Raw genomic sequence first — 115343 nt, 5'->3', positions numbered from 1 at the left:
CGCCGGACCCGAGGCTCAGAGAATGGCCGATGGTCCCGCTGGAGGCGCACAGGGCCACGGGAAAGGCATCGGCCGCGATGCGCAACCCCACGGACGCCCCGGACCCGGGGTCGGCCAGCAGCGCCACCACCCGTTCGCGCGTGGAGCACAGGTAGGTGTCCCCGCCGTTCTCGACCAGGAGGTTCGGGCTGCGCGGGGCAAAGGCCTCGCCCACGGCCTGGGCGACGGCCCCGGCCACGGCGGCCATGGGCCCCACTCCGCACGCCTCGGCGGCCGCCGCCATGGCCTGGACGATGCCCGGCGCACTGTCCGGCACGGCCACGGGCGTCAGGCTCTCGGCGAACTCGGGATGGAACATGATCCAGTTCTTGATCTCGCCGCGCACCTTGGAGACGAAGGCCGCGATCTCGTCGCGCAGGTCCAACTCGGCGACTACGAGCAGGTCGGTCTGCTCCACGGCCACCTGAAAGCGGACCTCGCCCTCCCGCGCCCGGACCATACGCCGGTATCCACGATCCGTGGAAAGATGCCTGCCGCCCATCACCAAGACCTCCAAGCCGATGTTCCCAATACAGAACAGGTTACGAACACACTTGCGCACACCTTATCCACAGCAGGCTCCATTACGCACACGAAACGAACACCGTTTTCCACACCCTCCCGCGACACGCCGCCCCCTGTTCGGGCGAAAGATCGGCACGTCGCCCACCGCCAGGGCGCCGGAGCCCTAAATCCCCACGTCCGCGTTGATGAGGACGATCTTGATGCGGCCCTTGGGGAAGGACTTCTCGGTGATTGTCCAGACGTTGCAGATGCGCTCCGGGGAGGAGCAGTCCATGCAATAGCCGGTCTTAACGCACGGGGTCTTCGAATCCAGGCGCATGGTGTTGACCGGGGCCACGTATTCCTTGATCCGCTCCATGGCCCGTTCCAGGTCGGGCACCAGCTTGTTGCGGCCAATGAGCAGCACCACATGGCGCGGGCCGAAGGTGATGGCCCCCACGCGGTTGCCGATCATGTCGAGATTGACCAGATGCCCCTCGCGGGTGACGGCGTTGGTTCCGGTAAAGAAACAGTCCACCAGCAGGGCCTGGCGGCGCAATTCGTATTTCTCACCGGGGGACAGGGCCTTGTCCCAGGTATCCAGGGCCTCGTACTCCGGGTTGTCGCGCAGGTAGTCACAGAGGCCCGAAGCGGCCAAGGTGCCGGACCCGCCCCAGGATACGGTACCGGGCTTGATGGCGGGCAGGATTTCGTTGATCACGACATCGCGGGCCCCGTCCAGGGAATCGGCCATGAAGACGTCGAAACCGTTGTGTTCGAGCTGTTCCTTGAGATCGGCGAGATTCAGCTTCCAGTAGTTGTCCATGGGCTTGTCCATATTACCTCACAGTATATAATTCCTTAAAAGGGTCTCTTGTGCCAATTGGAGAAACAGGCGATTTTTCACTCGCCAAGCGGTGAAAAAGCTTGTAGCAGAAAAGCCGCTCGGCCGGAAGCGGCGTCCCGGAATGACGTCGAAAATAGCGCTTGACGGTCACGGGGACAGCGGTTATATGCTTCCGTTCAACGCAACTTCTAGCAAAATTTCACTCTTTAGGAGATTACCGATATGAAACGCACGTATCAGCCCAGCAAATGCCGTCGCAAAAGGACCCATGGTTTTCTGGTGCGCTCCCGCACCAAAAACGGTCGCAAGGTGCTTGCCCGCCGCCGCGCCAAAGGTCGTAAGAGATTAGCCGTCTAGCTTGGAACAAGGAGCGCCGGCTGCTCAGAAGCCCTGAATTCACAGCTTGTTATGAGCAGGGCAAGAAGCATTTCACCCGAAGTTTCATCCTGTTCATCCTCAAGCGCAGCAGCCCCGAGGACGGTATCCGTCTGGGGCTGACTGTCAGTAAAAAGATGGGGCATGCAGTGGCGCGCAACCGTATAAAGAGGGTGGTGCGCGAGTATTTCCGGCTGCGTCAATTCGATTTTGATTTGCCTCTGGATGTCGTCGTTGTTCCGAAGCGGAACCTTGAGGCCAAGCAGCTGACCCTCGCCCTCGCCACAGAAGAGTTTACCCCGCTTTTAAGCCGTTTGCGGACCAAAGCGGCGGCCTCTTAGAGAGGAAATGATGCGCTCCATATTCCTGGCGCTCATTTGGTTTTACCAAAAACTCATCTCCCCCTTGCTGCCTTCGGCATGCAGGTTCTATCCGACGTGCTCCGAGTACGCCAGGGAAGCCCTGATCCGCCACGGAGCCGTCAAGGGGAGCCTTCTTACGCTTTGGCGTCTCCTTCGTTGCCAGCCTCTATGCCGCGGGGGATTTGACCCCGTCCCGGCCGTTTGGCCCGATTCCAAAACCAAAGCGAGATTCACCCCATGGAGAAGAAGGAGCAAATCCGTCTTGTAATTGCCCTGGTCCTGAGCTTTATTGTCCTCTTCGGATGGCAATATCTCACGGGTCCCTCGGCGGAACAAAAAGCGGAAATGGCCCGCAAGGCCGCCGAGGCCGAGCAGAAGACGGCCGCCCTCACCCAGAAACCCCAAACCGCAGCCGAGGCCGCCGAACAAGCTGCTCCCGTTCCCAATTTCGTTCCCACCGACGGCGTGTCCGTCACGGTGAACACCCCGCTGTACACTGCCGTGTTCAATTCACAGGGCGGCGTACTCGAAAAATTCATCCTCAAGAAATACCGCGAGACCATTCAGAACGACTCTCCGTTCGTGGACCTGGTGGGCACCAACGCTTTCGCCAAGGGACCGCTGGGCCTGATCCTGACCCTGAACGGCAAGGAATACCACACCTGGAAACGCGGCGAGTGGGCCTTTTCCGGCTCGGACCTGAATCTTGCCGAAGGCGACGGCACCAAGACCCTGACCTTCTCCGGCCAGGTTGACGGGTATCGTATCGAGCGGGTTCTGACCTTCCACCCGGACACCTACCTCATCGACGAGTCCGCCACGGTAGTCAACCTGACAGCCCTCGGCGCCGAGGGCGCGGTGTCCTTCACCGCCGCGGCCAAGTCCATGTCCGAAGAGGGCGACCGCTACAACCCGACCAAGATCGCCTACCTGACCAAGGACACCCGCAAGGAAATCACCGACCGCGACGACCTCAAGAAGGACGGCATCTCGGCTCCGGGCGACCTCAAGTGGGGAGCCATCGAGTCCAACTATTTCCTGTTCGCGGTCATGCCCAGGAGCGAAAACGCTTCCCTGTCCGGCGGCGTGCAGGATGACATCTTCCGCATGGCCGTGACCGACGAAGCCACGTTCATGCCCAACGTGGCCAAAACCCTCAAGACCAGCTACTTCGTCGGCCCCACGGACCGCAAGATGCTGAACGCCATGCCCAACGACCTGGCCGACGCCGTGAACTTCGGCTGGTTCGACTTCCTGGCCAAGCCCCTGCTGGTGGGCCTGAACTTCTTCTACGGTTTCGTCGGCAACTACGGCGTGGCCATCATCATCCTGACCTTGATCATCAAGCTCATCTTCTGGCCCCTGTCGCAGAAGAGCTACGGCTCCATGGAACAGATGAAGAAGCTCCAGCCCATGGTCGCCAAGCTGCGCGAGAAGTACGGCGACGACAAGCAACGCCTCAACCAGGAGACCATGGCCCTGTACAAGACGTACAAGGTCAACCCCATGGGCGGCTGCCTGCCCATGATCGTGCAGATTCCGGTCTTCTTCGGCCTGTACAAGGCCCTCCTCGGCGCCGTCGAACTGCGCCACGCCCCGTTCATCGCGCACCTGCCCTTCACCGATCTGCCTTGGCTGGCCGACCTGTCCGCCAAGGACCCGTACTACATCTCGCCGATCATCATGGGCGCGTCCATGTTCCTGCAGCAGAAGATGACCCCGAGCGCTGGCGATCCCACGCAGCAGAAGATCATGCTCCTCATGCCGCTGGTCTTCACCTTCATGTTCCTGCAGTTCCCCTCGGGCCTGGTCATCTACTGGCTGTTCAACAACCTCCTGTCCATCGGGCAGCAGTTGATGATCGCCAGGAAATCCAAGGCCAAGGCCGCCGCGAGCAACGACTAACGCCTCCGGGGGGCTATCACCCCGGCTTGATAAGGATACGAGAATGAGCGACTTCAAGGAATTCCAGGGCAAGGACCTGGACGAAGCGATCGAAAGCGCGTGTAATTACTTCAATCTGCAACGCGACCGCCTGGAAATAGAGATCCTCTCCGGAGGCTCCTCCGGCATCTTCGGCCTCATGGGCGTGAAGAAGGCCAAGGTCCAGGCCCAGCCCCGCGCCCAGGTGAACGCCTCCGACATCCTCAGCGGCGAGGCCAAGCCGTCCCGGCCCAAGCGCCCGGCCAAGCCCAAGGCCGAAAAGACCCCGGCCCCGGCCCCGGCGGACGAACCCGACGAGTTCGACGATATCGACGAATTCGAGGAGATCGAGGAGATCGAGGAAATCCGGGAGATCGACGTGGTCGAAGAAACCATCGACGAGCCCAACGGCAACCTCATCCCGGAAGAAGTCTTCAACGACATCAACGGCAACGTGGTCACCCCCGAGCCGGACGACGCCCCCAAGCGCAAACCGCGCGAAAAGAAGCCCCGTCCGCCCAAAGGCGAGAAAAAGGGCCGCGAGCGCAAGCCACGTGAGAGAAAGGCGCGCGAACCCCGAGAGCAGCGTGAGGAACGCGAGGAGCGCCCCCGCACGGATATGTCCGAATTTGACCCTGCTGCGCTGGAAACCGCCGTACGCGAGGTCATGGGCGAACTCCTGACCCCCATCGTGGGCGAAACCACCGTGGAGGTCACCCTGGAATCCGACCGGGTCAAGGTCTTCATCGACGACGAGGAAAACTCCGGCCTGATCATCGGCCGCGAGGGACAGACCCTGTCCTCCATCCAGTACCTGGTCAACCGGTTGGTCTCCCGCAAGATGGAAGGCTCGGTGCGCATCCAGGTGGACACCGGGGACTACCGCGAACGCCAGGACGACAAACTCCGGCAGATTGCCTGGCACTTGGCCGAAAAGGCCGACAGCCTGGGCCGGACCCAGTCCACCAAACCCCTCTCCTCCTATCACCGCCGGGTCATCCACCTGGCCCTCCAGGAAAACGAAACGGTCTTCACCCGCTCCAAGGGCGACGGTCCCATGAAGCGCGTGCTCATCGTCCCCAAAAGCCGCAAAAACAACGGCCGCGCCCGGTACTAGGACGGCCCCTCTCGGCTGCGGCGCATCCGTGCCAGGCCGAAAGCCACGGAATATTCAAGGGCCGCTCCATGAGCGGCCCTTTTCCTTTTTGCCATTCCACCCAAGCTCCTGTAAGGAATCTCCATGCTCGACCCCAGGCACTCCCAGGACACCATTGCGGCCATAGCCACTCCGCCCGGCGACGGCGGCGTGGGCATCATCCGCATCAGCGGCCCGCGCGCCCGCGCCATCGCCCGTACCCTGTTCCGGTCCGCAAACTCGGGCTTCACCGATTTCGCGCCCTACCGGCTGCACCACGGCCAGGTGGTCAATGCGCACGGCGCTCTCCTGGACGACGTGCTCTGCGCCAGCATGCCCGGCCCGAATTCCTACACCGGCGAGGACGTGGTCGAAATCAACTGCCATGGCGGACGCACCGTGCTCGCGGCGGTGTTGCAGGAAACCCTGGATCGGGGCGCACGGCTGGCCGAACGCGGCGAATTCACCTACCGCGCCTTCATGAACGGCCGCATGGACCTGTCCCAGGCCGAGGCCGTGGCCGAGATGATCCACGCCCCCACCAAGGCGGCCCTGCACTTGGCTCAAGTCAAACTGTCCGGGTTGCTCGGGCAGAAAATCGCGGCCCTGCGGGCCCAGCTCGAAACGCTGCGCGCCCAACTGGCCGTAGCCGTGGACTTTCCCGACGAGGAGCTGGAATGCCTCTCCCCGGAAGCGTTGATCTCCACCGTGGAGGCCGTGCGCGCCGAAATAGCCGGTCTGCTCCGCGCGGTGGACCGCACCCGCGCTTGGCGCGAGGGAGCCCTCGTAGTCCTGGCCGGACGGGTCAATGCGGGCAAATCCAGCCTCATGAACGCGCTGCTCGGCCGCAACCGGGCCATTGTCACGGACCAGCCCGGCACCACCCGCGACTACCTGGAAGAAACCCTGAACCTGGACGGGCTGTCCATCCGCCTGGCCGACACCGCAGGCATGCGCGCCACCGACGACGCCGTGGAGGCCGCCGGGCTCGAAGTGGGCCGCGAACTCATGGACCGCGCCGACCTGGTTCTGCTCCTGACCGACGGCGCCGCGCCCGTGGACGCCGATACCATGGACGCCGCCCGACGCCTGGGTCCGGCCAAGGGCCTGGCCGTGCTGAACAAGGCGGACCTCGACGAATTTCATGAAGCGAACGGCGCGGCGCTCACCGACCTCGGCCTGGAGACCCTGGCCGTGTCGGCCAGGACCGGCGCGGGGCTCGACCGCCTGGCCACGCACATCCGGGAGCGCATCCTTCGGGGCGCGGGCCAGCCCGACCCTGACGAACTCGCGCCCAACGCCCGCCAGGCCGCTGTGCTGGCCGAGGCTGACGCCGAACTGGCCGGTCTCGCCGACGACGCCGGGGCCGGGGTCCCCTACGACCTCCTGAGCGTACGGCTGGAAACCGCCTGCGACACGCTCTCCGGCATTACCGGCGAAATCGCGGCGAACGACGTTCTCAACGCCATTTTCGACACCTTCTGCATAGGGAAATAACATGACCAAGGAACCCGAGATCATCGATGTGCAGCACGTCACCTGCGGCTTGGTGCCGCTCATGCAGACCTACCTGGAGGGATCCGACCCCGATGTGGAGTCCGTGTCCTTCAAGGTCCGCCAAGGCATCCAGACCGAACTCTGGAACTCCTTCGGCACGGGCAGCCGATGGCGGCTGACCTCCATCACTCAGGATCTGTTCTTCGACGTAGCCACCTTCGTGCGCGTGCAGGTTTCCGAACTCGACCCCCTGGGGCTGGCCGATTTCTAACCCGGAAGCATGACGAAGCCCCCGCCGGTCCCTGGACCAGCGGGGGCTTCGTCGTTGCGGCGAACGCGGCCTAGGCGTCCGTGATGTGTTCCTCCCCTTCCGCCGGACCGGCGGGAGCCACGTAGCGCAGGCCCAGATAGCCGAGCAGCCCCGAAACCAGGGAGGCGAACAGGATGGCGACCTTGGACAGCGCCACCAGTGAGGAGCCCTCGTCAAAGGCCAGATTGCCGATAAAGATGGACATGGTGAAGCCCACGCCCGCCAGGCAGGCCGCGCCCCACAGGTGCAGCAGCGTGGTCCGGTCCGGGAACTCGGCCAGACCGAGCCGGTTGACCAGCCAGCACGCCCCGGTGACGCCGATCTGCTTGCCCGCCACCAAGCCGAAAAACACCCCCAGGGCCACCGGGGAAAACAGATGCCGGAAGACGTCCGCATCCAGGGCGACGCCCGCATTGGCCAAGGCGAAGACCGGCATGATGAAGAAGGAAACCCAGGGATGCAGGGCGTGCTCGATGTTCTGCAACGGCGTGGAGGCCGCATCGTAGGCATGTTCCACGGCGTGCAGGGCCATTTGCTGTTCCCGGTTGGTCAGCACGGTCTTCCCCGGGGTAATGGCCATCTCGAAGACTTCGGCGGCCTCGCGCAGCTCCGCGACAAAGGCGGCGCAGTTCATGCGCGTTCCGGCCGGGATGGTCATGGCCGCCAGCACGCCCGCAATGGTCGCGTGGATGCCGGACAGGAGGAAGGCGAACCAGACCACCACCCCGAGAATCAGGTACGGGATGGAACGGCGGATACGCCAGCGGAGGTTGAACACGGCCATGAGGGACAAGGCAGCCAAGCCCACGCACAGGGCCGTCAGGTTCAGCGTGGCGGTATAAAAGACGGCGATGACCAGGATGGCCCCGATGTCGTCCACGATGGCCACGGCCGTCAGGAATATTTTAAGGCCCACCGGCACCCGGTTGCCCAGCAGAGACATGATCCCCAGGGCGAAGGCGATGTCCGTGGCCATGGGGATGCCCCAGCCCACGATGGATTCATGCCCCGTGTTCAGCCCGAAAAAGATGAGCGCGGGCACGATCATGCCGCCCACGGCCGCGGCCACGGGCATGATCGTCCGGCTCGGAGTGGACAGGCCGCCCACCAGCAGTTCACGCTTGATCTCCAGCCCCACCAGGAAGAAGAAGATGGCCATGAGCCCGTCGTTGATCCACAGCAGCGCGGGCTTGGACAACACCCAGTCGCCTGCGCCCACGGTCAGCCGGGTCCGCCACACCTCGTCATAGGCGGCGGCCCACGGCGAATTTGCCCAGACCAGGGCAACCACGGTGCAAACCATGAGCGCGATACCGCCCGCAGCTTCCATGCGGAAAAATCTGTCGAAGGAACGGAGAACGTAGTGGATGGGCAGCGGCCTGTCCTTGGGTCGGATCATGGAGTGCTCCTGTTGCGGTTGACGATACGAGTATACCAGCATCCGCGTGAAGGGCAACTCCCGGCCGGACCGGGAAAGCCCCCCCCCTCGGATGATCACGGAAATGGAACCCGCCGAGGTTGCCTTCGGGGCCGGGGGTGATTACTAGTCAGATTGCATTTTTTACAAAGACCGGAGGAAACCATGCGCAAAGGCGTGACCGACGACAAGGCCGTGACGGCCGACATCCTGGACCGGGCGGAAGTGATCTGGCTGGCCCTCAACGACAGCAATGGCCCGCACTGCGTGCCCGTGAACTTCGCGCGCGAGGGCGAAATACTCTACATCCACTCCGGCGAGCGGGGACGCAAAGCCGCCTGCCTGGACGCGGGCGCCCCCCTGGCCTTCTCCGCTGCGGTGGAGATGGAGCTCAAGACCAGCGATCAGAACGCCTGCGAACTGGGCTACCGGTTCCGGTCGGTCATGGGCCGGGGCACTCCGCGCGCACTTGACGGCGACGACAAGCTGCACGCGCTGGATTGCATCACCCTCAAGTACGCGGGCCGGGAAATGCCCTACAACGACAAGGTTCTGGCCGTCACCGGCGTGTACGCCATCGACATCGAATCCGCCACCGCGCGAATCAAACAATAGGAAGGAGCCATGATCACCTTTTTCATCGGTGATTCCCTGACGCTCGGCTGCGGCGACGAAAGCGGCCTCGGCTGGCCCGGGCGCCTCGCCTCCGCCGTCATGAAAAGCGGCCAGGACCTGACCTGGTACAACCTCGGAGTTCGGGCGAACACCACGACCAAAATCCGCGAGCGGTTGCGGGAAGAAGTCACACGCCGATTCCTGCCGGGCCAGGACACCCGGCTCTTCCTCTCCTTCGGCGTGGCCGACATCGCCAACGACGTGCCCGCCGCGACCTCCTACGAGAACGCCGAGGCCATCCTGTCGGAAGCCCTGACCATGGGCCCGACCCTGTTCATCGGCCCCATGCCCGTGGGCGATCCGGAGAGGACCGAACACATCGTCCAGCTTTCCCTGGGGTTTGAATCCGTGTGCGAACGGCTCGGCGTACCCCATGTCCCGGTGCTCGGCTTCCTGCGGGAATCCGCCGCCTACAATGCCGCTCTGACGGCCTACGACAATGTCCACCCCGCGGCCAAGGGATACGCAACCCTGGCCGACTATCTTCTGCAAACCCATGCGGTCCGGGACTTTCTCGGACTGGAGTAAACCATGACCGATCTGAAATCCTTTGCCAGCGACAACAACTCCGGGGCCCATCCGGCCGTCATGGAGGCCGTCATCCGGGCCAATGCGGGGCATTGCAAGTCCTATGGCGACGATGAACTGTCCATCCACACCGACGACGTCTTCAAGGAGTTTTTCGGCTCCCAGGCGCGCATCCACTACGTGACCACCGGCACGGCGGCCAACGTCCTCGGCCTGCGCTCCGTGACCCACACCTACAATTCGGTGCTCTGCACCGAACAGGCCCACATCAACACCGACGAATGCGGCGCGCCCGAAGCCTTCGGCGGCATCAAGCTGGTGCCCATTCCCTCCCCGAACGGCAAGCTCACGCCCGGCATGGTCGCCCCCTACCTGGGCCACATCGGCTTCGTCCACGCCTCCCAGCCCAAGGTCATCTCCATCACCCAGCCCACAGAGGTGGGGACCCTCTACTCCATCAAGGAAATCGAGGACCTGGTGACCTTCGCCCACGACCGCGACCTGCTGGTGCACATGGACGGCGCGCGCCTGGCCAACGCCTGCGCCGCGCTCGACTGCACCTTCTTCGACCTGACCACCGCCTTGGACGTGGATTTCATCTCCTTCGGCGGAACCAAAAACGGCTGCCTCATGGGCGAGGCCGTGATTTTTCTCAACCCGGACATCGGCCAAGGCTTCTCCTATCTGCGCAAACAAGCCATGCAGCTGGTTTCCAAGATGCGCTTCGTCTCGGCCCAGTTGGAGGCCTACCTGGCCAACGACCTGTGGCTGAAGAATGCGCAAAAGGCCAACGCCATGGCCAAACGGCTGGCCGAAAAAGCCGGGGCCATTAACGGCGTGACCATCAAGGGAACCGTGGACTGCAATTCCTTGTTCGCGCACATCCCGCCCGCGGCCACGGAGATCCTGCTTAAAAAATACTACTTCTACGTCTGGAACGAGCACGACCAGACCGTGCGCTGGATGACCTCCTGGGCCACCACCGAAGAAATGGTCGATGAATTCGTGGACGACCTGCGCAAGGCCGTGGAAGCGGCGTCATGAACCGTGAGCTGAAACGCATCTGCGTCTACCTGGGATCCAATCCCGGCAACAACCCGGCCTACGTGGCCGCCGCCGAGGCGCTGGGCCGCGAACTAGCCGAGCGCTCCATCGGCCTGGTCTACGGCGGTTCTTCCACCGGGCTCATGGGACGGTTGGCCGACACCTGTCTGGCCGAGGGCGGCGAGGTCGTGGGCGTCATCCCCGAGCGGCTGGTGGAAAAGGAAATCGCCCACCCGGGGCTGACCGAATCCCGCGTGGTCCGCACCATGCACGAACGCAAGCAGCTCATGGCCGACCTGTCGGACGCCTTCATCGCCCTGCCCGGCGGCCTGGGCACCCTGGACGAGTTCTTCGAGGTCCTGACCTGGAATCAGATCGGCTACCACGCCAAGCCGTGCGGTCTGCTGGACGTGAACGGCTACTACGGCTTCCTGGCCGAACACCTGGACCGCATGGTCGCCGAGGGCTTCCTCATGCCCGTCCACCGGAGCATGGTCCTGACCAGCCCGACCCCCGGCGAACTCATCAACCGCTTCGTGGAGTACGATCCACCCGTGGTGGACAAATGGATTGAAATGAAAAAAGGCCTCTGATCGAGGCCTTTTTTTCATCTTTTCCCCTAATGAAATATGAATACATGTCGATACGACTTTCATAGAAACTTTTACCACAGGTGGAAACCATGATTATATCCGGCATCAACTTGACGCAAACGACATCGACAGGCTTCACCCAGGCGGGTGCAGCCAAACGGACTCCCGAAAAGACCGACACCGTTGAAACTGGAAAGGCGCAGGGAGTCACCCTCAGCAATTCCAACATGATGACCGGCCACTTTGTGCACGGGGCCAAAGAGGACTCCAAATACACCTCGGGATTGATGAAGGGACTGGAAGCCGAGAAGTCCTCCTCCAGCCAGATCAACGCCCTGATGACCGACCCCACGAACAGCGGGAAACAGGCCGCCGCCCCGACGCAGACCTTACCGGTCAACGTCGGTGAGCCCTCCAGAGCTCCCCTGGATATCATCGTTTAAATCGACGAATACGAAAAGGGCCTCGCATAGAGGCCCTTTTCATATCCGGTCCGACGGCAGCCCGGTCTTATCGGGCCGTCCTATTGCAGGTGCCCGGCGTTGTGCAGCTTCCGTTGATCGGCCGGAGGCGGGCTCCATTGGTAGGTCCAGGTCTCGGACAGGGCCCGGTCGCCGGACTTGAGGATCAGCCGCAAGTTGATCGGATTCTCGCTCTCGTCGGGCGGAACCAGGTCGAAGCGGACCCGATACCCCTTGACGGATGCAAGTGGCAGGACCGAGGTCAGCTCGATGGTCCCGGCCGAGGTCTCGATGGCCGCGCGCACCGGGGCGTCCCGATCCAACGCCGCCAGCGGGCCGCCGGAAAAATCCACCACGAACCGCTTGCTATAGCGCGTGCGCCGCTTGCCCACCGCGCCGCCGAGCCCGGTGAAGGAATCCACCACCCGGGCCAGGTGTTCGGGCCCGGGCGAGGCCGTGCCCCAGAGCAGATCGTAGCTGAAAAGCAATTCCTGGCCGGGTTTCACGGGCTCTTCCGGGCACCAAAAGGCCACGATGTTGTCGAAAGTCTCGTCCAGAGCGGGAATCTCCACCAACTGCACGGCCCCCCGGCCCCAGTCCCCCCGCGGCACAACCCACAGGCCGGGACGCTTGTCATAGTACACACCGTCGTCCTGGTAGTGGTCGAAATTCTGGTCGCGCTGGAGCAGGCCGAATCCCTTGGGGTTGTCGTCCATGTAGGCGTTGAAGCGCAGGTGGCGGGGATTGTTCAGGGGCCGCCAGACCCATTCGCCCGCGCCGGTGTGCAGGGCCAGCCCGTCCGAATCATGAATTTCAGGCCGCCAGTCGTAGCCCGTGCGCCGGTCGTTCTCGCCGACCATGAACATGCTGGTCAACGGGGCGACGCCCAGGCGCTCGACGACCTTGCGCGGGTAGAGCGCCGCATCCACGCGCATGGCCAACGTGTCGCCGGGGGTGATGTCGAAGCGGTAGGCCCCGGTGATGCTCGGCGAATCGAGCAATGCGTAGACCGTGGCCGTGCCGCCGCCCGGCTTCGGGCGCTCCAACCAGAAGGCGGTGAAGGCCGGAAATTCCTCGGGCCGAGACAGCGCCGTATCCACGGCCAGGCCGCGCGCGGACAGGCCGTATTGCATCTCCTTGCCCACGGCGCGGAAGTAGCTCGCGCCGAGAAACGCGGCCACATCGCGCCCCCAATCCGGGCTGAACTGAAGCCGAAAGCCCGCAAACCCCATGTCCGCCGGGAGCTTCCCGGGGTCGATGCCGGATTTGCCGTAATCGAACAGCCCGGCGTCGTAATCGATTCGCCTGGCCTTGCCGTCCGCGAGTTCATACATGGCCACGGGCTTGGTAAAATACAGCCCGAGGTGAAAAAGCATGGCCTGGAACTTGGAGTCACCGCCGCGCCACAAGGCGTGGTCCCGGTTGAAGTGGATGGCCTGGTACTGGTCCCAGGTCATCTTCGCGACCGATTCAGGGACCTCCCCCGCATGGTCGGCATAAGGCTGCGCGGCCAGGGCGCGGGCCTTGCCCTTGAGCGCGGCGTAGTCGAAAGGCTCGGGGGACGACGTCCCGGCGAACGCGCCATCGGCCAGGGCGGGCAGCAACGTCATGCCCGCCACGACGAGCAGCAGCGCGGCTGCGGCCCGAGTGCGACGCGAAACGGTCGGCAAAAGATATCGAATGACCATGGGGCTATCTCCTTGTCTTATGGAGGGGTGCGGCAACGGCCCGGAATCCGACGGTCCGTCTGAAAACGGCGGCGGGCGACGATGCGAGGATAGTCGAAGGTTGCGGCATGATTCGAAGCATTCCGCATTTCCTCACGATACACGCACGGTGTACCCTTCTATGGAAATGTCGGAAAACCTGCAAGCTTGTGCGGAAAGGAAGGAAAGACGCCCCGGAAGCGCCCGCCATCCGGGCATGGGCCGAAACCGGCTACTTGCACATCGCGGCCTCTTTCAGGACCTTGAGCCAGACGGCGGGGGCGAAGCCCAGGACCACTTTGTCGCCCGCGATCAGGATGGGGGTGCCGGGGAGATGGGCCTCGTGGGCGAGGACCACGCTTTCAAGCACATGGGACTCATGCGCCTTTTGCAAGCGGACATACAGTTCCTCGATGGGCGCGCCACCGAACAATTCGGGAAAGGCCCGGGTGAACTGGACCAGGACGAGCATGCGCGCCTCCATGATGTCCTCGACCTTAGGCTGCTTCAGCTCGCCGTAGGCGAAATCCACCAGCTTGGGCAGGCGATCGGTCCCCGCCGCATCCTCCAGAATCCAGGCGGCCATATCCGAACCGATGAAGCCCCGGCGCGGGAAAAAGGAAAGGCGCAACCTGCCGTACAGCTCGGGGTATTCGCCCAGCAGCTTGTTGGCCAGGCGGCAGTGCCAGCACAGGGGGTCGGTAACCACGGTCACGTCCAGGTCGCCCCGGCCGCGCAGCTCCACCACGGCATGATCGAAAAAGGCCCGGAACTCGGGCGAACACCCTTCGGGAATCCTGGGCTCGTCCGCTTCGGCGGCCCATGCCGAGGCCGGGGCCAGAGTCGCGGTTTTGGCCGGTCCACCAGCGGCGGGCTTGCGGCCTTCGGACTCGGGGGTATCCACCCGCTGGCATCCGAAGAACAGAACCAGGGTGGCGAGCAGCAACGGCAGGAGGATCAAGTCTTTTTGCATGCCGGCAACATATGCTCTTCCCGCCGGAAAGCCAAGCCCCCCGCGGCCGGGCGGGCAGTCCGGCCGCGATCAGGCGGCCGCGTCGCCCATGCGCACAGGATGGACGGACGCCGCGCGATTGTTCGCCAGGAAGCGGTTCACCCCGTCGCGCCCCATGAACCGGGACAAGACCTTGGGGTCGGACTTGAGCAGGTCCACCAGGATGAGCCCGTCCATGCAGTTGCCGAAATCCGGGTCCATGTTGAAGCCGAGAATCTTGCCGCCCAGCTTGAGGTATTGCTTGAGCAGCACCGGGATGGACCGGCCGTCTTCCACGTCGCGCACGAAGTCGGCCACATCCTCGGGGTCGTCGAAGACCGTCTCGGGCAAGGAGAAATCCACTCGCTTCAGGCGCTTGACCTTGGGCGGCCTCTTGGGCAGGGCCATGCGGGCCAGCTCAGGCTGGGAGCAATGGCGCTGCATGAAGCCGACGATGAGTTCGCGGGCAATCACGGAATAATCGCCGGAGATGGACACGCAGCCAAAGAGCCGATGGTAGCGCGGATTACGGACCACATACTCGGCCAGCCCCTTCCACAGCAGAAGCAGCGGCTGGTAGCTGCGTTGATACCCGGGGGTGACGAAGGACCGGCCCAGCTCCAGGGCGGGCCCCAGCTCCTCCAGAAACCCCGGTCGGTAATCGAACAAGGTCGAAGTATACAAACCGGAAAGGCCCTGCGCCGCCAGGATCTCGTCGGTCCGGGCGAAACGGTACGCGCCGGCCACCTCGCGCTCCCGGCGATTCCAGAGCACCAGATGCTCGTAGGTGTCGTCAAACACGTCGATGTCCATGGCCCGCCCCGTGCCCTCGCCCACCTGGCGAAAGGTTTCCTCGCGGCGGATGCCGATCTCGCGCAGCAGCCGGGGAATCATGTGGGCCTGCGCATGAAACACGGTGAATTCCCCGCTTTCGAGCAGGATGTTCCCGTCCGGCAGGCTGGCCACCTCCGAAGCGAGAATGTGCTTGCCGCGCGAATTGGCGATGGGGTCCATGCGCCGCTGGCCGTCCCGGGCCTTGAAGTGGAAGCGCGGCTTGCGCTCCCGGCGCAGGAGATAGGTGCGGAAGCGCAGATAATCCATCACGGCCTGGTCGCCGTCGAGTTCGGCCAGCTTGTCGGGGGCGATGACCGTGCCCAGCCGGACCCCGATGACGTCGCGGGCGGCGTGCTTCAGGTTTTCGTGCGGCAGGAGCACGGTACGCAGCCGAGGATGGATGAGCCCGAGCGTCTGGAAGAGGCCGGAGTTGCGCCCGTTGAAAAAGACCGGCAGGGCCGCCGCCCCGGTCTTGCGGATGATCCGCCCGATCATGGGGCTCCAGCTCGGGTCGCCCACGCGGCGCTTCTTGACCTTGAGGCTCGACACTTCGCCGGCCGGAAAGACCACCAGCATGCCGCCCTGCTTCAGCCAGCGCATGCTCGCTTTGAGCCCGGCGATGTTCTTGCGCGAGGCCCCGGCCCCGCCGAAAGGATCCACACGGATGATCAGGTCTTCCATCTCCGGGATCATGCCGAGCATGAAGTTGGCCATGATTTTGATGTCCGAACGGACCTCGCGCAGGATGCGCACCAGCAAAAGCCCTTCAAGCACGCCGAAGGGGTGGTTGCACACGGCCACCAGCGGCCCGGTACGCGGCACCCGGCTCACGGGCTGGCCGTCCACGGAAAAACGCACCCCGAGCAGATCCAGGGCCTTGTCCACGAAACACCCTTCGCCCTTTCCGGTTTGCAGGGTCGAGTAGAGAGAATTCAGCGTGTCGAGCCTGAGAACTTTGGCCAGCGGACGCCTGACCATGGAAAAGAGGGTGTGTCGAACGGGGTCGGTGAAGGGCGAATCCAGATTGAACAGCGGACCGGCAAGGCGATCTTCCATTATCCTTCCTCCTGATATGGTTGCCGCACCATACCCGCGCCCCGCAATCCCTTCGCGCCGCCTCCATGACGATTTCGTATTTTTTGGTGACACCCGCCCGGCAACTGTGTGACGCACGGTCCCGCAACCGCCTCCCGGCCGTCCATCCCCGGGAAAAGGGCGGACAGGGCGTGACATATTTCTGGATTCCCGGTATACGGTGTCCGAAAACCAACCCGCGTTACAGGAGAAACGCATGGCAGCCAAACCGACCCCGTCGGGGTTTTCGCCCGAACTCGCTCTGGGCGTCCCCGAACTCGACGAACAGCACAAAACCCTTTTCAGCATGCTCGGCCGCATCAGCGCGGTGTCCCCGGACATATACCGCCAGCTCGACGATGACGAAACCGACGAGATGCTCGACATCATGAACGATCTCAAGGACTTCGCCATGCAGCACTTCAGCTTTGAGGAGAATCTCATGGACGAGGCGGACTACCCCGGGCTGGACGACCAGCAGGACGCCCATGAGCGGTTCCTCGACGACCTTGTCCGCATGGAGGCCGAACTCATGAACGGCACGTCCGTCCCGCCGGTCAAACTCCACGGATTCCTGGCCGACTGGTTTGCCGACCACATCCGGGGACTGGATCGTCCGTTTGCTGAATTCCGCAATAAATCCGAGAAGTAAGGCAACCCACCCTCCGCACCTTTCGCTTGCCTTCCCGCCTCGACGAGGGCCCATTTTTTTTTGTGCGTCCGGGTTGACACCCGGCATGCCGTGTTTATCTAACATCAAGCCGGACGGCATACGTCGCCCGGCGCAACCATTCAAAAAATTCATCTTGGAGGTATAAGAGGATGAAATTGAAACCGCTGAACGACCGCGTCCTGGTCAAGCGTCTGGAAACGGAAGAAAAAACCGCGGGTGGCATCTACATCCCGGATTCCGCGAAGGAAAAGCCCATGAAGGGCGAAGTCGTGGCCGTCGGCCCCGGCAAGCTGGACGAAGACGGCAAGCGTGTAACGCCCACCGTCAAGACGGGCGATCTGGTCCTGTTCGCCAAATACGCGGGAACCGAGATCAGCATCGACGGCGAAGAGCACTTGGTCATGCGCGAGGACGATATCCTCGCCATCGTCGAATAGCTCCATTCCCGACACGAACCCAACGCAAACAGCAAATTTACTTAGGTAAGGAGAATACACCATGGCGAAAGATATCCTTTTCGATGCCAAGGCCCGCGAAAAACTGAAAGCGGGTGTGGACAAGCTGGCCAACGCGGTCAAAGTTACCCTGGGACCCAAGGGTCGCAACGTCGTAATGGAGAAGTCCTTCGGCTCTCCGGTCATCACCAAGGACGGCGTGTCCGTGGCCAAAGAGATCGAGCTGGAAGACAAGTTCGAGAACATGGGCGCCCAGATGGTCAAGGAAGTCGCCTCCAAGACCTCCGACGTCGCCGGTGACGGTACCACCACCGCCACGGTCCTGGCCCAGGCCATCTTCACCGAAGGCGTGAAGCTGGTGGCCGCCGGTCGTTCCCCCATGTCCATCAAGCGCGGCATCGACAAGGCCGTTGAAGCCATCGTCGAAGACCTCGAAAAGGTCGCCAAGCCCACCCGCGACCAGAAAGAGATCGCCCAGGTCGGCACCATTTCCGCCAACAACGACGCCACCATCGGCAACATCATCGCCGAGGCGATGAACAAGGTCGGCAAGGAAGGCGTCATCACCGTTGAGGAAGCCAAGGGCCTCGAGACCACCCTGGATGTCGTTGAAGGCATGCAGTTCGACCGCGGCTACCTCTCCCCCTACTTCGTCACCAACACCGAGCGCATGACCTGTGAAATGGAAGAGCCCCTGATTCTCATCAACGAGAAGAAGGTCTCCAACATGAAGGAACTGCTGCCCGTGCTTGAGCAGTGCGCCAAGATGTCCAAGCCCCTGGTCATCATCGCCGAGGACATCGAGGGCGAGGCCCTGGCCACCCTCGTGGTCAACAAGCTGCGCGGCACCCTGAACGTGGTCGCCGTCAAGGCTCCCGGCTTCGGCGAACGCCGCAAGGCCATGCTCAAGGACATCGCCACCCTGACCGGCGGCCAGGTCGTGTCCGAGGACCTCGGCATCAAGATCGAGAACCTGACCGTCAACGACCTGGGCTCCTGCAAGCGCGTGGTCGTGGACAAGGAAAACACCGTCATCGTTGACGGCGCCGGCAAGCCCGCCGAGATCAAGGGCCGCATCCAGCAGATCCGCGCCGAGATCGCCGAGTCCACCTCCGACTACGACCGCGAGAAGCTCCAGGAACGTCTGGCCAAGATCGTGGGCGGTGTGGCCGTCATCAACGTCGGTGCCGCCACCGAGACCGAGATGAAGGAGAAGAAGGCCCGCGTGGAAGACGCTCTGAACGCCACCCGTGCGGCCGTCGAGGAAGGCATCGTGCCCGGCGGCGGCGTGGTCCTGGCCCGGGCCGGCAAAGCCGCCCTCAAGGTCAAGGCCGCCGACGACGACGAGCAGGCCGGTATCAACATCATCGCCCGCGCCGTGGAAGAGCCCCTGCGCCAGATCGCCGCGAACGCCGGTCTGGAAGGCTCCATCGTGGTCGAGAAGATCAAGGAAGGAAAGGGCGGTTTCGGCTACAACGCCGCTACCGACACCTACGAGGACCTGATCAAGGCTGGTGTCATCGACCCGAAGAAGGTCACCCGCACCGCCCTGCAGAACGCCGCTTCCGTGGCCGGTCTGCTGCTGACCACCGAGTGCGCCATCGCCGACAAGCCCGAGAAGAACGACGCCCCGGCCGGCATGCCCGGCGGCATGGGCGGCATGGGCGGAATGGGCGGCATGGGCGGCATGTACTAAGCCACCCAGCGCTTTCAGCCTAGCTTATAATAAACCGGCCTCGGTCCAAATGGACCGGGGCCGTTTTTTTTGGGCCCGATTCATAGGGCCGCTTTCTCAGGGGCTGGAAATGGTCTCCGAATGCAGCTCATTTTGCATGAATAATTATTGACAAACAGTAATAAATTGCCGCAAAAGAGATACATCAAAACAAAGGAGTATCTCATGGATCGACGGATTCAACGATTTGCCAAAGTATTCAGGGCGATCTTCTTCGCGGTGTTTGTTTTGAGTCCGGCGGTGGTGGCCGGACTCTGGCTTTCGGGCGGGGAGGTGCTGCTCGGGGATGGCGAGGCGACGGCGGTCATCGGACAAGCCTGGAGCAACGTGAGCCTGGATGCCGCGCACGCACCCGCGCTTCCGCTGCCCTGGGGTCAGCGCTGGCTGGGATTGGGCGTCAGCCTGATCCCGCTGGGGGCGACCATGCTCTGCCTGTGGTGGCTGGTACGGTTGTTCAGCCTGTTTTCAGCAGGCGAGATATTCACGGGCAATACGGTCAGGTACATCCGCCGCACGGGCTGGACCATGCTGGCGGGCGTGGCCCTCATGCCCGTTCACGAAGCCTTGCTGACCCTGGTCCTGACCATGCACAACCCGCCGGGCGAACGATTGATCACCATCTCGCTGGAATCGAGCGAGATCCGCGACTTGCTCATCGCCGGGATCATCATCCTGGTCAGCTGGATCATGGACGAGGGCCGCAAGCTGCGCGAAGCGGACGAGTTGACGGTCTAGGGGACGCCATGGGCATTATCATCGATCTCGACGTCATGCTGGCCAGACGCAAGACCAGCTCCAAGGAACTGGCCGCCGCCGTGGGCATCACCCCGCAAAACCTGTCCATCCTGAAGACCGGCAAGGCCAAGGCCATCCGCTTCACCACCCTCGACGCCATCTGCAAGGCCCTCGACTGCCAGCCCGGCGACATCCTCCGCTACACGGCCGACGAGGAATCCCCCGAATAGCCTGGATCCGGCGGCATGGGAGGGGCATAGTCCCCGCCTCCGCCCGCTCTCTCGCGCTTCAAAAAAACGGCCCAGGTCCATCAGGACAGGGGCCGTTTCTCGAAGAAAGATTCGTGACGTGGTATGCGGCGCTACTCCGTTAGCGAATCACCTTGTTCGCCAGCAGCTTCTGGATGCCGATCACATCGCTGCCGCCCTTGAGCGTGCGCTCGATGGGCTCGTGGCGGCCGGAGACCCAGAGCTTGAGTTCGGCGTCGAGGTCGAAATGGCCCGCGGTCTCCACCGAAAACGAGTTCATGGCGCGGTAGGGAATGGACAGGTAGTCCACCTTTTTGCCGGTCACGCCCTGCTTGTCGATGAGCAGCAGGCGGCCGGAGGTGAAGACGTACATGTCGCGCACGACCTTGAAGGCCCGCTCCACCCGTTCGTTGTCGCCCAGGATCGGGGCCAGCTCCTCCTGCACGTCGGCAAGCGAAATCTCGGTCGCATTGCCCATCAAGCCGTCAAGAAATCCCATAATACTGCCTTTTGCTGTAATTGAATGAATAAAAAGAACTCAACCTGCCCCCCACTATCACAGCCCCCGCCGCCCGCACAACGTTCCGCCCCACCGCATCCGCACCCCGCGAAGGGCCACCAAAAAGTTCAGGAAAACGTGGGGATGGTGGAGACCGGGGGCACCCTTCTCACCGCACCTCGCGAAATTCGCGGGCCACGTCGAGGAACTTCTGGAGGATGGTGGATTGGTTCTTCTTTTTCCAGAGGGCGGTGATCTCCCACTGGGGGAGGTCGCCCGTCAAGGGACGGAAGGTCACGCCGGAGCGGTAGCTGGAGGCGCTGGAGGCCGGGACCAGGGCGCAGCCCAGGCCGGTGGCGACCAGAGCCACGGTGGACTGCTCGGTGTTCACCTCTTGGACGATATTGGGCATGAAACCGACCTTGTGGAAGGAGCCGATCAGCGAACGATACAGGGCGGGTTGGGCGAGGCGTTGGTTGAAGATGAGCGGTTCGCCTTCAAGGTCGGTCAGGTCGAGAACGTCGCGATCCGAGAAACGATGCCCTTCGGGCAGGGCCAGGACATAGGGTTCACGCAGGAAAAGCAGGGAGTTGAGCCCCGAAGTGTCATGGCCGAACAGGCGGACAAAGGCGATGTCCAGCCGGTCACCGCGCAGAAGCGGCAGTTGCTCGGATGTGGATTGGGCCGAAAAATCCAGGCGGATACGCGGATTACGCTCACGAAAGGCGCGGATGGCCTGGGGCAGCCGGGACAATGACGCCGGGCCGATGAAGCCGACCCGAAGTTGCCCCTCAAGCCCCTGGGCCATGTCCTGCACGCAGATGACGGCCTCGTTCAGGCGGTCGCGCACATCCTTGCTCCGCTTGAGAAATTCCTTGCCCTCCGGGGTCAGGGAAACCTTCCGGCTGGTCCGCTCCAGAAGTGTCACCCCGAGTTCCTCCTCAAGGCGCTTTATCTGCTGCGACAACGGCGGCTGGGCGATATGGCACCGCTCGGCGGCCCGCCCGAAGTGCAGTTCCTCGGCCACGGCAATGAAATAAATAAGCTGTCTCAGTTCCATGATTCAGAGTTAATCCATATTGATCTTCGTGTAAATATGTATTGGACATATTAATGCACCATTTCTACCGTGTCCTCAAACAGAAAGGAGGCACGTCATGCAGGGTTGTTTGCGTATCAAATTATTCTTGTTAAGTATTTTCACAGTTGCCGCCATCCTGTCCGGGACAGGCCCAAGGGCCTGGGCGGGCGACGGGTCACGGGCGATCGGTTCGGGCCTGCCCGGGACGACCGGGCTGGTCATGGATGGCCGGGGTTACGCCTACACCGTAGACCGCCGGGCGGGGATAATCCTGTGCGTCCCGCCGGACGACGATCCCCTGGTCTACGCCCGGGTGGACGGACCCACGACCCTGGCCGTGGACCGGTTGGGCACCCTCTTCGTGGGCACCGTGAGCGGCGATATTTTCGCGGTTACGCCCGACGGTGCGGTGAGCCGGGTGTTCCGCTGCGGCAGCCAAGTGTCTGGGTTGAATCTGGACCGCGACGGCAACCTGCTCGTTGTTACGGATAAAGGCGCGTTCCTGCGTCTGCCCCGCGCCGATCTTCGCTTTTCCGATTAGTCCTCCATAACCAGGACGGGGCCGGAGCGCCCGCCAGGCGTCTTCTTGGCCCCGCCCGCCTGTTTTCCCCTTGTTCCCGGCAGACCTCTTACCCCTTGCCCGACTTCACCGAAAAAAGAATTATCCGGCAAGGAGGGGAACAGGATTCCCCCGTGGCGCGGGGCTGCGGCACACAGGCCGTTTTCCCCACTTCGCATTCGACGCGAACGACCGCAGGGCAGGCATCCCAAAACGAATGTGGCGACATGGTGACCATCCCCGAGGTGGCGAAACTACGTCACGAAACGGACGCGGAAGAACCCGATAGGCCGGAGGAAGCATCCACTGCGGCGGCATCGCCCCGAGGATTGCATGGCAAGAGGGTGCCCCTGCTCACTCCCGAGGAACTGGCGGACAAGACCGAAGCGGTCCGCAACGACATCGCCGCGCTGCTCCTGGCAAAGGACATCCCCACCACGCCACCGGCCAAACGGTACGTGGCCCAGGCGGACGCGGTCCGGGTCAAGGGCGGTCATCCCCACAAGGCCGAAATCGAACAGGCCCCGGCCAAGGACGAGGCGTCGCCCAAGGACTTCCGGCCGGTCGGCATCCAGACGTCCATACAGACAGCATGCGCCACGCACATGGCCTTTGCCCCGGCCTACACCCGGAATCCCGACGCGGCGGTGGCCCGGTTCACCTGCCTGTTTGACGATCTGCCGGACGCACCGTTCACCATGACCGTCGGCGAAAAAGAGCCTAGGCCTGACTAGAAATTGAGGTCGTGATTTTTTTTGGCCGCACTCTTGGCCCCGGAGAAGATCTTGGGCTCGGCCTGCTTCATGAGCTTGGCCGCCTCGGTGTTCAAGGGGTTGCGGTCCAGGGCGGCCTTGGCGCTGTTGAAGACCTCGCCCCACTCGCGCTTTTGCAGGTGCAGCCGGGCCAGGCGCAGGTACAGGTTCTCGCTGGGGCCGAGCCAGCGCATGGCGTCCTTGACGGCGGCCATGGCCTTGTCGGTCTCGTGCAGCCCCTCATAACAGAGGATGAGCGCATTGTGGGCACGCACGTCGTTGTTCTGGGTTTCGAGGGCCTTGATCAGGTAGGGCACGGCCTCGGCGAACAGACCGAAGGTGGCCATGCGGTTGCCGATATCCGAATGGATCCCCTCGATATCCTGGAAATATTCCGCAATCTTGCTATACAGTTTACGGGCTTCCAGCGGCTGCCCGGCCTGGATCAGCTTGGCCGCCTTGATGAGGTTGTCGTCGAGTACGCCGAGACGTTTGCGCAGCCGGGCCACACGGGCCTTCTCCATGGCCTCGCCGAGCTTCTTGTGCAGCCGCATGAGGGTCTGGAAGAACGCCTTTTCCTTGCCCTTCCGGTACTGGAGCCCGTCCGGGAAGAGCTTTTTGATCATCTTCATCTTGTTCAGGTCGCGAAGGGCCTCGTCGAGGTGGGCCTGAATCTCGAATTTCTCCGCCCCGAAGACCTTGTTGGAAACTATCCCGCGGATAGCGTTGGCCAAACATCTGAGGGTCCGCAGATAATCGTTTTTCTTGGCATAGGCGCGAGCGCGCGCGATGTCCTCGCGGATTTCCTTGGCGGTCATGGGGCTTGTTGACATGCTGTCCTTCGTCTCGAAAAAACGGTAAACGACAGGCGCAAATTAATACAGCCGTGGGGAATTGGCAAGTATGGACGCGATTATCCCATATTTCCGAACCACTAGCCCATGCGGCATCCCTTTGGTTGACGCGCGCGGGCGCAACCGTATAGCGTACCCGGTCACTGCGCATTGCGCGTTCACAGCCACCGGGAGTTGTTCTTGAACCCTTATCTCACGATCATCATCGGGTCCCTGCTGGCGGCATGGTTCCTGGGCTTGCTATCCGACCGCCTGTCCGCCCGGGCCATGCGCCCCGCCCCGCCAGAGGAGCTGGCCGACGTCTTCGACGCCGAAACCTATGCCAGATCCCGGGCCTACACCCTGGCCTCCATGCGATTCTCGTCGGTCAGCGAGACCTTCAACACGGCGGTCCTGATCACGGCCATCACGGCCGGATGGTTCAATGTCCTCGATCAACTCGTCCGCGCCGCCGGGTTCGGCCCGCTGGTCACCGGCCTGGCCTACATCGGCGGGCTGGCCCTGATCAGCGCGATCCTCGGCCTGCCCTTCGACATCTACCACACCTTCTTCCTGGAAAAACGGTTCGGTTTCAACACCACCACACCGGGCACCTTCGTCCTGGACCGCATCAAGGGACTGGTCCTCGGCGCGCTCATCGGCGGGGCGCTGGTAGCGGGCATTCTGCTCTTTTTGGCCGGGACAGGCCCCTACGCATGGCTCCTGTGTTGGGGATTCGCGGTTCTGCTCTCCCTGGGGTTGACCTACGTAGCCCCCACCTGGATATTGCCGCTGTTCAACAAGTTCACTCCGTTGGAAGCAGGCGAGCTGCGCGACAAGCTGGAGGCGTTTGCAGACAAGGCCGGATTCGAACTGACCGGCATCTTCGTCATGGACGGCTCCAAGCGGTCCACCAAGAGCAACGCCTTCTTCACCGGGTTCGGCAAGCGGCGGCGCATCGCCCTGTTCGACACGCTCATCAAGGAAATGAACCCGGACGAAATCGTGGCTGTGCTGGCCCACGAAGTCGGCCACGCCAAGCTCGGGCACATCCGGAAGCGGCTGGTCACGGGCATCCTCAAGACCGGAGCGATTTTCTACCTCATGTCCCTGTTTCTGGATTCCAAGGGCCTTTTCAGCGCCTTCGGCATGACGCACATGTCGCTCTATGCGGGACTGGTCTTCTTTATCCTACTCTATACCCCGCTATCACTGGTCCTCTCCGTGGCCGCCAATGCCCTGTCCCGCCGGCACGAATTCGAAGCCGACGCTTTCGCCGCCCGGACCACGGGCCGCCCCGAGGCCCTGATCTCGGCCCTGAAAAAGCTCTCGGCCTCCAACCTGTCCAACCCGACCCCGCACCCGCTCACGGTCTGGCTCGACTACGGCCACCCTCCGGTCCCGGCGCGCATCCGCGCGCTGGCCGCGACTCCCCGTTAGCCCTCCTGCCCCGGAAAGGGGGAGCGCGGCGGTCGCCAGCGGGCCCGCCGTTGAACGAATACAGGGCGTCCGCACGGCTCTGTGCTTGAGCGCCCACCCCGCACCGGCAGCGACATGACCATGGCGTACAAGCGGCCAAATCGCCGGAACGCAGCAACCAAGCAAAAACGCATCGTGCCATGCACGATGCGTTTTTGCGTTAAAGACATGCCCCGGCAAGGGGTGAAAATGTCCGGGTTACCCTGCTGCGCGGGCGGCGACGATGGCGGCCTCCTCGCCCTTGCCCTGAGCTTCGAGGGCTTCGACCAGGGTATCCCAGTAGTCGTCCACGCCGGGCGCCAGGGCCGAGGACTGGCGGGCCAGGACCTCGGCGATCTGCGGATCCTCGCCCTGGTCGAGATAGAGCTTGGCGAGCATGTGCATGGCCCGGTGGTCGTTGTGATCGGCGTTCAGCGCCAGGTGCAGGTACTCGCGAGTGGCCTCGATGTCGCCCCGCCGGTAGGCAACGCGGGCCAGAGGGCGGAAGACCAGCCGTTCACCGCCAGGCTGTCCGGCGGCCTTTTGATAGAGATTGGCAGCCTTCTTGAGGTGGTTGGCCTTTTCCTCGATGGAGCCCAGGCGCATGAGCGAATAAACGTGGCCGGGTTCGGCCTTGAGGCACTGGCGGTAGGCTTTTTCGGCGGACTGCAAATCACCCAGGCGGTGGTTGGCCCAACCCAGGTTGTAGAGAGCCAGGACATCTTTCCTGTCCAGCTCCACCACCCGCTCGAACTCATGGCGGGCCTCCTCGAACCGGCCAAGCTGGGCATAGCAAATGCCAAGCGAATTGCGGGCCAGCAGATTGTTGTCATCGTCAAGCAAGGCCAGCTTGAATTCCTCGATGGCCCCGTAGACGTCGCCGTCCATGAAGCGGCGGTCGGCGGAAAGGTTGAGGGAAATGGAATCGAACACGGCCGCGCACGGCTCGGGCAGAAGCAGGGCGTGCTCCAAGGCCTTGCGGCAGTTTTCGAGCATGTCGGCCCGATCGAAATTGAGGAAGGGATAGCGAGCGGAGCCCACGGCGAGCCTGAGGCCGAAGGACCGGGCGGCCGCGCTGATCAGTTCCAAGGATCGGTCCATGAGGGGTTGCCGGTCCACACCCTCGGCAAAAAAGATCATGCCGTTGAGGCCGAACCTGCCGCCGGTGGCCGCGTCGCCGAAGATACCCCGGGCGAGCCGGGCCACGTCGCGGGCCATGTGGTCCATGCCGTCCTGATAGCGGTCGCTCTCTTCAGGCTGATCCAGGATGCGGATGAGGGACAGGCCAAAGGTCTCGGGCTTAAGCCGGGCCTTGGCGAACCAGGAGACGAATTCGCCGTATCGCAGGAGTTGGGTGGCGCCGTCGTGGCTGGGCATGGAGTCGTCCTTGATTTCCTGATCGGGCGAAAACAGACTTTCGTCGCCCTCTATGAGATTGAGCCGGTCGCCGGGCTCCACGGCCCAGGCCGCGTCGCCCAGGTGCAGCGCCTCGGCGAAAGCGATGTCATCCTGGACTTCGACCAGGACCACCTCGCCCTTGTACAGGGCCGGATAGCGGCCGGACAGGCGTTCGTCTTCGGTCAGCGAGGCCGAGGCGATGCCGCCGGACTTGGGCGAACGGACCAGAAACCGCTGCCCCACCTTGGCCCCGGAGGCCTCGCCCAGCGACACGACCATGCGGTTCATGGGCAATGTTTCGAGAACCCGGCCGCCCTTGGACAGGATATCTGCGTAGCCGAAGACCCGGTTGCGCCCCTGGTCCTTGGCCACGGCCACGCCCTTGCGCGCCTTGCGCACGATCATGCGCGCCTGCTCGGACGGCGTGCGTCGGAACTGCGCGCCCTCCAGCCCCTGCGGGTAGCAGACGTAGCCCAGGCTGCCGGTGATGGTGATGGTATCATTGGTGATGTCGTCGGTGAAGGACAGCTTGCTCAGCCCCGAGCGAATGACCTCGGACAATTGGAAGCAGGCGTGGGGCTTGGCGTCGGGCACCAGGATGGCGAACTTGTCGTTGGCGAAGCGCGCCACGGTGGTATACTTGGGGCAAACCATGTGGAGCAGCCGCCCCACTTCGCTCAACATGTCGTCGCCCTTCAAGTAGCCGTACCGTTCGTTGATGGGCTGGAACGTGTCCAAATCAAGAAAAATGACCCCGAACGTCCCGGAAAAGGTGATCTCGGGTTCGCGCGCCTCCATGCCCGCCCGGCAGGATCCCGTGGCCAGGCAATCCTGGACCTGCTCGATGGCCTGCTCCAGTTCCTCGAAAAAGAAATTGCGCGAATACAGGCCGGTCAACGGATCGGTGACCGCCTTCTTGTACAGGGCCAGCTTCTCCAGCACGGACGCGGCCAGGGCCATAAGGTAGCCGGGGGCCGTGGCCGGGGCCTTGAGGCGCACGCCCTTGGCGATGAAATAGCACATCATCTCGCCTTTGAAGACCATGGGCAGGATCAACTCGTTGTCCGCGGCCCTGAACTCAGGTTCGGGGATGACGTCCGATTTCTGCCGAGGAAAGAACAGGCTGTAGGAGGTGAAGGGCACGAACTCCGCCATGCAATCCTTGATGGTGTGTTCGAAATCGATCAGCTCCTGGGGAGTGAGCGACACGGTCCGATCCGAGAAGATGTCCTTGTTTGTCCTCATAATGGGCCAGGGTACAACGGGGACTGTTTTTTCTCAAACAAAACTTTGGGTAACGACATGGTGCAAAACCACTTTTTTCCACCGAATCCGGCCCCTTCCGAAAATTGACAAGCCCGCTATATCAATACATCCAGATATAAACATTTTGTTTGACTCCTCCGAGTAAATCTGTCAGGTGTTCACCAAGCTTCGAGGCGAACAATGAATATCATCACCGATCCGACAGAGTTGCAGCGCCAGTGCCTGACCTGGCGCAAGCAGGGCCATTCCATCGGCCTCGTGCCGACCATGGGCTACCTGCACCACGGCCACACCTCCCTCATCGGCCGGGCACGGCCCGAGTGCGACAGGCTGGTGGTCTCGGTCTTCGTCAATCCAACCCAGTTCGGCGAGAACGAGGACCTGTCCTCCTACCCGCGCGACTTCGAAAGCGACCGCGCCAAGGCCGAGGCCCAGGGCGTGGACCTGCTCTTCGCGCCCGAGCCCGGAGCCATGTACGAGGCCAACCACGCCACTTGGGTGGAGGTCCCCCGGCTCGCCATCCATCTGTGCGGCGCCACCCGCCCTGTCCATTTCCGGGGCGTATGCACGGTGGTCACCAAGCTGTTCATGCTCACCCAGGCCGAGGTGGCCGTGTTCGGCGAAAAGGACTGGCAGCAATTGGCCGTCCTGCGCCGCATGGTCCGCGACCTGAACATCCCGATCAGGCTCATCGGCCATCCCATCGTCCGCGAGGAAGACGGCCTGGCCCTGAGTTCACGCAACGCCTACCTGACGAAGGAAGAACGCGCGGCCGCCCCGAACATCCGCAAGGGACTGCTCAAGCTCGCCGAGAAAGCCAAAGCCGGAGAGCGGGACTGCGCGGCCCTGAAGCGGTTCCTGGCCGAGGAATTCGCCGCCACCCTGCCCATGGGCGAGGTGGACTACATCGAAATCGTGGACCCGGACGAAATTTCACCGATAACGACCATTGCCCGTTCCGGACTGGCCGCCGTGGCCGTACGCATGGGCAAGGCCCGGCTCATCGATAATATATTGATAGAAGGTTAATACTCGTGGCTCAGAGATGTTTTTTGAGCGCCAAGATCCATGGCGCGACCATTACCTGCGCGAACCTGGAATACCGGGGCAGCATATCCATCGACACCAAACTGATGAAAACGGTGGGCCTGCTGCCCTACGAACAGGTGGATGTGTACAACCTGGACAACGGGGAACGGCTGACCACCTATGCCATCCCCGGCGCGCCGGGCGAGATATGCTTGAACGGCGCCGCCGCCCACAAGGGCGGAGTCGGGCAGCGCGTGATTATCGCCGCATACATGTGGCTGGACGAGAACGAGGCCAAAACCCGTCGGCCTCGGGTCGTCATCGCAGGCAAAAACAATACCGTGGACGAAATCCTGGAATGTGATCTGATCAATCCGGATTTCTAGACGCCAGCAAGTAGCACCCCCAAGGAGGACCCGATGCAGATTGAAGGCAAATACCTGTTCACTTCCGAATCCGTGACCGAAGGCCACCCGGACAAGGTCGCCGACCAAATTTCCGACGCCATCCTGGACGCCATTATCGGCCAGGACCCGAATGCCCGCGTGGCCTGCGAAACTCTGGTCACCACCGGCATGGCCTTCATCGCCGGCGAGATTTCCACCACCGCCTTCGCCGACTTCCCCGAGATCGTCCGCGGGACCATCAAGAGCATCGGCTACAACAGCTCCGACACCATGGGCTTCGACTGGCAGACCTGCGCGGTCATCTCGTCCATCGACAAGCAATCCCCGGACATTGCCCAAGGCGTGGACCGGACAAAGCCCGAGGAGCAGGGGGCGGGCGACCAGGGCATGATGTTCGGCTTCGCCACCAACGAGACCCCCACGCTCATGCCCACCCCCATCTACTACGCCCACAAGCTGTCCCGCCGCCTGACCTACGTGCGCAAGGAAGGCATCCTCGATTTCCTGCGCCCGGACGGCAAGACCCAGGTCTGCGTGGAGTTCGACAACGGCAAGCCCGTGCGCATCGATAACGTGGTCGTTTCTTCCCAGCACGACGAGCATATCGCCTATGCGGACCTCAAACACGCCATCCTCGATGAAGTGATCATGAAGTCCCTGCCCGAGGAACTCATCGACGACAAGCTGAAGACCTACATCAACCCCACCGGCCGGTTCGTCATCGGCGGCCCGGTCGGCGACTGCGGCCTGACCGGCCGCAAGATCATCAACGATACCTACGGCGGTGCGGGCGCCCACGGCGGCGGCGCCTTCTCCGGCAAGGACCCCTCCAAGGTGGACCGCTCCGGCGCATACATGGCCCGCTACGTAGCCAAAAACGTGGTCGCCGCAGGCCTGGCCGACATCTGCGAAGTCCAGATAGCCTACGCCATCGGCGTGGCCCAGCCCGTGTCCGTGGTTGTCAGCGCGCGCGGCACCGGCCAGGTGTCCGACCAGCAGTTGACCAAGGCCGTGACCGAGGTCTTCGACCTGCGCCCCTACTTCATCCAGGAGCGCCTCAACCTGCGCCGCCCCATCTTCCAGAAAACCACCAACTACGGCCACTTCGGCCGCGAGCTGCCCGAGTTCACCTGGGAAGCCACCGACGCCGTGGACGATCTGCGCACCGCCTGCAAGATCTAGCTTCCGCGCGCAACACGCACGACACAGGGGGGTGGAAGCAACGGCTTCCGCCCCCCTTCTCTTTTCTCCGCCGGGCCCGCCCGGGAGCGCCGACGGGCGCCCCCCGGCACGGCGCACGACCATTCCACCGATAAGACGTTTTCCGTCCGCGAAGCATTCAAATACTATTTTGTAGCACAATAGTTTTCAAAAATGGCATTTGATAATGACTTCCACGCAACCTTCTGCTACACAATTCCACCTTTGTTGTACTTCGTTCGTTTTCAAACCATTTTCATGCTTCCCCTTGGAGATCAAATGAGTATCTATCCCAAAAGCAACGACGTCATAGGCAGCACCAACCGGGGCAACGCCATCGAATCCGGTCTCTGCACCCTGTGCCGGGCGGATTGTCAGGGCAAATGTGAAACCTGGCTCTCCTCCCTGCGCGGCCGCGAAATCCTCTACCCCCGCGATTTCGGCATGGTCACGGCAGGCAGCGGCAACACCTGTCATGTAGGCGTGTCCTACAACTCCCTCAGGATCCAGGGGCAGAACTACGGAGCGACCGGAGCCGCCGACCCGGATGCGGACCTCCTCTTCACCGACGTCAGCCTGGAAAGCTCCTTCGGAGCCCGGGAAATCACCAAGTGTAAGGTACCCTTCATGACCGGCGCGCTCGGCTCCACCTTCATTGCGGCCAAGTACTGGGACGCCTTCGCCGTGGGCTGCGCCTTGGTGGGCGCCCCCATCGTGGTCGGCGAGAACGTCGTCGGTGTGGACCGGGACGCCGAATTCCGCAACGGCCGCGTCCAAAGCGCCCCGGAGCTGGAACGGCGCATCGACACGTACATGCGCTATTATGACGGCTACGGCGCGATCATCGTCCAGCTCAACGTGGAGGATACCCGCAACGGCGTGGCCGAATACGTGGCCGAGAAATACGGCGACAAGGTCATCATCGAACTCAAGTGGGGCCAGGGGGCAAAAGACATCGGCGGGGAAATCGAAGTCTCCAGCATCGAATACGCCCAGTTCCTGAAGAAGCGCGGCTATCTCGTGGACCCCGATCCCGACAAGGAAGAAGTTAAGGAGGGCTACGCGCGCGGGGCGATCAAGCATTTCGCCCGCCACAGCCGGCTCGGCTACACCGATCTCGGGTCCTACGAGCAGGTCCGCGAGAATTTCATGGACTCGGTCAAGTACCTGCGCAAGCTCGGCTTCAAACGTATCTCCCTGAAGACCGGCTCCTACGGCATGGAGGCCCTGGCCATGGCCATCAAGTTCGCCTCGGAGGCGGAACTCGACCTGCTGACCATGGACGGCTCCGGCGGCGGTACCGGCATGAGCCCCTGGAACATGATGGAAAGCTGGGGCGTACCCTCCATCCTGCTCCACGCCAAGGCCCACGAGTACGCCTCCCGACTGGCCGCACGCGGCCACCGCGTGGTGGACATGTCCTTCGCGGGCGGTTTCGCCAAGGGCAGCAACATCTTCAAGGCCCTCTCCCTGGGCGCTCCCTACGTCAAGATGATCTGCATGGGGCGCGCCATGATGATCCCCGGCTTCCTGGGCGCGAACATCGAGGGCGCGCTCTTCCCCGAACGCCGGGGAACCGTCCATGGCAACTGGGACAAGCTCCCCGCCACGGTGACCAAATACGGCACCTCCGCCGAGGAAATCTTCTCCTGTTACCAGGATGTGGAAAAGCGCGTCGGCGCGAACGAGATGAAGGACATCCCCCTCGGCGCGGTGGGCATCTGGAGCCTGGTGGACAAGCTGTCCGCAGGCCTGCAACAGCTCATGTGCGGCGCGCGCAAGTTCCGGATTCAGGACATCGGACGCGAGGACATCGCTTCGGGCAACCGCGAAACCGAGCGGGAGACCGGAATCAGGTTCATCACCGACATCATGGATGAAACCGCCAAGCGGATTCTGGACATGTAGCGCGGGAACAACCGCACCCGGCCTCCGGGCGCACTCCCTCCCCTTCGACGATAAACCGCCCGATCCGACATGCTGCCGGATCGGGCGGTTCCCTTTGGAGCGACGCGGCCATTCGACCCTATCGGGGGCCTCCCTCTCCGGCCCGTGACATGTCAACGCACAGAATGCGATGACGGCCGCTGCTCTTGTGGTAAAAAACGTGGGAGATGGTGATGCACAGATTGCCCGAGGCGAGCGAAATGTACGGCCGGGTGGTGAATTTCTCCAGCCCGGCCTGGATAGGCAGAAAATATTCCTTGAGCGAATGGTCCGCACCCACGCTGGCGGGCTCGTACAGGAAACGCTTGCAGGTCTTGAGCCGGGACGGGTCGCAAACCGTGTCGGAAATCTGGTTGCCGCGCATGTCCAGGACGTAGAGACATTCCACGCCGTCGTAGTTTTCGACGAAATTGGACAATACCTGGCCCATGTCCTTGATCAAGGTCTCGGACAGCGTCTGGCACATGGTCAGCACGATCAGGTCGTAGCTCGAATACAGCCGCTTGTCGTCGGCGATCTGCTGGGTGCGGTTCTCCCGGTGCCGCTCGGCCAGGGCGTCCACTTTGGAGGCCATGCCGGGCACGGCGTCGAGCCCCGGCGCGGGCCGGGCGAAATAGAATCCCTGAAATACATCCACCCCGTTGCCGAGCAGACACATGGCTTCCTCGGCGGTCTCCACGCCCTCGGCCAGGACCAGGCAGCCGAGGCGGTTGGACATCTGGACGAAACTGCGGACCACCTCCAGCTTGTGGAAATGCCGGTCCACACCGCTTATGAGCGTGCGGTCCAGCTTGATGACATCCGGTTTGAGCAGGGGGATGCGGTCGAGATTGGAGAACCCGGCCCCCACGGCGTCCAACGCGATGAGGAAACCGTTGTCGCGGTAGAACCCGACGAAATCCATGAGGGCGGCCATGTCTTCGCACTGGGACTCGATGATCTCAATGATCACGTTGCTCGGACTGATGCCGCACCGGGCGACCAGGTTGAGGATGTGGCAGGAGCCGCGCGTTTCTTCGTTGATGCAGGCGGCGTCGATGTTCATGGAAAGCATCAGGCTCTTGTCCCGTCTGTGCAGAGCGGCGAAGGATTCCGCCGCATTTGTTCGGCAGGCCCGGTCCAGGGCGAGCCGGGATGCCTTGTCCCGGGCCTGCGCGAACAGCAGGGTTGGAGGTATGATTTCTCCGCTTTGGGGGTCGAATCCCCTGCTCAACGCCTCCAGTCCGACGACCGCCTTTCTCTTCAGGGAGACCTGGGGCTGGAAGTGCGTGATCAGGGAACGGTTTTCAATGATCTTTCGTATGTCGGGCACTGCGGTCAACACTGAAATACCTTGCCTGTCGGCCGTTACGTTTATCAACCCACGTGCCCGGATTTGCGTAAGGCCGGGGCGACGCTCCGTGCGCCGCCCCGGCGCCTATATGCAGTCGCAATCCATACTAGAGGATGCCGTCCTCACCGGTCCTGATGCGCAGGGCCTTGGTCAGTTCGGTGACGAAGATCACGCCGTCGCCTTCGGTACCGGTCTGGCCGGAGGACAGGATGGCATCGATGGCCTTCTGCTCGAAGTCGTCGTTGACGCCAATTTCCAAACGGACCTTCTTGAGCAGATTCACTTCCATCTGCACGCCGCGGTAGGTCTCGGTGAATCCCTTCTGGCGGCCCGAGCCCAGGATGTTGGTCACGGACAGGGAGTAGATCTCCTTGGCGTAAAGGGCCTGCTTCACGTCGTTGAGCTTTTCGGGCCTGATGTATGCTATGATGAGCTTCATTGTATATTCTCCTTAAAATGATCTCTGGTTACGCTTCGACAGCTTCGCCTACTCGTTGCTGAAGAGCTGGAAGCCATTGTAGGACTCGGAACCGTGCTCGGCGATGTCCAGCCCCTTGAGTTCCTCGTCCTTGGTCACGCGGAGGCCGAAGACAGCCTTGACGATGTTCATGAGGATGAAGCCGCAACCGAAGGCCCAGACGAAGAAGGTGCCCACGCCGATCAACTGCACGCCGAGCTGACTCATGCCGCCGCCGAAGAACAACCCGCCGTCGGTATTGAACAGGCCGCAGGCGATGGTCCCCCAGGCTCCGCAAACGCCGTGGACCGAGGCAGCGCCGACCGGATCGTCGATCTTCAGGACCTTGTCGATGAATTCAATGGACAAGACGACCAGCACGCCGGCAACCAGACCGATGATGATGGAAGGACCGGGCGTGACGGTGGCGCAGGGCGCGGTGATGCCGACCAGGCCGGCCAGGGCGCCGTTCATGGACATGGAGATGTCAGGCTTGCCGAACCGGAACCAGGCGAAAGCCATTGCACCCAGGGTACCGGCGCAGGCGGCCAGGGAAGTGTTCATGGCGATCAGGCCGATGGTGTCGTCGGCGGTGGTGGTGGAGCCGGGGTTGAATCCGAACCAGCCGAACCAGAGGATGAAGACACCCAGACCGGCCAGCGGGATATTGTGACCCGGAATGGCGCGCGCCTTGCCGTCCTCGGAGTACTTGCCGATGCGCGGGCCGAGCACCAAGGCTCCGGCCAAGGCGATCCAGCCGCCCACGGAGTGGACCACGGAGGAGCCGGCGAAGTCGCAGAAGCCCAGGGCTTCCAGCCAGCCAGAGCCGTCATCGCCCAGCCACAGGGAACCCCAGGCCCAGTGACCGGAGATGGGGTAGATCAGGCCGGAGATAACGATGGAAACGGCGATGTAGCTGCCGAACTTGGTGCGCTCGGCCATGCCGCCGGAGACGATGGTGGCGGCGGTGGCGGCGAACACGGACTGGAAGAACCAGAAGGTGTAGGTCCACATCATGTCGCCTTCGGCCACGCCGGACAGGGCGAAGCCGGAGGTGCCGAAAAACCCGCCCGCGTCCAGACCGAACATGACGCCGAATCCGAACAGGAAGAAGACGATGGAACCGGCGGCGAAGTCCAGGAAGTTCTTCATCATGATGTTGCCGGCGGACTTGGCGCGAGTGAAGCCGCACTCGACGCAGGCGAAACCGGCCTGCATGATCATGACCAGACAGGCGGCGATCAACGTCCACAGAATGTTGGCGTTGGACTGGGTGAGGACCTCCACTTCCTGGGCGTGGGCGAGGGTGGGGGCCAGAACTGCCGCCAAAGCGGCCGCGCCGATGGCGAGCCTCTTGGAAACATGGGTCGGGGACTTTCTCGAAAACATTGCAGTACTCCTCTTTGAATGGAATGCGTTTCTAACCTGCCCTCCTCCTATCAAGACCCGTGCCAAATTCGTTTTCTATTGCTATTCACGTAAAAACGCCAATTCTCGCCTCGGTATACCACCTCTATTTTTTCATTTTTGTTATAAAGTACATTTTTGCAGGGTAAAAATTGCACCAAAATTGTCAACATGTAAAAAAATGTAAAAACCACGAAAAATGACCGCCGGTCGCTTGCTAAACGGGCAATATCCGCTATCTTCTTGGAATTGTAACAAAATTTTTTATTGACAGACAGACCGCAACCGTGTAGCTCTAATTGCCATGAACACCACCACCATCCCCACCGCATACTTTTCCAACTTTTATTTTTGGTATTGGTTTAGCCATGCTCGCGGGCTTGGAAGAGGTGCTGTGTAACCTGTTGGTGGATCACACAAGCAAACAAGAACTTCTTCAAGGGCCGCGGGCGAAAGCCGGCGGCCCCTTGTTTTTTTTCATCGGCCGCCACCCCGCCACCGGCTCCTTGGGACAAACAATCGCAAAGGAGAGACATCATGCACATCGGTAAAGCCATCCGGTTGGAGCGCATCTTCAACCGCAACACCGGCCGGACCATCATCGTCCCCATGGATCACGGCGTGACCGTAGGCCCCATTGACGGGCTGGTGGACATGCGCGAGGCCGTAGGTAAGGTCGTGGAGGGCGGCGCCAACGCCGTCATCGAACACAAGGGGCTGGTCCGCTGCGGACACCGCGCCCAGGGCAAGGACATCGGGCTCATCGTCCATCTGTCCGCCTCCACTTCCCTGTCCCCCTTCCCCAACGCGAAATCCCTGGTAGCCTCGGTGGAGGACGCCATCCGGCTGGGCGCGGACGCCGTGTCCATCCACTGCAACCTCGGCGACGAGACCGAATCCGCCATGTTGAGCGATTTCGGCAAAATGTCCTCCGATGCCGCCAATTGGGGCATTCCGCTCCTGGCCATGGTCTACGCGCGCGGCCCCAAGGTGAAAAACGAATACGCTCCCGAGATCGTGGCCCACTGCGCCCGGGTCGGCACCGAACTCGGCGCGGACGTGGTCAAGGTCAACTACACCGGCGACAAAAAAACCTTCGCTCATGTATGCGACGCATGCTGCATCCCCGTAGTCATCGCGGGCGGGCCCAAACTTGACAGCACCGAGGCATTCCTTCAGATGGTTCATGATTCCCTGGAAGCGGGCGGCGCGGGCCTGTCCGTGGGCCGCAACGTCTTCCAGCACGAGAATCCCACCCGCCTGGTGGAGGCCCTGAACATGATCGTCCACGGCGACGAGTCCGTCGAGGCCGCCCTCAACCACCTCAACGCATAGCGAAGCCGCCATGAAAAAAGTCATCTTCAAATCCGTGCCTTTCGACAAGACCCTGATCACCTTGGCCCTGGAATCCGGCGTGGACGCCGTCATGGTCGAGAAAGACCGCGTCGAGGCCGTCAAGGCGCTCGGCCGGGTCGCGGTCGTCACCCCCGAGGACATGCCCGTGGTCGAACTGACCGAAAAGGCCGACGAGGACGTCGCGGTCAAGGGGATCAAGGCGGGCAAGAACGTGGTCCTCAAAAAGGGATGGGAAATCATCCCGGTGGAGAACATCCTGGCCCAGGTGGACAGCCTGGCCCTGGAATGCGAATCCCTGGACCGCGCCCTGCTGGCAGCGGGTATCCTGGAGCGCGGCTGCGACACCATCGTGGTCCTGCCCGAGGGAGCCGCCGACCTCAAGCGGATCGTCGCCGAACTCAAACTCTCCCAGGGAACCATGGAACTTTCCACCGCCACCGTCACCGCCATCGAACCCACCGGCCTGGGCCACCGCGTCTGCGTGGACACCATCTCCATGTTGAAAAAGGGCCAGGGCATGCTCATCGGCAACTCCAGCGCCTTCTCCTTCCTGGTTCACGCCGAGACCGAATCCAACCCCTATGTGGCCGCACGCCCCTTCCGCATCAACGCGGGCGCGGTCCATGCCTATGCCCAGATGCCCGGCGACAAGACCACGTATCTCGAAGAACTGGCCGCAGGCACCGATGTGCTCATCGTCGGCGCAGACGGCTCCACTTCGCTGGCCACCGTGGGACGCGTCAAGGTCGAAGTCCGGCCCATGCTGCTCATCTCCGCCGAAGTCGAGACCGAGAGCGGCATCAAGACAGGCCAGGTTTTCCTGCAAAACGCCGAAACCATCCGCGTGGTCTCCGACAAGGGCGAGCCAGTGTCCGTGGTCACTCTCAAGGTCGGCGACCGGATCCTCGTGCGCACCGACCAGGCCGGACGCCACTTCGGCATGCGCCTCCAGGAGGAGATCAAGGAGGGATGACGCCCGGGGCTCCCTTTCTCTCCGCCCCGCGCATTCGGGTTCCGCTTGGAGCGGGGGTTGAGAAAAAACGCATGATGAAGCATGACATTGTAAACATGAGTGAAAATCACCGCGTTCGCACGGCCCCGACCAAGGCGCGACAACACATTTAGGGGACCGGGGCTCGCAAAGACGCGCCCGGCCGCCGGAGGCGAACCTGGAGACAATATGGCTGACGACAATAAGAACCAGAATGTAATCCCCGATCTCGGGGAACTGCGCAATTCCATCGACGTCCTGGACAAGAAGATCGTGGACCTGCTCAACCAGCGGGCCGAGTTGTCCCTGAGCGTGGGCCGGTACAAGGCGGCCAAGGGCGAAGCCATCTACAAGCCCTTCCGTGAGCAGGAGGTCATGGACAAGATCGCCGACTCCTCGCCCGGCCCGCTGCCGGACAAGCACCTGCGAACCATCTACCGCGAGATCATGAGTTCGTCGCGCCATTTGCAGCGGCCCGAGCGGGTGGTCTATCTCGGCCCCGAAGGCACCTTTTCCTATTTCGCGGCCATCGAACACATGGGGTCGTCCGCCTCGCTGACACCCAAAGGGAATTTCGAGGAAATCTTCCGGGCCGTGGCCGAGGAAGGGGCCGAATTGGGTGTCATCCCGCTGGAAAACTCCATCGAGGGCACCGTGGGCCAGGTGGTGGACCTGTTCATGAGATACAAGGTATACATCCAGGCCGAGGTCTTCAGCCGCATCAGCCATTGCCTCATCTCCCGCGCCGACAAGGTGGAGGACGTGGAGGTCATCTATTCGCACCCGCAACCGCTGGGCCAGTGCCGCGAGTGGCTGCACGCCCATCTGCGGGACGTGCCGACCATCCCCATGGAATCCACGGCCGAGGCCGCCGAAGTGGTGGCGGGCAAGAAGGCCGCCGCCGTCATCGGGCACCGCAAGCTGGCGGACATGCACGGCATGAACGTGCTGGCCGAATCCATCGAGGACTTGCCGGACAACTGGACCCGCTTCGTGATCATCGGAGCGGCCCCCTCCCAGGAGGACCGGCGCGACAAGACCTCCATCTTGTTCACCACGCCCAACCGGCCGGGGGCCCTGGCCCGGGTGCTGACCACCCTGGCCCACCAGGGCATCAACGTGACCAAGCTCGAATCCCGTCCCTTCCGGGGCGAGAAATGGAAATACGTCTTTTTCGCCGACCTGGCCTGCGACCTGGGCGGCGGCCGGTACGAGGACGTGCTGGAAGACATCCGCCAACAATGCCTTACGCTGCGAGTGCTCGGCACCTACCCCACCCAGGAGGAACTGCAATGACCAAAGACCCGATCATCATCCACGCACCGGCCAGCAAGTCCCTGTCCCACCGCACCCTGATCGCGGCCGCCCTGGCCAAGGGGGTGTCCGAGATATCCTCGGTCCTCGACTCCGACGACATCACTCGCACCCGGGACTGCCTGACCGCCTGCGGCGCGTCCTTTGAGGAGCGAAACGGCAGGCTCACGGTCACGGGCATGGAAGACGGGCCCAGGGGCGGCAACGCGGACGGCAAGCACAAGGACGAGGCCCCGCATGAGCTGTTCATGCACGAATCCGGGACCACATGCAGGCTGATGACTGCCGTGGCCGCTGCGGGCAAGGGCTCTTTCCGGGTCCACGGCGCGGCGCGCATGCACGAACGCCCCATGGCCGAACTGACCACCGCCCTGGCCGCGCTTGGCGCGAAGTTCGATTTCGAGAACAAGGCGGGCTTCCTGCCCTTCGTCATGACCGCCAACGGCTACAAAAAGAAAAGCGTGGAGATCTCCCTGGAGGAGAGCAGCCAATATCTGTCCGGCCTGCTTCTGGGTGCCCCCATGGCCGACCACGAGACAACCGTCTCGGTGACCGGCAAAAAGGCCGTGTCCTGGCCCTATGTGGCCCTGACCCTGCGCATCATGGAGGACTTCAAAGCGGGATTCGTCGTGGAGATCCGCGAGGGAAACACCTGGAAGGAAGTCCCGTGGCGCTCGATCAAAAATGTGACCCCGGGCAAAGTCCGGTTCATTGTCAAGCCCACCGGCTACGAGAACACCGGGTACCAGGTCGAGGGCGACTGGTCCAACGCCAGCTATTTCCTGGCCGCCGGGGCCGTGGGCACGCGGCCGGTGCTCCTCAAGGGATTGGCCGCCGATTCCCTCCAGGGCGACCGGGCGATCCTGGACATTCTCAGCCAGATGGGGGCGTCCATCAAGGTCAACTTCGACGGTATCCTGGTGGAGCCGGGCCCGCTGCGCGGCATCAGCGTGGACATGGGCCGCTGCCCGGACCTGGTGCCCACCGTGGCCGCCGTGGCCGCCTTCGCTTCCACGCCCACGACCATCGGCAACGTGGCCCATCTGCGCCTCAAGGAAACGGACAGGCTGGCCGCCTGCGCCACCGAAGTGGCCCGCACCGGGTGCGGCACCGAAGCCACCGACGATTCGCTGATCGTCCGGCCCGCCCCGCTGCCGCGTGGCCGCGAGGTGGACTTCAAGGCCTACAACGACCACCGCATGGCCATGTCCCTGTCCCTGTTCGAATTGGCCGGAATCACGGTCAACCTTGACAATCCGGCATGCGTCAACAAATCATTCCCGGGCTTCTTCGAGGAATGGAAAAAGATCGTCGGCTGACCCCCAGCGACGCGGAAAGAACCATGGCAACGGCAATTCACCATATCACCATCGTGGGTGCGGGCGGGCAGATGGGCGGCCGCTTCTCGGCGGACTTCACCGGGCTCGGGCTGTCCGTCTCCGGCTTGGACCGGCATTCCTCGGACGAAGAGGTGCGCGCAGCCCTCGACGGCTGCGACCTGCTCCTGCTCTGCGTGCCGGTCACGGCCATGAACGCCGTGCTCGAACGCATGGCGCCCCATCTGACGGAACCGACCATATTGTGCGACGTGGGCTCGGTGAAGGTCATGCCGGTCAAGGCCATGGTCAACCGCTACCAAGGCCCGGTGGTGGGCACCCACCCCCTCTTCGGCCCGATCGTCCCCGAGGGCTTCGAGCCACGCGTGGCGGTCATGCCCGCCCGCGACCGGGATGCGGACGCGGCGGCCCGGGTCGGCGACCTGTTCACCCGCTGCGGCTATGGCTGCTTCGCCTCCACGCCCGAGGAACACGACCGGGCCATGGCCTACGTCCAGGGGCTGAACTACACCTCCACCGTGGCCTTTCTGGCCGCCGCCCGCGATGTGGAGGGCATCCAAAACTTCGTCACCCCGTCCTTCCGGCGCAGGCTCGACGCGGCCTCCAAAATGCTCACGCAGGATATGGAACTGTTCGAGATCATCTCCGAGGCCAATCCGTTCCTGCAGGAAGTCAACCGCAAGTTCATGTCCTATCTCAGCTTGGCCGCCGGCGGCGATCTCGACCTGTTGGCCGACCGGGCCCAGTGGTGGTGGCGCAACGAAAAGTCTTGTTGATGGGGTGCGGCGTTTCGCCCGGCACACGATTACACCCGTAACCGAAGCCGCACCCCTACCCGGGATGCGGCTTCGTTTTTTTCAAGGAGAACACAGATGAACGGTACGTGAAAGCGGTCCGAGAACCGCAAGAAGATCAAGGGATGGCAGGTCATACCCCGGCCATATAATTAAAGTTCAATTGTAACGACATGCGCCGTTGCGCGCGAGGCCGACGCTTCGCGGGTCCCGGCCGCAAAGGATGAATCATGCAAAAAATCACGCTCACGCAGCACGGCAAATGGTTGCCTGCCGACGTGCAAACCACCATCTCCCTGTACATGGGCCTGGTGGGCGACCAACCCGGCATTCTTCTCGAATCCGCCGAAGTGGACGGTCGGCTTGGACGCTACTCACTCATCGCCTTCGATTACCGGCTCATGCTCCACCCCGTGGACGGCAAGCTGGTGGTGGTGGTCAACGACGACCGCCTGCAGGCACTCAAGGCCTTGGAGGGCATGGACTACCTCGCGGGCCTCAAGAAAATTCTCAAGGCGCTCTCCATTGAGCAGAAAACCCAGGGCGGCAATCCGCGCGACAGCCTCCCAGGCCTGACGCGCGGCCTGTACGGCTATTTCGGCTACGGCGTGGCGGGCATGCTCGAACGCAAGCTGGCCGACGTCTGCAAGCCGGAGGACGCCGAAGCCTGTCTGGTCCTGCCCGGCCAAATGGTCCTCTTTGACCATCTGCGCCACTCCTGCTGTTACCTCTCCCTCGACGAAGGAGCCGCCCCCAAGCCCGCTCCCGTTCAATGGAGCACGGACCTGAACGCCCCCGAAGCGGGCGTTCCCACGGTGTACCCCGATAAGCGAATGCACCGGGCCATGGTGGAACGCTGCAAGGAACTGATCGCCGAAGGCGAATGCATCCAGGTGGTTCCGTCCATCCGGTTCTCGGTGCCCCTGGCCGACGAACCCTTCAAGATCTACCGCAGGCTGCGCCAGGCCAACCCCTCCCCCTTCCTGTTCTACATGAAATTCCCGGACCTCCCGTCCATGGGCAAGTCCCGCAACACCATCCTGCTCGGCTCCTCTCCGGAGATGATGGCCCGCAGCTCGGCCGGGCACCTGGAAGTCCGCCCCATAGCGGGCACCCGGTGGCGCGGCGAGACCGAGGAGGAAGACAACCGGCTGGAAGCGGACCTGCTGGCCGATCCCAAGGAGCGGGCCGAACACGTCATGCTCGTGGACCTGGGCCGCAACGACTTGGGCCGCATCTCCAAGCCCGGCTCCGTGACCGTGGAGAAATTCATGAATGTGGAACGGTTCTCCCACGTCATGCACCTGACCTCCTACGTCCAGGGCGAACTCAAGGAGGGCCTGGATGCCATCGACGTGCTCCAGGCGACCTTCCCGGCGGGCACCCTGTCCGGCGCGCCCAAGATCCGGGCCATGGAGATCATCGCCGACCTGGAACCCCAGGAGCGCGGCCCTTACGGCGGCTGCATAGGCTGGCTCGGCGTGGACGACGGCGTGGTTTCGCTCGACACCGGCATCACTATCCGCTCCCTGTGGATCCGCGACGGCAAGTGCTACTGGCAGGCCGGTGGCGGCATCGTGTACGACTCCGACCCGGAAGCCGAATGGAACGAATGCAACAACAAGGCCCGGGTGATCCTCGAAGTCATCACAGGCAAGGGAGGCACCGATGTTTTTGCTGATCGATAATTTCGACTCCTTCACCTTCAATCTGGTGCAGGCCTTCCAGCAGCTTGGAGCCGATCCCGTGGTCATCCGCAACGACCGCGAGCAAGTCCTGGAGCTGGCCGCAAGCGGCGAACTCGAACGGGTCTGCCTGTCTCCCGGTCCGAGCAACCCGCAAAACGCGGGGTTCTGCCTGGAATTCCTGGCCCGGCTGCCCAAACAGACCCCGGTGCTCGGCGTCTGCTTGGGCCACCAGACCCTGGGGCACTTCGCGGGCGCGCCCGTGGAACGCGCGGGGCGGATCATGCACGGCAAGACTTCCGAGGTCTTTCATGAGGGACAGGGCGTGTTCGCCGGACTGCCCTCGCCGTTCACGGTCTGCCGCTACCATTCCCTCATCGTCCCGGCCGAAAAGGCCGCCGACAAGATCGAGGTCACGGCCCGCACCGATCAGGGCGAGGTCATGGGGCTGCAATACCGGGACCGTCCCTGGCACGGCGTGCAGTTCCATCCGGAATCCATCCTCACCCCCGAAGGCCCCAAACTCCTTGCCAACTTCTTGAATATAAAAGGATAACATATCATGACCATAGCAGAAATCCTTGAAATCCTGGCCCAGAAACGTCCCCTGAGCGACGACCAGGCGGACTTCATGTTCGAAGAACTCATGACCGGCAACCTGACCGAGGCCCAGGTCGGGGCCTTTCTCATGGGGCTGCGCGCCAAGGGCGAGGACTCCACGGACCTGGCCGCGGGTGTGCGCGCCTGCCTGGCCCACGCCCGGACCATCCCCGGCATCCAGGCCACCCCGGACCACCCCATCTTCGACACCGTGGGTACCGGCGGCGACGGTCAGCACTCCTTCAACAACTCCACGGCGGTTTCCTTGTTCCTGGCGGACATGGGCTACACCGTGGCCAAACACGGCAACCGCGCCCTGTCCTCCTCCTGCGGGTCGGCCGACGCCCTGGAAGGATTGGGCATCCCGCTGGAGCAAACTCCGGAAGAGGCCAAGGCCGGGCTCGAAAAATACAACTTCGCCTTCCTGTTCGCCCCCGCCTACCACCCGGCCTTCAAGTTCATCATGCCCGTGCGCAAACAGCTCGGCATCCGCACCCTGTTCAACTTCATGGGCCCGCTGCTCAATCCGGTACGGCCATCCCACCAGCTCATCGGCGTGGGCGACCCGGAACGGCTCTTCCTCATGGGCGAGACCCTGCTGCTGACCGGCGTCAAACGCGCCCTTATCTTCGCGGGCGCGGGCGGCTTCGACGAACTGACCACCTGGGGCGTGAACAGAGGCTACATCATCGACGACGGCCGCATGGACAAGGCCGTGGTCAACCCGTCCGCCCTCGGCTTCCCGCGCTATGCCCCGGAAGATGTGCGCGTCACCGGCAAGGAGGACGCCGTGGACAAGCTCCGGCTGATCCTGGCGGGCAAGGGCCCCGAGGCCATGATGGACATGGTGGCCCTCAATCTGGCAGGTTGCCTCAATCTCCTGGACAAGGGGACCATGGCCGAGTGCGCCGACATCGCCCGGGACGTGGTCCACGCCGGACTGACAAAAGGAATACCCTATGTTGAATAAATTCCGTGAAGCGAAACGGCTCGAAATCGAGTCGTTGCACAAGGACTTCGCGGCCGGGCGCATCCCGGCCGCCTACCGGGGCGAGCGCCCCTCCTTCGTCGAGGCCGTCCGGGCCAAGGGACCCGGCGCGATCATCGCCGAGTTCAAGCCCGCCAGCCCGAGCAAGGGCGTACTGCGCGAAAACCTCAATCCGCTCGACTATGCCGAAGCCTATGCGCAAAACGGGGCCGCGGCCATTTCCGTGCTGACCGAACACAAGTACTTCAAGGGCACCCCGGACTTCCTGTTCATGATGAACGAGCCCGGCCTGCCGCTTTTGCGTAAGGACTTCATCTTCGATCCGCTCCAGGTGGCCATGACGGCCTCCAGCCCGGCCTCGGCCGTGCTGCTCATCGCCCGCATGTGCGACGACGCGACCCATCTCAGGCAGCTCATCGACATCGCCCGCATGCCCGGCCTGGCCCCGGTGGTCGAGATCTTCGACCAGGCGGACCTGGACCGGGCCCGCGAGGCCGGTGCGGATATCATCCAGGTCAACAACCGCGACCTGGACACCTTGACCACCACCCTCGACCAGGGCCGCCGCTTCATCAAGCAGAAGCGCGACGGCGAACTGTGGATCTGCGCCAGCGGCGTGTCCACCCGCGCCCAGGTCGAGGAAATGGCCGGACTCGGCTTCGACGCCATCCTCATCGGCACGTCCCTGATGGAGGCCGAAGACCCCGGCGCCAAGCTCGCCGAGCTGACGGGAGCGAAATAAATGGCGCGCCCCCTGGTCAAGGTCTGCGGCATGACCCGCATGGAGGATGTCCAACTCTGCGTCGATCTCGGCGTGGATCTCATCGGCTTCATCTTCCATCCCGGCAGCCCGCGCAACGCGGCCCCGGATTTCGTGGCTGCGGTCAAAACCGGCAAGGTCTCCAAGGTCGGCGTGTTCGTCAACCAGACCGCCGACGAAGTCATCGAAATCATGGGCCGCTGCGGGCTGCACGCGGCCCAACTGCACGGCGGCCAGGACGTGGACTTCTGCTGGAAGATCGGACCGGACCGGGTCATCCGGACCTTCTGGCCCGACACCTATCCCTCGCCCGGAGCCCTGGTGCGCGACCTGGAGCGCTACGCCGAGGTCTGCGGACACTTTCTCCTGGACGCGGGCGCAAAAGGCCAGGGCGGCACCGGCAATTCGATTGATATCGACATTCTGCAAGATATTGAAATACAAACACCTTGGTTCCTTGCAGGCGGACTCGGCCCAGACAGTGTCAGGCGCGCCCTGACGGCTGGCCCCTCCGGCCTGGACTTCAACTCCGGCGTGGAAAGCGCGCCGGGCATCAAGGACGAGACCAAGCTGCGGGAAGTCCTCCGGATTCTCGCGGAAATGGAATAAGGAATCACCATGAAAAAAGGATACTTCGGCGATTTCGGCGGGCAGTTCATCCCCGAACTGCTCATGCCGCCGCTCATTGAGCTCGAAGAGGCCATGCGGACCATCCTCCCCTCCGAGGCGTTCCAAAGCCGCTTCACCGACATGCTCAAGGAAAACGTGGGCCGTCCGTCGGCCATCACCTACTGTCCGAACCTGTCCAAGGATCTCGGCCTGGATCTCTGGCTCAAGCGCGAGGACCTGAACCATTCGGGCGCGCACAAGATCAACAACACCCTGGGCCAGGGATTGCTGGCCAAGATGATGGGCAAGGAAGTCCTCCTGGCCGAGACCGGCGCGGGCATGCACGGCGTGGCCACCGCCGTGGCCGCCGCCATGCTCGACATGAAGGCGGTCATCTACATGGGGGCCACCGACGTGGTCCGCCAGGCACCCAATGTGGGCCGCATGCGCCTCATGGGCGCGGACATCATCGCCGTGGAATCGGGCACCAAGACCCTCAAGGACGCCATCAACGCGGCCCTCAGGCGCTGGATCGCGGACCAGGAGACCACCCATTACTGTTTCGGCACCGCCGCCGGACCGCACCCCTTCCCCACCCTGGTGCGCGAGTTCCAACAGATCATCTCGAAAGAGGCGCGGGCCCAGTTCATGGAGCGCAACCGGGGCGAGTTGCCCGACGTGGTCGTGGCCTGCGTGGGCGGCGGCTCCAACGCCATCGGCATGTTCCACCACTTCATCCCGGACGAATCCGTGAAGATCGTGGGTGTTGAGGCCGCGGGCACCGGCGAGCCGGGCTGTTACAGCTCCGCGCCCATCGACCACGGCACCGAGGGCGTGCTGCACGGCATGAAGACCAAGCTGCTCCAGACCCCGGACGGCCAGATCGAGCCGTCGCACTCCGTGGCCCCGGGCCTGGACTACCCCGGCGTGGGCCCGGAGCACGCCCATCTCGACGCCATCGGCCGCGTGGACTACACGACCATCAATGACGCCCAGGCCATCAACGCCTTCAAGGTCCTGTCCCGGCGCGAAGGCATCATCCCGGCCCTGGAATCCTCCCACGCCGTGGCCTACGCCATCGAGAACAAGGACGCCCTCCAAGGCAAGTCCGTGCTCGTCTGCCTGTCCGGGCGCGGCGACAAGGACCTCGGCATCCTCGACCGGATACTCTAGGAGATCATCATGAATCCCATGCAAATACGAATCGAAGAGGCCCACCGGAAAGGCAAGGTCGGTCTCATTCCCTTCCTGCCCGCGGGCTTCCCCGACCGTGAGCGGTTCTGGAAGGAACTGGCGGAACTCGACGCGGCGGGCGCGTCGGTCATCGAGATCGGCATGCCCTTCTCCGACCCCGTGGCCGATGGCCCGGTGGTGGAAAAGGCGTCCCTGCAATGTCTGGCGGACAACATCAACTTGACCTGGATCCTGACGGAACTCAAAAAGCGCAAGGGACAATTCAAGGCCGCCCTGCTGCTCATGGGCTACCTCAACCCGGTCTACCAGTATGGGCTGGACAAATTCGGCGCGGACTGCGAGGCCGCCGGAGTGTCCGGCCTGATCATCGCGGACATGCCCCACGAGGAATCACAGTTCGTCAAGGACGCCATCGCCCCCCACGGCGTGGCCCTGGTCCCCCTGATCGGCCTGAATACCACCAAGGAGCGCATGCGCCTCTACGCCGACGGCGCGCAGGGGTTCTGCTACTTCGTGTCCGTGCTCGGCACCACCGGCCAGCGTGACGCCCTGCCCGCGCGCATCAAAGAAAAGCTGGCCGAGGCCAAGGAGGTCTTCGATATCCCCGTGGCCCTCGGCTTCGGCATCAAGCATCCCGACCAGCTCAAGGAATTCGAGGGGCTCCTGGACGCCGCCGTGTTCGGCTCCGCCCTCATCAGCCACATCGAATCCGGCAAAACCANGCATCCCGACCAGCTCAAGGAATTCGAGGGGCTCCTGGACGCCGCCGTGTTCGGCTCCGCCCTCATCAGCCACATCGAATCCGGCAAAACCAGCGACTCCTTCATGGAGCCCTGGAAGTAGCGCCTACGGCGGCCGGGGGAAGGGGAGAGGGAAACCCTTTGAAAAGGGTTGTCCCTCTCTCCTTCCCCCGGACCCCCATCCCCTCTCCTTTCCTAAACTTTTTATCGCCGCTTCGCGGGGTATGCGCCCGGTCGATTGACGGGGTGGCCGAGTGTTGTTACGTTTTCAGAATGAGTAGCACCGAGATGCCGCAAACGGACGATGCGCCCCGCAAGGGGTATGGGCCGACCAGTTTCTGGCTGCAGGAACCGGGACCGGTCTTCGCGCACCTGGACCTCAAGCCGGGCCAGGTCTTTCTGGACGCCGGGTGCGGGGCCGGGGAATACTCCCTGTACGCCGCGCGCCTGCTTGGCGAGACCGGCCAGGTCATCGCCGTGGACAACATCGCCCTGTCCACCGACGCCCTCAACGGACTGCCCGCCCGGCCCGGCGAGGCCCCGATCACCGCCTTCGCCGCCGACATCACCGCCGCCCTGCCCATCGACCCGCACTCCGTGGACGTCGTCTTCCTGTCCACCGTGCTGCACATCAAAAAGGTCCGCGACCGCGCTCCCGAAATGTTCCGCGAGTTCCACCGCGTTCTGCGCCCGGGCGGCACCCTGGCCGTGCTCGAATGCAAAAAGGTCGAGGCGAACTTCGGCCCGCCCCTGCACTCCCGCCTGGCCGAAAGCGACGTCCGCGCCCTGGTCGAACCCCATGGCTTCCGCCATGCGAACACCCTCGACACGGGCCACGCCAACCTCATCCGCTTCGAGGCGACCTAGCCGAAAACGTCTTCCGCGCCCCCGGAAAGCCCCGACCTTGCCACGCACGGCCGAATAATATACTTGATGCGCGTCATGACCATGCCCCGCGACACGTATACCCCCCGACTGGACTTGGTAGCCCTTTTCATCATCCTGGCGTCTTTCGCCGTGCGCTACTGGTTTGTGGCCTCGGGCCAGTTGAACCTGGTGCAGGACGAAGCGCAATATTGGGATTGGATCCGGCGGCCGCAGTTGTCCTATTATTCCAAGGGGCCGCTCATCGCCTGGAGCATCAGCCTGTGGACCTGGATTTTCGGGAACACCGAGCTGGGCGTGCGTTTCGGGTCCATCCTGGGCATGACCGGTATCCAGGCGGCCCTCTATCTCGGCGTGTCGCGCGTCTGGCGGGAATACAGGCTGGCCTTGTTCGTGCTCTTCACGGCCGCGACCATGCCCATGCTCAACGGCCTGGGCATCCTGGCCACCACGGACTGCCCCCTGATCCTCTGCTGGACCGTGGCCTTCTTCGCCTTGGCCTCGGCCACGCACAATGAGCCGGACCGGACCGTCTCCGACCGCCCCTTCGTCGTCCTCGGCATCTGCATGGCCGTGGGCATCCTGGCCAAGTACATGATGCTCACCTTCCTGGGACCGGCCCTGATCTACGCGGGCATCCTGCACTGCCGGGGCCAGTTGCCCAAACGGTTCTGGACGCGATTCCTCCTGGCCGCGCTCGCGGGTTCGGCCGTCGGGCTCACGCCCATCGTCATATGGAACATGGATAACGGCTGGGTGGCCTACAAGCACGTAGCCAAGCTGACTTCGGGCGTGGGCGGCAGCGACTGGCTGCCCGACCGCATCGGCCCGTTCTTCGAAATGCTCGGCGCGCAAATCGGCCTGATCTCGCCGTGGTGGTTCTGGTTCCTGATTGCCGCCACCCCGGCCGCCGTGCGCAAGGCCTGGGTCGGCCCGGTCGGCCGGTTCGATGCGAGCTACCGCCGCGACCTGCTGACCGTGCTTTTCTTCTGGCCCCTGTGGGTTTCCATCACCCTCAAGGCACTTTTCTCCAAGGTGGAGGCCAACTGGACCGCCGCCGCTTTCGCCACGGGCGCCATCCTGGCGGGCATGGCCTTCAAGGCGTGGTGGGACGCCCCCGGACGCAAGACGCGCGGCCGGGTGATCCTGACCGGCCTGGCCGCCATCCTGACCCTGGGCGTGTTCATCTCCCCGCTCCTGCCGCTGCCCGATTCCATGAACCCCACCCTCCGGCTCAAGGGATGGGCCGACCTGGGACGCAAGGTGGACGAAATCGTCCGCACGGAATTCGACGACCCGCAACGCGTCTTCGCCATGTCCGACAATTACGGCTTCACCTCGGAACTGTCCTTCTACCTCGAAGGACAGCCCATCACCTTCTGCACCTGGAGCGAAGACCGGCGCATGAACCAGTACGACCTGTGGCCCGTGCCGGGCTCGGACAAACTCGGCTGGGACGCGGTCATGATCCGCAAGCGGTTCCAAAAACACCCCGTGCCCGAGCTGAACAAGATGTTCACCTCCGTGAGCGAACCCATCTTCTACCAGTCCTCCTTCAAGGGCGGCCAGGGCCGCAAGTTCACCATCATCATCTGCAAGGGGTTCACCGGCTACTGGCCCCGCCACACCGGCAAGTTCTAGCCGCCTGAATCCACTTTTCCTGGATATCGCCGAGCCCAACCTCGGGGATTACTCCACATTTCGTAGACTACCGCTGTCCCCGGCGGGAACGGTCGTCACTGCGTATTCCCCGGCCTCCAAGGGCGCAGACGGAGCGCTCCCGGCCCAGGCTTCTCTGGCAGGATTCTTGCTGTTTATCCCCTATCAAAATGGAGCTGAACGCCAACTCATGGGGGAAACGGGCGAATGTCCAGACTCAAAGCGTTGATAGTGGCCCTTTTCATCTTCCCGCTGTCGGGCTGCGCCATGGTGCCATTCGGCATCGGGCTCATCCCCGGCGCGCCCGCCTATGTCTCGTCGATCATCGGCGGGGGGCAGTCCGCCTACGAAACCGCCATGGACGAGCGCAACACCGAACAGCAGATGCTCGATGCCATCGTGGCCGGTCACGCCCAGGCCGAGCTTTACAAGAACAAGGATATCCGGGCGGACCAGATCACCGCCCACTGTTATTTCGGCAAGCTCTACCTGGTGGGCGAATACGATTCCCAGGAACAACTCAAGACCATCTATGAATGCATGGACAAGGTTGACGGCAAGCGCGAGATCATCAGCCGGTTGTACCTGCGCGACGAAACCGGGGAGAGCGACTTCTTCGCCGACCAGGCCCGGTACGCCGCGCTGCGCACGCAGCTCGTGGCCGACCTCGACGTCACCAGCACGCCCGTGGAAGTCCAGATCGTCCAGGGCGACATCATTCTTTTGGGTGTCATCCGCGACAAGGCGGAACGCGACCGCATCGTGGCCCACGCCATGAGCATGGACGGGGTGAACCGGGTAATCTCCTATCTCTATCACCAGGAAAACGCCGGACCAGAGCCCCGGGTCATGACCGCCCAGCTCGCGCCCGAGCCGCCCAGGGACATCCCCCCGCCACCCAAGACCAGGCCCGCGCCCAAGAAAATCAGGCCCAAGGTCGAAAAACGGACCAAGCCGGAAACGCACCCGGTATTGGCCGTCACCAACCCCGATCGGGGCCGGTAACCCTCCCCAACCTCCAGGCGCAATCGGCGGCCCGTTGCACAGGACCGCCCGAACCGCCAGGGGCGGTCTTTTCCGTATGGAATCGAAAAAAAGACGGGGGGGCTAGAAGCGCCACCAATGCAGAATCTGCGGACCGTAGAGCAGGTAGAGCATGCAGCCGAGGCTGAGAAACGGGCCGTAGGGCACGCGGCCCCGGATGCCGCCCTTGCCGGGACGAATCATGTAATAGAGGGCCCCCAAGGCCCCGGTAAGACTGCCCACCAGGATGGTCGGGGGCAACCCGGCCAGGCCGGTCATGGCCCCGATCATGGCCATGAGCTTGACGTCGCCCGTGCCCAACCCCTCCCGCTTGCGCCACAGCCGGTAGAGTTGCTGCACCGCCCAGAACAGGCCCGCGCCCACGGCCGCGCCCAGGAAGGCGTCCTGCCAGGTGGGCCCGGTGCGGAGCACAAAGCTGGCCGCCAAGGCCATGGCCGTGCCGCCCAAGGTGATGCGGTCGGGCAGCAGGAAGGTCTCGAAGTCAATGAAACTGCCCGTGATGAGCATGATCCCGAGAACCAGATACACACCCCATTCCGGCGACAGGCCATAGGTGTAGGCCGAGGCCAGGGACCAGGCCAGGCAGGAGAGCTCCACCAGCATGTATTGCGGGCCGATGGGTTCGCCGCAGTGGCGGCAACGGCCCCGCAACAGGAGGAAGCTGATCAGCGGGATGGTGTCCCGCCAGCTCAGGCGCGCGTTGCACGCAGGGCATTTGGAGCCGCCCGGTTTGCAGATGGGCTCCTCGTCGATCCAGCGCTGGATGAAGATGGTGGCCAGGCCGCCGAGTTCGAGTCCGACCACGGCGGCGGCGAAATAGAAGGCCCAGATGGGGATGGTGTCCATATCGTCCTTGGGGCTTGAAGATTCGCGGCATTTGCTGCATGAATACCGCTGGCGCAACCATTCGGACGCTACCGGATTTCCCCTTCCGGCACAAGGATCGCGCCGCCGCACACGCATCACAGGGAGCCCCACATGGATCATCGTTTCATACCGCACTTGACCGAGGAAGAGATCGCCGACATCCAGCTCAAAGGTCTTAAATGGACCCTCGGCCACGTCTATGCCAACAGCCCGTTCTACCACGCCCGGCTGAAGGAAAAAGGCGTGGAGCCCGGCGACGTCAAATCCCTGGACGACCTGCGACGGCTCCCCTTCACCTCGGCCGAAGACCTCAAGGACGGCTACCCCATGCCGTTGTTGTCCGTGCCAGAGAAGGACGTGGTCCGCATCCACGGCTCCAGCGGAACCACGGGCAAACGCAAGATCCTGGCCTACACCCAGAACGACATCGACGTCTGGAAGGATATGTTCGCCCGCTGCTACGAAATGGCCGGGCTGACCGAGGAGGACCGGGTCCAGATCTGTGTGGGCTATGGATTGTGGACTGCGGGAGCGGGCTTCCAGCTCGGCTGCGAACGGTTCGGGGCCATGGCCCTGCCCGTGGGGCCGGGCCTGCTGGAAATCCAGCTTCAGATGCTCACCGACCTCAAGCCCACCTGCATATGCTCCACGGCCTCCATGGCCCTGCTCATGGGCGAGGAAGTTCAAAAGCAGGGCTTGGCCGACAAGATCCACCTGAAGAAAGCCATATTCGGGTCCGAGACCCATACCCCCAAGATGCGCCGCCAGTTCGAAGAGGCCCTGGGCCTTGAGGACAGCTACGACATCATCGGCATGACCGAGCTGTACGGCCCGGGCACCGGACTGGAATGCGACGCCCACGACGGCATCCACTACTGGGCGGACATGTTCATCACCGAGATCATCAACCCCGAGACCCTGGAGCCGGTGGCCCCCGGCGAGGTGGGCGAAATGGTCGTCACCTCCCTCAGGAAGGAGGCCTCGCCGCTCATCCGCTACCGCACCCACGACCTGACCCGTTTAATCCCCGGCCAATGCGCCTGCGGAGTGACCCTGCCGCGCGTGGACAAGATCCTGGGCCGGTCCGACGACATGTTCATCTTCCGGGGCGTGAACATCTACCCCGGGCAGATCGGCTCCGTGCTCGAACATTTCAAGGAGCTGTCCGCCGAGTACAAGATCTTCCTCAGCCGCAAGGACGGCCTGGACCACATGGCCGTGCATGTGGAGCGCGCCCCGGGCGAAACGGTCGGGTGCGACGACGACCTGGCCCGGGCCCTGGCCGACGAGATCCGCAAGAACATCCTGGTGCGCGGCGAAGTGTCCATCCTTGGCCCGGGCGAGCTGCCGCGCAGCTTCTCCAAGACCAGGCGGGTCGAAGACTCGCGCGCCGAAGAGTAACCGGGAGCCCCGCATGCCCAGTCTGTCGGCGCAATCGGACCGCCATGTGGTCATCGACCGCCGGGTGGACGAGTACCTCGCCTTTCCAGATGTGATCCGGGCTCATGACGGCACGCTGATCGCGGCTTACAACGAGGCGGACCGGCATGTGCGGCCCACCCGCCGCGTGCTGGTCGTCAAGACCTGCCGTGACAACGGCCGGACCTGGTCCGCGCCCGTGTACCCGGACTCCCCGCGCAGCCACAGCCCGCGCCTGAAATTGTTCCCGGACGGCGTCATCGTCCTGTCCGACAGCTCGCGCGTCTTCTTCGAAAGCCATGACCACGGGCGCACCTGGCGCCCCTTCGAGGCCGGGGGACTGGCCCACGACATGCTCGACCGCATCCTGGTCCGGGACGACGGGAGCTGGCTGACCGCCGGGCACCGGCACCTAGGCGGCGAGGAGCACCCGGCCATTCGCCAGCCGCCCTCCGAGCAGGTGGTCTACCGGTCCACGGACCGGGGGAGGACCTGGACGAGGTTGTCGGTCATGGCCGCCGAGCGCAATCTGGTCTTGTGCGAGGCCTCCATGACCCGGCTTCCCTCGGGACGCATCCTGGCTTTGCTACGCGAAAACAGCTTCGTATTCGAACCCATGTACCTGGTCCACAGCGACGACGGCGGAGCCACCTGGTCGCGCCCCGCCCCCACCGCACTCATGGGCCACCGCCCGACCATGGGGCTGCTCGACGACGAGCGACTGCTCGTCACCTACCGCAACACCGGCCCGGACGGGGGGACCTGCGCCTGGATGGGCTCGCCCGAAGAACTGGCCTCGGACTTCAAGGTCCATGGCCGGGCCGTCGATCCGGCCAACCCCGAGTTCACCGCCCAAGGCATGCGCGTGCGCAACGGCGCGGGCGGCGAATCCGTGGTCCGCTATGCCTTGCGGCCCATGACCGACCCGCGCTCCGCCGTCCTGACCCTGGAGGCCGAGCTCCGGGTGGACGAGGCCGGACCCAACGGCTGCGCCATCCGCGTGGGCTGCTGGTGGCGTCTGACCCCGGATCGCATGGTCCCGGACGCCGCCCCCGAACTGGCCGTCCCCCTGCGACGCGGCAGGTTCAACCGCTTGCGCTTCGAATACGCGGCGGGCGAAGTCGCGGTCTTCGTCAACGGAAAACGGCGGGCCGTGGTGGCGGTGGCCCCCGACCACGCCGAGACCCGGCCGGTCCTGTTCGGCGCGCCCTACCCCTTTGAGGACAACGCCGTGGACTGCACCTGGAAACGAATTTCCCTCAATGTCCTTGAACCTGCCTATGACCGGGTGTACGCTTGGAACTGGACCGCCAAAGACGGATTGCCGGACGCCTGGGTCCGGGAGCACATCCTGGAGCTGCGCAACGACCGCCACGCGGCGGCCCCGGATTTCGGCTATTCCGGCTGGACGCGGCTTGCCGACGGAAGTTTTTTCTGCGCCTACCATCACGGCGCGGCCCAAGAATCCGGCTACGAGCCGCTCATGACCGCCTTCGTGGCCGGAACCCGATTTTCCGCGAATGACTTCAAACGAGGATAAACACATGGAACGCGCCGACATTCAACGGATCTTCGAAGCCTATTTCGAGAAGTACAAGAAAACCGAGGGCGACCGGACCTCCTGGTCCGCCTACTGGACCGAGATGACCGCCGAAGGCGTACTCGAACTGAACCTGACCAAATGCCCGCGTGGAACCATCTTCAAGATATTCATAGACAAAAAGAAGGTGGCCGAGATCGCGGGTTGGGACGAATTTTTCGCCGCCATGGACGTCATGGCCGAAGAACGGCCCGGGCTGTGCGACCCGAGCAAAATCTTTTCGGACATGGAATCCATTATCTAGGAGAGATTCCTGCCCAAATCATTTTTTTCTTGACGGATGACCTTCCTCCCACGTAAGGGGCTCTACTACAGCCGTCGGTGGTGTCCACGGGGATGCAGCCGGTTTCGACCGGCCCGTACCGACAACGGATGAAATGGCTTCAAGCCCCGCAAGGCCGCGCGCAGCGGGGCTCCAGAAGTGATTTCATCAGGCGCAATGCGCCGTTTTGTTTCACTATTTTTCGGAGTTTGCTACGTAATGGCTAAGAATATCTATGTGGGCAATTTGCCCTGGAGCGCCACGGAAGAGGATGTACGCGCCGCGTTTGAGACCTTTGGAGAGGTCATTTCCGTCAAACTGATCAACGACCGCGAAACCGGCCGTCCCCGCGGCTTCGGCTTCGTCGAAATGGAAGACCAGGGAGCCCTGGCGGCTATCGAGAGCCTGGACGGCTCCGATTTCGGCGGCCGCAACATCAAAGTCAACGAAGCCCGTCCGCGTCCCGAGCGCCCGCGCTGGTAGCGCGGCCGCCCGTCGCAAGAAGACATGAGCCAGCCCGCCCCGCTCCGGGGCGGGCTTTTCCCGTCGCCCACAACAAGAGGTAAAGAAGTATATGGCAAAAGAAGAAGGAATCGTCGTCCAGGGCAAGGTTGAAGAAGCCCTGCCCAACGCAATGTTTCGCGTTGAACTCGAAAACGGCCACACCGTGCTCGCACACATCTCCGGCAAAATGCGCAAATTCCGCATCCGCGTCATGCCCGGCGACACCGTGACCGTCGAACTTTCCCCCTACGATCTCACCCGGGGCCGCATCACCTTCCGTCCCAGGTAGCCGCTCCCGGCGGCCGGGGGAAGGGGAATGGAGGAGGCAAACCGCTCTCCCCCCTTCCCCTTCCCCCGGACTCCCCTCTCCCTCTCCCCCTTCGAGACCTCCGGCCGCGCGGTGTCGCCATGTGGTGCGCCGTCCGACAAACCCGTTTTTCACGTTTTACCAAAGGCACATCATGACCAGTTTCCAGGAACTGGGGCTTTCCGGGTCCACCCTGGACGCCCTCACGGCAAAAGGGTTCACCGCTCCCACCCCCATACAGGCCCTGACCATTCCCAGGCTGCTCTCCGGCCAAAGGGACATCGTGGGCCAGGCCCAGACCGGCACGGGCAAGACCGCCGCCTTCGGCCTGCCCGTCATCGAGGCGGCCCAGGAAGGGGCGCACCACGTGCAATCGCTCATTCTGGCCCCCACCCGCGAACTGGCCATCCAGGTGGCCGAGGAAATCGACTCCCTCAAGGGGAACAAGCGCATCCGCGTACTGCCGGTATACGGCGGCCAGGCCATTCACATGCAGCTCAAGGCCCTGAAGCGCGGCGTGGATGTGGTCGTGGGCACGCCAGGCCGGATCATGGATCACCTGGAGCGCGGCAGCCTGCGCATCGACGAGCTGACCTATTTCATCCTCGACGAAGCAGACGAGATGTGCAACATGGGTTTCGTTGACGACGTGCGGGCCATCCTGGCCTCGGCCAACAAAGACCGACGCACCCTCATGTTCTCGGCCACCATGGCCCGCGAGGTCATGGGCATCGCCAAGGAATTCATGGGCGACTTCGACGTGCTCACGGTCAAGCCCGAGGTCTCGGACGCGCCCCTGACCCGCCATGTCTTCCACGAGATGGCCGACTCGGACCGCTTCGAGGCCCTGTGCCGGGTCATCGACGCCCGTCAGGACTTCTACGGCCTGGTCTTCGTGCGCACCAAGGCCGACGCCGACCATGTGGCCGCCCGGCTCGGCCAGCGCGGCTACCCCGCCGAGCCCATCCACGGCGACCTGAACCAGGCCCAACGCGAAAAGATCCTGCACGGCTTCCGCGACCGCAAATCGACCATCCTGGTGGCCACGGACGTGGCCGCACGCGGCATCGACGTGCCGGACCTGACCCATGTGGTCAACTTCGCCCTGCCCCAGGATCCGCAGACTTTCGTGCACCGCACCGGACGCACGGGCCGCGCGGGCAAGGAGGGCGTGGCCATCACCCTGATCGCGCCGAGCGAATTCCGCAAGTTGATGTACATCAGCAAGAGCAGCGGCATCGACATCGCCAAGGAACCGCTGCCACGCATCGAGGACGTCATCCATACCAAGAAGCGCAAGGTGGCGGCCGAACTCGAAGCCATCCTGGAAGCGGACGGCCACAGTGCCTACCTGGCCATGGCCGGCGAATTGCTCCGCGACCGGCCCGCCGAGGCGGTAGTCGCCGCTCTGCTGCGCAACGCTTTCGGCGAGGAACTGGTCGAGTCCGGCTACCGCCGCATCGACCCCGTGGGCCCCGGCGGACAGGGACGGGCCGACATGATCTGCGCCCTGGGCCGTTCCCACGGCATGAACCCCAAGCGTTTCGTGGACTTCATCGCCTCGGCTGCGCACATCAAGCAGTGGGCCATCCAGCACGTCCGCGTCCAGGGCGACAGGACCACTTTCACGCTCCCGGCCGCCGAGGCCGACCGCGTCATGGAACGGGTCAACAGCCATGAGAGCGCGCCCCTGGTGAGCCGGGACGAGTCACGGCGCAAGCCCCCGGGCCGCAGCTTCCCCAAAAAGGGATGGAAGCCCTCGGGCAAGCCGCCCCGCACGCAGCGCCACAAGCCCAAGCCGGTTCGTTAACCGGCCGTCCAGCGCGAAGGCGCAACCGCTTTCCTCTGGCGGGGGGACGTTTTGTCGTTGCTTCTTTCCGGTCTCCCCGCTAGACTTACCGGGCCCGCAGGAGAACGCATGAAAGGCGACGAACGTAAGTCCAAATCAGAGCTTATCGCGGAGCTCGATACGCTTCGCGTGCGGCTCGACACCGTGCGCAACGAGGCGTGGCTGCCCATCGCCGACGAATTCCCCCTGTTCATCTTCGAATTCGACCTGAACGAGACCTTCCGTTTCGTCAACAAGCACGCCTTGAAGACCTTCGGGTACAGCGTGGCGGACATCCAGGCGGGCCTTTCCCTGTCCGCGATCATCTCCCCGGACTCCATCCACCGAGCCCGCCGCAACTTCGCCCGCGTCCTGAGCCGCGAGAATTTCGAGCACGAGGAATACAAGGCCGTGTGCGCGGACGGCTCCATCCTGCCGATCAAGGCCTACACCCAACCCGCGAGACGGAACGGAGAAATCGTGGGCCTGCGCGGCGTGGCCATCGACGTATCCGAAATCCGCCAGGTGGAGAACGCCCTGCGCTCCAGCGAAAGCCACTACCGCACCCTGTTCGAGACCACGGGCACCGCCATGGTCCTGCTGTCCGGGGACGCGCTCATCAAGAATTGTAATTCGCAGTTCTGCCTCATGTCCGGCTATGCCCGCGAGGACATCGAGGGCAAGATGGCCTGGACGGCATTCGTGCCGCCGGACGAACGGGACCGGCTGCTCCTGTTCCAGGAACGCCGCATCAAGAAAACCGACATCCCGCCCAGCGACTACGAATTCACCTTCCTGACCCGCGACAACGAGCGCAGGCGCATCCACCTGTTCGTCCGCAATGTCCCCGGCACCGCCGACCGGGTCTGTTCCCTCATCGACGTGACTGAGCGCGACGAGGCCCTGCGCGCCCTGCGCAAGAGCGAGGAGCGCTACCAACTCATGACCCGGGGCGCCAACGACGGCCTCTGGGACTGGTACTTGGACAGCAATGAATGCTTTTATTCCCCCCGCTACCGGGAAATCCTGGGCTACCAGTCCGAAGAGGAATTTCCCAACACCGTGGATTCTTGGCTGAAATGTGTTCATCCGGACGACCGGGAGCGGGCCATGGCCGCCAATAAAGAGTGCATTGCGGGCAAGATCGAACAATTTCAGGTGGAGTTCCGCCAGATCCACAAGGATGGCTCCGTCCGCTGGATCCTTGGCCGAGGGGCCAGCTCCCGGGATGAAAACGGCAGGATATACCGCCTTTCCGGCACGCACTCGGACATCACCCAGCGCAAGCAGGCCGAGGACGCCCTGCGCGAGAGCGAGGAACGCTTCCGGCTGATGATCGAACACGCCAGCAGCGGCATCTTCCAAGCCTCCCCGGAAGGCCGGTTCCTGAACGTCAACCCGGCCCTGGCCCGGATGCTTGGCTACGACTCCCCCAAGGATCTGATCAGCCACGTCGGGGACATCGGCACGGAGGTGCTCCTGAATCCCGGCGACCGCAAGGCCTTCATCGAAGGCATCTACACCCGAGGCGAAGTGGCCAATCACGAATACCACTGCCGCCGCAAGGACGGCAGCCCCATCTGGCTTGCGGGCAACACCCGGCTGGTGCGCAATGCCGAGAACGACGAGGCCTACTTCGAGGGGTTCCTGCAGGACATCACCGCCCGCAAGCTCAATGAACGCACCACCCACGCCCTGTACGCCATCTCCACGGCGGTCAACACCACCCGCAACCTCCAGGACCTGTACCAGACCATCCACGCCATCATCGGGGAGGTCATCGAGGCCAGGAACTTCTTCATCGCCATGGTGAACGAGAAGGAGGACATGCTCCGCTTCGTCTACTTCCAGGACGAGAAGGACGACTATTTCGACATCCCCAACATCAGCGATCCGAGCCAGAGTAGCCTGACCATCCACGTCTTTCGGACAGCCGCGCCCCTTCACCTCTCCCAGGCCGACCCAGGCATCGAGGAACGGCTGGCCTCCATCGGCGTCATCGGCACACCGCCCGCAGCCTGGCTGGGCGTGCCGCTCCGACAGGGAGAGCGCGTGGTCGGCGCCATGGCCGTTCAGGACTACGCCAATCCCCGGCAGTATTCCGCCGAAGCGGCTTTCTTCCTGACCGCCGTATCCGAGCAGGTGGCCATGGCTATCGAACGCAAGACCATCGAGGAAGCCCTGACCCGGCTCAACGAGGAGCTGGAAGACAAGGTCGAGCAGCGCACCGCTGAAATCGAGGCCCGCAAGGTCGAGCTTGAGGAGGCCAACCGGCGGCTCATGACCCTGGACGAAATCAAGTCGTCCATGGTTTCGTCGGTGTCCCACGAACTGCGCACGCCACTGACCTCCATCCGGGGCTTCGCCAAGCTCTGCGCCAAGGACTTCTCCCGACACTTCCTGCCCCTGGCTCAAGGCGAGACACTGTCGGCCAAGGGGCAGCGCATCCAATCCAACCTCGGGATCATCGACACCGAAGGCGAACGGCTGACCCGGCTGATCAACGATTTCCTGGACATCAACCGCATTGAATCGGGCAAGGCCTGCTGGAATGACGACCTTCTGAACCCGGCCCAGGTGATCCGCGAAGCCGTGGCCTCGGCGGCGGGCGGCTTCAACTCCTCCAGGGGAGTGCAATTGGTCACGGTCCTGCCCGAAACCGCCCGGCGCGTCCAGGCCGACCCGGACAAGATCAAGCAGGTGCTCATCAATCTGCTGAACAATGCCTACAAATTCACCCGCCAGGGGCGCGTCACGGTGTCTCTGCGGGAGCAGGCCGAATCGCTGACCGTGTCCGTGGGCGACACCGGCTCGGGCATTCCCGAGGACGAACTCAACTACATCTTCGAAAAATTCCACAAATCCCGCCTGGGCGACACCGTGCGCAGCGAGGAACAGGGCACCGGCCTGGGCCTGGCCATCTGCAAGGAGATCGTCGAGCACTACGGCGGCGCCATCTGCGTGGAATCCACCCTGGGCCGGGGCAGCACCTTCACCTTCACCCTTCCCACGGTCCCAGCCGACGAAAACACCTGTATCGAATAACCCCGCACCGAAAGTGCAACGCGCCCCGACAGCCCCTTCCCGGTCAGCCGAGGCGGAGCGATCCCAATCCTCCATCCTGCGAATGGGTCGGATACACAAAACAAAAAACCCGCTCTCCAAGGAAAGCGGGTTTTTCATATGCTTGGTGCCCCCAGCGCGATTCGAACACGCGGCACCAGGATTAGGAATCCTGTGCTCTATCCACCTGAGCTATGGGGGCCTATTCCGGCAAGTACCGGGAAGTCGTTCCTAGCCGACGACGGGTGAAAAGGCAAGGGGTTCGTCGCGACGGGGGGGAGCGCGGACGGCGGCAGGCCCGGCTCCGGAGAAATGCATGTGCAAATAGGGGCACACTATTTACAACTGAAAAAAAAAGGCTATATACGGTGAAAGGCGGTGCGAGCCGCCATCCTGTTTTCCGCATCCTTGTATGGAGGCATTAAATGAATCGTAAGGCTCAACTTCTCACTCTTGTCCTGACTCTTGTGCTGGCTGTCCCGGTTATGGCGCAGGCACGCGACCTGCCCGTGTTCACCGAGCTGGCCGCCAAGGCGGGCAAGGCCGTGGTTTTCATCTCCACGGAAAAAACCACACAGGCTCCGTCCATGGAGCAATTCCGGCAGCAGGTCCCCGAAGGGCATCCGTTCTACGAGTTTTTCAAGAGGTTCGACCAATTCTTCGGCCCGCAGGGACAGCAGCCGCGCAAGATGCTCGGCCAAGGCTCCGGGTTCGTCATCTCGCCCGACGGACTCATCGTCACCAACAACCACGTCATCAACGGCGCAGACAAGGTGACCGTACGCTTCCAGGACGACAAAAAGGAATACCCGGCCGAAGTCGTGGGCGCCGACCAGGAAACCGACTTGGCCGTCATCAAGATCAAGCCTGACCACTCCTTGCCGACCCTGAAGTTCGGCGACTCCGACGACATCAAGGTGGGCGAATGGGTCCTGGCCATCGGCAACCCCTTCGGCCTGGACAACACGGTCACCGCGGGCATCATCTCGGCCAAGCACCGCATCATCGGTGCGGGTCCCTTTGATAATTTCCTTCAGACCGACGCGTCCATCAACCCCGGCAACTCCGGCGGCCCCCTCCTGGACATGGACGGCGAGGTCATCGGCATCAACACCGCCATCAACGCGGCCGCTGAAAACATCGGCTTTGCCATCCCGTCCACCCAGGCCGCCAAGGTCATTGCCCTGCTCAAGGAAGGCAAGGCCCCCCAGCGCGGCTGGCTTGGCGTGACCATCCAGCAGGTCAGCGAGACCCAGGCCAAGGCCCTGGGGCTGCCTGAACCCGTGGGCGCGCTGATCGCCACCGTGGGCAAGGGAGCTCCGGCCGATAAGGGCGGCGTCAAGCAGGGCGATGTGATCCTTGAGGTCAACGGCAAGAAGATCGACGACAATAACGATCTGCTCAAGAAGATCGCGGGCCTCGCCCCCGGCGAGCAGGCCAACCTCGTGCTCTGGCGCAACGGCGAAAAGGTGACCCGCACCGTCACCCTGGGCCAGCGCAATGAGAAGTCCCTGGCCGCCATGGCCCCGAACCACCAGGATCAGGGCCAGGCCGCCACAGTGCTCGGTATGGCGCTTAAGCCGCTGACCGACCAGGAAGCCCAGGCCCTCGGTCTGGACAAGACCCAGGGACTGCTCGTGGTCAACGTCGATCCCAATACACCCGCCGGCGAAGAAGGAATCCGCCAGGGCGATGTCGTCCTTCAGGCCAACCAGAAGGATGTGAACTCCGTAGGCGACCTCAAGACCGTGATCAAGAGCGCCGAAAAGCGCGGCGCGGTCATGCTCCTGGTCAAGCGCCAGGGACGCAACAGCTTCGTGGCCCTGCCCCTGGACAAATAACCACAGATCAAACGGGGGGCTCTTTCGGGAGCCCCCCTTTTTTTTAGTCATGCCAGCAGCCACCCTCCTCGCCCCAGCCAAAATCAATCTGCACCTGGAAATCCTCGGCCTGCGGGACGACGGCTACCATGAATTGCGCACCCTCTTCTACCCGGTGCCCGTGCCCTGCGACGTCATTGAGGTCCTGCCCGGCCCGGATGACGATTTCTACATCCGCTGCCCCGAACGGCCGGAACTGGAGACCACCTCCAATATCCTCTATAAAGCCTGGAAGGCCTTCGGCGAGGTCTCGGGATTCAAGCCCGGCATCTTCGTCGCCCTGACCAAGCGTATTCCCATGGGCGGGGGCCTGGGGGGCGGCAGTTCGGATGCGGCCGCCCTGCTCAAGTGGCTCAACGGCGAGGCCGACGACAAGGCGCTGCCCATGGCGGACATGATCAAACTGGCCGCGCAACTCGGCGCGGATGTGCCTTTCTTTCTCCAGGACGGCCCGGCTTGGGCGGGCGGCATCGGCGAGGCGCTGAGCCCGGCCGAAGTGGATCTGTCCGGAGCCACATTGCTCCTGGCCTGCCCGGCGATTCATGTGGACACGGCTTGGGCCTTCCGCGCCTGGGATGAAAAATACGGCGCGGTCCCCTCCTATGAATCCTTGACATCAAAAAGGGGGGGTACTAAGAATCCATCTCCCGTTTCGCCCCGGGAAATGACGAACGCCTTTGAGGAAGTCGTTTTTGAGGAGCATCCATCCCTGCTGGATATCAAGCAAACGCTCCTCTCCCACGGGGCCGAACACGCCGCCATGAGCGGCTCGGGAGCCTCCCTGTTCGGCATATATCGGGACAGGGATTCAGCCGCGTCCGCAGCTCGGGCTCTCGAAAAGCAGGGAATTGAAATTTTTCAGGTGGACTGCCCCTAGCGGGCACGAAACCGGATAAAGGCCGGACCAGACCGACGTCGCCGCCCCCGCCGCCGTGCAGGGGACACCTCCCGAAAGCGACACCCCGAAAGGGATGCAAGTCGATGGTCGAAACAGGCGCAGGCCGCGCGGACCGATACGCCCGCAACCGGCTGGACCGCATGCACCGCATGCGATCAAGACGGCGCTCCCAATGCGGAGCGGGGCGAAAGGAGTCGCGAAGCGGCCGAGCGCAGGGCGCAAGCGGGAAACAGCACCGCCGCGTATCACGCCGCGCGAGGGTCTGATTCCCGCGTAGCAACCGGCCGTTTATCGACATTTTTTGCTGGGGCGTCGTCAAGTGGTAAGACATCAGGTTTTGGTCCTGACATTCGGGGGTTCGAGTCCTCCCGCCCCAGCCAGAATTTAACCACGACTGCATAGAGGATAGTTATGCACGGTGAACTGAAAATCATCAGCGGGTCCGCAAGTCCCAAACTGGCCGATGCCATTTGCGAGCACCTCGGCACCAAAGCATCGCCGGTCCTGCGCGAGCGGTTTTCCGACGGCGAAATCCGCATTGAGATCGGAGAGAACGTTCGGGGCGACGATGTTTTCGTGGTCCAACCCACCTGTTCCCCGGTCAACTTCCATCTCATGGAGTTGTGCCTGATGCTGGATGCGCTCAAGCGCGCCTCCGCCTCCCGCGTGACCGCCGTGGTTCCCTATTTCGGCTACGCGCGCCAGGACCGTAAAGTGGTCCCCCGCGCGCCCATATCCGCCAAGATGGTGGCCGACCTGCTGTCCACTGCGGGCATGCAGCGGCTGGTGACCATCGACCTGCACGCCGGCCAGATCCAGGGCTTCTTCAACGTGCCCGTGGACAACCTGTTCGCCGCGCCCGTGCTTATCGAATCCCTGCGCGACCGGGACGACGATTTCGTCATCATCTCCCCGGATGCGGGCGGCGTCGAGCGCGCCCGGGCCTACGCCAAGCGGCTGGGCGCCACCCTGGCCATCGTGGACAAGCGCCGCGACGCGCCCAACCAGGCCAAGGCCATGCACATCATCGGCGACGTCCAAGGCAAGGTGGCCGTGGTCATCGACGACATGATCGACACTGCGGGCACCATGTGCGCCGCCGCCAACGTGATCATGGAGAACGGAGCCAAGGACGTGCTCGCCTGCGCCACCCATCCTGTCCTGTCCGGTCCGGCCTGCCAGCGGCTGGAAGAGTCGGCTTTCTCCGGAGTGGTCGTCACCGACACCATTCCCCTGGGCAACAAGGGGGACCAGTGCAGCAAGCTCAAGGTCCGCTCGGTGGCCTCGCTGCTGGCCAAAGCAATCAACAACGTGCACACGGAATCCTCCGTGTCCGTTCTGTTTACGTAAGATACGGGCCGCATCCGGCCGCAACCATTTAAAGCGCGAGCGTCCGTCCATAGTGGACGGCCAGGGCGTAACAAGGAGCAACTATCATGGCAGAACTGCTGAAACTCAATGTCCAGGAACGGACCGAGCTGGGCAAAGGCCCCAACCGCCGCCTCCGCACCACCGGCATGGTCCCGGGCATCTACTACGACGCCAAGGGCGCCAACATCCCGGTCAAGGTGGAGATGGTTCCCCTGCAGAAGGCTTACGCGGCCGTGGGCAACTCCCAAGTCTTCGAGCTGGTCCTGGAACGCAGCGGCAAGTCCGAAACCATGCCCGCCCTGCTGTGGCGCGTGCGCAACGAGCCGGTCAAGGGCGTGCCCGAGCATGTGGACTTCTTCGGCGTGGACCTGACCAAGGAACTCAAGGTCGCCGTCCCGTTCGAAATCGTCGGCTCCTCCAAGGGCGTCAAACTCGGTGGCGTGCTGGAACAGTACCGCGAACACATCGAGGTCATCTGCAAGCCCATGGACATCCCCGAGTCCATCGTCATCGATGTCACCGACCTGGACATCATGGACCACGTCCACATCGAGGACGTCGCCTTCCCCGAGGGCGTCAGCCCGGTCTTCGACGAAAACTTCGCCGTCCTGTCCATCGCCGCCATGCAGGAAGAGGGTGAAGAGGGTGAAGAGTCTGCCGAGGCCGCTGAAGAAGCCGCCGAAGAGACCGAGGCCGAATAGCCCCGCCCATTCACAAGATACCACATCCCGGAGCGCGATGTCGTGCTCCGGGATTTTTTTTGCTTCCCGGAGCAGAGACTGATAGACTCCTCTTCACGGCACGTTGTCGCCGTGCGGAGAACGGATTCGATCCATGGATTTTAAAGGCGCCATAGTGGGGCTGGGCAACCCCGGTCCCGAATACGCGAACACCCGGCACAACATCGGGTTCATGTTCGTGGACCATCTCCTGCACATGGCGGACGGACGCAAGTCCATGCGGCTGGAGAAGATCGAGGAATCCGGCGACTACGACTTGTGGCAATGCAAGTTCGCCGGGGCCTTCCGCCTCCTGGTCAAGCCGCTGACCTACATGAACCTGTCCGGCAAGGCCGTGGGCCGCATCTGCGGGCGCCATGGCATCGAGCCCGCCGATTTGGTGGTCGTCCACGACGAACTGGACCTGCCCGTGGGCCGGATGAAATTCAAGCGGGGCGGCAGCGACAACGGGCACAACGGGCTCAAGTCCATCCAGGAGCGCCTCGGCACTCCCGACTTCTGCCGGTTGCGGCTGGGCATCGGCCGACCGGGCGATGCGTACAAGCCCATCACCGACTGGGTCCTGGAGCCGTTCGACCCGCAATCGGCGTCACTCCTGCCCCAAATCATCGGGCATGCGGCCAAGGGATTGGACATTTTTTTCCGGCGTGGCATGGGCTTTGCCCAGCAGCACGTCAACTCATTTTCCATCCCGGAAGAAGAATCGGAGTAATCGTGGACTCTTCTCGGCCTTTTCAGTATAATGTCTTTCTGTCGCATATAAAAATGTAGTCTTTTCAAGAGTTGAGGTTCCCGTGTTCAAGGTCGATGAATTGGTTGTGTATCCCTCCCAGGGCGTAGGGCGCGTGGAGCGTATCGAATCCCAGGAGATCGGCGGCGTCAAGGCCGATTTTTACATAGTCCGGATCTTGAGCAACAACGTTACCCTCATGGTCCCCGTGGCTAATGCCGAGAACGTGGGTCTCCGTTGCGTCTGTCCGGCCGAAGTTGGACAGGCCATCTTCGAATCCCTCAAGGACCGTACCGGATTCACCGGCTACACCGGCCAGAACTGGAACCGGCGCTACCGTGAATATTCCGAAAAGCTCAAGAGCGGCGATCTGGCCGATGTGGCCTACGTGCTCAAGGAGCTCTTCCTCATCGGCAAGGACAAGGAATTGTCCTTCGGTGAGCGCCGTCTGCTGGAACAGGCCATGGGGCTGGTCTCCATGGAGCTGGCCTATTCCCTGGGCCGCGATCAGGAGGCCATCAAGGACGACATCAACGAGATGTTCGCCGATGTCATCGCCGCGCAGGAGAAAAACGACTAGCAGGGCTTGTCAAGGCCCTCGGTTTCAGGTAACTGCCTCCTTGTGCCGCCTTGCGGCATTCAGATTATCCCACTCCCACTTGGTTTTTAAGACGTCCCGAGGCTGTTAGCGCAACTTCAACGAGAGGTATGCTCCCGTTTCCTCACACCCGAACCGTCCGGCCGGAAAGGTTCATCCGCGACATCCCGAGTCCGACGCCCGCCGCGGTCCAAACACCGCTTCATCGCCATCATATCCCATCGCCCAATTTGACATACTTACAAAAACCTCAACAAGAATTTCCCAACATGGTCACCAAAAAGACTGACACCGAAAGCAAAGCCAAAGGCCCCGCCAAAAAAACCACCCGCAAAAAGGCCGTCAAGGCCGCGCCGGAGACCAACGGCAACGGCGGCAGCCTGAACCTCACCGAACTCAAGCAAAAATCCATGCAGGACCTGACCGACCTGGCCATGTCCTTCGAGGTGGAAAACCCGTCCACCATGCGCAAGCAGGAGCTCATCTTCGCCCTGCTGCAACAATGCGCATCCCAAAATGGCCAGATATTCGGCGAAGGCGTCCTGGAAATCCTGCCCGACGGCTTCGGCTTCCTGCGCTCCCCCATGTACAGCTACATGGCCGGGCCCGACGACATCTACGTATCCCCGTCCCAGATCCGTCGTTTCGGTCTGCGCAAGGGTGACGTGGTCTCGGGCCAGATCCGGCCGCCCAAGGAGGGGGAACGATATTTCGCTCTGTTGCGCGTGTCCGAAATCGGCTTCGAAGATCCGCAGCACTCCAAGAACCTGGTCCTGTTCGACAACCTCACGCCTCTCTACCCCGAGGAGCAGCTCAAGCTCGAAAACGGTGCGTCCAACTACTCCGCCCGAATCATCGACCTGCTCGCCCCCATCGGCAAGGGCCAGCGCGGCGTGATCGTGGCCCCGCCCCGTACCGGCAAGACCATCATGCTCCAGACCATCGCCAACTCCATCAACGCCAACCACCCCGAGGTGGACCTCATCGTCCTCTTGATCGACGAGCGGCCCGAGGAAGTGACCGACATGCAGCGCACGGTCAAGGCCGAGGTGGTTTCCTCCACCTTCGACGAGCCGCCGACCCGCCACGTACAGGTGGCCGAAATGGTCATCGAAAAGGCCAAGCGGCTGGTGGAACGCAAGCGCGACGTGGTTATTCTCCTCGACTCCATCACCCGCCTCGGCCGGGCCTACAACGCCGTGACCCCGTCCTCGGGGCGCGTGCTCTCCGGCGGTATCGACGCCAACGCCCTGCAACGGCCCAAACGGTTCTTCGGCGCGGCCCGCAACATCGAGGAGGGCGGCTCCCTGACCATCATATCCACCGCGCTCATCGACACCGGCTCCCGCATGGATGAAGTCATCTTCGAAGAATTCAAGGGCACCGGCAACATGGAGCTCTATCTCGACCGCCACCTTTCCGACAAACGCATCTACCCCGCCATCGACATCAACCGTTCCGGCACCCGCAAGGAAGAGCTGCTCATGGAAGAAGACGTGCTCAACCGCGTGTGGATCCTGCGCAAGCTCCTCTCCCCCATGAACTCCATAGACTCCATGGAGTTTCTGCGCGGCAAGATGAAGGGCACCAAGAACAATCGCGAGTTCCTGGACTCGATGAGCAAATAGCCCCGCCGGGCGTTGCGATCCCGCATAGCCCGAGGGAACAGCCATCCCGAAGACCTCGCCGTTGGATCGGCGGGGTCTTTTTTTTGTGCAACCGTTGGCCGAAGGTTGCTTTGGGCCCGGATATGGTTAGTATGTTCCGCATGCGTACTCCACTCGGCATATTCCCGGCAATTCTGGCCGCCCTGATGCTGGTGCTGGCCCCGGCCGCGACCGCCCGCGCCGACCTGTTCGGCGACAAGATGACCTTGCGGGACGAGAACAAGATGGGCCACGATTTCGACCAGATCATCCGCGCCCGGCAAAACATGGTCGGCGACACGTACATCACCAAGTACGTGGCCGAAGTGGTGGCTCGGGTGGTCACGGGCAAACGGCCCATGCCGTTCCACGTCAAGAGCGCGGTCATCGCCAATCCGCTGATCAACGCCTTCGCCATCCCGGGCGGATACATCTACATATTCACCGGCCTGATCCAGTCGGTAACCACCGAATCGCAACTGGCCGGGGTCATCGCCCACGAATTGGCGCACGTTTCCCAGCGGCACGTGGTCAGCCGCATCGAGAAACAGAAGAAGGTCACCCTGCTTTCCACGGCGGGCATGCTGGCCGGGGTGCTGCTCGGGGTGGCCGCAGGCGGCGGCAACGCGGCCCAGGCGGGCCAGGCCCTGATGTTCGGCTCCCAGGGAGCGGCCACGGCGGCCATGCTGCACTATTCCCAAGAAGACGAGCGCGAGGCGGACCACGTAGGGCTCAACTCCCTGGTCAAGGCCGGGTACAATCCCGAAGGCATGCCCCAGACCTTCGAGATCATGCTCAAGAACAAGTGGTACGACAACAGCTCGAACATGCCGAGCTACCTGTCCACCCACCCCGGCACGGAGGATCGCATCACCTATCTCAACGACCGCATCGCGCGCATGCCCAAGGCGTTTCTCGAACGCAAGGACGACAACGCCCGGCTCAACCGCGTCCAGGTGCTCATCCGCTCGCGCATGTCCCCGGCCAGCACGGCCTTGGCCTACTGGGACGACAAGAAGCAGAGCGAATACACGCCCATGGATTGGGTGGGGCGAGGCATCACCTTGGAACGCCTGAAGCGCATCGACGAGGCCCAAACGGCCTTCGAAAAGGCGTTGTCCCTGGCCAAGAACGACCCTCTGGTGGTCCGCGAAGCGGGCATTTTCTACTTCAAGATAGGACAGCCCGACCGCGCCGTGGGGCTGCTGCAGAAGGCGGCCATCATGGACACGGGCGATGCCATGGCCCTGTTCTACCTGGCCCGGCTCCAGGCCGAAGCCAAGCAATACGCCGAGGCCGCGAAGAACATGCGCAAGGTCAACGAACTGGTGCCCGAGGACTGGGAAGTCCACCATCACCTGGGCATGATCCTGGGCGAATCCGGCGACACCTTCGGGGGCAACCTGCACCTGGCCTACGCCGGGGTCTACTCCATGCGCCTCGACAAGGCCCGGGATCACATGCAGCGGGCCCGGGAAGTGGCCCAGACCCAGGAGCAGAAGGACCAGCTCAAGGAGCTGGACGATATCATCAAGGCCCGCGCCGAAATCGGAAAATAGCCCGCCCTTGTGTACCGGGGGCTTTTGGCGTAGGTTGCATTTTTTTCAAACAGGAACACCCTAATCAATGATCGTCGCAAGGACCATACAGGACATCCGGGACGTCATTGCCGGGTCATGCGTGACCATCGGCAATTTCGACGGAGTCCACAAAGGTCATCAAAAACTCATCGAGCTGGCCTGCGAACGGGCCAAGGCCCGGGATCTCGTCAGCGTTGTCGTGACCTTCGATCCCCATCCACTGCGGGTGCTGCGTAACGACCGCACCCCGCCGTTCATCACCCTGACCGAACAGAAGCTGGAAATCATCTCCCAATTCGGCCCACAGGTCTGCCTGCTGCTCGAATTTACCATGGACATGGCCCGGCTCTCGCCCGAACAATTCGTCAAGACCTACCTGGTGGACGGGCTGAACGTGAAGGACATGATCATCGGCTACGACTACCACCTGGGCAAGGGACGGGCCGGGAATTTCGAAACCCTGTGCGCGCTGGGCGAAAAGTACGGCTTCACCGTGGACCGGCTCGACCCGGTGACCATCGACAACGCCGTCGTCTCCTCCACCCGCATCCGCGACCTCGTCCAGGCGGGGCACGTCTGGGCGGTACGCCCCCTGCTCGGCCGGTTCTACCAGGTCAAGGGCGAGGTGGTGCACGGGATGAATCGGGGCGGTAAGCTCCTCGGCTTCCCCACGGCCAACCTCAAGCTGGTGGACGAACTCTTCCCCAAGCCCGGGGTCTACGCCATCTGGGCCGAGGCGGGCGAAGCCGTCTACGAGGGTGTGGCCAACATTGGCAAGAACCCGACCTTCGGCAACGACGCCCTGTCGGTGGAGGCTCACCTGCTCGACTTTTCCGGCGATATTTACGGAGACGAAATCCGGGTCCATTTCGTGCAGCGCATCCGCGATGAAAAGAAATTCAACAGCCTGGATGAACTCAAGGACCGCATCGCCAGGGACGTGGAACTGGGCCGCCGCATCCTCGCCCAGCCCGAAGCGGCCATCAAATTGACTCACCCCAACTTCGGCCGATGCGCGGAGGTCCGCTGAGTCCCATGCCGTTTACCCGTCTGATCAGTTACTGGAAAGATTTCGTCAAATCCTACCGCACCGTGACCTCCTTCCGCTGGTTGGTCATCGGCGTGGTCGTCGGTGCCCTGTCCGGTCTGGTGGCCGTGGGCTTCTTCTGGCTGGTGGAGAGCGGCAAGTTCCTCATCCAGCACCAGTTGGCCGGCATCGTCTCTCCGGACCCGGCGGGCGAGGGCATCTTCGAAGGCCCCGCCGGACAGTACCGGCCATGGATCATCCCGGCCTTCACCACGGGCACGGCCCTGCTCACCGGCTGGCTGGTCAAGACCTTCATCCCCGAGACCATCAACGGCGGCACCGACGGCACCGACGCGACCATCAACGCCTTCCACAACAGCGGCGGCATCATCAAGGCCCGGGTGGCCATCATCAAGGGGCTGTGCTCGGTCCTGACCATCGCCTCGGGCGGCTCCGCCGGACGCGAGGGCCCCATCACCCAGATGGGCGCGGGCATCGGCGCCTGGCTGGCCAAGATCCTGAACATGTCCGCCAAGGAGCGGCGCATGCTCCTGCTGGCCGGTGCGGCGGGCGGCCTGGGTGCCATCTTCCGCGCTCCGCTCGGCGGCGCCCTGACCGCGGTCGAAGTCATCTACCGCGAGGACTTCGAGTCCGAGGCCATCCTGCCTTCGGTCATGAGTTCGGTGGTCTCCTACTCCATCTTCACTTTCTTTTACGGCACGGAGCCCATCTTCGGCATTCCGCGCTTCAGCTTTCACGACCCCCGGGAGCTGATATTCTATGCCCTGCTCGCCCTTGTCTGCGCCGCAGTGGGCTGGCTGTACGTGAAGACCTTCTACACCATAAAATATCATATTTTCTTCCCGCTCAAGGAGAAGATCGGCCTGGTCTGGTCCATGGGATTGGGCGGCCTGACCATGGGCCTGCTCGGCATCCTCTACCCCTACACCGCCACCCACGGCATGGTCACCGGCGGCATCCTGTCCGGCGGCTACGGCTGGCTGGAGCTGGCCATCCTCGGCCAAATTCCGGCCCTGGGCATGTGCTACATCATCATCGGCAAGACCGTGGCCACCTCGGTGACCATCGGCTCGGGCATGTCCGGCGGCATGTTCGCGCCCGCCCTGTTCGTGGGCGGCATGTCCGGCGGCCTGGTGGGCAAATTCGGCCACCACTTCTTCCCGAACATCGTCACTCAGCCCGGCGCGTACATCCTGGTCGGCATGGCAGCCTTCTTCGCGGGCGTGGCCAACGCCCCCATCGGCCCGCTGATCATGGTCACCGAACTGACCCAGGGTTACGGCCTGCTCGCCCCGCTCATGCTCGCCTCGGCCCTGTGCATTGTGCTCGGCCGCGGCTACTCGCTCTACGAGCACCAGGTGGAAAACAAATTCGATTCCCCGGCCCACGCCGAGGACGCGACCATCAATGTCCTCGAACAGATGCACGTGTCGGACTTCTACAACCCGGGCGACGTCATCGTCCTGGAAGAGGGAACGACCCTGAAAGCGCTGACCGACATCATCGCCCACTCGGACCAATTCTACTTCCCGGTACGCAGCCAGGACGGCACTTACGTGGGCATGGTCTCCATCCACAACGTGCGCAATTGGATGTTCGAGGAGGATCTGCACGAGCTGGTAGTGGTCCGCGACCTCATGTCCCGGCCGGTCTACGTGCGCCCGGACTACGACCTGTACCAGGCCCTGCTCCGCTTCGTGAACACGGACTACGGCCAGATTCCGGTGGTCTCCGAGACCGACACCTCGGACATCCTCGGACTGATCAACCGCGACGACGTGTTCCTGGCCTACGCCGAAGCCATCGCCGAAGTGAAGGGCGAGAGCAAGGAAGAGGCCGCCCTCGCCGCGGAATTGCAGAGCCCCGCCAAGACGCGTTAGCCCTTCTCCCGGGCAAGGGGCAGGTCCAAGATGACCGCCGTCCCGGGCCGCGCTGCGCCGCCCGCCCCCGCGGGCGACAGGATCAGCAAAGTGCCGCCTTGCTCGTCGCAGACAACCCGCTTGACCTTGGTCAATCCCATGCCCGCGCCCTGCGCCTTGGTGGAGAAAAAGGGATCGGTCACATACGGCAGGACCGCCTTGTCGATGCCGGGCCCGTCATCTTCGATGCGGATGCCGTAACGGATGCGCCCCGGACCGGTCAGCCCGGCCTCGGCCAGTTCCTCGCCGAACTGGCCCGGCCCGCCCCGGATGGTCAGTCGCACACGGTCCTCCAGGGCGAACTCCAGGGCGTTGACCACGATTTCGTTCAGGGCCTTGACCACGATGCGCTCATCCACTTGGACCCGGCCGGATTGCAAATCGCTATCCACCAGAAGCTCCCGCCCCATTGACGCCGCAAGCCCTTGCGCGCCCTTAAGGGCCGCTCCCATGAGCTCGGCCGCCTCGGCCTGGCGAAATTCCCCGGCGGACAGGGAAACGTACTCGCTGATCACCCCCACCAGACTCTCCAGGCGCAGGCTGTCCTCGCGCACGGCCTCGGCATAGGAAGACAAGGGGCTGCCCTCCGGGGCCTTGCGCATGAGCAGCCCGGCGATGCCGCCGATGGCCATGACCGGGTTGCGGATCTGATGCGCCATGGCGTCGGCGAAATGCTTGAGGCTCTCCACCCGCTCCCGCTGGGCCCGGATCACCTCGGCGGTCCGTTCTCTGACCCGCTCCTCCAGGGCTTCGTTCTGATGCAGCAATTGCTCTCGGGCCCGCTTGAGATCGAGATGCGCCCGCACCCTGGCCTGGACCACGGGCGGGCTGATGGGCTTGGCGATGTAGTCCGAGGCCCCGATGCCCAATCCCCGGGCCTCGTCATCCGGCGCGTCCAGCGAGGTCACGAAGATGACCGGGATATCCCGGGTGGCCGGGTCGTGCTTGAGCTTGCGGCAGACCTCATGGCCGCTCATGCCCGGCATCATCACATCCAAAAGGATAAGATCCGGCCTGGGTTCGCCCGCCGCGCGTTCCAGGGCCGTGGCCCCGTCGGTGGCCGCCAACAGGGTGTATCGGGAAGACAGCGCCTCGATCATGATGCTGATGTTCTCGGGCTGGTCGTCCACCAGGAGTATGGTTTCGGTCTTGGTCATTATCCATATGTAGCACGAACAAACGGCTGCCGAAAGGTTTTCAAACGCCGTCCCCCTTGCCAATCCGCCCAGAGGCCTTACCTTCCAAAGCGTCATGCAGAAATCATGGAGCGCAGGCCCCGGGCGAATCACCGTCCACAAGGGCGACATAACCCGGCTGTCCGTGGACGCCATCGTCAACGCGGCCAACTCCAGACTCGCCGGAGGCGGCGGCGTGGACGGGGCCATCCACCGCGCCGCAGGCATCGACCTCCTCCAGGCGGCCTGCCGGGAGATCATCCGCGAGATTGGTTCCCTGCCCCCGGGCGAGGCGGTCATCACGCCCGGTTTCGGCCTGTCCGCACGCCATATCATCCACACCGTCGGGCCCATCTGGCGCGGCGGCGCAAACCGCGAGCCCGAATTGCTCGGCAACGCCTACCGGAACAGCATGGCGCTCGCCCACCAACACGACATAAAGACCCTGGCCTTCCCGGCCATCTCCTGCGGCGTCTACGGCTACCCGGTCGAGGACGCGGCGCGCATTGCGCTCGCTGCCCTGAGGCAGGGGCTCGAAACGGAGCTGGTTGGCGAGGCGGTCATGGTCCTGTACAGCGAGGCGGCCTTCCACACATGGTCGCGCATCGCCGAAGACATCCTGTAAGGAGAATCCATGGAACTCAGAGGAACGACCATCATAGCGGTCAAGGACGAAAACGGCACCGCCGTGGCCGGCGACGGCCAGGTGACCCTCGGCCAGAGCGTGGCCATGAAGCACACGGCCCGCAAGGTCCGGCGCATCTACAAGGACAAGGTGACCATCGGCTTCGCCGGAGCCACCGCTGATGCATTCACCTTGTCCGAGCGGTTCGAGTCCAAGCTCGAAACCTACTCCGGCAACCTGCTCCGGGCCGCCGTGGAACTGGCCAAGGACTGGCGCACGGACAAATACCTGCGCAAGCTCGAAGCCATGTTGCTGGTCGCCGACGGCGAGCACATCCTGATCATCTCCGGCACCGGCGACGTCATCGAACCCGACGACGGCGTGGCCGCCATCGGTTCGGGCGGGTCCTACGCCCTGGCCGCAGCCCGCGCCCTGCAGCAGAACACCGATCTTCCTGCGGAAACCATCGCCCGCAAGGCCATGGAAATCGCCGCCGACATCTGCGTCTACACCAACAACCACATCACCATCGAGACGCAGGCGAAGTAGTTCAAGACGCAGACGCGCGCTCTCCCTTCAAAGCTTTTTGGCGCCACGCCGCCTGGTAGGGACGAGATACGCAAAAAAAAATGGCGGCGTGGAAGGTGCGTACCCGGAAGGACGCGCCATGTAATCGAGAACATTCCCACGCCGACAGGCGTGCGACAAAAAGTTTTGGAGATTCTTAAGAACCTTTTTCAAAAGGCTCTTAAGCCGCCGGAGGCATTCACATGAGCAATCTGACCCCCAGAGAAATCGTATCGGAACTGGACAAATACATCATCGGCCAGAACGCGGCCAAACGCATGGTGGCCATCGCCATGCGCAACCGCTGGCGCAGGCAGCAGCTCGACCCGGAGCTGCGCGACGAAATAGCGCCCAAGAACATCATCCTGATGGGCCCCACGGGCGTGGGCAAGACCGAGATCGCCCGGCGGCTGGCCCGACTGACCAACTGCCCGTTCTTCAAGGTGGAGGCCACCAAGTTCACCGAAGTGGGCTACGTGGGCCGCGACGTGGAATCCATGATCCGCGACCTCATGGAGATCGGCGTGAACATGGTCCGCAAGGAAGAGACCGAAAAGGTCCGCATCAAAGCCGAGAAAAACGCCGAAGAACGTCTGCTGGACCTGCTCCTGCCGGGCAAAAAACCGCAGTCCTCCGGGCCCATGGGCTTTTTCCAGGGCGGGCAGGATGGCGAAGTGGAAAAGATTGAGCCGCCCAAGGATGACGATACCCGCGAGAAGTTCCGCCAGATGTTCCGCGCGGGCCAATTGGACGAACGCGAAGTGGAGATGCAGGTCACGGTCCAAAGCGGCGCCAGCGTCGAGATCATGGCCATCCCCGGCATGGAGGAGATGGGATCCAACCTGCAAAACGCCTTCTCCAACATGTTCCCGGGCAAACGCAAGGCCCGCAAGATGAAGATCAAGGACGCCTATCAACTGCTCATCGACGAGGAAGCCGACAAGCTCATCGACCCCGACGCGGTCAACGAATTGGCCCGGGAACGCGTGGAGCAGCAAGGCATCCTGTTCATCGACGAGATGGACAAGATCGCTTCGCGCCACGACCAGGCGGGCGGCGGCTCGGCAGACGTATCGCGCGAAGGCGTCCAGCGCGACCTTTTGCCCATCGTCGAGGGCAGCGTGGTCAACACCAAGTACGGCATGGTCAAGACCGACCACATCCTGTTCATCGCGGCAGGCGCCTTCCATTTCGCCAAGCCGTCGGACCTCATCCCCGAACTCCAGGGCCGCTTCCCCCTGCGCGAAGAGCTGGCCTCCCTGCACAAGGAGGAGTTTTACCAGATCCTGACCGAGCCCAAAAACGCCCTGACCGTGCAGTACAAGGCCCTGCTCAAGACCGAAGGCGTGGAGGTGGACTACACCCGCGAAGCGCTGGAGGAGATCTCCGCTATGGCCGAGAAGATCAACGAGGAAACCGAGAACATCGGCGCACGTCGGCTCTACACCATCATGGAGAAGATCCTGGCCGACCTTTCCTTCGAAGCCCCGGACAAATCCGGCAACAAGGTGGTCATCGACCGCGACTACGTCGTGGCCCAACTCGGCGAGGTCGTCGAGGACCGCGACCTGTCGCGCTACATCCTGTAGACGGTCACGCGGCGCCCCCACCATCGACACGGTCCCGGGACCGCAACGCCCCATATATCCACACGGCCCGGCCGGGAAGATCTTTTCCCCGGTCCGGGCCGTGCGCCGCATCTTCGATCCCGGCGGGCGGGCCCCCTCGGTCCGCATTGGGTCTAGACAGTCATCCTGCATATAGAATATAAGATAAAGCAAACAAGGCAACAGACCGAAACCGAGCTTGGCGGCCAGCGTGAAAGGGCGTTCAAATTAACTTGTCAGATTCCCGCCATCTGTTATGTTTCCTCCGAGAACACGCCACGCTTCATTCCCTCCCTCAGGAGATTCCCGCACATGGCCGCAGACGAAAAACACGACCAGACTGCCCGTATCCCCAATGGGTTGCTTCACCAGATCTTCGCCCGACACCGGATGCCTCGTAGCTACCCGCTGCTCGGCATCCTGATCCTGGCCATGCTCTGCGCCGTGGGCCTGCCCTTGGTCAACGCCCTGGTCATCTATCCCGGCTATACCAGGATCATGGTCGACACCTTCGAGGATGGGGCCCGGCGGCTTACCGCATTGACCATCCCTCCGTCCATCAAACACACCCCCCTGGGCCCAACGATCCTCGACACTCCCCGGTTCCTGGCCGACGTCTACCGGCTGGAAACGGACTTCGGCCTGCTCGCGGTCCGCGTGTTCGCCCCGGACGGCCGAATCCTCTATTCCACGGACACGGCCGAAATCGGCACGAAGGAAACCAAGCCGGTCTTCACGGACCATATCGCCAAGGGCAGGCAATACGCCCATCTCGACATCCTGCGCAGCGACCCTGTCCAGGGACGGCCCTCGGCCATAGACACCGTGGCGGCTTTTGCACCGGTCATGCGTGGCGACAACTTCATGGGGGCCTTTGAGCTGGTCTTCGACGTGACCGAGCCCATGCATCAACTGGAGCGCTTCAACCTCTACGCCACGGTGGGCTCCTTCGTCATCTGCTTCGCCCTGCTTGGCGTGGTCCTGCTCCTGATCCGCCAGGAAGTCGCCAAGGAACACTCGCGGCGCCAAGCCGCAAAATTACGCGAGGACGTGGAGCAAATCACCCGCCACGACATCAAAACCCCGCTGCTGGGGGTGCTCAACGGCATCACCTACCTGGAAAATTTCACCACCCTGGACCCGGAACAACGGGAGATGCTCGACGACATGCGCCGGGTCGCCAACACCGGCATGGACCTGATCAGCCGGTCCCTGGACCTCTACCGGATGGAGACCGGCGTCTATGAATACACGCCCGCCGACGTGGATGTCCTGTTCGTGTGCCGCCGACTGACGGAGGATCTGTCCGAGCTGGCCCGCTCCAAGGGCGTTGCCGTGGAGACCGCCTTCGGAGGACGTCCCCTGCGCCCGGAAGACGCCCTGACCATCTCCACCGAGGTCAATCTGCTCTATGCGATCCTGGCCAATCTGCTCAAAAACGCCATTGAGGCGTCCGGCCCCGGCGACACGGTCTCCATATCCCTGCGCGCCGACGGGGAATTTTTCGCCGCCGTGCACAACCCCGCCCCCGTGCCCGAGTCCATGCGCGCCAAATTCTTCGAAAAATACGCCACGGCAGGAAAGCGTACCGGCACAGGACTCGGGACCTATTCAGCCCGGCTCATGGTCGAGGTCATGGGCGGGCGCATCGACCTGGACTTGTCCATGGAACACGGCACCACCGTGACCGTGGCCCTGCCTCTGCAACCCCGAACCAGAGCCGAGGAGTAAACCATGCCGTTCGTGAACATCCGCATCACCAACGAAGGCGCAACCACGGAACAGAAACAGCGGCTGATTCAAGGTGTGACCGACCTGCTGGCCGACGTGCTCGGCAAAAACCCCAAGACCACCTTCGTCATCATCGACGAGGTGGACACGGACAACTGGGGCATCGGTGGCGAGTCCGTCACCAAGTTGAGGAAGAAATAGGAAAGCCTACACGCTCAGGGTCATGCGCACGTCGGCCACCATGGCCCGCTCGTTGTTGACCAGGACCGGATTGAATTCGGCCTCAAGCACCTCGGGCAGGTCCATGGCCAGCTTGGACATGACCATGATGATCCGCTCCAGCGCGGCGAAATTCACGGGCTTGTCGCCCTTGAGTCCCTTGAGCAGCATGTAGGATTTGATCTCGCGCACGATCTCGAAGGCGTCCTGCTTGGACAGGGGCGCGAGCTTGAAGGAAATGTCCTTCAGGATCTCCACGTACACCCCGCCCAGCCCGAACATGAGCATGGGCCCGAACTGCTCGTCCCGCTTGAACCCGATGATCACTTCCCGCACGCCCGGAGGGGCCATTTCCTGGACCAGGCAGCCCGCTATGTAGGCGTCGCGGCGCATGCGCTGTGCCCGGGCCGTGATCTCCTTGAAGGTATCCAGGACCTCGCGGGCGCTTCGCAGATTGACCTTGACTCCGCCCACGTCGGTCTTGTGCGAAATGTTCGGCGAGGCAATCTTGAGGACCACGGGATAGCCGATCTCCTCGGCGGCAGCCACAGCCTCGTCCGAGGTGCGCGCCAGCCTGGTTTGGGGAGTGGGCAGCCCATAGGCCTGAAGGATATGTCGGGCCTCGAATTCCACCACCTCGGCCTGTCGGCGGCGCAGGTGGTCGTCGATGACCCGCCGCACCGCCGTCATGTCCCGCTCGACCTCGGCGTACTCGGGCTCGGGACGATGCTTCCACAAATAATACTGATACATGGTCTCGATGGAATGGACCGCAGGCTCAGGGAAGGCATAACACGGCACGCCCGCCTCCATGAGCATCTTACGGGCTCCGGCCACCTTGGTTTTGCCCATGAAACAGGCAAAGACCGGCTTGGCCCACTTGCGGGCCGTACGGATGACCGCCTCGGCGGCCTTGTCGATCTCCACCGAAGCCGTGGGCGTGAGCAGGACGAGGATGGAATGGACCATGGGGTCCTCGCCGACGACATCCAGGGTCTGCCGGTACCGCTTGGCGTCGGCGTCGGCCACGATGTCCACAGGGTTGTAGAAGGCCGCGTAGCTGGGAAGGAAACCTTGCAGTTTCTCGATGGTCCGGGGGGAAAGCTCGGCCATGGACAGCCGGGAGCGGTCCGCCGCGTCCGCGGCCAGGATGCCGGGGCCGCCCGCGTTGGTGACCACGGCAAGATTCGGCCCCTTGGGCAGGGGTTGGGAGGAAAAGGCCTGGGCCAGGTTGAACAGGGTGGCCACGTCGCCCACCCGGATGACCCCCGACTGGTGAAAGGCCGCCGTGTAGCTCTGGTCCGATCCGGCGATGGCCCCGGTATGGGAGCTGGCCGCCTTGGCCCCGGCCGCCGTGGTGCCCGCCTTGATCATGATCACCGGCTTGTTCAGGCTGGCCCGCCGGGCCTCCTTGAGAAAGGCCTCGCCGTGCTCCACGTTTTCAATGTAGCCGAGGATGACTTTGGTGGCCTCGTCCCGGTTGAGATAATCGAGCATGTCCGCTTCGTCCAGGACCGCCTTGTTGCCCAGGGACACGAATTTTGAAAAGCCGATGTTCGCGCCAAGGGCCCAGTCCAGGATGGCCACGCACAGGGCACCGGACTGGGAAAAGAAGGCGATGGAACCAAGCCCGGGCAGGCCCGCCGCAAACGAGGCGTTGACCCCGGCCGCGCCGTTGATCATGCCCAAGCAATTGGGACCGAGCAGGCTGATGCGATACTTCTCGCAGACCGCCTTGAGCTCCTGCTCGAGATCGTAGCCTTCCTTGCCCGCTTCCTTGAATCCGGCGGTGATGACGATGGCCGACTTGGCCCCGATCTCTCCGAGCTGGCGCACGGCCTCGACGACGAACCGGGGCGGGACCGCAATGACGGCCAAATCCAGGCCGCGCGGCAAGTCGCCGATGTCCGGGACCACCGGCAGCCCCTCGATTTCGCCGCCCTTGGGATTCACAGGCAAAAGCTTGCCGGTATAGCCGGCCGAGAGCATGTTCGCCACAACGGTGTGGCCGACCTTGCCGGGAGTGGAGGAAGCCCCGATGACGGCCACGGCGCCGGGGTTGAAAAAAGCGTGCAGATTGTCCTTGAGAGTCAAAGGATGGGCTCCTGGTCGGGGTGGTGATTGGCAATGGGCCACCCTAACCCGAAAGTGGCCGCAAGAAAAGGCGTGATCAGCGCATGAGCCAAGCCACGGCATCCTCTTCGCGTTCGAATACCCGGTAACTCAGGGAACGGTTGCCATACACGGTTTCGCAGGCCTTGTAGCACTCCACGAACCGGGGATCGCACAGGCAGGCGGAACGCCCGCCCAACGTCTGGATGTTCCGTTCGTCCAGTTGGTTGGCCACCTCGATAATGTCATGGGACTCCAGCCGCAATTCCGCGCCGCGCTCGTCCATGAGAAAGCGGGTCACGTTGCTGTCCAGCGCTTTGTGGATCATGGTGCGGACCTTGCGCAGCAGATCCTCCGGGGTGGCGATCACCCCGGTGACCACACCGACGATGTAGCCGTTACGAATCTCGAACAACAGTTCGAACGACATGGCGCCCCCCGCGGCGGGGCCGGAACAATCGCACCGGTCTGCCCCTGTTAATGTTTCTTCTTTTTTGTCGACATGCCCTCTTCCACGACTTGGGATGCGGCCGCCGCCGCATGGGCCTCCTCCTCGGGGGTCAAGCGCTCCCGCTCGGGGATATGCACGGATACGCGCGGCTTGGCGAATTCGATGCCCGCCTCGGCGAAGTACTTGCGCATCTTTGCCAGGACCAGCTTGCGTAGGGTGAACTGCCCGCCGGGCTTGGTCATGAACTTGACCCGCATACGCATGCCGTACTGCTCCATGGCCTTGACGCCCTGGCTCTTGATGTCCGAAAGCATGAATTCGTTGAGCTCCGGAACAGCCCGGATCTCCTTGTTGATCCGCTTGATGATCTTTTTGATCTCATGGATGTCCGTATCGAAGGGCACCAGGTACTGCAACTTCATGACCGACCAGTCCCGGGTCATGTTCTGGACCTCTTTTATGGACCCGAAGGGGATGGTGTACAGTGCCCCCAGATGATGCCGCAATTTGAAGGAACGGACCGATATCTCCTCGACCGTGCCCGTGGCGTTGCCCACGACGATGTAGTCTCCCACCCGGAAGGCGTCGTCCATAAGAAAGAAGATGCCGGAGATGATGTCCTTGACCAGGGTCTGGGCCCCGAAGCCGATGGCGATGCCGAAAACCGACGCACCCGCGATGAGCGGACCGATGTCCACGCCCAACGACGAGAGCACGACCAGCACGGTGATCACCGACAGGGCCACGAAGATGAACTTCTTGACCAACTGCAGCAGGGTCGAGAACCGGTCGCCGCCAGGTCCGCCACCGCCCTCGCCTTCGCCGTGCGCCTCGATGGGGTCATCCTTGGCCTTGAGCCGCTTCTCGATATAGTTCGAAATGAATACCCAAAAAATATAGGCCAGGATCAGGGTCAGCAGGATATCGAACCCCGCGCCCACCGTGGCCTGCCCGAAGGCCAGGTCAATGCCCCAGATCCGAAGCAGCAGGAAGGCGGCCCCGGCCAGGACCAGAACGCGGAAGCCCACGGAAAGAAAATGCTGGAACCGGCCGATGTTGGGCACGCCCTGCACCACGGCCTCCTCGTCCGAATCCCCCATGGGTGCGTCCGCCAACCCGGCGGCAAAGCTGACCAGCCGCTGGCAACCCCAGTCCACCAGCAGGTAGCCCGGTACAAGAAGCAGGGTGTAGACCCCGGCGAGCATGGCATGGCGGCCGAAGACGAGCAGCCCGACTACCCAGAAAAGCCAGAAGCCCAGGGCGTAGATAATGACGCCAGCCTGCCACGATCCGGCCAACTGAAAGCGCAGGGAGTTCAACGGCACGGCCCGCCGGATGGCCTCGGCCACGGGCCGCTTGTTCCACAGGGCGAGCAGGCTGACCATGGCGGCCACGATGAAACCGGTGACGGCCACAATGAGCAAATAGGCCAATTCGCTGCCCCTGGCCATCTCCACCAGGGAGCTGGCCAGAATACCCAGAGCCACCACCCAGGCAATGCGCACGATCCACTTGAACAGATACCGGGCGGTTTCATCGCTCAACGGCAAAAAGCGGATGGCCCCCATGTCAGGGGCCAGGACAAACCGCGCCGCCAATCGGACCAGCTCCACGACGAGCATGGCCGCCAACCAGACGAAGATGACCGGTCGGCCCGTGGCGGGCTCGTTGAAGATCAGCAGATAGGGGATCAGGGTGATCAGAGCCATGCAGGCCACGGCAAACAGGTCGAAGCAGGCCCGGGCCAGGAGCCGCCCTACCTTGACCGTCAGGGGCGCAGCCGGGGCCACATCTTCGATGCGCTTGCGCAGGCCCGCCGCACGACGGGTCACGAGCCAGCGCGACAGGAACCACAGGACCGTGACCGCGAACAGGCCAAGGCCGAGTTCTCCGGGCGGGTGCACGCCCTCGCCGGTCAGGGATTTGCGGAAGGCCTCGGGCAGGATCCGCGGGGCCTGGGCCGCACCGGAAAAGAGGTAGGCGAACCGTTCCCGCACCTTCTGGACAACACGCTTGGCCCGGACGATGGCCCCGGCCACGCCGCCGGGCTCTTGCTCATGGGCCGGGGGGACGGCGTTCTTGCGTAATTCCTCGATAAGCAGGCGGCGCACCTGTTCGTCGCTCATGGAGGCCAGAATCTCGTTGAGCTGGCCCGGGGTGGCGCCGGGGGGAATGACCGCTTCGACCTTCTTGGCCTTGCCCCCGCCGGAGCCGCCGGTCATCACAGCCATCGGAGAAGCGCCAAAAACCGCAGTGGCCCCGAGAATATGGCAAAACAGGCAGAGAGCCAGGGCCGAAAACAGGGTTCGTGTAGACATGACGCTCCCGGTGACGTTGACGGGTTCAAGGGCTCCAACTCTTTAACAGCCTGAATAAACAGTTGTAAACTAAAAAGAGAATACCTCCGAGTCTCCCATGGCGGCATAGCGGAACACCGTGGACGGCTCCGGTTCCACGGTCCGGGCGAACCCGTCCAGGATCGCGGTCTCACCGAAGGTGTGCATGGGTACGAACACGGGCGCACCGATAATCCGGCATGCTTCCACGCCCCCGGCCAGATTGTCGAGCCGGGGGTCCACATTGGCGAAGGCCACCTGCGGCTTGAAGGCGCGGGCATGCTCCATGTTCCCCTGAAAGAACTTCCGGGTGAAATCCGCTTCGGCCCGGGCCGCGCCCGGCCAGGTCCATTCGGCCAGGTCGCCGCCGTAATAGAAGCGGAAACACTTGTCCTCCACAAGGAAGGCCACGCCCAGATCGTTGGACATCAGGGTCTCGACGATCATACCGCCGAAACCGTAGGTCTCGTCCGGCTCGGCCAGGAGCACCTGCCCATTGCCGGGCACGGCCTCGGGCCGAAGCTCCGCCACATCGTCGGAGAGCACGTAGCGCACCTGACGGGCCGTGCGGGTTACGGAAGCGAGGTCCCCGTTGCAATGGTCGGCGTGGCCGTGGGAGATGAACACGGCCAGATCGGTCCCGGCCACGAGGTCCCGGACCAGACCGTCCGCCCCGTTCGGCAGATGTTCATTTTCGGGATAGTCGAAGAGATAGGTCCGCCTGTCTGTGCGCAGGACAAAGGCGCTGTGGTAAATATAGGTGATGGTGTACTGCATGGAGTTGCCCCGATTTGTTTTTTTCCGGCGTAGCACAAAACCGTTGTCCATGTCCTCACTTCTTGCATCGCATTCTCGAGGCGAGTATAGATCCTCCGGATAAGGAAACAGTCATGCCTACCAACGTATCTATCACGGCCTGCGCAGGCCACCTCAGGGTAAACGTGGCCGGTGACATCCGTTCCATCGACGATGTCATCCGTTTTTCAGCCCAATACCGCGCCGAGTCCAAACGGCTCGGGTTGCGCCGGATACTCCTCGACTACACCCAGGCCCACTTCCACCTGGACTATCACGACCTTGTCGAACTCGCCGACTACGCCGCCAAACAGGATTTTCAACTGGATGGTCTGCGCTTGGTGGAAGTCTGCACGCCGGCCCATTTGGCCCAACACCGCCAGTATGAGACCATCGCGGCCAACCGGAGCACCGCCTACCTCGTCTTCGACAACGAAGAGGAGGCCCTGAAACAGCTCATGGCCTCCTGACCCGGGCCTACGATCCAACCCGGTCCCGAGATTCGACCGAGCCCTTCCGGCCGCCGGGCAGGGTCACGTGAAAGACCGTCCCCCCGCCCGACTTGGACCGGGCCCAAACCCGGCCGCCCAATTTCTCCACGACCATCCGGCACAGGGCCAGGCCGAGTCCCGCACCCTTGATTTCGTCCACCAGCGTGTCGCCGGTCTCCACTTGATGAAACGGCTTGAAGATGGCTTCGAGTTCCCCCTCGGGGATGCCTTTGCCCGTGTCGGCCACGGTCAGTTCCAGCCCCTTGCCGTCCAGGCTGGCCGCGCGCACGGAGATCCTGCCGTCGCGGGTGAAATTGCAGGCGTTCCCCAGCAGGTGGCCCAGGACCCGCTCCAGGTGTTCCGGCAAGACGTTGAGGTCCGGCAGGTTCTCTTCCATCTCCAAGGTCACCTCAAGGCAGCCCTTGTGCCGACACTCGACCCGGGCGTCCTCCACGGCCCGCCGGATGCTCCCGGCCACGGGATAGGCCTTCTCGGTTCGCAGATCGTCGCCCGCCTCCATGTCGGCCAGCTCCATGAACTGGTCCACTAGCAGATTCAGCCGCCGTCCCTCGTCCGCCAGGACATCCAGGTTGTCCAGGGCCCGACGCAGGCTCTCGCCGTTGCCCGAACCGGCCAAGACCCTGTCCAATTCCTTGCGCGCCAGAGTGCCGTAGCCGAGCACCGAGGTCAGCGGCGTGCGCATGGCGTGGGACGCGGTGGTCAGAAAAGAGGATTTGAGGTCGTCGAGCCGGGTCAATTCGGCGTTGGCCCGCTTCAACTCTTCAGCCTTGAGAGCCAGGGCCGAGGTGCGCTCGGCGATGATCGCCTCCAGGTCCTCCTCGGCGCGTTTCGAAGTGGTGATGTCCACCAAGGAAACCAAATCGGCGGACTTGCCGTTGACTTTGGTGGTCCGGGAGTGGATCTCCACCCACTTGACCCGGCCCGTGCTGGTCACCGCGCGCCAGGTGTAGGCCGAGACCACGCCGTCCTCCCCGGCCTGCTTGCGCCGGGCCTGATCCAGGACGAAACTGCTGTCGTCCGGATGCAGATAGCGGGTAAACCCGCCGGGCGGCAAGGCCATGATGTCTTCCACCGAGGACTCGATGATGTCCGCCGCGGCCTGGTTGATGAAGATGACCTTGTCCTCCTGCAGGACGCACAGGCCGAGCATGGTCTGTTCGGAAAAAGTCCGGAACCGTTCCTCGCTCTCGCTCAGTTCGTCGAAAATCAGCGCCACGTTCAATCCGTCGGCCAGACGACGGCCCGCCTCGGTGAACAGGCGTACTTCCTCAGTGGTCCAGACGCGCGCTTCCCGGCATTGATGCAGCCCCAGGACCCACGCCTGGCCGACCCGCGGCCGGATGGCGAACAGGAGCTGCGACTTGACGTGAAATCGATCCATGACGTTTTGGGAAATCGTCCGCCCGGTGGAGGGATCGAAGGCCAAAGGCACGGAACTTTCCAACAGCATCCCCATGTCCCGACGAAGATTCTCATCCGAAAGCAGAGTCACTTCCCCTTCAAAGGGAAACGCCGAGGACGTCTGATGCACCACCCCCCGAAACGCCTCCGCCTCGGGATCGCACGGCAGGAGCAGCCAGGCCCGATCGGCCCCGAAGGCCACCCGGATAGCCTCCAGCGTATTCTCAAGCATCCGTTGAGTGGAAGTCCCTGCATGCATGGCCCGGTCGATACGGTCCAAGGTCTCAAGAAAATGGATATGGTTGTAATACTCCTCCTCGGCATGCTTCCTGTCAGTCACATCAAAGATCACGCCGTCGATGCGGTCCGGCGCGCCCTGCTCACCAGGAAGGATGCGCCCGCGCTCGGACAGCCAACGGACTTCGCCGTCCCGGCGGATGATCCGGTAGTCCGCCAGAAAGGTCTGGCGGTGCTCCTGTCCCTCGCGCAGGGAGCGGGCCACCCAATCCCGGTCCTCGGGATGGATGATGGACTGAAAGGATCGCCCACCGCCCGCCACGAACTCCGAGGCGGGGTATCCGGTCACGTCCAAGGCCGTCTCGCTGACGAACTGGTTCACCCAGCCGTTCTTGAAGTCGCTGTGGTAGATAACGCCCGGAATATTCGAGACCAACGAGCTGAACCGCTCCAGGCTCTCGGACAGGGCCTCCTGCGCCGCCTGCCATTCGCCGACCATGCGATTGGCGGCTTCGGCCAGCGACTTGAATTCCGCGTAGTCCAGGGAAGCCAGGTCAATCTCCCCCTTGCCCGACGTGGCCCGCTTCCAGACCTGGGTGAAGGAGGCCACATTATTCTCGATGTTCCGGGACAGACGGCGGGACAGATACAGGGCCAGCAGGCTGAGCGCGGCCATGCCGGACAGGATAAGCAGGACGCGGTCCTGGATGTGCTGTTCGAGCTGTTTGCGCTTGAGATCAATGACGCCCTCGATGTCGTCCACGAAGACCCCGGTGCCGATATACCAGCCCCAGTCCGGCACGAGTTGGGCGTAGCTGACCTTGAGTGCGTTGCGCTGGCCACTCAGGGGCGGCATGACGTAGGTCACGAACCCCCCGCCGCGCTTGGCAGCCGCAATGAGCTCCTGGACGATCTTCACGTCGTTGGCGTCGGTGATGGACCACATGTTCCGGCCGTGCGCCGGGCCGAGGATGGATTCGCCCTCCAGCGTCCCGCCGAACAAGGTTTCGTTCCGGGCGTAGCGAATCTCCCCCAGTTCCCGCAGGGCGGTCTCCTTGATCGCCTCCTCGGCCATTTCGAGGCAGGCCCCGACCACCACGCGCAGTCCCTGGGCCTCGAACTCGTTGACCTTGACCAGCAAGGTGTACTGATTCAGTCCGTCGGGCACCTTGAGGGTCAGCCTGCGTTGCCCGTTGGTCATGCCCGTGAGCTCGGCCTCCAACTGGGACAGGGCGTCCTCGCTATCGACCCACTTGGGAAATGGAGAGAAAAGATAGAGGGTGTCGCCGCGGACGGCGTAAAGCCGGGCCTCACTGCGATCCAAGGCGGCCATGAGCCGCATCGTGGCGATGCGCAGCATGGCGGGGGCGGTCCCTTTGGCCAGATCGCGCCCGAGGACTTCGTTCAAGGCTCTGATGTCGCGTATCCGGGCTTCGAGCCTACGTTCCAAAGCCGCGCCGGCGGACCGCCGGAGCCGCGCGATCAGCCCCAGGGCCTCCTCCACCTCGCTCTTGACCAGATCGCGACGCTCGCCGTAGCGGTCCTCGCGAAGCCGGACCGTGTCGGCCTGAAAATCGGCATGCATGGAGTACAGCCAAACCCCACCAATAACCAGGATGGAAATCCAGGAAACAGCCACCATGCCCAGCAACCCGGCCCTGCCGATGGTCCTTCCCTTTCTCACCCGCCAACTCTCCCTAATGCCCGACAGCCTGTTGATTCGCTGAATAAACACCTAGGCCACCCACAATACCAACCTCCCCAGGAAAAGCCACCCCCTTATTCCAACCTCCCTCTCGCCGCCCCCCTACTCTCCCCCTGTCTTAACCACTCTTTTACCTTGACCACCCACGCCACCTAGTATAAAAATCGACTCCCGTTTCGCCAGGATAGCTCAGTTGGTAGAGCAACTGATTCGTAATCAGTAGGTCGTCGGTTCAATTCCGATTCCTGGCTCCAGCGAAATCAAGGGTTTAGCAAGTTGCTAGACCCTTTTTTTGTGCCCATTTGACAGGATGCTCCAATTTTGCTCCAGTGAAATCAAGAAAAGGAGCAACCATGGCGACCATCCGAAAACGAGGCCAGAAGTGGGAAGTCCGTATCCGCAAGAAAGGTCAGGCTACACAAAGCAAATCTTTCAAGTACAAAGCCGACGCCGATGCTTGGATTCAAGACATCGAATCGGAAATGAATCGAGGCAACTTTGTCTCACGCAAAGAGGCTGAGAGCACAACGCTCAAAGAGGCGCTTGACCGATTCATTGAGGAATACATCCCACGCCTCAAAATGATAGCCAACGAAACACGCAGAGCGAAGGCGATCCAAAAACGGGACATCGCCAACAAAACCATGGCCGCTATCCGCACGAAGGACATCTCCGACTTCATCAAGGAGCGTGAAGGAGATGGCGTCAAGCCCAATACCATTCGTCTCGACTTGGCAACTATCTCAAGGGTGTTTGAAGTGGCCGCAATCGAATGGGGAATGGAAAGCCTAGGCAACCCCATAAAAAGGGCAAGGAAGCCAAAGCTAAGCGGAGGAAGAACTAGGCGTCTTCAGCCTGCCGCAAATGGAGAAGAAAAGGGCGAAGAAGAGAGGCTGATCAATGCTTGCGGTAAAAGCTTTAAGCCAGTGGTTCAATTCGCTATTGAAACGGCAATGCGCCGCTCGGAAATAGCCAATCTAGGATGGGACCATGTCGACCTAAAGCGCAAAACCGCATACTTGCAAAATACGAAAAACAAATCTGAACGGACTGTCCCCCTCTCTCCGAAAGCCATTGCAATCTTAAAAAGCATACCTCGACAGCTCTCAGGGTCGGTCTTCGGCATGAGTGAAAATGCGATCACGATTGCAATGCGCCGAGCAAGGGCTGAGGCCGAAATTAAGGATTTAACCTTTCATGACCTTAGGCACGAGGCGACATCGAGGCTGTTTGAAAATACGGACCTGGACTTGCTGGAAATCGCGGAAATCACCGGGCACAAGAATTTGCAGATGCTAAAGAGGTATACCCATTTAAGGGCGGATCGATTGGCGGAGAGACTCGCCGGAAGATCACGGTAGAAAGCCAGAGACTCTCGCATGCTACTCTAGAAAGCGGACATGAAAAGCCCCGGAGCAACTCATACTGACGCGGCTTGAACCTTTAATGCGCCCCACCGATATTAACGTCTAAACAAAAATCTTGAGGACAGACTCCGAACCGTCCATATCCTCAATGCGGCCCTGAAAAATAATGTCGCCGCCATTGTCGCCGCCGCGAGGGCCGAACTCCAAAATGTAGTCCATGCTTTTCAGCAAGAACAGGTTGTGCTCGATGACCATGATCCCCTTTGCCTTGGTGAGCAATCTGTCCAGGAATCCGATCAGACGCTTTGTATCGTGACGCTCCAGGCCGTTGGCAGGCTCGTCGATGATGAGGAAGGTATTCTTGAGATTGGCCTTCACTCGGGACAGGAGCTTGATCCGCTGCGCCTCCCCGCCCGAAAGTTCGCTGGTGGCCCTGAAGAGGCTCAGGTGCCCCAATCCGATGCTGATCATGTCCTCCAATTTGGCGGCGATCTTCCTGCTTTCCGCGAACACCCCAGCCGCCGACAAGTCCGCGACCGTCATCGTCAGGATGTCGTGAACGGAAAGCGAATTGAATCGGTACGCAAGTACTTCCGGGCTGTAGCGCCTGCCCTCGCAGGCTTCGCAGACAGAACGAAACGCATGGCCGAATGAGGCTTCCTGCTCCACATATCCCTTGCCCTCGCAGACCGGGCATTGACTGGCGCTGTTGTTGAACAGGAACGTCTTCAATGGAGCACCCAGGGCCTTGCACAGAAACGAATCAATCGGCTGCATGAGCTTGAGGTAGGTCGCCACCGTTGAATTGCTGTTCCCCTGGATCGTTCCCTGGCTGATGTATTCAACGCCACTCCTGCCCGATATTGCCTCGGCAAACGAGGACTTGCCGGAGCCGGACACACCGCAGCAGCCGATCAGGCAGCCCATTGGGATGGTGACATCGAGGTGGCGTATATTGTGGACGTCGTGAACGGTGAATTCCATAGCGCCTCGCGGCTCGACTTTAATGCGGTCAACGGAGACCTCCCGCTGTCGCTGAAGCCAATCCGTTGAGTCGATCACCCTGCCGTCCTCAAGAGCTATCAGGTTGTCGGCCTTCTCGATGAATTCCAGTTCGTGTTCGACCATGACCAGGGTGGAATTGCGCTCCCTCAACGCCTTGAGTTGGGAAATGACATCCGGGTATTCCGCGACGTGTAGCGAGGAGGAGACCTCGTCGATCACGTAGAGCAGGTTCGTGAAGTCCGAGCTGAGCACCGAGGCCAGTTGCAGCCGCTGGAACTCACCCCCGGAGAGGGACGGTATCGAACGCATCAGGGCGAGGTAGCCCAGGTTGTTCCTGACCACATTGGCGACCAAGGCCGTCAGCTTGTTTACGGCAAATTCACGGGCCGGGATGGATTGAATGAAAGGGAATAGCGCATCAAAGCTCGACAAGAGGATGTCGTGGATCGTCATGCCGTTGAGCGTGTACTCTGAAAGATACTCCGCAAACCTGGCCCCATGACACTTCGGGCAGACCTGTTCGGAGATGTACGACTTGGCCTTTTGCCGATTTCCCGGCACTTGCAAGTTGTCGCAGCATTCCTGAATCTCCCGGATAGCGCCCACAAAAGGAAACCATTTCTGCCGGTAGCGGTTCTTTTGCTTGTACTTGACCTGAAATTGCTTATCGTCGGCCCCATGAAGCAGCAATTCCTGCTGTTGTGACGGCAACTGGGAAAGGGACTTGCCCATGTCGATGCTACGCGCGCCGCAGAAGGCTTCCAGCAAAGGATAATAATGATTGGAGAGGAAGTTGTTCCAGGAGAGGAAGGGCTTGTCCGCAAGTGGCTTGTGTAGATCGACGATCCGGGCTGGATCGGGCCTGTAGACCACGCCGAGCCCCTCGCAGGCCGGGCAATGGTTAGCCGGATTGTTCTGGGCCAGGATGTTCCGTTTGATGTCCGGATTGGCCTGCAGGAACAGGGGCAGGAACAACTTGTCGAGCCCGAGATAGGTGAAGACGCTCGACCGGGGATTGACGTTGGCGTTCTTCTGCTTCAGGCCGATGGCCGGGAGCAGGTTGGCATAATCCCGGACCTTGGGCCGGTGGCTGGCCGGGATGCCGGAAATGGTATCGAGTTCGTTCTTGCAGAGCGCATAGAGCGTATGGAACGCCAGCGAAGTCTTGCCCGCCCCGCTCCCGCCGACAACGGCGGTTATTTGTCCGTACGGGATGGAAACGTCAACCGACTTGAGGTTGTTGGTTTCTATGCTGCGGAGGGTGAGCATGGCCAGTTCAGGATATTTTACTAGTTATACAAAACAAATTTTCTATAGTATGCTTATCAGTTTCACTAAAAACTCTTTTTGCCTCATTAAACTTGTTGTCATCGTTCAGAAAGACAAACCAAAGCAAGGCATATGCAGCTTTGCTGAAATCATCATCATCCATACTAACGTCTTCTAATATCTCAACTATCTCATTTTCAACCTGTGTACAACCAGTAGAACAGTTCTTCCTTAACCATAGATAACAGTATTGATACCCAGCTGCTATATATCCATTACCATAAGCTTTTTTATAGCATTTATAAGCATTAGTGATATCATCTAACGATTCATACATCGTTCCTAACGTGTGATTTCCAACTACAGAGTCATATCCATTAAAAATGGCATCTTTGATGAGTAAAATAGATTTTTCAACCGTCTTCCTATTTGCCCCTGAATAGTCCCCGCCAACCTTTAGTTGCAAAGTGTTTCTTACTTCTTTGAGTATATCTGAATCATTATCTACTGAATCAAAAGTGTTTACCTTATCCCAATCAAAAGATAATCCCTCTATGGTAGGTCGTTTGCTTAAAGCTTCTTGAAACAGAACCTCACCCAATCCATACTGTGCGAGCATTGATTTTTTATTCTTTTTCAGGGCACTTCGAAAGTCTCGCTTTGCTTTATTAAAAAACAAATCTTCCTTTCCTGTTGCCAACCTAAGGTTTTTTCTCGCGGCGATATAATATGCAGCCCCTCTCAACGAATAAAGAAGATAATGACCATCATACTTATCCTCAGCCTTGTCGTATAATTTGATAGCAGAAAGAAATCCCCATTCATATTCCATAATGTTTCTGGCTTCCTCAATCAAAAGAAACATTTCTAACTGTTTTCTTCGTTCTGTAACCTTTTCCTCTTCTTCTTTAAATCTCCGAAATGAAATAAATGCACCTATGCCTATTGCCCCCACTATAAGTGCAAGTAATCCCGTCACAACTGTCACGAAATCACGATATCCACTAAAATTGTTAAGATACTCCTTCTGGACGAGTTCGTTGATTGAAGGCTCAAACGCTTTAAGAAAAACAAAATCAATTTGGCGAGCCATAAAAAAAACAAAGGCTGACACCAAGAAACCACCTGTCACTCCAAGCAATAATTTTGCATAACGTCCCATCAGCTACTCCCACTGCAATACGGACACTCATTCCACACGCCATACTCTTCCAGCACCAACTTCTTTGTGAAAAAATTGAACTCGCCGCGCTTGCTGGTCATGGTCGGCTGCAGATTCGGCAATCCGAGCAACAGCTTCAGGCACTCGTTGGCCACAAAGGAGGCGGAGAGCGCCGCCAGGGGGGCCAGATTGCCGAGGTTGCGGTGCTCCTTGACGATGCGCTCCGCCCCCTCGATCTCGGCCACCTTGAGCTGGTCCATGCCGTGCGAGATGCAATGGAAGCACGGCGTCTTGCCTGGGATGATCGTCGGCCCCACCAGGCTGAGGTGCATGTTGTAGCCGCCGGCAATGATGTAGGGCAGGTCGAGCGCAAAGGCCGCCTCGTTGATAATTGCCGAGGTGTGGGCCACCGAAGGAAAATCCGCGCAATTGATCAGAACCGTCTGCGGCTGCATGTCGCCCTTCAACAACGCGATCAGCCGCTCCGAACTTTTCAGCTTCTCTTGAATGGTCCGGACCGTGTAATACCCCTCCCGTCGCGAGTTGAGCATCTTTTCCAGGGCCAAGGTCTTGAGGCTGCCCACATCCCCCTTGGTGAACAGGGAGCGGTTCAGGTTGTGCGGCTTGACCACGTCGTCGTCGAGCAGCGTGAAATGCCTGATACCCATCTGGGCCAGCAGGGAGACGACCCAACTCCCCACGCCTCCGGCCCCGATCACGACCGCATGGCTTTCGGCTATCCGCTGCCAGACGGATTCCACATCGTAATACGGGACATAGGAGCCGATGAACGTCTTGACCCGCCGAAACGGGTCGGTTTCGCGCGACGCCACAACTCGCGCATCCTCCACGGCACACCGTTCAATCAGGACCTCGAAAAGCCGTTCCAAACCGACGCTCTGCCGGTCAGTGAGGGCATAGGCTTCCGCCAGCTTGGCATACGGCAGACGCCCATCCAGGTTGGAAAGGATCGTGACGTAATCCTCATCGGCAAAGGCCAGGTTGAAACTCTGCCTGATGTCCGAAACAAAGAACTGGTAGGTCCCCTCCTGCGGCATGGGCACGAACGAAACCGATGGGCGGAGGCGGAAGCGCTCATCGCTGTATCGACTCATTTCCGCCCCTCCCCGCAGAACTGGCACTCCTTGTCCCTTTCAACGACAAAGGTATCGAGACTGTAATCATGAAAAAGAAATTCGCCCCGCCCGCCGGGAGCCGCCTTTCGGTCTTCCGGGTTCATGAAGTAGCCCAGGATATCCAGCACTGCCGTGGAGGCGCTGAACGTGGACAGGCTGCCCAACCCGCCGAACCAGCCTTCGCGCTCCTTGACCGGGTGGGGGATCGGCTTCCAATCCTTCAGGCTCTCATGAAAAAACGTGGCATAGCAATCCGCGCACGGCGTCACATGGGGGATCAGCAACTCCCCCAGAGATGCGAGATGGGCATCGAATCCACCGGCAGCCAGCACGGGTATGTCGTGCTGCAGGGAATACCGCGAAAGCTTGATGTTGGTGTAGCCGACGTAGGGTTGATCGGTGGTGTTGATGATGAGCGTCGTTCCCTGGACCAACTCGTCGAGGTCGGTATCCGTCCTGAGGGTGACATTATGCAACTCGACTTCGGGATCAAAGGCGAAATCCGCCGCCAACGCCTTGGCAGCCTCCGTCTTGGGGATTCCCACCTGTGTGGCAATCCGGTACGGCGTCCGGGCTATGTCGTTCTCCTCGACATCGGCGCAGTCGATGAGGGTAAATCGCCTAAAGCCCATCATGCAGAGCTGTTGCAGGATGCCGCTGCCCACGGCGCCGAGGCCGAAAACGGTTATGTGCGCGTCAAAAATCCGCTTTTGGACTTCATGAGCCTTTTGCGGCGACTTGAGGATATCCAGCAAGAAATACAACTGGCGCTTGTATTGCTCCACATACTCGACGGGAAGCAGGTCCGTTGCGAGCGGGTCGGACAAGGTGACGATTCCTTCAGTCTCAAGAAAGGAGAGAAAGGCCTCGGTTTCTTCGTCCATGACCAGCCCGGAATGGTTCAGGGAATCCGTTAATGGCAGCGGCTTGGATAATTCCTTGAGCAGAGTCGCAAAGGCCGGTTTGCACTCAATGCGCAAACGCCGTCTGTTGGACAAAAAAAGGAAGAGGACCTGGCAGATCCCTTCCTTCTCAGGATAAAGAAAAACCTCCACCCCGTCTCGAAGTTCCGGGGCGGAGGCTTCCAAAATATGCGTCATTACGATTTCGCCTGCTAGTACTGAACCTGTCCGCCCTTGACTGCCAGATACTGTTCCCAAGCCTCAGCGCTCTCCGCGAAGTTGGCATCCGCAGAGCAGGTTCTGGTGCAGCAATCGGAACGACTGCCGGAACAGGAAGCCGTGTAGGCGACGCTGTCCATGCCGTCTTCGTCGGAAACAACGGCAAACCCAAACTTCTCCATGTGCTCATCATTCTTCTTCTGCATATCAGTCCTCTATCGGTTAAATTGTCATTCCCGAGATTTCATTTTCTACAGACAATTTTTAGAGTCTGCCAACCGTTAAGTCAAGAAATCTCAAAACGGATTGGGATTATGCCAACAAGCTCCACACACAACTATTTCATGGGATCAAAATTGTTCAAATGATATGTTATATCATTACCGTTATTTAATAAACACCTGTTGCCCTCATACAAAACCAAAAACGAATGCTGCTTACCGGCTGCGACAACACCAGTTGCAATAAGTTTTGTGATATCTCCACTTTGAAATACTATATAGTCGCTTCTCCATGCGTTGCATATGAAATGGTGGGTAATGAGGACGTAGAACGTCGTAGACGCATCATAAGATTTATAGCTTTTTGCAGAGATGGTGAACTGGAATTTCCCTTGAGGATTGCTGTTTGCCGTTTTAACCTGAATATGAAAATACTTATTATCTCTAGATGCGACGACATCGATTCCCTCATCAACTGTCATGATCGAAGCATTGTAACCCATAAAAAGAAGCTCACTCAACAAGCCGTACTCGCCAGCCTTGCCGGTATATCCGTTCGAAACCTGCGGAGGCTTAGCTAGGGTGGTTTTCTTCCGCTTTTGTTTGGCTCTGAACATGCCTGAGAGATGCCCGCCTCGGCCATTGGGAACTTTACTGATCTTGGAGTTACGCCCGGCACTGCGAATGTGATTGCTGATGGATTGACTAACTTTTCGGGCAAGCGTTTCTGTATCTTCCGTGCCGAATTCAGCTGGGTAACGAGTGGCCAAAGCCCCGGCGATATCCCTAACGTGCATTTTCTTTTTCACGGCCTGCAAGACCTCTAGGCACATATCCAATCGGTTCATATCGCCTCCAGAAACAAATCAAACGACTGCTGCGTAACGCTTTTACTAAAAGAGCATACATCTTTAACGACTTCAACACCCTTCACAAACAATCCAGGACAAGGTATTTGTTCACATATTCAACCGATCAGCAAATCAAGGAATAATTACATGACATCATTCCCTGGCAGCAAATGGTGGAAAGTCGATTTTCATGCCCACACTCCTGCCTCTGTTGGTTTTGGGTGAGGCTAAAGCTTTTAGACGAAAAGACGCTACCGCAGAATTCTCCTCGACAAATACCCCCCTCCAAGATCGATCCCAAGGTTTTGAAATGAAAAAAGACAGCAGCATCACCCTGACTGAATCCGATAAAGAACGTCTCCTCGCCATCCTCAATTCATGGCATAAAGTTGAATTCTTCATCCCGTTTGATCTTGATGGAAGCGTTGTCAAAGACACGCACCGTTATAAACAAGTAAACTGGCTACTCGAAAATTCGCTCCATGCCGAATCGGAGATGTTCCCCTTTCCGGAGTGCGCAGCAGACAAGGCTCCCAGGTACGGTTTATTCCTTGGCGTGTTTGACAAAGAAGAGATTTCTTTGATCAGCAATCGTATCCTGAAGCCAACGCAAACTGATGAATACGAAAATGAGGCACGAGGGAGTTTAGAGGGGGCCACTTGCTTTGCAAAGATTAAACTCAACGAGCACAAGGAACCTCTTTTCGATGAAATCTCGATTTCGACTTTACCATGGGCATTGGGAACGGTTCAAAGCTCTGGACTACCGGGGCTGAACGCCAGGGAATTCTCATTGGCTCAAGGGCGGTTGGTCAAAATGCTTCAAAACTTCGCAACCCAACGAGGTCAGGCAGACACTCCGCTCCCGCTGACAGCAGAGGATGTTACCGGACTGCGCAACCTTCTGTATGAATGGGCCCAATTCACACCGAAAGATGAAAAGGCCCTTGGGTTAATACAGTGGCAGGAGGCATACCGAAGGTCAGAAAGAAATGACGGAGACGATGGACAAGATGCCAATAGCCCGGTTGAACCCGAGATAGACATCCTCAACAGTTTTTTCATCCAAGACATAGAGCGAGCAATACAGGACGTCGAGGCGGGCAGGATATCTCGCTCATTGTTCGAGTTCCTCACGCCGCGCAATCCAACGGAAAGGATCGACGTATACTCGAACAACGGCAGGCAGTTGCTGCGGCAAAAGCTACACCCCAAGCTATTCAATCATGGGCATTGGTTCGACACCCCGGAACATTTGATGAGCCTTATGCAGCAGTTCGCCATCAACATGGCCTTTGAGGCCAATGAGGAATCCGGCATTTTTTCGGTAAACGGCCCTCCGGGGACCGGCAAAACAACTTTGCTGCGTGACGTTGTCGCAGAAAACATTGTCCGGAGGGCCAAAATCCTGGCGTCCTACCAAACAGCCGGATGCGCTTTTGACGGCAAAAAACAAATTCCTTTGGGGGACGGGATTTGGACCCGCGCCCTTAAACCGGAGCTCGCCGGTTTCGAAATGATCGTCGCTTCGTCAAACAACGCCGCAGTCAACAACATATCCAGAGAGCTTCCCAAGCAGGCGTCACTGGGAGACTGTTGGCGGCAATGGACCTATATCCAGCCTACAGCCCAAAAAATCGCCACCCGAAACAAAGGGAACCACTTCACGCCTCTTCCTGAAAATGAATCGCAATGGGGGCTCATAGCTTGTGCCTTGGGGAACGCCAACAACAGAAGACAATTCAACAACGGTTTTGCGTTTTATCCAGACCCCAGGAACCCTCTCCCGGCTCACGAGCTCGGCCTGCTGACCATCTACGACTGGATAAAACGTTACGACGGGCCCAATGTTGATGCGGCCAGAGCGGCCTTCCTGTCCAAACAGAAGCGAGTGGAAGAGGAACTTGAAAAGCGAGCGTTCTTTGCCGATTCAACGGAGGAACTGGCTGAACAAACAGAAACAACTTACACTGGTGCAGAGCTACATAAGGTTGAGCTTTGCAGGCAAGAAGCTGCAAATATCAAAAGAGAAATAGCGAACACCAGCCAAAAGGCCTCTGAAATCCGACATGCCATTCTCCAGACAGAAAAGGACAGGCATATCCTCGATCAACGGAAACCCAGTTGGTTCAGCCGCCTTTTGCGACGTCCATCCGCCAGGGAATACATATCCAAAGCACGTGTCCTCAAGTCGATGCGAAAAAGCCTGGAGGCGGACATTACCGCCGTAGATAGCCAATTAGGTCTACTCCACGACCAAGAAACGGAGATAAACGTCCAATGGGAGGAAGCCTCGAATCGGCTCAATATGCGACGTCACGAATGGAATGATAAGACGGCAAAACTCGCCGGACTCAAACAACAGTTCAGTGACATCGACGTGCCCAGGACCCCAGACGAACTCGAATCCGACACATTCCAATTACGAGGACTCTGGAACGACAAACGGCTCTCAACACTCCGGACGGAACTCTTTGGTGCGGCACTCGCGCTGCACGAAGCATGGCTTGCCGACGTCGGCAGAAACAAGGCCAACGGCGGTGCAGGCTTCGGCGGCAACATCATGGCTATCAGCACCTATCTCAAAGGGCATGCCCGCCTTGAGGAATCCGATGCCCTCACAATTTGGCAAAGCCTCTTTATGATCGTGCCGGTAGTTTCGACCACCTTTGCTTCTTATGCGAACCAATTCAAGGACGTCGGCTCCAATTCTCTTGGCTGGCTATTCATTGACGAGGCCGGTCAAGCCGTTCCTCAAGCGGCAGTTGGCGCCTTGTGGCGGACACAAAATGCCGTTGTTGTCGGTGATCCGCTCCAAATCGAACCGGTCTTCACGGTCCCTGCCAACTTGATACGACCAATTTCGGCACTCTCACCATATACGAAAGAAGGCGGCTTCGCGCCGAATGCGGTTTCGGCTCAAAACCTAGCCGATGCGTGCAACAAATACGGAGCCTACACATCGTCCGGCTCAGGGGAAACCGAAACATGGATCGGGAGCCCTTTGCGGGTGCACAGACGGTGCATAGACCCTATGTTTTCCGTTTCAAACGACATCGCATATGAAGGCAAAATGATATTCGGCCTTCCCCATAAATCTACCCCCAATCAGCCCCCTTTGCCGGTGGCAAGCTCTTGGGTGCACATCCCTGGAACAACCAGCAAACAGCAGATTGTTCCAGGTCAAATTGAATTCGTTGTTCGACTCATCATAGACACGTTCATTCGTTATGGAGAACTCCCTGCGGTCTATGTCATATCGCCCTTTAAAGCCGTAAAGAATGAGCTGCAGAAAAAGCTGACAAAGGATTGGACTAATTACGGCGCGACTGTCGTGCCCCCCAACCGTACGCTTCACGACTGGTGCAAAGAGAGGATAGGGACCGTCCACACCTTCCAAGGCAAGGAAGAGGATTGCGTCATTATGGTCCTCGGCGCAGACGGGGACACCAAGATCGGAGCAGCCCAATGGGCCTCGTCAAAGCCCAATCTGCTCAATGTCGCGATTACTCGTGCGAAAAAGCGCTGCTTTATCGTTGGGGACAAGGAATTATGGGCGAAAATGAAGTACTTTCCCATAGCTCAAAGAGAATTCAAAACAACCACACCCGAGATAATGCTTGGAGCTCTACTCGGAGAAAAATCACCATAGCGAACTCTTATATTGAAAAAATGGTAATGCCGAATTAGCATAAGCCGAAACTTTTCAATCTCATAAGGATTTCATCATGGGAAATGCCATCGTTGCAGTCTTGATAATCTGGCTCATAGTCCACTTCATCAAAAAGGCATCCGCCAAGAAGAAGGCCGAGCAACAGCTCGAAGAATTCACCAGCAGCATCGAAGTCCGAGTCACCTATTCCGATGACGATTATGATGATTACAATTTTAAAGCGACACAATCCGACGAGCAATGCTGGATTCCTCCGGGCCAGTCTGTCGAGATATACGGACACACCATCAAAGGCGGAATGCTCTACGTTGGCACTGGACTTGGCACACTGAACGGCTACGGCGCCGATCCGGCCCTCATCAACCCCGAACTGCCCAGAAGCTCCGACAGATCGTGCACGGAAAATTTCGGAATGTCCTACTGGCCTTCGTACAGTCGGATCTCACCAGAAGCACGTGCTGCGTACATCGACTGGCTTGCCAAAGGGCGTCGGGTCGAAGGTGCGTATATAGGTTATGTCTTCCTGTTCTTTTATGGTCTTGAAAGACGGGTGTTGCACAGCAAGCCGGGGAATGAAGAATTGCTCCGGATACGCGACGAGGCGAGTGAGCTTCTTGCAATCTACGGCGACAACCGCTCGTTCAGGCAATACTCCGAAAACTTTTTGGGGCTTGTCAGTGTTCTGATCGGAGACGGCACCCACAAATCGGAAATCAATCCCAACAAAATCGCCAGGGGAATATATCCGCCAAGCTTCACAATAGAACTTGGCAGAAACGTTGCCGAGGGGAAACCGATACCTTGGAATCTGGCTCTGGAATGGGTACTCAGAGACCCGGAAACCAGATTGCGGGTACCGGCAAAGCGTTGTCCGCACGAATTCGCTTTCCTCTTCAAGACTCTTTACCAGGAAAAATTCGGCGAAGGGATGGTCGTTCCCCCCAACAAGAAAAAGATCAGACTTGAATATCATCCCGCCAGTTCATCCCTTCGAGGATTCAGCTCTGATGTTGACATTCCGGACCCAAGTGGCCTCAAACGTCCTCTCGGCAATCTCTGGAAACTTGTGGACCAAAGCATGTCGGAACTGGAGGCTTACAGCCGCCTTATGGGCAAGGACCCCGAAGCCGCAAAAGGAATTGCGGGCATCGCCCTCCTGCCCGGTTCCATCGCCATGAAACGCAAATCCGCAGAGCTGGACGCCCTCCGGCAGTATTGCAACAGCGCGTTGGCTGGCAAGGACATGGGGACCGCCCAGGTCAACGCACTGATCGAAATGTGGCCGACCAAGACCTCCGGCAAGCTCACCAAGGCGGAAGCCAGCCAAACGGCCAACATTCTTGGCGCATTGGGGATTGGAATGGAGCCCGATCCCCGGCGTGGAGGCCGCACTCCCGCAGCCGGAGATGAGATCATCCTTTTCAAATTGCCGGAAGGTACAGAGGAGGCTCCCGGCACAGGCTATCATCAGGCCATTGCCCTCGTACATCTGACGGGACTGGTCGCGGCCGCAGATGGAGACGTCTCGCCAGAAGAGCGTTCGGCCCTGAATTCTCATCTGGCTTCATCCTTGGGTTTGAGCCCGACAGAGACCTTGCGGCTCACCGCCTTTTTCGAATGGATCATTGCCCGTCCGCCGAGCATGGCCGGCATGAAGGCAAAATTGGCCGGGCTCAGTGCGGCGCAACGCGAAAAAGTGGCCGATTTCCTGATCAGTGTGGCCGGAGCGGATGGAGTCATTCACCCCAAGGAAATAACGATTCTGGAGAAGATATACAAAACCATGGGAATGGAGCCGAAGGATGTCCAGACCCACATCCACCGTTTCCTCGCCAACGGCGACAGCCAACCTGTTACCGTAAAAGATGCGGACACCGGCAAGACCGGCTATTCCATCCCGCCTGCTCCAGGCGCAAGTCCCGAAGCCGACGTCAAGCTTGATGCCGACCGTCTGCGTCTCAAGCGTGAACAGACGAAGGAGGTCGCCGAACTGCTGGAAGACGTTTTCACGGATGATGTCGCGGAACCGGAACCCGAAGCAGAAAAAGCCCCTGATTTCTATGGGCTTGGCGCACCGTACAAAGACATCCTTGTCGAACTCGGCGAACAGGACTCCTGGGACAAGGACAGCTTCAACGCTTTGGCTGAAAAATTCGGCTTGATGCCCTCCGGCGTGTTGGAATCATTGAATGATGCTGCGCTTGATAATTTCGATGACGAAGTGCTTTTTGATGAAGAGAACATAGAAGTGAACCGAGAAGTCCTTGAGGAGATGCTGGCATGAGCGACACAAAAAAACTCCGCCCCAAAGAGCGCGATGCGATAATCAAATCCCTTCGATCCGGCGTCGTCCCTCGAATCGGCCTTCAACATGTGCAGGTCGGCCGAGCCTTGGAAGTGAAAAGCCTGCTGCAAGACATCGATACGGTTGCCGACGGCGGATCCTCCTTTCGGATGGTGATCGGCGAATATGGGTCGGGAAAAACCTTTTTCATGAACCTGGTGCGGACCGTGGCTTTAGAGAAAAAGCTGGTAACGGTTCACGCGGACATGACCCCGGAACGTCGACTATACTCATCCACCGGTCAAACTCAATCTCTCTACCGAGAGCTCGTCAGGAATCTTGCCACACGCGCAAAGGCCGAAGGGGGAGCCCTGCCCTCGGTCGTTGAAAAATTCATTTCAACGGCAATTCAGGAGTCCAAGACAAACGGACTACAGCCCAGCGAAGTCATTCACTCCCGTCTTCAAAGTTTGACGGAACTGGTCGGCGGCTATGATTTTGCCGACGTCATCAATGCGTATTGGGAAGGCCATGACTCGGGAGACGAGGCGGCCAAGGGGAATGCGATCCGTTGGCTACGAGGAGAATTCACGACAAAGACCGACGCCCGGGCCGCCCTCGGCGTCAGGACCTTTGTCGATGACGCATCAATGTACGACCACTTGAAAATCCTGTCCCAATTCGTACGACTTGCCGGATACGGAGGTTTGCTTGTCTGTATAGACGAAATGGTCAACCTCTACAAAATCAGCAACTCCGTCAGCCGCAAGAACAACTACGAACAACTGCTACGGATACTGAACGATTGCCTGCAAGCCAATTGCGAAGGTCTTGCCTTCCTCATGGGAGGCACGCCTGATTTCCTTCTGGACACCAGGCGAGGGTTGTTCAGTTATGAAGCCCTTCAATCACGGCTCGCCCTGAACACCTTCGCTTCGGGCCACTATGTAGATATGAGCGGCCCTGTCATCAATCTGGCAAACCTTACGCCGGAGGATATGTATGTACTTCTGGAGCGGCTGCGCCATGTTTTCGCAAGCGGTAGTGAAGAAGCTTACGCCTTGCCGGATGACGCCTTGACGAAATTTCTTGAGCATTGCAACAACACCATCGGCCAAGACTACTTTCGAACTCCCCGCAACACCATCAAGGCCTTCCTCGACCTGCTGGCAATTCTCGAGCAAAACCCCGGGGCTTCCTGGCAGGAACTGTTGCACACCGTTTGCATAGCCAAGGACAACGGCGGTGCGGAATCGATCGAGGACACCTCGGGTGACGATGAGCTCACAACATTCAGAATCTAGGGGCTTCACACTCCTTCACCCATCCATTCAGAGATGGATATGGCAACAGGGCTGGACCAGCCTCCGGGATATCCAGGAGCAGGCAATAGGCTCCATCCTCGACGGCAATCGGGATGTCATCATTTCCGCCTCGACCGCAGGAGGAAAAACCGAGGCGGCCTTTCTTCCCGCGATAAGTGATGTCTTGAGAACTGAACCTGAGGGAGTCGGCATACTCGGCATCATCCCCCTCAAGGCGCTGATCAACGACCAGTTCCAGCGGATGGAAGGCGTCACCCGCGATACGGATGTGCCGGTCTTTGCTTGGCACGGCGACATTTCCGCATCCCAGAAAGGCAAGGCGCTGAGTACGCCGTCAAGCATCCTACTCATTACACCAGAATCACTTGAAGCTCTGTTCATCAGGCGTCATGCAGAGATACGAAAGGCATTTCGCTCACTGAGAAGAATCGTGGTGGACGAACTGCACGCGTTCATAGGAACCGAGCGGGGAATGCAATTGCAAAGCCTCATGCATCGGGTGGAGATCGCGGCAGGAAGAAAAATACCCCGCATCGGGCTGAGCGCAACCTTGGGCGACATGTCCATGGCCACGAATTTCCTGCGGCATGACGGCTCTCTGCCCTGCGACATTATTGAATCAAAAACAGGAGGCAGGGAACTGAAGGTTCAAGTCCGGGGGTATGTCGAAACCAAATCCGTTGGCCCGGATCATAACGGGGAAAGCGTGTGGCAGGCGATCGGCAGCCACCTCTTCACGACGCTCAGAGGCAGCAACAACCTCGTTTTCGCCAATAGCAGACAGAACGTCGAACTCTTGTCCGACATGCTCCGCAGAACCAGCGAAGCTGCGCGGGTACCCAATGAATTCTTCCCGCACCATGGCAGTCTCTCAAAGGAAATCCGAGAGGAAGCGGAAGAACGCCTGAAAAAGCATCGCCTCCCCACATCAGTCGTCTGCACGAACACCTTGGAGCTTGGGATAGATATTGGAAGCGTGAAAAGCGTCGCCCAAATAGGCCCTCCCCCTTCGGTCGCCAGCCTCTGCCAGCGCATAGGGCGTTCCGGGAGAAAGGAAGGCGACCCGGCGATACTCCGCTCTTATGTCCGGGAAGCCGAGTGGGATGCCGAATTGCCGCTCTTTCACAAGCTTCGCTTACGGACAGTCCAGGCCGTGGCCATGATCCAGCTTTTGGCAAAAGGCTGGAACGAACCGCCGCTTCCAAACCGGCTTCATCTTTCAACGTTCATCCAGCAACTTCTGTCATCTATATCCCAACATGGAGGGATGAACCCCGCCGCCGCATGGAACGCACTGTGCGGTACCGGTCCCTTCGGCCATATAGACACAGACGTCTTCAAGCACCTGCTGACCGTACTCGGAGCGAAGGACATTCTGCTACAAGCCGGGGACGGGACATTGCTTCTAGGCGAGAAAGGTGAACGCATCGTCGAGCATTACACCTTTTACGCCGCATTCACCTCCCCGGAGGAGGTAAGCATCGTAACCGATGGAAAGACGCTGGGGACCTTGACCACGGTATACCCGATCGTCCCCGATTCATTTTTGATATTTGCCGGGCGGCGCTGGATCATCAAATCGTATGATGATGAGAGAAAACAGGTGATGGTGTCTCCCGCAACAGGCGGCGAACTCCCCAAATTCGACGGTGGCGGCGGATCGTTCGTGCATGACCGAGTGCGCGAAGAAATGCGAAATTGTCTTGAGGCTACAGCACCCCCCCGATTTTTGAACAAACAAGGACAAGAACTGCTGGCACAGGCGAGAAAGACATACGCGGAAACCGACCTTAAGCATCAAAGCTTGTTGTCCAAAGGTGCCGATACGAATTTTGTTGTCTGGAAAGGGGATCGAATCTGCTTCACGATCTTCCTTATGCTGCTCAAGTCGGGGCTTTCTGTAGACTACGTTGGTCCGGTGTTCACGACCCATAAGATGCCGCCAGCAACCTTCAGCGAAGCGATTAACAGCATCCTGAGAAGCCCCCCTCCAGACCCAATGGTCTTGATCCATGCCCTGAAAGGGAAAAGCAAAGAAAAATTCGACTACCTTCTTGATGGCGGTCTGCTCGATGCGAACTGCAGCGTTGGCATTTTAGATGTTGAAGGGGCTATCGACTCGTTGTCCCACCTACGTGGTTAAGCATCACTCCGAGTCCTAGCACTACTCCGTTTGCCACTCCGACCTCACAAGCCCGGACCTAAAACGGGGACATCTCCAATCGGCGGGAAGTCTCTGCTACTAGCTAGTCCTAAGATGGGGGACTTTACCCCCCTTTAATGGAGAAGGGGTCAGAAAAGAACTGCCCTACTCACGCAGATAATAAACTCGTATGGGCCTCGCCTAATAACCGTGAAGGTTATGGATGAATTTATTGTTGACCGTTTTTATAAAAATTATTAAAAGATTTTTATAACAATTGCTACGGAGAACGATATGGACACATCTCAGGCTTTCCGAGAAAAGAACCGGGAAAAAATTCGAGTTATTTCTGGCCTCAAGAACGACTTTGCCAAGGGGAACGGAACGGGCTCTCTTCTCTATGAATTCGATGAGGGTGACAGCATCTCCTTTGACGAAGGCACCCATGGCGTTCTCGTCATTGGAGGTGTGGGGCGCGGAAAGACCACTTCTTTCATGCTCCCGATGGCTTATGCACTTATGAAAGAGGGCCGATCCGGGCTGATTGTGGACGTCAAAAACAACTTTACGGCCCAAATTCGGAAGCTCGCCAAGGCGACAGGCAGAGAAGACGACATAATAGAAATCGGGACACATCCGACTGCCACGCCCATCAATTTGCTCGATGGGCTTTCACTAGAAGAAACTCAAAACGCCTTAGAATCCCTGATCCTTACCGGCTTGGAGCACAGCTCCAACGTAGACTGGTTGCACAAGGGAGTCAGACTACTTGCCGATTTGGTCATGCTCCTGCGTTTCATTCGTCCCTATGACGAACGATTCGTTCCCAGCTTTGCGCTGCTTGACAGGTGCATTAATGATTATGACTTTTCGAAAAAGGTGTTCGATTTCTTTCTATCACATGTATACACGCGCGACAATTATGCCCACCGTTCATTTGTCACCCGAATTCGGTCAACGGCCTTCCACATTCTCACAGAGACAAAAATAAAGAGTTATCACGAACAACTCGATTACCAACTCCGAGGTCCGCGCCAAATACTAGCAGCCATCACTTCCGATGACTCCTTAGTTTCCAGCTTGTCATGCCACACGGCAGCCCTTCGACTGAATTACCGAGAACTACTCAAGGCGGGGAAAATCATTCTTCTTCGTTTCAAAAACACGCACGGACACGCGGCCAGATTACTCGCGCGCCACATCAAAGAAAGATACTACAGTGACGTATACCGCACTCTGGATGATTGCAGACAGCAAGAAAAATGCTTCTTCATGGCGGACGAATACCAGGATGTCATCAATGTTTCCCCGAACAACCCGTTCGACGATTTCTCCTGGTTCTCAAAGGCCAGAGAGTTTGGTTGCGTCAATATCGTCGCGACCCAAACACTCTCCGGCCTCTATGCAAACAACCTCTTGCGGGATCAGGTCAACGCGCTCGTTGCCAACTGCAGCACCAAAATTATTCTGCAAAATGATGACCCTGCTGCCGACAGCTACTTCCGACACTTCTGTGGACTGGAAAAGACCTTGGCGCAGCTCGATTCCTGTGAAGCCCTGGTCACACGTTTCGATTTGGCTACCCGAAAACAAAGGGTGCGAACGCTCCGATTCCAAAAGGCATTTCAACTATGCCAGTCGCGGCTTGCAATAATAGAAAAGGTAAAATCGCCCCTCACCCCACATCTATCTCCACTGGCAGACATGGATATACTGGATGCAACACTCGCGCGCTCCTCTGTTCCCGCCGCAATCGCATCCAGACCGGATTATATGACGCTTGTCCAAGAATTCAGTGACATACTCTGCGATTTAAAAGAGTTGCAAATAGCATACGATACCGAACGACACGGCGAAATCATGAAGGCTCTCCGAGACCTCAAACACCAATTCGGAAACCATGTCGTTGTTGAGGCTGTGGCGGCAATCGAAGATGCCGGAGTATACCTAGAGATCGACTGTAAGCCGAACCAACGAAATCAGGTAGAGGAATTCATTCGAGAACATCTGGAGGGAACATATGCGACGTCCGCAAACCAGTAACAGCCATGCGACTGACGCCTTTTTAACTCGATACGTGGAGGCCTACGGGGAAAATATCCTGTCGCGCCACATCTCAACGATCGCTCCCGCAGGCTGGACAAATATTATCATTAGAATGTTTTCCCGAATCAAACGTTACCATCCGGGGGCAAAGATTACAGCCTTTCATGTTGAGCCCTCCTCCAGCTGGGGCAATGGCCGATTCGATGTTCAATTCCGTACTCTGGACATGAAAGATACGATACACAAAGCACCGAAGCTCCCCAACTCACTCAAATGGATACTCATTCAGGCAAAAAAAGAAGCCTTTTCAACCTGCGAACGCTGCGGGCACCCTCTCGGAAAGGGAAGCAAACACAACCTCTGCGCCCTTTGCGCACTTCGACATGGAACACTAAAATTCAACCGATCACATTGATTGCCTCGCCCACGGTGCGCTGTTACACGAACCATGAGGCAGCCGAATGAATACGACACAGAATTATGAAAGCCACGACCCGTTGCTTGAACGGCAGGGAGCACGAGTCAGTTACACCCGCATTGGCCCGATGGACAAATGCGATTATCGCGCAGGCCTTCCTTCCGAAAACCTGTTTGTCGACGAGGTTGGAAGCAAAAGCAGCGAACCTCGCCCTGCCCTGGAAAAATGCCTGAACTCCCTCCAGTCAGACGACATTCTGTTCGTCAAATCCATGGATCGGCTTGGGCGCAATATCCGAGAGCTAGTCGACTTGGTAAAGAGAATCGCAAGCAAAGGCACGGCTATCGTCTTCATGGATGAGGACCTACGGATTGACCCACGCGCCCAGGATTTTGAAGCCAATTTTCGATGGCTCAAATCCATATACGATTTTGAACAAACCCTCCTCAATGAACGTCGAAATGAAGGTGTACTGAAGGCCAAGAACAAGGGCATCCGTCTCGGCCGCCCCGCCAAAATCAGCGAAGAGCAGCGCAAGGAAATCCGTGAACGCCTAGATAAAGGAGATAAGGTGGCCAGCCTTGCCAAGGAGTACAATATATCCGGAAGTCTCGTATATGCCATTGGCCGGGAAGGATGACCCATGTAAAATTGAATCAAATGAATCACGCGCAGTTCATTTATTCGCGGAAGGCTCAACTGACCTACCGCGAATATAGGCTTATGGTTTTCCGATGCGTGAATCATGACAGGTTTGAGCTTGCGAAAAGTTGGCGTGATTCACGCTTCGGAAAAACCATAAGCCGCTCCTCCCCTTTGAGGGGAGCTGCACGGCCACGGCGGGCAGAGGGGTGAGGGGAACATCAAATGCAACATAAGAAGTTCCAACAACTCGCGGTCAAAATCGCCTCGAAACAACTTTCCGAACGATCGGCAAGGGATTACGCAAACGCCTTCGACATGCTGGAAGACTCCGACCTGACGCCGCAGGAATATGCCGAAATTCGCGCCCACAATTCCAACCCCATCAGCAAAAGCCGGTACTATGTTCTCAAGGGAGCGTACCAACATGGTCTTGCATCCCGCATCGCAAAGCACCTCGAAGAGATTCATGCGCTTATCCGACACGACCAAACTGCCGCCGACGATCAAGCCGCTCATCTGAAAAGGATAGTCCGCCGTGACTGCGAAAGACTGGCGGAACAGAAGGCGGACTATTCCCGGACAAGATACCGCAACAACCTCGAAGCGGCGCATGATGTACCGTTCGACCCGAAGCCCCACAAAGGTAAACGACAATATCTTGGACGGCTCAATCGCACCTACCCGGATTGGCAGGAACGGATATATGCGACCATCGCGAAACAGCACCGACCGCTTGTTGCGACCTTGGCCGTTACCGGATGCAGGCCGGACGAGTTTTCAAAAGGCGTGCAGGTCAGGGTAGCGGGCGACCAAATCATCATTACCGTTCACGGCTCAAAGACGAACACCGGTTACGGCCAGAATACCCGAATCATGACTATTGAGTCATCCACGGCAATGGAAAAAATCTTATTCACGATCGTGAAGCAATCAGGAGGGGCTATCGAGCTTCGACCAGCCGCAAGCGAACGGGCCCTTCGTGAATCATTCCGGCGAGCAGTAATCAAAAGCTTGGGGAAAGACTGGGCGGACAAAGTATCACAGTACAGCTTTCGCCAACAATTAGCCGCAGACTTGAAAAAAGCTCGGCTAAGCAAGGAATTGATCGCCCTCGCGCTCGGCCACTGCTCAGACACCACTCAAGGGCATTATGGCATGGCGAGGCAAGGACAAAAGGGAGTTCGGCGCGGGCTCCGACACGTTGAAGGGGCTCAGCCGGTGAAATCAAGAGACCACCGACCGACGGAATCACCCTAAGGACTCAGGGTCTACTACCGAAACCAACCCTTTGAGGTACAAAATTTCATAATCCCGACGGCGCAGGGAATGAATATAGCGAACCCAGCTACGACTCCCCAAAAACCATTTTTGAAGTGAACACCCACCACTCCCCCAGCGAATAGGGCCGCTCCCAAAACAGGTAAAAGCAGGAAGCTGCCTGCGCCTTCTATTTTTTCTCCATGCACGGCATGGCAACTTTCGCAGACGGAAACGCCTTGAGGCACGAAGCCGCCGCAAAACGGGCACTTGCCGTCCTCGACTGTATTTACATACGTAAAGTTCTTTTTACTCATTACTTCCTCCTGGTTAGCGGCATCATCACGGGCAGACAGCTACTTATAGTCTGTAGACTTATAAGAGTCAAATATTCATGCAATATTCGGAGGAATATTGCATGGCAGGGAATTACACGCCTAAAGAAAAGCAGTTTTTGAAACGGCTTGGCAAAGCCATCAAAGAAAAGCGAACGAAGGAAGGCATATCGCAGGAAAAGCTTGCGGAAATCACCGGGCTTCACCGTACATATGTCGGATCAGTGGAACGAGGAGAAAGAAACGTCAGCGCAATCAACATCAAAACCTTGGCAGACGCGCTGAACTGCAATCCAAGCGAGCTGTTTCAACTTGCGGAATAGCAGAAGCAACTCACCGCCAGATCGAGTCAGCTTCGATTTTCTTTTGAAGCCACTCCTCGATGACCGGGACTGGCCAACCAAGCCTGCGACCGAAATGAACCGGACGGGGTATGGACTCATAGTTACGTCGTTGCCAATGGCTACGGACAGCCGCGCTAGTCATACCGAGAAGGTCGGCGAGTTCGTTGACATTCAGGATCTTCAAACCAGAGAGTTGTGTTTTATGTGTTTTCATGCCGCCCAAGCTAACAAGCGATGTACGCAAAATGGTTGCTCAAAACAAAAAAGCTGAAGCTATTTCTAGCACAGTTAAACAAGAGGCATCACATTTCAGGATAGGGCCATGGCAAGACCGGCAAACCTTTTCATAGACAAACTCCGTTCAAGAGCATGGGTCAGTTCGTTTCTTGCTGAACTGCAAGGGCAAACAGAAAGCAGCGATAGGATCACCCCTTCCAGTGCGAACAGAATCATCAACGACATCCTGTCTGGAACAACCCAAGCCCCCTGCTCGCTCGCGTCTCTCACACAGCTCTTCCCAAAAGACGATCTCCCCAACTTCACCTCGCAGCTTCACCGGTGGATGTCTGGGAGCGCATGCGCCTCTGCCACCCACAGCCTGATCAAATTATTTCCATTTTCTCAACTTGTACACACAACCGGCATTCCTCAATCTCCCGCCAAACACAACGTGGGAATATCAGACAAGGAATTCGCCGCATTCACCCCGGAAGAAACTCGGCAAGGCAAAGCCTTCGTCTTTGATTTCTACGACGCTCCCCCGCTATGGATATCGATGAAAGGAAGGCCGTCCCAGATACTGACAGCATGGCGAAACATCCCGGCCAGAGGTTGGCTTTTCTGGCATTCCGATTATGCCAATATAGACTACTATGAGGTCGACCTAACTCTCCGAAAATGGGAAATGCCTCTTCTGCCGACAGAACATTTTCTCAGAGACGTGTCCTCGCTGGCATATGCATTGGACGGCTTCACCGACGCAAGCCCGCCGCCTATAGTGGATTTGACAGCTCGAATAGCCTCAGCCCGGCTCCTGGATGAAAAGAGAATCGACATATTCAAAAGCACATTCCCATCAAGAGAAATCGAGATTGAGCTTTCCCCGTTTGGGATCCAGTTGGATGACATTTGGGAGGCCCTGAGCGAAGTAGGATGCACTCTCCGATTTGTTTAGCTATTGATCTTCATCGACTTGCCAAGTCGGAATATTGGCTTTTTTCTTCCAGAATGATTAATCTTAATTCATGAAAGGTCGCCAGAAATACACCTTCGCGAAGGCCAAATGCCCCAAAACAAAAGTTGAAGTCATGACACGCCGTTTCATGCATGCCAAAGCTTCACTTGAGATCGAAGGGTTCCAACTGACCAGAGAAGAAATTGCTGTTTTCGAAGAGTGCATCAACAAGGAATGCACCCTGGGAGAATGCAGCAAGCTGTTGAAAGACCGCTTCCCCAATTATGACTACGCGATACGCGCATAAGGACGCATAAAACTGGGAAATCTGGGGACACAATACTATTTTTTTCTTTGGCCTTCCGGCCTTTCCGGGCTTCAATTTCCGCTGCAATTTTAACTCAAGCGTTCTGATGAAAGCGGCATCCTCGGCGGGACGGCCTGTCCTTTCGTGCTGCCTGAGACGATTTTCGCCTTCGTCGTCTTGCACCGAAAGAAACACTTTCCAGTCCCCGACCAGCTCAAGCAACGGCATGGTGTTGTCCAGGACTTCGGCGTCCCCTGACTGGTGGGCTCTCGCGCTGCTGTATGCGTACGCTTCCGGCTTCGGGCAAAGCTTCGCCTTAACCGGATTATTCTCAATATGCCGGGCGGCGCACAAGCAATAGCCCTCGTCCATGACGAAGGACGCGAAACGCCCCTGCCACAGGTAACCTCGCCACCTCTCCCTGAAATTGACGTGGCGGGTCTATCGTCTATGCGCTTCCCCAATGGCTCGCAAAAGCCCTTTCGGGGTTTGGGGAACCGCGATGAGGTGTACATAGTTCGGCATGAGGCAATATGCCCAGATTTCGACCGCGTGTTTCGCGCACCATTCACGCATTAATTCAATCTAGACTTGGTAATCATCCCCACGGAAGAAGACTTGCGGTCTGCGATTACCGCTCCGAATGATATGGTGGGACCTATCAGGGAAATAAACGGGACTATTCCAGGCATCCGCTATGGGCACTTCACATATTAATGATGTTAAAAAGCCTTCTAAATTGCCCCTCCCTAACTCACAATTCGCAGAGGAGAGTTAAGGCCCAGTTTTATCGAGGCCTGTCAAAAATTTATCTCATCAAATTAACATTACACAAAATCCAGTTGCGAATTACTACTCATATATTGTGGCTGCATCCAATAAGTCAGCAAAAATTCTCCATTGTGTCAATTTTGACATATCCACATCGTTATTTATATATCTTTGCTCTACTGCGTCTGCGCATCCAGACAACGCATCGAGAAAATCGGGTAACGTTGCGTTTTCCCATTCGCAATTTTTGTTATTAGATTCAATTGATAAATATTCGATAAAGCGTGCAAGATCCTTACTGGTTTTTACTTCACAAGCGTCCATTATAGTCCTCCATTGCGAACTTTAATTGTTAATCCGTCAGTAGTTGTTTTATCAGATTAGGGGGACACCTCCCTAATTCTCTTTCTTGGGCCAGGCTTTTTGGGTCTTACATCCTTCCCCAATATCGACTGCAAATTGTCGAAGAACGAATTGCCACCCAGAGGACGGCCTGTACGCCCGTGTCCTCTTAACAAGTCACGGTCGCGATCACTGGTATCCTTTGCCAAAAACCCCTCTCAATCATCAACCAACGACAGCAATGGAGCCGTTTTCACAAGTACATCGTCCTTACCTGTCAAATGTGCTCGGACGCTGCTCCATCGATAGTCGGCGGCTTTTGGGACCATCCCCGCCCTAACCGGGTTTCGCTCTACATATCGGGCGGCGGCGACAAGATACTTTTCATCCATTGCAAAGGAAGAAAACCTCCCTTGCCACAGATGTCCCGTCCATTTTTCACGTTTATTGATTCGGCAAGTATAGCGCTTATGCGCTTCACCAATAGCCAAACTCAGGCCCTGCTCGGTTTTCGGCGTGGCAATTAAATGGACACGATTTGTCATCAAGCAATATGCCCATATTTCGACTTCATGCTTGTCACACCAAAAGCGCATGCTCTTCAAATAGTGAATGTATTCATCATCCTTGAAAAAGTCGGAAGGCGTCGGTTCCCACGCTGAATAATGTGA

At 60.5% G+C, this 115343-nt stretch carries 103 protein-coding genes and 3 tRNA genes (1 of these 106 running past the window's edge); 75 read left to right on the top strand and 31 right to left on the bottom strand.

The window, feature by feature from the left end; genetic code table 11:
* Both J0909_RS11875 and J0909_RS11870 read right to left on the bottom strand, forming a co-directional pair.
* Positions 1-541 carry the 5' portion of a UPF0280 family protein gene (locus J0909_RS11875; RefSeq protein ID WP_207263122.1) on the bottom strand. The gene continues 206 nt to the left of window position 1, outside the view, so only the first 541 of its 747 coding nucleotides appear in the window; its start codon is at positions 539-541; its stop codon lies beyond the left edge, outside the window.
* Between the two features lie 186 nt (positions 542-727).
* Complete coding sequence (locus J0909_RS11870; protein WP_207263120.1) at positions 728-1381, bottom strand: lactate utilization protein; 654 nt, start codon at positions 1379-1381, stop codon at positions 728-730.
* Between the two features lie 231 nt (positions 1382-1612).
* Between J0909_RS11870 and rpmH the strand changes: the two genes are divergently transcribed.
* From rpmH to J0909_RS11835, 7 genes are all read left to right on the top strand, one after another.
* Positions 1613-1747 (top strand): 50S ribosomal protein L34, encoded by a 135-nt coding sequence (gene rpmH / locus J0909_RS11865; protein ID WP_071546398.1) that lies wholly within the window; start codon positions 1613-1615, stop codon positions 1745-1747.
* On the top strand, positions 1735-2106 hold the full coding sequence (gene rnpA, locus J0909_RS11860; protein WP_207263201.1) for a ribonuclease P protein component: 372 nt from the start codon (positions 1735-1737) through the stop codon (positions 2104-2106). The genes rpmH and rnpA overlap by 13 nt, the downstream gene beginning before the upstream one ends.
* Positions 2107-2113: 7 nt before the next feature.
* Entirely contained in the window at positions 2114-2395 is a 282-nt protein-coding gene (gene yidD / locus J0909_RS11855; RefSeq protein ID WP_353616761.1) for a membrane protein insertion efficiency factor YidD, read from the top strand.
* Positions 2365-4032 (top strand): membrane protein insertase YidC, encoded by a 1668-nt coding sequence (gene yidC, locus J0909_RS11850; protein ID WP_207263118.1) that lies wholly within the window; start codon positions 2365-2367, stop codon positions 4030-4032. Before yidD ends, yidC begins: the two co-directional genes overlap by 31 nt.
* 43 nt (positions 4033-4075) lie before the next feature.
* The gene (locus J0909_RS11845) at positions 4076-5167 is read left to right on the top strand and encodes a Jag family protein (protein ID WP_207263116.1); all 1092 of its coding nucleotides are present in this window, start codon (positions 4076-4078) and stop codon (positions 5165-5167) included.
* A gap of 123 nt (positions 5168-5290) precedes the next feature.
* Positions 5291-6682 carry a tRNA uridine-5-carboxymethylaminomethyl(34) synthesis GTPase MnmE gene (gene mnmE / locus J0909_RS11840; protein WP_207263114.1) on the top strand — a complete coding sequence of 464 codons (1392 nt, stop codon included), beginning with the start codon at positions 5291-5293 and terminating at the stop codon, positions 6680-6682.
* 1 nt (position 6683) lies between these two features.
* Positions 6684-6953 (top strand): hypothetical protein, encoded by a 270-nt coding sequence (locus J0909_RS11835; RefSeq protein WP_207263113.1) that lies wholly within the window; start codon positions 6684-6686, stop codon positions 6951-6953.
* A gap of 70 nt (positions 6954-7023) precedes the next feature.
* On the opposite strand, the gene nhaA is transcribed toward J0909_RS11835, so the two are convergent.
* On the bottom strand, positions 7024-8391 hold the full coding sequence (gene nhaA, locus J0909_RS11830; RefSeq protein ID WP_207263112.1) for a Na+/H+ antiporter NhaA: 1368 nt from the start codon (positions 8389-8391) through the stop codon (positions 7024-7026).
* Between the two features lie 183 nt (positions 8392-8574).
* On the opposite strand from nhaA, the gene J0909_RS11825 reads away from it, so the two are divergent.
* The 5 genes from J0909_RS11825 (at position 8575) to J0909_RS11805 (ending at position 11692) form a co-directional block, all read left to right on the top strand.
* Entirely contained in the window at positions 8575-9024 is a 450-nt protein-coding gene (locus J0909_RS11825; RefSeq protein WP_207263111.1) for a pyridoxamine 5'-phosphate oxidase family protein, read from the top strand.
* A 9-nt stretch (positions 9025-9033) separates the two neighbouring features.
* A complete protein-coding gene (locus J0909_RS11820; RefSeq protein WP_207263110.1) occupies positions 9034-9612 on the top strand; it encodes a GDSL-type esterase/lipase family protein in 579 nt (192 codons plus the stop codon).
* A gap of 3 nt (positions 9613-9615) precedes the next feature.
* The gene (locus J0909_RS11815; RefSeq protein ID WP_207263109.1) at positions 9616-10656 is read left to right on the top strand and encodes a threonine aldolase family protein; all 1041 of its coding nucleotides are present in this window, start codon (positions 9616-9618) and stop codon (positions 10654-10656) included.
* Positions 10653-11249 carry an LOG family protein gene (locus tag J0909_RS11810; protein WP_207263108.1) on the top strand — a complete coding sequence of 199 codons (597 nt, stop codon included), beginning with the start codon at positions 10653-10655 and terminating at the stop codon, positions 11247-11249. The genes J0909_RS11815 and J0909_RS11810 overlap by 4 nt, the downstream gene beginning before the upstream one ends.
* A gap of 89 nt (positions 11250-11338) precedes the next feature.
* Entirely contained in the window at positions 11339-11692 is a 354-nt protein-coding gene (locus tag J0909_RS11805; RefSeq protein WP_207263107.1) for a hypothetical protein, read from the top strand.
* 80 nt (positions 11693-11772) lie between these two features.
* Here the strand turns inward: J0909_RS11805 and J0909_RS11800 are convergent, their stop codons facing one another.
* The 3 genes from J0909_RS11800 to J0909_RS11790 all read right to left on the bottom strand — a co-directional run bounded on the left by J0909_RS11800 (position 11773) and on the right by J0909_RS11790 (position 16297).
* Complete coding sequence (locus J0909_RS11800; protein ID WP_207263106.1) at positions 11773-13398, bottom strand: OpgD/OpgG family glucan biosynthesis protein; 1626 nt, start codon at positions 13396-13398, stop codon at positions 11773-11775.
* Between the two features lie 250 nt (positions 13399-13648).
* A complete protein-coding gene (locus J0909_RS11795; RefSeq protein WP_207263104.1) occupies positions 13649-14389 on the bottom strand; it encodes a DsbA family protein in 741 nt (246 codons plus the stop codon).
* 69 nt (positions 14390-14458) lie between these two features.
* A complete protein-coding gene (locus J0909_RS11790) occupies positions 14459-16297 on the bottom strand; it encodes a bifunctional lysophospholipid acyltransferase family protein/GNAT family N-acetyltransferase (RefSeq protein WP_207263102.1) in 1839 nt (612 codons plus the stop codon).
* 235 nt (positions 16298-16532) lie between these two features.
* Between J0909_RS11790 and J0909_RS11785 the strand changes: the two genes are divergently transcribed.
* The 5 genes from J0909_RS11785 (at position 16533) to J0909_RS11765 (ending at position 20143) form a co-directional block, all read left to right on the top strand.
* Positions 16533-16967: a bacteriohemerythrin gene (locus J0909_RS11785; RefSeq protein WP_207263100.1), complete on the top strand. Its 435-nt coding sequence runs from the start codon at positions 16533-16535 to the stop codon at positions 16965-16967.
* Positions 16968-17137: 170 nt separating this feature from the next.
* Complete coding sequence (gene groES, locus J0909_RS11780; protein WP_207263098.1) at positions 17138-17425, top strand: co-chaperone GroES; 288 nt, start codon at positions 17138-17140, stop codon at positions 17423-17425.
* Positions 17426-17486: 61 nt separating this feature from the next.
* The gene (groL, locus tag J0909_RS11775) at positions 17487-19139 is read left to right on the top strand and encodes a chaperonin GroEL (protein WP_207263095.1); all 1653 of its coding nucleotides are present in this window, start codon (positions 17487-17489) and stop codon (positions 19137-19139) included.
* Between the two features lie 204 nt (positions 19140-19343).
* Positions 19344-19913 (top strand): DUF2975 domain-containing protein, encoded by a 570-nt coding sequence (locus J0909_RS11770; RefSeq protein WP_207263094.1) that lies wholly within the window; start codon positions 19344-19346, stop codon positions 19911-19913.
* A gap of 8 nt (positions 19914-19921) precedes the next feature.
* The gene (locus tag J0909_RS11765; protein WP_207263091.1) at positions 19922-20143 is read left to right on the top strand and encodes a helix-turn-helix domain-containing protein; all 222 of its coding nucleotides are present in this window, start codon (positions 19922-19924) and stop codon (positions 20141-20143) included.
* A gap of 139 nt (positions 20144-20282) precedes the next feature.
* On the opposite strand, the gene J0909_RS11760 is transcribed toward J0909_RS11765, so the two are convergent.
* Positions 20283-20660, bottom strand: coding sequence for a PH domain-containing protein (locus tag J0909_RS11760; protein ID WP_207263089.1), 378 nt, complete (start codon positions 20658-20660; stop codon positions 20283-20285).
* Between the two features lie 169 nt (positions 20661-20829).
* Positions 20830-21720 (bottom strand): LysR substrate-binding domain-containing protein, encoded by an 891-nt coding sequence (locus tag J0909_RS11755; protein ID WP_207263086.1) that lies wholly within the window; start codon positions 21718-21720, stop codon positions 20830-20832.
* 97 nt (positions 21721-21817) lie between these two features.
* Between J0909_RS11755 and J0909_RS11750 the strand changes: the two genes are divergently transcribed.
* Together J0909_RS11750 and J0909_RS11745 are read left to right on the top strand one after the other, a co-directional pair.
* The gene (locus J0909_RS11750) at positions 21818-22282 is read left to right on the top strand and encodes an NHL repeat-containing protein (RefSeq protein ID WP_207263085.1); all 465 of its coding nucleotides are present in this window, start codon (positions 21818-21820) and stop codon (positions 22280-22282) included.
* Between the two features lie 245 nt (positions 22283-22527).
* Positions 22528-23034, top strand: coding sequence for a hypothetical protein (locus J0909_RS11745; protein ID WP_207263083.1), 507 nt, complete (start codon positions 22528-22530; stop codon positions 23032-23034).
* Here J0909_RS11745 and J0909_RS11740 read toward each other — a convergent pair.
* Positions 23031-23885: a tetratricopeptide repeat protein gene (locus tag J0909_RS11740; RefSeq protein ID WP_207263081.1), complete on the bottom strand. Its 855-nt coding sequence runs from the start codon at positions 23883-23885 to the stop codon at positions 23031-23033. The genes J0909_RS11745 and J0909_RS11740 overlap by 4 nt on opposite strands.
* A 201-nt stretch (positions 23886-24086) precedes the next feature.
* Here J0909_RS11740 and J0909_RS11735 point away from each other — a divergent pair, with 201 nt between their 5' ends.
* Entirely contained in the window at positions 24087-25325 is a 1239-nt protein-coding gene (locus J0909_RS11735) for a M48 family metallopeptidase (protein ID WP_207263079.1), read from the top strand.
* Between the two features lie 237 nt (positions 25326-25562).
* Here the strand turns inward: J0909_RS11735 and J0909_RS11730 are convergent, their stop codons facing one another.
* Complete coding sequence (locus tag J0909_RS11730) at positions 25563-27950, bottom strand: tetratricopeptide repeat-containing diguanylate cyclase (protein ID WP_353616760.1); 2388 nt, start codon at positions 27948-27950, stop codon at positions 25563-25565.
* Positions 27951-28187: 237 nt separating this feature from the next.
* On the opposite strand from J0909_RS11730, the gene panC reads away from it, so the two are divergent.
* The 4 genes from panC (at position 28188) to J0909_RS11710 (ending at position 32551) form a co-directional block, all read left to right on the top strand.
* Entirely contained in the window at positions 28188-29036 is an 849-nt protein-coding gene (gene panC, locus J0909_RS11725; RefSeq protein ID WP_207263068.1) for a pantoate--beta-alanine ligase, read from the top strand.
* Positions 29037-29041: 5 nt separating this feature from the next.
* Entirely contained in the window at positions 29042-29422 is a 381-nt protein-coding gene (panD, locus tag J0909_RS11720) for an aspartate 1-decarboxylase (RefSeq protein WP_207263066.1), read from the top strand.
* Between the two features lie 33 nt (positions 29423-29455).
* Positions 29456-30625 carry a methionine adenosyltransferase gene (gene metK / locus J0909_RS11715; protein ID WP_207263064.1) on the top strand — a complete coding sequence of 390 codons (1170 nt, stop codon included), beginning with the start codon at positions 29456-29458 and terminating at the stop codon, positions 30623-30625.
* A 297-nt stretch (positions 30626-30922) separates the two neighbouring features.
* The gene (locus tag J0909_RS11710) at positions 30923-32551 is read left to right on the top strand and encodes a glutamate synthase-related protein (protein WP_207263062.1); all 1629 of its coding nucleotides are present in this window, start codon (positions 30923-30925) and stop codon (positions 32549-32551) included.
* A 118-nt stretch (positions 32552-32669) separates the two neighbouring features.
* Here the strand turns inward: J0909_RS11710 and J0909_RS11705 are convergent, their stop codons facing one another.
* From J0909_RS11705 to J0909_RS11695, 3 genes are all read right to left on the bottom strand, one after another.
* Positions 32670-33902 (bottom strand): EAL domain-containing protein, encoded by a 1233-nt coding sequence (locus tag J0909_RS11705; protein ID WP_353616759.1) that lies wholly within the window; start codon positions 33900-33902, stop codon positions 32670-32672.
* A 127-nt stretch (positions 33903-34029) separates the two neighbouring features.
* A complete protein-coding gene (locus J0909_RS11700) occupies positions 34030-34362 on the bottom strand; it encodes a P-II family nitrogen regulator (RefSeq protein WP_207263058.1) in 333 nt (110 codons plus the stop codon).
* A gap of 48 nt (positions 34363-34410) precedes the next feature.
* Positions 34411-35769, bottom strand: coding sequence for an ammonium transporter (locus J0909_RS11695; RefSeq protein ID WP_207263056.1), 1359 nt, complete (start codon positions 35767-35769; stop codon positions 34411-34413).
* 555 nt (positions 35770-36324) lie between these two features.
* Here J0909_RS11695 and J0909_RS11690 point away from each other — a divergent pair.
* The 15 genes from J0909_RS11690 (at position 36325) to J0909_RS11620 (ending at position 51704) form a co-directional block, all read left to right on the top strand.
* Complete coding sequence (locus J0909_RS11690) at positions 36325-37122, top strand: 2-amino-3,7-dideoxy-D-threo-hept-6-ulosonate synthase (protein WP_207263054.1); 798 nt, start codon at positions 36325-36327, stop codon at positions 37120-37122.
* 10 nt (positions 37123-37132) lie between these two features.
* Positions 37133-38116 carry a 3-dehydroquinate synthase II family protein gene (locus J0909_RS11685; protein ID WP_207263052.1) on the top strand — a complete coding sequence of 328 codons (984 nt, stop codon included), beginning with the start codon at positions 37133-37135 and terminating at the stop codon, positions 38114-38116.
* 207 nt (positions 38117-38323) lie between these two features.
* Positions 38324-39430: a prephenate dehydratase gene (gene pheA, locus J0909_RS11680; RefSeq protein ID WP_207263050.1), complete on the top strand. Its 1107-nt coding sequence runs from the start codon at positions 38324-38326 to the stop codon at positions 39428-39430.
* On the top strand, positions 39427-40767 hold the full coding sequence (aroA, locus tag J0909_RS11675) for a 3-phosphoshikimate 1-carboxyvinyltransferase (RefSeq protein WP_207263048.1): 1341 nt from the start codon (positions 39427-39429) through the stop codon (positions 40765-40767). Before pheA ends, aroA begins: the two co-directional genes overlap by 4 nt.
* A 23-nt stretch (positions 40768-40790) precedes the next feature.
* Positions 40791-41561 carry a prephenate dehydrogenase/arogenate dehydrogenase family protein gene (locus J0909_RS11670; protein WP_207263046.1) on the top strand — a complete coding sequence of 257 codons (771 nt, stop codon included), beginning with the start codon at positions 40791-40793 and terminating at the stop codon, positions 41559-41561.
* 248 nt (positions 41562-41809) lie between these two features.
* Positions 41810-43267, top strand: a complete 1458-nt coding sequence (locus J0909_RS11665; protein WP_207263044.1) for an anthranilate synthase component I family protein — start codon at positions 41810-41812, stop codon at positions 43265-43267.
* Positions 43248-43820, top strand: coding sequence for an anthranilate synthase component II (locus J0909_RS11660; RefSeq protein WP_207263042.1), 573 nt, complete (start codon positions 43248-43250; stop codon positions 43818-43820). Before J0909_RS11665 ends, J0909_RS11660 begins: the two co-directional genes overlap by 20 nt.
* A 6-nt stretch (positions 43821-43826) precedes the next feature.
* Complete coding sequence (gene trpD / locus J0909_RS11655; RefSeq protein WP_207263040.1) at positions 43827-44834, top strand: anthranilate phosphoribosyltransferase; 1008 nt, start codon at positions 43827-43829, stop codon at positions 44832-44834.
* On the top strand, positions 44824-45594 hold the full coding sequence (locus tag J0909_RS11650; protein ID WP_207263038.1) for an indole-3-glycerol phosphate synthase TrpC: 771 nt from the start codon (positions 44824-44826) through the stop codon (positions 45592-45594). Before trpD ends, J0909_RS11650 begins: the two co-directional genes overlap by 11 nt.
* Positions 45595-46221 carry a phosphoribosylanthranilate isomerase gene (locus J0909_RS11645; RefSeq protein ID WP_207263036.1) on the top strand — a complete coding sequence of 209 codons (627 nt, stop codon included), beginning with the start codon at positions 45595-45597 and terminating at the stop codon, positions 46219-46221.
* Between the two features lie 9 nt (positions 46222-46230).
* Positions 46231-47394 (top strand): tryptophan synthase subunit beta, encoded by a 1164-nt coding sequence (gene trpB / locus J0909_RS11640; protein WP_207263034.1) that lies wholly within the window; start codon positions 46231-46233, stop codon positions 47392-47394.
* A gap of 9 nt (positions 47395-47403) precedes the next feature.
* On the top strand, positions 47404-48258 hold the full coding sequence (trpA, locus tag J0909_RS11635) for a tryptophan synthase subunit alpha (protein WP_286181967.1): 855 nt from the start codon (positions 47404-47406) through the stop codon (positions 48256-48258).
* A 170-nt stretch (positions 48259-48428) separates the two neighbouring features.
* On the top strand, positions 48429-49022 hold the full coding sequence (locus J0909_RS11630; RefSeq protein WP_207263033.1) for a class I SAM-dependent methyltransferase: 594 nt from the start codon (positions 48429-48431) through the stop codon (positions 49020-49022).
* Positions 49023-49097: 75 nt separating this feature from the next.
* A complete protein-coding gene (locus J0909_RS11625; RefSeq protein WP_286181966.1) occupies positions 49098-50681 on the top strand; it encodes an ArnT family glycosyltransferase in 1584 nt (527 codons plus the stop codon).
* Between the two features lie 225 nt (positions 50682-50906).
* Positions 50907-51704: a BON domain-containing protein gene (locus tag J0909_RS11620; protein WP_207263031.1), complete on the top strand. Its 798-nt coding sequence runs from the start codon at positions 50907-50909 to the stop codon at positions 51702-51704.
* Between the two features lie 102 nt (positions 51705-51806).
* Here the strand turns inward: J0909_RS11620 and J0909_RS11615 are convergent, their stop codons facing one another.
* On the bottom strand, positions 51807-52589 hold the full coding sequence (locus J0909_RS11615; RefSeq protein ID WP_207263029.1) for a prepilin peptidase: 783 nt from the start codon (positions 52587-52589) through the stop codon (positions 51807-51809).
* A 132-nt stretch (positions 52590-52721) separates the two neighbouring features.
* Here J0909_RS11615 and J0909_RS11610 point away from each other — a divergent pair, with 132 nt between their 5' ends.
* The 7 genes from J0909_RS11610 (at position 52722) to J0909_RS11580 (ending at position 61575) form a co-directional block, all read left to right on the top strand.
* Entirely contained in the window at positions 52722-54011 is a 1290-nt protein-coding gene (locus J0909_RS11610; RefSeq protein ID WP_207263027.1) for a phenylacetate--CoA ligase family protein, read from the top strand.
* A gap of 13 nt (positions 54012-54024) precedes the next feature.
* A complete protein-coding gene (locus J0909_RS11605; RefSeq protein ID WP_207263025.1) occupies positions 54025-55569 on the top strand; it encodes a sialidase family protein in 1545 nt (514 codons plus the stop codon).
* Between the two features lie 4 nt (positions 55570-55573).
* Positions 55574-55873 (top strand): hypothetical protein, encoded by a 300-nt coding sequence (locus J0909_RS11600; RefSeq protein WP_207263023.1) that lies wholly within the window; start codon positions 55574-55576, stop codon positions 55871-55873.
* A 237-nt stretch (positions 55874-56110) separates the two neighbouring features.
* Positions 56111-56374 (top strand): RNA-binding regulator, encoded by a 264-nt coding sequence (gene rbp, locus J0909_RS11595; protein WP_207263022.1) that lies wholly within the window; start codon positions 56111-56113, stop codon positions 56372-56374.
* 91 nt (positions 56375-56465) lie between these two features.
* A complete protein-coding gene (infA, locus tag J0909_RS11590; protein ID WP_207263021.1) occupies positions 56466-56684 on the top strand; it encodes a translation initiation factor IF-1 in 219 nt (72 codons plus the stop codon).
* 172 nt (positions 56685-56856) lie between these two features.
* Complete coding sequence (locus J0909_RS11585; RefSeq protein ID WP_207263020.1) at positions 56857-58512, top strand: DEAD/DEAH box helicase; 1656 nt, start codon at positions 56857-56859, stop codon at positions 58510-58512.
* A 108-nt stretch (positions 58513-58620) separates the two neighbouring features.
* Complete coding sequence (locus tag J0909_RS11580) at positions 58621-61575, top strand: sensor histidine kinase (protein WP_207263019.1); 2955 nt, start codon at positions 58621-58623, stop codon at positions 61573-61575.
* A 143-nt stretch (positions 61576-61718) separates the two neighbouring features.
* On the opposite strand, the gene J0909_RS11575 is transcribed toward J0909_RS11580, so the two are convergent.
* Positions 61719-61795 (bottom strand) — tRNA-Arg (locus tag J0909_RS11575).
* Positions 61796-62018: 223 nt separating this feature from the next.
* Between J0909_RS11575 and J0909_RS11570 the strand changes: the two genes are divergently transcribed.
* The 11 genes from J0909_RS11570 to J0909_RS11520 all read left to right on the top strand — a co-directional run bounded on the left by J0909_RS11570 (position 62019) and on the right by J0909_RS11520 (position 73964).
* Positions 62019-63434, top strand: coding sequence for a Do family serine endopeptidase (locus J0909_RS11570; protein ID WP_207263018.1), 1416 nt, complete (start codon positions 62019-62021; stop codon positions 63432-63434).
* A gap of 49 nt (positions 63435-63483) precedes the next feature.
* On the top strand, positions 63484-64350 hold the full coding sequence (ispE, locus tag J0909_RS11565) for a 4-(cytidine 5'-diphospho)-2-C-methyl-D-erythritol kinase (RefSeq protein ID WP_207263017.1): 867 nt from the start codon (positions 63484-63486) through the stop codon (positions 64348-64350).
* 326 nt (positions 64351-64676) lie between these two features.
* Positions 64677-64751: transfer RNA gene (locus J0909_RS11560), tRNA-Gln, on the top strand.
* A gap of 31 nt (positions 64752-64782) precedes the next feature.
* The gene (locus tag J0909_RS11555; RefSeq protein ID WP_207263016.1) at positions 64783-65721 is read left to right on the top strand and encodes a ribose-phosphate diphosphokinase; all 939 of its coding nucleotides are present in this window, start codon (positions 64783-64785) and stop codon (positions 65719-65721) included.
* Between the two features lie 86 nt (positions 65722-65807).
* Positions 65808-66443, top strand: coding sequence for a 50S ribosomal protein L25 (locus tag J0909_RS11550; protein ID WP_207263015.1), 636 nt, complete (start codon positions 65808-65810; stop codon positions 66441-66443).
* A 133-nt stretch (positions 66444-66576) separates the two neighbouring features.
* Positions 66577-67194 (top strand): aminoacyl-tRNA hydrolase, encoded by a 618-nt coding sequence (gene pth, locus J0909_RS11545; protein ID WP_207263014.1) that lies wholly within the window; start codon positions 66577-66579, stop codon positions 67192-67194.
* Between the two features lie 82 nt (positions 67195-67276).
* Positions 67277-67792 carry a CarD family transcriptional regulator gene (locus tag J0909_RS11540; RefSeq protein WP_207263012.1) on the top strand — a complete coding sequence of 172 codons (516 nt, stop codon included), beginning with the start codon at positions 67277-67279 and terminating at the stop codon, positions 67790-67792.
* Positions 67793-68079: 287 nt separating this feature from the next.
* Positions 68080-69438, top strand: a complete 1359-nt coding sequence (gene rho / locus J0909_RS11535) for a transcription termination factor Rho (RefSeq protein WP_207263010.1) — start codon at positions 68080-68082, stop codon at positions 69436-69438.
* A 140-nt stretch (positions 69439-69578) separates the two neighbouring features.
* The gene (locus J0909_RS11530) at positions 69579-71015 is read left to right on the top strand and encodes a M48 family metallopeptidase (protein ID WP_207263008.1); all 1437 of its coding nucleotides are present in this window, start codon (positions 69579-69581) and stop codon (positions 71013-71015) included.
* A gap of 67 nt (positions 71016-71082) precedes the next feature.
* The gene (locus tag J0909_RS11525) at positions 71083-72066 is read left to right on the top strand and encodes a bifunctional riboflavin kinase/FAD synthetase (RefSeq protein WP_207263006.1); all 984 of its coding nucleotides are present in this window, start codon (positions 71083-71085) and stop codon (positions 72064-72066) included.
* Positions 72067-72071: 5 nt separating this feature from the next.
* Complete coding sequence (locus J0909_RS11520) at positions 72072-73964, top strand: chloride channel protein (RefSeq protein ID WP_286181965.1); 1893 nt, start codon at positions 72072-72074, stop codon at positions 73962-73964.
* On the opposite strand, the gene J0909_RS11515 is transcribed toward J0909_RS11520, so the two are convergent.
* Positions 73961-75160, bottom strand: coding sequence for an ATP-binding response regulator (locus J0909_RS11515; RefSeq protein ID WP_207263002.1), 1200 nt, complete (start codon positions 75158-75160; stop codon positions 73961-73963). The two genes, J0909_RS11520 and J0909_RS11515, sit on opposite strands and share 4 nt — an antisense overlap.
* Before the next feature lie 94 nt (positions 75161-75254).
* On the opposite strand from J0909_RS11515, the gene J0909_RS11510 reads away from it, so the two are divergent.
* From J0909_RS11510 to J0909_RS11490, 5 genes are all read left to right on the top strand, one after another.
* The gene (locus tag J0909_RS11510; RefSeq protein WP_207263000.1) at positions 75255-75803 is read left to right on the top strand and encodes an O-acetyl-ADP-ribose deacetylase; all 549 of its coding nucleotides are present in this window, start codon (positions 75255-75257) and stop codon (positions 75801-75803) included.
* A 9-nt stretch (positions 75804-75812) separates the two neighbouring features.
* Entirely contained in the window at positions 75813-76352 is a 540-nt protein-coding gene (gene hslV / locus J0909_RS11505) for an ATP-dependent protease subunit HslV (protein WP_207262998.1), read from the top strand.
* 221 nt (positions 76353-76573) lie between these two features.
* Positions 76574-77959: an ATP-dependent protease ATPase subunit HslU gene (gene hslU, locus J0909_RS11500; protein ID WP_286181964.1), complete on the top strand. Its 1386-nt coding sequence runs from the start codon at positions 76574-76576 to the stop codon at positions 77957-77959.
* 330 nt (positions 77960-78289) lie between these two features.
* Positions 78290-79708 carry a sensor histidine kinase gene (locus tag J0909_RS11495; RefSeq protein ID WP_207262996.1) on the top strand — a complete coding sequence of 473 codons (1419 nt, stop codon included), beginning with the start codon at positions 78290-78292 and terminating at the stop codon, positions 79706-79708.
* Positions 79709-79711: 3 nt separating this feature from the next.
* The gene (locus J0909_RS11490) at positions 79712-79909 is read left to right on the top strand and encodes a 2-hydroxymuconate tautomerase family protein (RefSeq protein ID WP_207262994.1); all 198 of its coding nucleotides are present in this window, start codon (positions 79712-79714) and stop codon (positions 79907-79909) included.
* Between the two features lie 6 nt (positions 79910-79915).
* On the opposite strand, the gene J0909_RS11485 is transcribed toward J0909_RS11490, so the two are convergent.
* The 4 genes from J0909_RS11485 to J0909_RS11470 form a co-directional block, all read right to left on the bottom strand.
* On the bottom strand, positions 79916-82021 hold the full coding sequence (locus J0909_RS11485; RefSeq protein WP_207262992.1) for an acetate--CoA ligase family protein: 2106 nt from the start codon (positions 82019-82021) through the stop codon (positions 79916-79918).
* Between the two features lie 76 nt (positions 82022-82097).
* Positions 82098-82469, bottom strand: coding sequence for a hypothetical protein (locus J0909_RS11480; protein ID WP_207262990.1), 372 nt, complete (start codon positions 82467-82469; stop codon positions 82098-82100).
* A 47-nt stretch (positions 82470-82516) separates the two neighbouring features.
* The gene (locus J0909_RS11475) at positions 82517-84808 is read right to left on the bottom strand and encodes a mechanosensitive ion channel domain-containing protein (RefSeq protein ID WP_207262988.1); all 2292 of its coding nucleotides are present in this window, start codon (positions 84806-84808) and stop codon (positions 82517-82519) included.
* Positions 84809-84877: 69 nt separating this feature from the next.
* A complete protein-coding gene (locus J0909_RS11470; RefSeq protein ID WP_207262986.1) occupies positions 84878-85603 on the bottom strand; it encodes an MBL fold metallo-hydrolase in 726 nt (241 codons plus the stop codon).
* 113 nt (positions 85604-85716) lie between these two features.
* On the opposite strand from J0909_RS11470, the gene J0909_RS11465 reads away from it, so the two are divergent.
* Positions 85717-86091: a hypothetical protein gene (locus J0909_RS11465; protein ID WP_207262984.1), complete on the top strand. Its 375-nt coding sequence runs from the start codon at positions 85717-85719 to the stop codon at positions 86089-86091.
* A 7-nt stretch (positions 86092-86098) separates the two neighbouring features.
* Here J0909_RS11465 and J0909_RS11460 read toward each other — a convergent pair whose 3' ends face one another.
* Positions 86099-89455 carry a cache domain-containing protein gene (locus J0909_RS11460; protein ID WP_207262982.1) on the bottom strand — a complete coding sequence of 1119 codons (3357 nt, stop codon included), beginning with the start codon at positions 89453-89455 and terminating at the stop codon, positions 86099-86101.
* A 199-nt stretch (positions 89456-89654) separates the two neighbouring features.
* Here J0909_RS11460 and J0909_RS11455 point away from each other — a divergent pair.
* Positions 89655-89730 (top strand) — tRNA-Thr (locus tag J0909_RS11455).
* Between the two features lie 99 nt (positions 89731-89829).
* The gene (locus J0909_RS11450; protein ID WP_207262980.1) at positions 89830-90837 is read left to right on the top strand and encodes a tyrosine-type recombinase/integrase; all 1008 of its coding nucleotides are present in this window, start codon (positions 89830-89832) and stop codon (positions 90835-90837) included.
* A 108-nt stretch (positions 90838-90945) separates the two neighbouring features.
* Here the strand turns inward: J0909_RS11450 and J0909_RS11445 are convergent, their stop codons facing one another.
* From J0909_RS11445 to J0909_RS11420, 6 genes are all read right to left on the bottom strand, one after another.
* Complete coding sequence (locus J0909_RS11445) at positions 90946-93117, bottom strand: ATP-binding cassette domain-containing protein (RefSeq protein ID WP_207262978.1); 2172 nt, start codon at positions 93115-93117, stop codon at positions 90946-90948.
* 7 nt (positions 93118-93124) lie between these two features.
* Positions 93125-94279, bottom strand: a complete 1155-nt coding sequence (locus tag J0909_RS11440; protein WP_207262976.1) for a hypothetical protein — start codon at positions 94277-94279, stop codon at positions 93125-93127.
* The gene (locus J0909_RS11435) at positions 94279-95394 is read right to left on the bottom strand and encodes a HesA/MoeB/ThiF family protein (RefSeq protein WP_207262974.1); all 1116 of its coding nucleotides are present in this window, start codon (positions 95392-95394) and stop codon (positions 94279-94281) included. The genes J0909_RS11440 and J0909_RS11435 overlap by 1 nt, the downstream gene beginning before the upstream one ends.
* Positions 95391-96515 carry a ThiF family adenylyltransferase gene (locus J0909_RS11430; protein ID WP_207262972.1) on the bottom strand — a complete coding sequence of 375 codons (1125 nt, stop codon included), beginning with the start codon at positions 96513-96515 and terminating at the stop codon, positions 95391-95393. Before J0909_RS11430 ends, J0909_RS11435 begins: the two co-directional genes overlap by 4 nt.
* Positions 96516-96529: 14 nt before the next feature.
* Entirely contained in the window at positions 96530-96742 is a 213-nt protein-coding gene (locus tag J0909_RS11425; protein WP_207262971.1) for a hypothetical protein, read from the bottom strand.
* A 131-nt stretch (positions 96743-96873) separates the two neighbouring features.
* Positions 96874-97605 carry a hypothetical protein gene (locus J0909_RS11420; protein ID WP_207262969.1) on the bottom strand — a complete coding sequence of 244 codons (732 nt, stop codon included), beginning with the start codon at positions 97603-97605 and terminating at the stop codon, positions 96874-96876.
* A 193-nt stretch (positions 97606-97798) separates the two neighbouring features.
* Between J0909_RS11420 and J0909_RS11415 the strand changes: the two genes are divergently transcribed.
* The 8 genes from J0909_RS11415 to J0909_RS11380 all read left to right on the top strand — a co-directional run bounded on the left by J0909_RS11415 (position 97799) and on the right by J0909_RS11380 (position 111399).
* Positions 97799-101260 (top strand): DEAD/DEAH box helicase, encoded by a 3462-nt coding sequence (locus tag J0909_RS11415; RefSeq protein WP_286181962.1) that lies wholly within the window; start codon positions 97799-97801, stop codon positions 101258-101260.
* A gap of 76 nt (positions 101261-101336) precedes the next feature.
* On the top strand, positions 101337-103565 hold the full coding sequence (locus tag J0909_RS11410; RefSeq protein WP_207262968.1) for a tellurite resistance TerB family protein: 2229 nt from the start codon (positions 101337-101339) through the stop codon (positions 103563-103565).
* Entirely contained in the window at positions 103562-104869 is a 1308-nt protein-coding gene (locus J0909_RS11405) for an ATP-binding protein (protein ID WP_207262966.1), read from the top strand. Before J0909_RS11410 ends, J0909_RS11405 begins: the two co-directional genes overlap by 4 nt.
* Positions 104844-107033 carry a DEAD/DEAH box helicase gene (locus tag J0909_RS11400; protein WP_207262964.1) on the top strand — a complete coding sequence of 730 codons (2190 nt, stop codon included), beginning with the start codon at positions 104844-104846 and terminating at the stop codon, positions 107031-107033. The genes J0909_RS11405 and J0909_RS11400 overlap by 26 nt, the downstream gene beginning before the upstream one ends.
* Positions 107034-107327: 294 nt before the next feature.
* A complete protein-coding gene (locus tag J0909_RS11395; protein ID WP_207262962.1) occupies positions 107328-109076 on the top strand; it encodes a type IV secretory system conjugative DNA transfer family protein in 1749 nt (582 codons plus the stop codon).
* Positions 109054-109494 carry a hypothetical protein gene (locus J0909_RS11390; protein WP_207262960.1) on the top strand — a complete coding sequence of 147 codons (441 nt, stop codon included), beginning with the start codon at positions 109054-109056 and terminating at the stop codon, positions 109492-109494. The genes J0909_RS11395 and J0909_RS11390 overlap by 23 nt, the downstream gene beginning before the upstream one ends.
* Before the next feature lie 46 nt (positions 109495-109540).
* Complete coding sequence (locus J0909_RS11385; protein ID WP_207262958.1) at positions 109541-110137, top strand: recombinase family protein; 597 nt, start codon at positions 109541-109543, stop codon at positions 110135-110137.
* 227 nt (positions 110138-110364) lie between these two features.
* Positions 110365-111399: a site-specific integrase gene (locus J0909_RS11380; RefSeq protein WP_207262957.1), complete on the top strand. Its 1035-nt coding sequence runs from the start codon at positions 110365-110367 to the stop codon at positions 111397-111399.
* Positions 111400-111413: 14 nt separating this feature from the next.
* Here the strand turns inward: J0909_RS11380 and J0909_RS11375 are convergent, their stop codons facing one another.
* Positions 111414-111716: a hypothetical protein gene (locus J0909_RS11375; protein ID WP_207262955.1), complete on the bottom strand. Its 303-nt coding sequence runs from the start codon at positions 111714-111716 to the stop codon at positions 111414-111416.
* A 101-nt stretch (positions 111717-111817) separates the two neighbouring features.
* On the opposite strand from J0909_RS11375, the gene J0909_RS11370 reads away from it, so the two are divergent.
* Together J0909_RS11370 and J0909_RS11365 are read left to right on the top strand one after the other, a co-directional pair.
* Entirely contained in the window at positions 111818-112057 is a 240-nt protein-coding gene (locus tag J0909_RS11370; RefSeq protein ID WP_207262954.1) for a helix-turn-helix domain-containing protein, read from the top strand.
* A gap of 343 nt (positions 112058-112400) precedes the next feature.
* Complete coding sequence (locus J0909_RS11365) at positions 112401-113252, top strand: hypothetical protein (RefSeq protein ID WP_207262953.1); 852 nt, start codon at positions 112401-112403, stop codon at positions 113250-113252.
* A 163-nt stretch (positions 113253-113415) separates the two neighbouring features.
* On the opposite strand, the gene J0909_RS11360 is transcribed toward J0909_RS11365, so the two are convergent.
* The 3 genes from J0909_RS11360 to J0909_RS11345 form a co-directional block, all read right to left on the bottom strand.
* On the bottom strand, positions 113416-113931 hold the full coding sequence (locus J0909_RS11360; RefSeq protein ID WP_207262952.1) for a hypothetical protein: 516 nt from the start codon (positions 113929-113931) through the stop codon (positions 113416-113418).
* A 480-nt stretch (positions 113932-114411) separates the two neighbouring features.
* Positions 114412-114654 carry a DUF7660 family protein gene (locus tag J0909_RS11350; protein WP_207262950.1) on the bottom strand — a complete coding sequence of 81 codons (243 nt, stop codon included), beginning with the start codon at positions 114652-114654 and terminating at the stop codon, positions 114412-114414.
* Positions 114655-114890: 236 nt separating this feature from the next.
* Positions 114891-115343 (bottom strand): transposase (locus tag J0909_RS11345; protein WP_207262949.1); only part of this gene is annotated, 453 nt, incomplete at its 5' end.

Origin of the sequence: Desulfovibrio sp. Huiquan2017, from assembly GCF_017351175.1 — a bacterium.
GTDB lineage: Bacteria > Desulfobacterota > Desulfovibrionia > Desulfovibrionales > Desulfovibrionaceae > Pseudodesulfovibrio.
The sequence above is the reverse complement of the archived record's forward strand: the minus strand, read 5'-3'. Positions and strand labels throughout refer to the sequence as shown.

Bases quoted from the DNA above. Each gene is read 5' to 3' on its own strand.
- J0909_RS11390 (WP_207262960.1), top strand. From the start codon at position 109,054: ATGCGACGTCCGCAAACCAGTAACAGCCATGCGACTGACGCCTTTTTA.
- J0909_RS11835 (WP_207263113.1), top strand. From the start codon at position 6,684: ATGACCAAGGAACCCGAGATCATCGATGTGCAGCACGTCACCTGCGGC.
- J0909_RS11450 (WP_207262980.1), top strand. From the start codon at position 89,830: ATGGCGACCATCCGAAAACGAGGCCAGAAGTGGGAAGTCCGTATCCGC.
- rbp (WP_207263022.1), top strand. From the start codon at position 56,111: ATGGCTAAGAATATCTATGTGGGCAATTTGCCCTGGAGCGCCACGGAA.
- J0909_RS11695 (WP_207263056.1), bottom strand. From the start codon at position 35,769: ATGTTTTCGAGAAAGTCCCCGACCCATGTTTCCAAGAGGCTCGCCATC.
- pth (WP_207263014.1), top strand. From the start codon at position 66,577: ATGGATTTTAAAGGCGCCATAGTGGGGCTGGGCAACCCCGGTCCCGAA.
- J0909_RS11630 (WP_207263033.1), top strand. From the start codon at position 48,429: ATGAGTAGCACCGAGATGCCGCAAACGGACGATGCGCCCCGCAAGGGG.
- J0909_RS11395 (WP_207262962.1), top strand. From the start codon at position 107,328: ATGGACACATCTCAGGCTTTCCGAGAAAAGAACCGGGAAAAAATTCGA.
- J0909_RS11475 (WP_207262988.1), bottom strand. From the start codon at position 84,808: ATGTCTACACGAACCCTGTTTTCGGCCCTGGCTCTCTGCCTGTTTTGC.
- J0909_RS11410 (WP_207262968.1), top strand. From the start codon at position 101,337: ATGGGAAATGCCATCGTTGCAGTCTTGATAATCTGGCTCATAGTCCAC.
- J0909_RS11420 (WP_207262969.1), bottom strand. From the start codon at position 97,605: ATGAACCGATTGGATATGTGCCTAGAGGTCTTGCAGGCCGTGAAAAAG.
- J0909_RS11465 (WP_207262984.1), top strand. From the start codon at position 85,717: ATGCCTACCAACGTATCTATCACGGCCTGCGCAGGCCACCTCAGGGTA.
- J0909_RS11765 (WP_207263091.1), top strand. From the start codon at position 19,922: ATGGGCATTATCATCGATCTCGACGTCATGCTGGCCAGACGCAAGACC.
- yidC (WP_207263118.1), top strand. From the start codon at position 2,365: ATGGAGAAGAAGGAGCAAATCCGTCTTGTAATTGCCCTGGTCCTGAGC.
- J0909_RS11585 (WP_207263020.1), top strand. From the start codon at position 56,857: ATGACCAGTTTCCAGGAACTGGGGCTTTCCGGGTCCACCCTGGACGCC.
- J0909_RS11480 (WP_207262990.1), bottom strand. From the start codon at position 82,469: ATGTCGTTCGAACTGTTGTTCGAGATTCGTAACGGCTACATCGTCGGT.
- J0909_RS11700 (WP_207263058.1), bottom strand. From the start codon at position 34,362: ATGAAGCTCATCATAGCATACATCAGGCCCGAAAAGCTCAACGACGTG.
- J0909_RS11510 (WP_207263000.1), top strand. From the start codon at position 75,255: ATGCAGAAATCATGGAGCGCAGGCCCCGGGCGAATCACCGTCCACAAG.
- J0909_RS11625 (WP_286181966.1), top strand. From the start codon at position 49,098: ATGACCATGCCCCGCGACACGTATACCCCCCGACTGGACTTGGTAGCC.
- J0909_RS11445 (WP_207262978.1), bottom strand. From the start codon at position 93,117: ATGCTCACCCTCCGCAGCATAGAAACCAACAACCTCAAGTCGGTTGAC.
- panC (WP_207263068.1), top strand. From the start codon at position 28,188: ATGAATATCATCACCGATCCGACAGAGTTGCAGCGCCAGTGCCTGACC.
- J0909_RS11360 (WP_207262952.1), bottom strand. From the start codon at position 113,931: ATGGACGAGGGCTATTGCTTGTGCGCCGCCCGGCATATTGAGAATAAT.
- J0909_RS11400 (WP_207262964.1), top strand. From the start codon at position 104,844: ATGAGCTCACAACATTCAGAATCTAGGGGCTTCACACTCCTTCACCCA.
- J0909_RS11600 (WP_207263023.1), top strand. From the start codon at position 55,574: ATGGAACGCGCCGACATTCAACGGATCTTCGAAGCCTATTTCGAGAAG.
- J0909_RS11615 (WP_207263029.1), bottom strand. From the start codon at position 52,589: ATGGACACCATCCCCATCTGGGCCTTCTATTTCGCCGCCGCCGTGGTC.
- J0909_RS11610 (WP_207263027.1), top strand. From the start codon at position 52,722: ATGGATCATCGTTTCATACCGCACTTGACCGAGGAAGAGATCGCCGAC.
- J0909_RS11515 (WP_207263002.1), bottom strand. From the start codon at position 75,160: ATGACCAAGACCGAAACCATACTCCTGGTGGACGACCAGCCCGAGAAC.
- J0909_RS11350 (WP_207262950.1), bottom strand. From the start codon at position 114,654: ATGGACGCTTGTGAAGTAAAAACCAGTAAGGATCTTGCACGCTTTATC.
- J0909_RS11665 (WP_207263044.1), top strand. From the start codon at position 41,810: ATGCAAAAAATCACGCTCACGCAGCACGGCAAATGGTTGCCTGCCGAC.
- J0909_RS11530 (WP_207263008.1), top strand. From the start codon at position 69,579: ATGCGTACTCCACTCGGCATATTCCCGGCAATTCTGGCCGCCCTGATG.
- mnmE (WP_207263114.1), top strand. From the start codon at position 5,291: ATGCTCGACCCCAGGCACTCCCAGGACACCATTGCGGCCATAGCCACT.
- J0909_RS11820 (WP_207263110.1), top strand. From the start codon at position 9,034: ATGATCACCTTTTTCATCGGTGATTCCCTGACGCTCGGCTGCGGCGAC.
- J0909_RS11790 (WP_207263102.1), bottom strand. From the start codon at position 16,297: ATGGAAGATCGCCTTGCCGGTCCGCTGTTCAATCTGGATTCGCCCTTC.
- groES (WP_207263098.1), top strand. From the start codon at position 17,138: ATGAAATTGAAACCGCTGAACGACCGCGTCCTGGTCAAGCGTCTGGAA.
- J0909_RS11495 (WP_207262996.1), top strand. From the start codon at position 78,290: ATGGCCGCAGACGAAAAACACGACCAGACTGCCCGTATCCCCAATGGG.
- hslU (WP_286181964.1), top strand. From the start codon at position 76,574: ATGAGCAATCTGACCCCCAGAGAAATCGTATCGGAACTGGACAAATAC.
- J0909_RS11660 (WP_207263042.1), top strand. From the start codon at position 43,248: ATGTTTTTGCTGATCGATAATTTCGACTCCTTCACCTTCAATCTGGTG.
- infA (WP_207263021.1), top strand. From the start codon at position 56,466: ATGGCAAAAGAAGAAGGAATCGTCGTCCAGGGCAAGGTTGAAGAAGCC.
- J0909_RS11605 (WP_207263025.1), top strand. From the start codon at position 54,025: ATGCCCAGTCTGTCGGCGCAATCGGACCGCCATGTGGTCATCGACCGC.
- trpD (WP_207263040.1), top strand. From the start codon at position 43,827: ATGACCATAGCAGAAATCCTTGAAATCCTGGCCCAGAAACGTCCCCTG.
- hslV (WP_207262998.1), top strand. From the start codon at position 75,813: ATGGAACTCAGAGGAACGACCATCATAGCGGTCAAGGACGAAAACGGC.
- pheA (WP_207263050.1), top strand. From the start codon at position 38,324: ATGGCTGACGACAATAAGAACCAGAATGTAATCCCCGATCTCGGGGAA.
- J0909_RS11760 (WP_207263089.1), bottom strand. From the start codon at position 20,660: ATGGGATTTCTTGACGGCTTGATGGGCAATGCGACCGAGATTTCGCTT.
- rpmH (WP_071546398.1), top strand. From the start codon at position 1,613: ATGAAACGCACGTATCAGCCCAGCAAATGCCGTCGCAAAAGGACCCAT.
- J0909_RS11580 (WP_207263019.1), top strand. From the start codon at position 58,621: ATGAAAGGCGACGAACGTAAGTCCAAATCAGAGCTTATCGCGGAGCTC.
- J0909_RS11415 (WP_286181962.1), top strand. From the start codon at position 97,799: ATGCCCACACTCCTGCCTCTGTTGGTTTTGGGTGAGGCTAAAGCTTTT.
- J0909_RS11645 (WP_207263036.1), top strand. From the start codon at position 45,595: ATGGCGCGCCCCCTGGTCAAGGTCTGCGGCATGACCCGCATGGAGGAT.
- J0909_RS11755 (WP_207263086.1), bottom strand. From the start codon at position 21,720: ATGGAACTGAGACAGCTTATTTATTTCATTGCCGTGGCCGAGGAACTG.
- J0909_RS11710 (WP_207263062.1), top strand. From the start codon at position 30,923: ATGAGTATCTATCCCAAAAGCAACGACGTCATAGGCAGCACCAACCGG.
- J0909_RS11805 (WP_207263107.1), top strand. From the start codon at position 11,339: ATGATTATATCCGGCATCAACTTGACGCAAACGACATCGACAGGCTTC.
- J0909_RS11405 (WP_207262966.1), top strand. From the start codon at position 103,562: ATGAGCGACACAAAAAAACTCCGCCCCAAAGAGCGCGATGCGATAATC.
- J0909_RS11440 (WP_207262976.1), bottom strand. From the start codon at position 94,279: ATGGGACGTTATGCAAAATTATTGCTTGGAGTGACAGGTGGTTTCTTG.
- J0909_RS11750 (WP_207263085.1), top strand. From the start codon at position 21,818: ATGCAGGGTTGTTTGCGTATCAAATTATTCTTGTTAAGTATTTTCACA.
- metK (WP_207263064.1), top strand. From the start codon at position 29,456: ATGCAGATTGAAGGCAAATACCTGTTCACTTCCGAATCCGTGACCGAA.
- J0909_RS11745 (WP_207263083.1), top strand. From the start codon at position 22,528: ATGGTGACCATCCCCGAGGTGGCGAAACTACGTCACGAAACGGACGCG.
- J0909_RS11770 (WP_207263094.1), top strand. From the start codon at position 19,344: ATGGATCGACGGATTCAACGATTTGCCAAAGTATTCAGGGCGATCTTC.
- J0909_RS11825 (WP_207263111.1), top strand. From the start codon at position 8,575: ATGCGCAAAGGCGTGACCGACGACAAGGCCGTGACGGCCGACATCCTG.
- J0909_RS11435 (WP_207262974.1), bottom strand. From the start codon at position 95,394: ATGAGTCGATACAGCGATGAGCGCTTCCGCCTCCGCCCATCGGTTTCG.
- nhaA (WP_207263112.1), bottom strand. From the start codon at position 8,391: ATGATCCGACCCAAGGACAGGCCGCTGCCCATCCACTACGTTCTCCGT.
- J0909_RS11800 (WP_207263106.1), bottom strand. From the start codon at position 13,398: ATGGTCATTCGATATCTTTTGCCGACCGTTTCGCGTCGCACTCGGGCC.
- J0909_RS11550 (WP_207263015.1), top strand. From the start codon at position 65,808: ATGGCAGAACTGCTGAAACTCAATGTCCAGGAACGGACCGAGCTGGGC.
- J0909_RS11810 (WP_207263108.1), top strand. From the start codon at position 10,653: ATGAACCGTGAGCTGAAACGCATCTGCGTCTACCTGGGATCCAATCCC.
- trpB (WP_207263034.1), top strand. From the start codon at position 46,231: ATGAAAAAAGGATACTTCGGCGATTTCGGCGGGCAGTTCATCCCCGAA.
- groL (WP_207263095.1), top strand. From the start codon at position 17,487: ATGGCGAAAGATATCCTTTTCGATGCCAAGGCCCGCGAAAAACTGAAA.
- J0909_RS11370 (WP_207262954.1), top strand. From the start codon at position 111,818: ATGGCAGGGAATTACACGCCTAAAGAAAAGCAGTTTTTGAAACGGCTT.
- J0909_RS11650 (WP_207263038.1), top strand. From the start codon at position 44,824: ATGTTGAATAAATTCCGTGAAGCGAAACGGCTCGAAATCGAGTCGTTG.
- J0909_RS11425 (WP_207262971.1), bottom strand. From the start codon at position 96,742: ATGCAGAAGAAGAATGATGAGCACATGGAGAAGTTTGGGTTTGCCGTT.
- rho (WP_207263010.1), top strand. From the start codon at position 68,080: ATGGTCACCAAAAAGACTGACACCGAAAGCAAAGCCAAAGGCCCCGCC.
- J0909_RS11685 (WP_207263052.1), top strand. From the start codon at position 37,133: ATGAAAAAAGTCATCTTCAAATCCGTGCCTTTCGACAAGACCCTGATC.
- J0909_RS11490 (WP_207262994.1), top strand. From the start codon at position 79,712: ATGCCGTTCGTGAACATCCGCATCACCAACGAAGGCGCAACCACGGAA.
- J0909_RS11740 (WP_207263081.1), bottom strand. From the start codon at position 23,885: ATGTCAACAAGCCCCATGACCGCCAAGGAAATCCGCGAGGACATCGCG.
- J0909_RS11380 (WP_207262957.1), top strand. From the start codon at position 110,365: ATGCAACATAAGAAGTTCCAACAACTCGCGGTCAAAATCGCCTCGAAA.
- J0909_RS11690 (WP_207263054.1), top strand. From the start codon at position 36,325: ATGCACATCGGTAAAGCCATCCGGTTGGAGCGCATCTTCAACCGCAAC.
- aroA (WP_207263048.1), top strand. From the start codon at position 39,427: ATGACCAAAGACCCGATCATCATCCACGCACCGGCCAGCAAGTCCCTG.
- J0909_RS11365 (WP_207262953.1), top strand. From the start codon at position 112,401: ATGGCAAGACCGGCAAACCTTTTCATAGACAAACTCCGTTCAAGAGCA.
- J0909_RS11845 (WP_207263116.1), top strand. From the start codon at position 4,076: ATGAGCGACTTCAAGGAATTCCAGGGCAAGGACCTGGACGAAGCGATC.
- J0909_RS11520 (WP_286181965.1), top strand. From the start codon at position 72,072: ATGCCGTTTACCCGTCTGATCAGTTACTGGAAAGATTTCGTCAAATCC.
- J0909_RS11785 (WP_207263100.1), top strand. From the start codon at position 16,533: ATGGCAGCCAAACCGACCCCGTCGGGGTTTTCGCCCGAACTCGCTCTG.
- yidD (WP_353616761.1), top strand. From the start codon at position 2,114: ATGATGCGCTCCATATTCCTGGCGCTCATTTGGTTTTACCAAAAACTC.
- J0909_RS11570 (WP_207263018.1), top strand. From the start codon at position 62,019: ATGAATCGTAAGGCTCAACTTCTCACTCTTGTCCTGACTCTTGTGCTG.
- J0909_RS11620 (WP_207263031.1), top strand. From the start codon at position 50,907: ATGTCCAGACTCAAAGCGTTGATAGTGGCCCTTTTCATCTTCCCGCTG.
- J0909_RS11795 (WP_207263104.1), bottom strand. From the start codon at position 14,389: ATGCAAAAAGACTTGATCCTCCTGCCGTTGCTGCTCGCCACCCTGGTT.
- J0909_RS11670 (WP_207263046.1), top strand. From the start codon at position 40,791: ATGGCAACGGCAATTCACCATATCACCATCGTGGGTGCGGGCGGGCAG.
- J0909_RS11385 (WP_207262958.1), top strand. From the start codon at position 109,541: ATGAATACGACACAGAATTATGAAAGCCACGACCCGTTGCTTGAACGG.
- J0909_RS11470 (WP_207262986.1), bottom strand. From the start codon at position 85,603: ATGCAGTACACCATCACCTATATTTACCACAGCGCCTTTGTCCTGCGC.
- J0909_RS11525 (WP_207263006.1), top strand. From the start codon at position 71,083: ATGATCGTCGCAAGGACCATACAGGACATCCGGGACGTCATTGCCGGG.
- J0909_RS11430 (WP_207262972.1), bottom strand. From the start codon at position 96,515: ATGACGCATATTTTGGAAGCCTCCGCCCCGGAACTTCGAGACGGGGTG.
- J0909_RS11870 (WP_207263120.1), bottom strand. From the start codon at position 1,381: ATGGACAAGCCCATGGACAACTACTGGAAGCTGAATCTCGCCGATCTC.
- J0909_RS11375 (WP_207262955.1), bottom strand. From the start codon at position 111,716: ATGAGTAAAAAGAACTTTACGTATGTAAATACAGTCGAGGACGGCAAG.
- ispE (WP_207263017.1), top strand. From the start codon at position 63,484: ATGCCAGCAGCCACCCTCCTCGCCCCAGCCAAAATCAATCTGCACCTG.
- J0909_RS11815 (WP_207263109.1), top strand. From the start codon at position 9,616: ATGACCGATCTGAAATCCTTTGCCAGCGACAACAACTCCGGGGCCCAT.
- J0909_RS11555 (WP_207263016.1), top strand. From the start codon at position 64,783: ATGCACGGTGAACTGAAAATCATCAGCGGGTCCGCAAGTCCCAAACTG.